This window comes from uncultured Nisaea sp. (assembly GCF_963974195.1).
In the GTDB taxonomy this organism is placed as follows: domain Bacteria; phylum Pseudomonadota; class Alphaproteobacteria; order Thalassobaculales; family Thalassobaculaceae; genus Nisaea.
Genome location: NZ_CAXBDC010000003.1, coordinates 1 through 90250, shown reverse-complemented (window position 1 = coordinate 90250; position 90250 = coordinate 1). Strand labels below are relative to the sequence as shown.

At 59.1% G+C, this 90250-nt stretch carries 94 protein-coding genes and 1 tRNA gene; 41 read left to right on the top strand and 54 right to left on the bottom strand.

The features are described from left to right. The first annotated feature begins 311 nt into the window (after positions 1–311). From AAC126_RS01710 to AAC126_RS01690, 5 genes are all read left to right on the top strand, one after another. Entirely contained in the window at positions 312–1259 is a 948-nt protein-coding gene (locus AAC126_RS01710) for an N-carbamoyl-D-amino-acid hydrolase (protein WP_339849335.1), read from the top strand. A gap of 110 nt (positions 1260–1369) precedes the next feature. Then, complete coding sequence (locus AAC126_RS01705; protein ID WP_339849333.1) at positions 1370–1804, top strand: hypothetical protein; 435 nt, start codon at positions 1370–1372, stop codon at positions 1802–1804. 2 nt (positions 1805–1806) lie between these two features. Continuing rightward, positions 1807–2334 carry a hypothetical protein gene (locus AAC126_RS01700; protein WP_339849331.1) on the top strand — a complete coding sequence of 176 codons (528 nt, stop codon included), beginning with the start codon at positions 1807–1809 and terminating at the stop codon, positions 2332–2334. A gap of 85 nt (positions 2335–2419) precedes the next feature. Then, the gene (locus AAC126_RS01695) at positions 2420–2929 is read left to right on the top strand and encodes an SCO family protein (protein WP_339849329.1); all 510 of its coding nucleotides are present in this window, start codon (positions 2420–2422) and stop codon (positions 2927–2929) included. A gap of 17 nt (positions 2930–2946) precedes the next feature. Continuing rightward, positions 2947–3810: an aminoglycoside phosphotransferase family protein gene (locus tag AAC126_RS01690; RefSeq protein ID WP_339849327.1), complete on the top strand. Its 864-nt coding sequence runs from the start codon at positions 2947–2949 to the stop codon at positions 3808–3810. A 9-nt stretch (positions 3811–3819) separates the two neighbouring features. Here the strand turns inward: AAC126_RS01690 and AAC126_RS01685 are convergent, their stop codons facing one another. Then, a complete protein-coding gene (locus AAC126_RS01685) occupies positions 3820–4434 on the bottom strand; it encodes a flavin reductase family protein (RefSeq protein ID WP_339849325.1) in 615 nt (204 codons plus the stop codon). A 141-nt stretch (positions 4435–4575) separates the two neighbouring features. Here AAC126_RS01685 and AAC126_RS01680 point away from each other — a divergent pair, with 141 nt between their 5' ends. Both AAC126_RS01680 and AAC126_RS01675 read left to right on the top strand, forming a co-directional pair. After that, on the top strand, positions 4576–5835 hold the full coding sequence (locus AAC126_RS01680) for a TIGR04372 family glycosyltransferase (protein WP_339849322.1): 1260 nt from the start codon (positions 4576–4578) through the stop codon (positions 5833–5835). A 48-nt stretch (positions 5836–5883) separates the two neighbouring features. Continuing rightward, a complete protein-coding gene (locus AAC126_RS01675; RefSeq protein ID WP_339849319.1) occupies positions 5884–6780 on the top strand; it encodes an AEC family transporter in 897 nt (298 codons plus the stop codon). 18 nt (positions 6781–6798) lie between these two features. Here the strand turns inward: AAC126_RS01675 and AAC126_RS01670 are convergent, their stop codons facing one another. From AAC126_RS01670 to AAC126_RS01660, 3 genes are read right to left on the bottom strand one after another with little or no spacing between them, the layout of a single operon-like run. Further along, complete coding sequence (locus AAC126_RS01670) at positions 6799–7896, bottom strand: GTP-binding protein (RefSeq protein WP_339849317.1); 1098 nt, start codon at positions 7894–7896, stop codon at positions 6799–6801. 34 nt (positions 7897–7930) lie between these two features. Further along, complete coding sequence (locus tag AAC126_RS01665; RefSeq protein ID WP_339849314.1) at positions 7931–8689, bottom strand: metal ABC transporter ATP-binding protein; 759 nt, start codon at positions 8687–8689, stop codon at positions 7931–7933. A 1-nt stretch (position 8690) separates the two neighbouring features. After that, positions 8691–9203, bottom strand: coding sequence for a Fur family transcriptional regulator (locus AAC126_RS01660; protein ID WP_339849312.1), 513 nt, complete (start codon positions 9201–9203; stop codon positions 8691–8693). Between the two features lie 164 nt (positions 9204–9367). Here AAC126_RS01660 and AAC126_RS01655 point away from each other — a divergent pair, with 164 nt between their 5' ends. From AAC126_RS01655 to AAC126_RS01645, 3 genes are read left to right on the top strand one after another with little or no spacing between them, the layout of a single operon-like run. Beyond that, the gene (locus tag AAC126_RS01655) at positions 9368–10144 is read left to right on the top strand and encodes a DUF6134 family protein (RefSeq protein WP_339849310.1); all 777 of its coding nucleotides are present in this window, start codon (positions 9368–9370) and stop codon (positions 10142–10144) included. A 25-nt stretch (positions 10145–10169) separates the two neighbouring features. Then, entirely contained in the window at positions 10170–10919 is a 750-nt protein-coding gene (locus tag AAC126_RS01650; protein WP_339849308.1) for an SDR family NAD(P)-dependent oxidoreductase, read from the top strand. Further along, the gene (locus tag AAC126_RS01645; RefSeq protein ID WP_339849306.1) at positions 10916–11362 is read left to right on the top strand and encodes a nuclear transport factor 2 family protein; all 447 of its coding nucleotides are present in this window, start codon (positions 10916–10918) and stop codon (positions 11360–11362) included. The genes AAC126_RS01650 and AAC126_RS01645 overlap by 4 nt, the downstream gene beginning before the upstream one ends. Here AAC126_RS01645 and AAC126_RS01640 read toward each other — a convergent pair. The 6 genes from AAC126_RS01640 to AAC126_RS01615 form a co-directional block, all read right to left on the bottom strand. Continuing rightward, complete coding sequence (locus tag AAC126_RS01640) at positions 11333–11905, bottom strand: DUF3833 domain-containing protein (protein WP_339849303.1); 573 nt, start codon at positions 11903–11905, stop codon at positions 11333–11335. The genes AAC126_RS01645 and AAC126_RS01640 overlap by 30 nt on opposite strands. Before the next feature lie 20 nt (positions 11906–11925). Beyond that, positions 11926–13287 (bottom strand): MFS transporter, encoded by a 1362-nt coding sequence (locus AAC126_RS01635; protein ID WP_339849302.1) that lies wholly within the window; start codon positions 13285–13287, stop codon positions 11926–11928. Positions 13288–13291: 4 nt separating this feature from the next. Continuing rightward, positions 13292–14533: a cyclopropane-fatty-acyl-phospholipid synthase family protein gene (locus AAC126_RS01630; RefSeq protein ID WP_339849299.1), complete on the bottom strand. Its 1242-nt coding sequence runs from the start codon at positions 14531–14533 to the stop codon at positions 13292–13294. Positions 14534–14563: 30 nt separating this feature from the next. Then, positions 14564–15397, bottom strand: a complete 834-nt coding sequence (locus AAC126_RS01625) for a DUF1365 domain-containing protein (RefSeq protein ID WP_339849296.1) — start codon at positions 15395–15397, stop codon at positions 14564–14566. Then, entirely contained in the window at positions 15390–16736 is a 1347-nt protein-coding gene (locus AAC126_RS01620) for an FAD-dependent oxidoreductase (protein ID WP_339849293.1), read from the bottom strand. Before AAC126_RS01620 ends, AAC126_RS01625 begins: the two co-directional genes overlap by 8 nt. Before the next feature lie 66 nt (positions 16737–16802). Continuing rightward, positions 16803–18263, bottom strand: a complete 1461-nt coding sequence (locus AAC126_RS01615; RefSeq protein WP_339849291.1) for a deoxyribodipyrimidine photo-lyase — start codon at positions 18261–18263, stop codon at positions 16803–16805. Between the two features lie 444 nt (positions 18264–18707). Between AAC126_RS01615 and AAC126_RS01610 the strand changes: the two genes are divergently transcribed. After that, positions 18708–18917, top strand: a complete 210-nt coding sequence (locus tag AAC126_RS01610; protein ID WP_339849288.1) for a cold-shock protein — start codon at positions 18708–18710, stop codon at positions 18915–18917. Positions 18918–19245: 328 nt separating this feature from the next. Here the strand turns inward: AAC126_RS01610 and AAC126_RS01605 are convergent, their stop codons facing one another. The 4 genes from AAC126_RS01605 to AAC126_RS01590 all read right to left on the bottom strand — a co-directional run bounded on the left by AAC126_RS01605 (position 19246) and on the right by AAC126_RS01590 (position 21478). Then, entirely contained in the window at positions 19246–19683 is a 438-nt protein-coding gene (locus AAC126_RS01605; protein WP_339849285.1) for a hypothetical protein, read from the bottom strand. 218 nt (positions 19684–19901) lie between these two features. Continuing rightward, positions 19902–20351: an STAS/SEC14 domain-containing protein gene (locus AAC126_RS01600; RefSeq protein WP_339849282.1), complete on the bottom strand. Its 450-nt coding sequence runs from the start codon at positions 20349–20351 to the stop codon at positions 19902–19904. After that, positions 20348–21169, bottom strand: a complete 822-nt coding sequence (locus AAC126_RS01595) for an enoyl-CoA hydratase-related protein (RefSeq protein WP_339849280.1) — start codon at positions 21167–21169, stop codon at positions 20348–20350. The genes AAC126_RS01600 and AAC126_RS01595 overlap by 4 nt, the downstream gene beginning before the upstream one ends. Positions 21170–21307: 138 nt before the next feature. Beyond that, positions 21308–21478, bottom strand: coding sequence for a hypothetical protein (locus AAC126_RS01590; protein ID WP_339849277.1), 171 nt, complete (start codon positions 21476–21478; stop codon positions 21308–21310). A 225-nt stretch (positions 21479–21703) separates the two neighbouring features. Here AAC126_RS01590 and AAC126_RS01585 point away from each other — a divergent pair, with 225 nt between their 5' ends. The 3 genes from AAC126_RS01585 (at position 21704) to AAC126_RS01575 (ending at position 23294) form a co-directional block, all read left to right on the top strand. Next, complete coding sequence (locus tag AAC126_RS01585) at positions 21704–22309, top strand: SIS domain-containing protein (RefSeq protein WP_339849275.1); 606 nt, start codon at positions 21704–21706, stop codon at positions 22307–22309. 104 nt (positions 22310–22413) lie between these two features. Beyond that, positions 22414–23040, top strand: coding sequence for an ArsR family transcriptional regulator (locus AAC126_RS01580; RefSeq protein WP_339849273.1), 627 nt, complete (start codon positions 22414–22416; stop codon positions 23038–23040). Continuing rightward, on the top strand, positions 23037–23294 hold the full coding sequence (locus tag AAC126_RS01575; RefSeq protein WP_339849272.1) for a hypothetical protein: 258 nt from the start codon (positions 23037–23039) through the stop codon (positions 23292–23294). Before AAC126_RS01580 ends, AAC126_RS01575 begins: the two co-directional genes overlap by 4 nt. Positions 23295–23318: 24 nt before the next feature. Here the strand turns inward: AAC126_RS01575 and AAC126_RS01570 are convergent, their stop codons facing one another. From AAC126_RS01570 to AAC126_RS01540, 7 genes are all read right to left on the bottom strand, one after another. Further along, positions 23319–24086: a hypothetical protein gene (locus AAC126_RS01570; protein ID WP_339849270.1), complete on the bottom strand. Its 768-nt coding sequence runs from the start codon at positions 24084–24086 to the stop codon at positions 23319–23321. Next, positions 24079–24615, bottom strand: a complete 537-nt coding sequence (locus tag AAC126_RS01565; RefSeq protein WP_339849269.1) for a sigma-70 family RNA polymerase sigma factor — start codon at positions 24613–24615, stop codon at positions 24079–24081. The genes AAC126_RS01570 and AAC126_RS01565 overlap by 8 nt, the downstream gene beginning before the upstream one ends. Before the next feature lie 30 nt (positions 24616–24645). Beyond that, entirely contained in the window at positions 24646–25815 is a 1170-nt protein-coding gene (locus tag AAC126_RS01560; protein ID WP_339849267.1) for a 2OG-Fe(II) oxygenase, read from the bottom strand. Between the two features lie 94 nt (positions 25816–25909). After that, positions 25910–26551 carry a LysE family translocator gene (locus tag AAC126_RS01555; RefSeq protein ID WP_339849266.1) on the bottom strand — a complete coding sequence of 214 codons (642 nt, stop codon included), beginning with the start codon at positions 26549–26551 and terminating at the stop codon, positions 25910–25912. An 84-nt stretch (positions 26552–26635) separates the two neighbouring features. Continuing rightward, positions 26636–28525: an adenylyl-sulfate kinase gene (gene cysC / locus AAC126_RS01550; protein WP_339849264.1), complete on the bottom strand. Its 1890-nt coding sequence runs from the start codon at positions 28523–28525 to the stop codon at positions 26636–26638. Positions 28526–28563: 38 nt separating this feature from the next. Next, positions 28564–29358 (bottom strand): sulfate adenylyltransferase subunit CysD, encoded by a 795-nt coding sequence (gene cysD / locus AAC126_RS01545; protein WP_339849261.1) that lies wholly within the window; start codon positions 29356–29358, stop codon positions 28564–28566. Between the two features lie 176 nt (positions 29359–29534). After that, a complete protein-coding gene (locus tag AAC126_RS01540) occupies positions 29535–30710 on the bottom strand; it encodes an FAD-binding oxidoreductase (protein WP_339849258.1) in 1176 nt (391 codons plus the stop codon). A 201-nt stretch (positions 30711–30911) separates the two neighbouring features. On the opposite strand from AAC126_RS01540, the gene AAC126_RS01535 reads away from it, so the two are divergent. Both AAC126_RS01535 and AAC126_RS01530 read left to right on the top strand, forming a co-directional pair. Beyond that, a complete protein-coding gene (locus AAC126_RS01535) occupies positions 30912–32369 on the top strand; it encodes a D-aminoacylase (protein ID WP_339849255.1) in 1458 nt (485 codons plus the stop codon). Between the two features lie 33 nt (positions 32370–32402). Then, a complete protein-coding gene (locus tag AAC126_RS01530; RefSeq protein ID WP_339849252.1) occupies positions 32403–32999 on the top strand; it encodes a cysteine hydrolase family protein in 597 nt (198 codons plus the stop codon). Between the two features lie 9 nt (positions 33000–33008). Here AAC126_RS01530 and AAC126_RS01525 read toward each other — a convergent pair whose 3' ends face one another. The 13 genes from AAC126_RS01525 to AAC126_RS01465 all read right to left on the bottom strand — a co-directional run bounded on the left by AAC126_RS01525 (position 33009) and on the right by AAC126_RS01465 (position 41697). Next, entirely contained in the window at positions 33009–33476 is a 468-nt protein-coding gene (locus tag AAC126_RS01525; protein ID WP_339849249.1) for a PilZ domain-containing protein, read from the bottom strand. A 94-nt stretch (positions 33477–33570) separates the two neighbouring features. After that, on the bottom strand, positions 33571–34968 hold the full coding sequence (locus AAC126_RS01520; RefSeq protein WP_339849246.1) for an amidase: 1398 nt from the start codon (positions 34966–34968) through the stop codon (positions 33571–33573). Between the two features lie 26 nt (positions 34969–34994). Next, positions 34995–35378, bottom strand: coding sequence for a VOC family protein (locus tag AAC126_RS01515; RefSeq protein ID WP_339849243.1), 384 nt, complete (start codon positions 35376–35378; stop codon positions 34995–34997). Positions 35379–35495: 117 nt separating this feature from the next. Continuing rightward, entirely contained in the window at positions 35496–36017 is a 522-nt protein-coding gene (locus tag AAC126_RS01510; protein WP_339849241.1) for a DUF3299 domain-containing protein, read from the bottom strand. 10 nt (positions 36018–36027) lie between these two features. Beyond that, the gene (locus tag AAC126_RS01505) at positions 36028–37284 is read right to left on the bottom strand and encodes an ABC transporter permease (protein ID WP_339849238.1); all 1257 of its coding nucleotides are present in this window, start codon (positions 37282–37284) and stop codon (positions 36028–36030) included. Beyond that, positions 37268–38005, bottom strand: a complete 738-nt coding sequence (locus AAC126_RS01500) for an ATP-binding cassette domain-containing protein (protein ID WP_339849236.1) — start codon at positions 38003–38005, stop codon at positions 37268–37270. Before AAC126_RS01500 ends, AAC126_RS01505 begins: the two co-directional genes overlap by 17 nt. A gap of 5 nt (positions 38006–38010) precedes the next feature. Further along, the gene (locus AAC126_RS01495) at positions 38011–38559 is read right to left on the bottom strand and encodes a DUF2796 domain-containing protein (RefSeq protein WP_339849233.1); all 549 of its coding nucleotides are present in this window, start codon (positions 38557–38559) and stop codon (positions 38011–38013) included. A gap of 96 nt (positions 38560–38655) precedes the next feature. Beyond that, entirely contained in the window at positions 38656–38841 is a 186-nt protein-coding gene (locus AAC126_RS01490; protein WP_339849230.1) for a hypothetical protein, read from the bottom strand. A gap of 73 nt (positions 38842–38914) precedes the next feature. Then, the gene (locus AAC126_RS01485) at positions 38915–39376 is read right to left on the bottom strand and encodes a YcgN family cysteine cluster protein (protein WP_339849227.1); all 462 of its coding nucleotides are present in this window, start codon (positions 39374–39376) and stop codon (positions 38915–38917) included. Next, positions 39377–40228 (bottom strand): alpha/beta hydrolase, encoded by an 852-nt coding sequence (locus AAC126_RS01480; RefSeq protein WP_339849224.1) that lies wholly within the window; start codon positions 40226–40228, stop codon positions 39377–39379. Next, the gene (locus AAC126_RS01475; RefSeq protein WP_339849221.1) at positions 40225–40599 is read right to left on the bottom strand and encodes a hypothetical protein; all 375 of its coding nucleotides are present in this window, start codon (positions 40597–40599) and stop codon (positions 40225–40227) included. The genes AAC126_RS01480 and AAC126_RS01475 overlap by 4 nt, the downstream gene beginning before the upstream one ends. A 31-nt stretch (positions 40600–40630) precedes the next feature. After that, positions 40631–41383, bottom strand: coding sequence for an SDR family NAD(P)-dependent oxidoreductase (locus AAC126_RS01470; protein ID WP_339849220.1), 753 nt, complete (start codon positions 41381–41383; stop codon positions 40631–40633). A gap of 68 nt (positions 41384–41451) precedes the next feature. After that, positions 41452–41697 carry a hypothetical protein gene (locus AAC126_RS01465; RefSeq protein WP_339849218.1) on the bottom strand — a complete coding sequence of 82 codons (246 nt, stop codon included), beginning with the start codon at positions 41695–41697 and terminating at the stop codon, positions 41452–41454. 120 nt (positions 41698–41817) lie between these two features. On the opposite strand from AAC126_RS01465, the gene AAC126_RS01460 reads away from it, so the two are divergent. From AAC126_RS01460 to AAC126_RS01450, 3 genes are all read left to right on the top strand, one after another. Beyond that, on the top strand, positions 41818–42213 hold the full coding sequence (locus AAC126_RS01460) for a cupin domain-containing protein (RefSeq protein ID WP_339849217.1): 396 nt from the start codon (positions 41818–41820) through the stop codon (positions 42211–42213). Positions 42214–42245: 32 nt separating this feature from the next. Then, the gene (gene mnmC, locus AAC126_RS01455) at positions 42246–44216 is read left to right on the top strand and encodes an FAD-dependent 5-carboxymethylaminomethyl-2-thiouridine(34) oxidoreductase MnmC (RefSeq protein WP_339849215.1); all 1971 of its coding nucleotides are present in this window, start codon (positions 42246–42248) and stop codon (positions 44214–44216) included. A 139-nt stretch (positions 44217–44355) separates the two neighbouring features. Further along, positions 44356–46338 carry an ATP-binding protein gene (locus tag AAC126_RS01450; RefSeq protein WP_339849212.1) on the top strand — a complete coding sequence of 661 codons (1983 nt, stop codon included), beginning with the start codon at positions 44356–44358 and terminating at the stop codon, positions 46336–46338. Between the two features lie 509 nt (positions 46339–46847). Here AAC126_RS01450 and AAC126_RS01445 read toward each other — a convergent pair. Both AAC126_RS01445 and AAC126_RS01440 read right to left on the bottom strand, forming a co-directional pair. Continuing rightward, positions 46848–46923, bottom strand: a tRNA-Thr gene (locus AAC126_RS01445). 113 nt (positions 46924–47036) lie between these two features. Continuing rightward, entirely contained in the window at positions 47037–47441 is a 405-nt protein-coding gene (locus AAC126_RS01440; protein ID WP_339849209.1) for a hypothetical protein, read from the bottom strand. Between the two features lie 486 nt (positions 47442–47927). Between AAC126_RS01440 and AAC126_RS01435 the strand changes: the two genes are divergently transcribed. Together AAC126_RS01435 and AAC126_RS01430 are read left to right on the top strand one after the other, a co-directional pair. Beyond that, complete coding sequence (locus AAC126_RS01435) at positions 47928–48977, top strand: hypothetical protein (RefSeq protein ID WP_339849206.1); 1050 nt, start codon at positions 47928–47930, stop codon at positions 48975–48977. Between the two features lie 101 nt (positions 48978–49078). After that, on the top strand, positions 49079–52333 hold the full coding sequence (locus AAC126_RS01430) for a PAS domain-containing protein (RefSeq protein WP_339849203.1): 3255 nt from the start codon (positions 49079–49081) through the stop codon (positions 52331–52333). 36 nt (positions 52334–52369) lie between these two features. Here the strand turns inward: AAC126_RS01430 and AAC126_RS01425 are convergent, their stop codons facing one another. Continuing rightward, on the bottom strand, positions 52370–53320 hold the full coding sequence (locus AAC126_RS01425) for a DMT family transporter (RefSeq protein ID WP_339849201.1): 951 nt from the start codon (positions 53318–53320) through the stop codon (positions 52370–52372). Between the two features lie 200 nt (positions 53321–53520). Here AAC126_RS01425 and AAC126_RS01420 point away from each other — a divergent pair, with 200 nt between their 5' ends. The 4 genes from AAC126_RS01420 (at position 53521) to AAC126_RS01405 (ending at position 56902) form a co-directional block, all read left to right on the top strand. Beyond that, entirely contained in the window at positions 53521–54396 is an 876-nt protein-coding gene (locus AAC126_RS01420; protein ID WP_339849198.1) for an alpha/beta fold hydrolase, read from the top strand. A 53-nt stretch (positions 54397–54449) separates the two neighbouring features. Next, complete coding sequence (locus tag AAC126_RS01415; RefSeq protein ID WP_339849195.1) at positions 54450–55514, top strand: isocitrate/isopropylmalate family dehydrogenase; 1065 nt, start codon at positions 54450–54452, stop codon at positions 55512–55514. A gap of 28 nt (positions 55515–55542) precedes the next feature. Further along, entirely contained in the window at positions 55543–56373 is an 831-nt protein-coding gene (locus AAC126_RS01410) for an aldo/keto reductase (protein ID WP_339849192.1), read from the top strand. A 208-nt stretch (positions 56374–56581) separates the two neighbouring features. Beyond that, positions 56582–56902, top strand: coding sequence for a hypothetical protein (locus AAC126_RS01405; protein WP_339849190.1), 321 nt, complete (start codon positions 56582–56584; stop codon positions 56900–56902). A gap of 11 nt (positions 56903–56913) precedes the next feature. Here AAC126_RS01405 and AAC126_RS01400 read toward each other — a convergent pair whose 3' ends face one another. The 3 genes from AAC126_RS01400 to AAC126_RS01390 are packed head-to-tail and all read right to left on the bottom strand — an operon-like array spanning position 56914 to position 59305. Beyond that, positions 56914–58140: an MFS transporter gene (locus AAC126_RS01400; protein WP_339849187.1), complete on the bottom strand. Its 1227-nt coding sequence runs from the start codon at positions 58138–58140 to the stop codon at positions 56914–56916. Between the two features lie 16 nt (positions 58141–58156). Continuing rightward, on the bottom strand, positions 58157–58756 hold the full coding sequence (locus AAC126_RS01395) for a thiamine pyrophosphate-dependent enzyme (RefSeq protein WP_339849185.1): 600 nt from the start codon (positions 58754–58756) through the stop codon (positions 58157–58159). Positions 58757–58759: 3 nt separating this feature from the next. Further along, positions 58760–59305, bottom strand: a complete 546-nt coding sequence (locus tag AAC126_RS01390) for a thiamine pyrophosphate-binding protein (RefSeq protein ID WP_339849183.1) — start codon at positions 59303–59305, stop codon at positions 58760–58762. A gap of 182 nt (positions 59306–59487) precedes the next feature. Here AAC126_RS01390 and AAC126_RS01385 point away from each other — a divergent pair, with 182 nt between their 5' ends. The 4 genes from AAC126_RS01385 to AAC126_RS01370 all read left to right on the top strand — a co-directional run bounded on the left by AAC126_RS01385 (position 59488) and on the right by AAC126_RS01370 (position 65027). Further along, entirely contained in the window at positions 59488–61812 is a 2325-nt protein-coding gene (locus AAC126_RS01385) for a molybdopterin guanine dinucleotide-containing S/N-oxide reductase (protein ID WP_339849180.1), read from the top strand. A 56-nt stretch (positions 61813–61868) separates the two neighbouring features. After that, entirely contained in the window at positions 61869–62582 is a 714-nt protein-coding gene (locus AAC126_RS01380; RefSeq protein ID WP_339849178.1) for a class I SAM-dependent methyltransferase, read from the top strand. A gap of 98 nt (positions 62583–62680) precedes the next feature. Beyond that, complete coding sequence (locus AAC126_RS01375) at positions 62681–63430, top strand: MaoC family dehydratase (RefSeq protein ID WP_339849176.1); 750 nt, start codon at positions 62681–62683, stop codon at positions 63428–63430. A 4-nt stretch (positions 63431–63434) separates the two neighbouring features. Then, positions 63435–65027, top strand: a complete 1593-nt coding sequence (locus tag AAC126_RS01370) for an alkaline phosphatase family protein (RefSeq protein ID WP_339849174.1) — start codon at positions 63435–63437, stop codon at positions 65025–65027. A gap of 87 nt (positions 65028–65114) precedes the next feature. Here the strand turns inward: AAC126_RS01370 and AAC126_RS01365 are convergent, their stop codons facing one another. From AAC126_RS01365 to AAC126_RS01355, 3 genes are all read right to left on the bottom strand, one after another. Then, positions 65115–65681, bottom strand: a complete 567-nt coding sequence (locus AAC126_RS01365) for a hypothetical protein (protein WP_339849172.1) — start codon at positions 65679–65681, stop codon at positions 65115–65117. A gap of 80 nt (positions 65682–65761) precedes the next feature. After that, positions 65762–66643, bottom strand: coding sequence for an NAD-dependent epimerase/dehydratase family protein (locus AAC126_RS01360; protein WP_339849170.1), 882 nt, complete (start codon positions 66641–66643; stop codon positions 65762–65764). 123 nt (positions 66644–66766) lie between these two features. After that, entirely contained in the window at positions 66767–67828 is a 1062-nt protein-coding gene (locus AAC126_RS01355) for an alcohol dehydrogenase (RefSeq protein WP_339849167.1), read from the bottom strand. Positions 67829–68031: 203 nt separating this feature from the next. On the opposite strand from AAC126_RS01355, the gene AAC126_RS01350 reads away from it, so the two are divergent. The 4 genes from AAC126_RS01350 to AAC126_RS01335 are packed head-to-tail and all read left to right on the top strand — an operon-like array spanning position 68032 to position 72465. Beyond that, a complete protein-coding gene (locus AAC126_RS01350) occupies positions 68032–68754 on the top strand; it encodes an SDR family oxidoreductase (protein ID WP_339849165.1) in 723 nt (240 codons plus the stop codon). Next, entirely contained in the window at positions 68751–70877 is a 2127-nt protein-coding gene (locus tag AAC126_RS01345; RefSeq protein ID WP_339849162.1) for an acetate--CoA ligase family protein, read from the top strand. Before AAC126_RS01350 ends, AAC126_RS01345 begins: the two co-directional genes overlap by 4 nt. Before the next feature lie 5 nt (positions 70878–70882). Then, positions 70883–71896, top strand: a complete 1014-nt coding sequence (locus AAC126_RS01340; RefSeq protein WP_339849159.1) for a nitronate monooxygenase — start codon at positions 70883–70885, stop codon at positions 71894–71896. 32 nt (positions 71897–71928) lie between these two features. Next, positions 71929–72465, top strand: a complete 537-nt coding sequence (locus AAC126_RS01335; protein ID WP_339849156.1) for a histidine phosphatase family protein — start codon at positions 71929–71931, stop codon at positions 72463–72465. On the opposite strand, the gene AAC126_RS01330 is transcribed toward AAC126_RS01335, so the two are convergent. The 6 genes from AAC126_RS01330 to AAC126_RS01305 all read right to left on the bottom strand — a co-directional run bounded on the left by AAC126_RS01330 (position 72462) and on the right by AAC126_RS01305 (position 79001). Continuing rightward, a complete protein-coding gene (locus AAC126_RS01330; protein ID WP_339849154.1) occupies positions 72462–72980 on the bottom strand; it encodes a PAS domain-containing protein in 519 nt (172 codons plus the stop codon). The genes AAC126_RS01335 and AAC126_RS01330 overlap by 4 nt on opposite strands. A gap of 294 nt (positions 72981–73274) precedes the next feature. After that, on the bottom strand, positions 73275–73796 hold the full coding sequence (locus AAC126_RS01325; protein WP_339849151.1) for a PAS domain-containing protein: 522 nt from the start codon (positions 73794–73796) through the stop codon (positions 73275–73277). 71 nt (positions 73797–73867) lie between these two features. After that, complete coding sequence (locus AAC126_RS01320) at positions 73868–75694, bottom strand: O-acetylhomoserine aminocarboxypropyltransferase (RefSeq protein ID WP_339849148.1); 1827 nt, start codon at positions 75692–75694, stop codon at positions 73868–73870. A gap of 2 nt (positions 75695–75696) precedes the next feature. Continuing rightward, complete coding sequence (locus tag AAC126_RS01315; RefSeq protein WP_339849145.1) at positions 75697–76494, bottom strand: enoyl-CoA hydratase; 798 nt, start codon at positions 76492–76494, stop codon at positions 75697–75699. A gap of 112 nt (positions 76495–76606) precedes the next feature. Then, the gene (locus tag AAC126_RS01310) at positions 76607–78001 is read right to left on the bottom strand and encodes a multicopper oxidase family protein (RefSeq protein WP_339849144.1); all 1395 of its coding nucleotides are present in this window, start codon (positions 77999–78001) and stop codon (positions 76607–76609) included. A gap of 61 nt (positions 78002–78062) precedes the next feature. Continuing rightward, positions 78063–79001, bottom strand: a complete 939-nt coding sequence (locus AAC126_RS01305) for an AEC family transporter (protein ID WP_339849142.1) — start codon at positions 78999–79001, stop codon at positions 78063–78065. A 75-nt stretch (positions 79002–79076) separates the two neighbouring features. Here AAC126_RS01305 and AAC126_RS01300 point away from each other — a divergent pair, with 75 nt between their 5' ends. Beyond that, on the top strand, positions 79077–80438 hold the full coding sequence (locus AAC126_RS01300; RefSeq protein WP_339849140.1) for an MATE family efflux transporter: 1362 nt from the start codon (positions 79077–79079) through the stop codon (positions 80436–80438). A gap of 18 nt (positions 80439–80456) precedes the next feature. On the opposite strand, the gene AAC126_RS01295 is transcribed toward AAC126_RS01300, so the two are convergent. Further along, the gene (locus AAC126_RS01295) at positions 80457–81392 is read right to left on the bottom strand and encodes an AEC family transporter (RefSeq protein ID WP_339849138.1); all 936 of its coding nucleotides are present in this window, start codon (positions 81390–81392) and stop codon (positions 80457–80459) included. 157 nt (positions 81393–81549) lie between these two features. Here AAC126_RS01295 and AAC126_RS01290 point away from each other — a divergent pair, with 157 nt between their 5' ends. Next, positions 81550–82356 carry an alpha/beta hydrolase gene (locus tag AAC126_RS01290; RefSeq protein ID WP_339849136.1) on the top strand — a complete coding sequence of 269 codons (807 nt, stop codon included), beginning with the start codon at positions 81550–81552 and terminating at the stop codon, positions 82354–82356. A gap of 25 nt (positions 82357–82381) precedes the next feature. Here the strand turns inward: AAC126_RS01290 and AAC126_RS01285 are convergent, their stop codons facing one another. Continuing rightward, positions 82382–84100, bottom strand: a complete 1719-nt coding sequence (locus AAC126_RS01285) for a SulP family inorganic anion transporter (RefSeq protein ID WP_339849135.1) — start codon at positions 84098–84100, stop codon at positions 82382–82384. Positions 84101–84239: 139 nt separating this feature from the next. Next, positions 84240–84578: a P-II family nitrogen regulator gene (locus AAC126_RS01280; protein ID WP_339849134.1), complete on the bottom strand. Its 339-nt coding sequence runs from the start codon at positions 84576–84578 to the stop codon at positions 84240–84242. A 155-nt stretch (positions 84579–84733) separates the two neighbouring features. Here AAC126_RS01280 and AAC126_RS01275 point away from each other — a divergent pair, with 155 nt between their 5' ends. Further along, positions 84734–85453 (top strand): HAD family hydrolase, encoded by a 720-nt coding sequence (locus AAC126_RS01275; RefSeq protein WP_339849132.1) that lies wholly within the window; start codon positions 84734–84736, stop codon positions 85451–85453. A 12-nt stretch (positions 85454–85465) separates the two neighbouring features. On the opposite strand, the gene AAC126_RS01270 is transcribed toward AAC126_RS01275, so the two are convergent. Then, positions 85466–86329, bottom strand: coding sequence for an arginine deiminase family protein (locus AAC126_RS01270; RefSeq protein WP_339849130.1), 864 nt, complete (start codon positions 86327–86329; stop codon positions 85466–85468). A 107-nt stretch (positions 86330–86436) separates the two neighbouring features. On the opposite strand from AAC126_RS01270, the gene AAC126_RS01265 reads away from it, so the two are divergent. Together AAC126_RS01265 and AAC126_RS01260 are read left to right on the top strand one after the other, a co-directional pair. Beyond that, positions 86437–86805, top strand: coding sequence for a hypothetical protein (locus AAC126_RS01265; protein ID WP_339849128.1), 369 nt, complete (start codon positions 86437–86439; stop codon positions 86803–86805). A gap of 112 nt (positions 86806–86917) precedes the next feature. Next, on the top strand, positions 86918–87298 hold the full coding sequence (locus AAC126_RS01260) for a hypothetical protein (RefSeq protein ID WP_339849125.1): 381 nt from the start codon (positions 86918–86920) through the stop codon (positions 87296–87298). 29 nt (positions 87299–87327) lie between these two features. Here AAC126_RS01260 and AAC126_RS01255 read toward each other — a convergent pair whose 3' ends face one another. Beyond that, on the bottom strand, positions 87328–88422 hold the full coding sequence (locus AAC126_RS01255; protein WP_339849123.1) for an NADH:flavin oxidoreductase/NADH oxidase: 1095 nt from the start codon (positions 88420–88422) through the stop codon (positions 87328–87330). 105 nt (positions 88423–88527) lie between these two features. Here AAC126_RS01255 and AAC126_RS01250 point away from each other — a divergent pair, with 105 nt between their 5' ends. The 3 genes from AAC126_RS01250 to rplM form a co-directional block, all read left to right on the top strand. Beyond that, entirely contained in the window at positions 88528–88956 is a 429-nt protein-coding gene (locus AAC126_RS01250) for a PaaI family thioesterase (RefSeq protein WP_339849121.1), read from the top strand. Continuing rightward, positions 88953–89864: an aldose 1-epimerase gene (locus AAC126_RS01245; RefSeq protein ID WP_339849118.1), complete on the top strand. Its 912-nt coding sequence runs from the start codon at positions 88953–88955 to the stop codon at positions 89862–89864. The genes AAC126_RS01250 and AAC126_RS01245 overlap by 4 nt, the downstream gene beginning before the upstream one ends. 190 nt (positions 89865–90054) lie before the next feature. After that, a partial coding sequence (rplM, locus tag AAC126_RS01240) for a 50S ribosomal protein L13 (protein ID WP_339849115.1) occupies positions 90055–90250 on the top strand: 196 nt, incomplete at its 3' end.

Genomic DNA, 90250 nt, shown 5'->3' with positions numbered 1-90250 from the left:
CGTAACCACCGTAAAGTGTGTCCGAACCAATGCCGCCATTAAGAGAATCGTCGCCGCTCGTCCCCGAAATCGTCGCCATGAAATGCTCCCGGCATTTAATCCATAATAACAATAAGATTTGTTAACCATGACGTATATTGGTATGTCCCTCAAGGGGGGTGAACTTTTATATTTTTACCCTTTTGGATCGTTGGTTTAATTCAAATCCACGCTTCATCCGGCAGCACGAGCGTTTTGCGCATTCCCCTCTTAACGCTCTCTCCCGCTCCTGCTAGATTCATAAAAAATTACACTTGAACAGGAGAATCCCCGTGTCCCGCATTGTTACCATCGGCGCCGCCCAACTCGGCCCGATTGCGCCGGATGAGTCCCGCGCCAGCGCCGTCAACCGGATGATCGAGTTGCTGAAGCAGGCGGGGGACCGCGGCTGTAATTTTGTTGTCTTTCCGGAGCTGGCGCTGACCACCTTCTTCCCGCGCTATTACGAGGAAGACATCTCCCGGATGGATCACCATTACGAGCGTGAGATGCCGAGCGCGGAAACGCGGCCGTTGTTCGAGGCGGCGGCGGAGCGGGGGATCGGGTTTTATCTCGGCTATGCGGAGCTGACGCCCAACGGGCACCGCTACAACACGGCGATCCTGGTGGACGAGACCGGCAAGATTACCGGCAAGTACCGCAAGGTGCATCTGCCGGGCCATTCCGAATACGACCCGAACCGGCCGTGGCAGCATCTGGAAAAACGCTATTTCGAGCCGGGGGATCTCGGGTTCGGGGTCTGGCGTCAGCATGGCGGCATTATCGGCATGGCGATCTGCAACGACCGGCGCTGGCCGGAGACCTATCGGGTGATGAGCCTGAAGGGCGCGGAGCTGATTGTGCTCGGCTACAACACGCCGGACGTGAACACTTCGGCCTTCGAGCCGAACCATCTCAGGATGTTCCACAACCATCTGACCATGCAGGCCAATGCCTACATGAACTCGGCCTTCGTGGTCGGCGTGGCGAAGGCCGGGATGGAAGATGGCTGCATGCTGATCGGCGGCTCCTGCATCATCCAGCCCTCGGGCGAGATCGTCAGCCAGGTGTCCTCCGTCGATGATGAGTTGATCACCTATTCGGCGGATCTCGACCTCGCCAAGATGGGCAAGGAGACGGTGTTCAACTACGCCAAGCACCGGCGTATCGAGCATTACGGCAACATCACCGCGCAGACCGGGGTGGAACTGCCGCCGGAACTTTCCGAAGCGGCCGAATAGGTCACGACCTCGTCAGCGCGGGTGAGGCGGACTTGGCGCTATAGTGAGAACGCTATAGACCTGAGTCCGCCCGCCGATGCGTGGCGGAACCACCGACCTCCGGAGTTGCCATGCTGCGGTCCGCCCGGCTCATCCTCGCTGTTCTGCTGTTTTCCCTTTCCGTCATGCCGGATGCCCGGGCAGGGGAGGTCAGGCGGATCACGGTCGAGGGCGAACTGATCGACACCTGGTGCTATGTCACCGAAATCATGTATGCCCGGGGCTCCGCGCATTTCCAGTGCGCCGTATGGTGCGCGGTCGGGGGCATTCCGGTCAGTATCCGGGCGGATGACGGCACGCTTTATGTCGTGCTGCGGGTCGAGGATGACAGCCAGAACGTCTCCAACCCGGCCATGATCCGGATCCAGAGCCATCGGGTCACCGTCGAAGGTGATCTGATCGAGCGGGACGGTGTGAAATATCTGCTCGTCACCCAGGTTGCGGACGACAAGGGCATCGTCGATCTCACGCACGAGAAATTCGGCATTCAGCCATGGGGGATGTGAGAATGGGGCGGTTGCGCTCACTTGCGGTTGCCATGGCACTTTTTCTGTCGACCGCTTCTCCATCCTCGGCGGCCCAGAAGTGGGGCATCGACGGGGAGATGGTCGCCCAGTTCGAGGCAAAAGTGGTTGATATGCTTTGCGAACTACGCGGCGATTGCCCGGCTGCCTGTGGCGGCGGTAAACGCCAGCTCGGGCTGGTGCGGGACGACGGCACGCTTTTGCTGGCGGTGAAAAGCAACACCCTGTTTGCCGGGGCGACGCTGGACTTGCTGCCATATTGCGGGCAGCGCGTGGAGGTGGATGGGCTGATCATCTCCCACCCCGGGATGGTGATTTACATGCTGCAGCGTCTGCGCGCGCCCGGGACCACGGAATGGGTGCGGGCCACGGCTTTTGCCGAGGACTGGAAACAGCGCAATAATACCGAAAACGCCAAGCGATGGTTCCGCCGCGACGGTATGGCAAATGACGTGATCCGCACTTTCGGCAAGGTCGGCCGGCCCGACATCGTGCCGCCTCCGTCTGAATAGACCGATGCCCTTTCACCGCACTTTATCGGTGCTCCTCCTTTTGCTCCCGATCGGGTTTCTCAATAACCCGACTGAGGCGAAGTCCTTGCGCCTGCCCGCTCTTTTCGGCGGCCCGTTCCAGTTGACCGACGAGCAGGGGTTTGGGGTCACGGCGGATACCTATAAAGGCAAGTTCATGCTGGTCTATTTCGGGTACAGTTACTGCCCGGATATTTGCCCGACCGATCTGAGTATCATGGCCGCCGCACTGGATGCGCTGGGGGACGAAGGCGGGCAGATACAGCCCCTGTTCATCTCTGTTGACCCGCACCGGGATAGGCCGGAGACGCTCCGGGAGTTCACCGACGCTTTCCATCCGGACCTGATCGGGCTGACGGGGACGGAAGCGGAGGTTGCTGTGGCGGTGAAGGCCTATCGGGTGCATCGCCGCCGGTTCCAGATGGAGGGGATGACAGGCGAGGATTACCTCGTGGATCATTCAACCCTGACCTATCTGATGGGGCCTGACGGCGCTTTCGTGACCATGTTTCCGCGTGGCACGTCGGCCGAGAAAATGGCAGGGACAATCCGGAAATATATTCGCTCTGGCAGCTAGCGGGGAGGGTACCTGCCATGAAACTTCCCGAAGGCCTGAAATATCTGAAAGCCTCTCCAGAGGCGGAGCCGTGGTTCAGCAGCCTTCCGGCGCTGCTTGAAGATATTACCGCCGAATGGGATCTGACATTGGGAGAGCCCTTCGAGCTTTGCCATGTCTCCTACACAATGCCTGTGGACTCTCCATTTGGTCCCGCCGTTCTGAAGCTGCAATGGCCACATCCGGAGTGCCAATGGGAGGCCGACGCGCTTATCCACTGGAAGGGGGCCGGTGCGGTCAAGCTGCTGGCTCATGACCGGGAACGTCATGCGTTGCTGGTGGAGCGGTGCGAGCCCGGGATAACCCTTGCCGAATGCGAAACGGGGGACAGGATCGCGGTTTATCTGGACCTGCTCCGGGAGTTGTCCGTACCTGCCGGCGCGCCATTCCGCAGCCTGCGGGAAGAATCCATGGAATGGCGAAGCTATCTTCTGCCGCGCTGGGAGGCCGCCGGCCGCCCCTGTCCCGAGGAGCATATCCATTCGGCCCTGGACTTGCTGGATTGGCTTCCTGGCAGTCAGGGGGAGCAAGTTCTGCTGCACCAGGATCTGCATCCGGGAAATGTGCTCACCGCCGGCCGTGCGCCGTTTCTCGCCATTGATCCGAAGCCGCTGGTCGGCGAGCGGGAATTTGCCCTGTCACCGATCATCAACGCCTTCGAGCTGGGGCACACCCCGGAAGACAAACGCGCCCAGCTTGACCGGCTGTGCGATGGCCTTGGGCTTGATCCGGAGCGGGCGCGGGGATGGGCGATTATTCAGGCGCTTGCCTGGAGCTTCAGCACGCCGTTCGCTGCCTATCGGCACGATACGGCGCGCTGGCTTATAGAGATGGACAAATAGTCCGCTGTCTCAGTCCGGGCGGTTCATCTCGAAGACTTCGCCGACGGCACAATAGTCCATGTAACCGAGGCGGCCGACCGGCTGGTACTTGGTGACGTCGATGCGGCCGTCGGCCACATATTTCTCGTCGATATGAATACCGACCACTTCGCCGAGAATCATGCGATTGACCACAGTGTCGCTGACGGAGGGCAGCTCGATCGTTTTCAGATACTTGCACTCGAGATGGACCGGCGCGTCCTTGACCCGGAGAGGTTTCACGAACTGGGACGGCACGCCCTCAAGGCCCGCATGCTGCATCTCGTCCGTGCCGTGCGGGAAATGGATGGCGGTCTGGTTCATCTGTTGTGCCTGGGCCTTGCCGACAATATTGCAGACGAATTCACCGGTTTTTGCCGCGTTCAACGCGCTGTCCTTCGGCGACCCGTCGGGGCGGGAGCCGCTGGAGAAGATCACGCAGGGCGGGGCCCAGGAAACGGCGTTGAAGAAGCTGTAGGGGGCGAGGTTGGTCACGCCGTTCTCGTCAATGGTCGAGATCCAGCCGATCGGCCGGGGCGAGATGGTCGCCTTGAAGGGGTCGAAGGTGAAACCGTGATTCTTGTGATCGCCAGGCTCGAAAAACATGCGCCTCATCCCTGTTCTTAACTTTTTCGCTAAAGCGGAATGCCACAAAGACCGAAACCACGCAACGCCGGGCAGGAGCAAGGGTGCCATTCCCCGCCGCCGCGTATCGTGCTACCGCACAGGGCGTGGAGAGGAGCGCCGATGTCCGTATCACCGGAAGACGATAAAGCCTTGCTGGAGAACCTTCGCGCCGAGTTCGGCAAGAAGGAGACCATGGAGCGGTTGTTCCACACGGTCATCCCGCATCTGGAACAGGGCAAGCGGACGCTTGTCTACATTCTGGCGCAGGTCGACCGGATCGGTCACACGGCGATGGAGCCGTTTTTCCTCAAGTCTCTCTATGGCCCGCACTATGACCGCATCATCCTGGTCACCGGGCAAGGCGAGGGGGCCGGTTACAACCCTTTTATCCTGCAATGCCCGGGGCCCGAATTCGTGCATGTGCCGACCGCTGACCCGATCCTTCCCATGCTCGGATTTCTTGATGGCGGGGTGCATGACCTGCAGCTTTTCCATCTCTGCCTTGCCTCGCCGCAGCGAGTCATCCGCGACTTCGGACGCCATGCCACAGCAGGCGGCGATATCCGCTTTTTCGAGCTGCCCGACACGATCCGTGCGATTGGAGAGGCCTTCCTGAAAGAGACAGGCAAGCCGGCGAATGCACCTTTTGTCGTTCTGCATGCCCGCGACATGAGTTACTTGCCGGAAAAGGCGCATCACGCCTTTCGCTGCGCTGATATTCGCAGTTACGAGGGCGCGGTCCGGCAGTTTGTCGATGCGGGGTACTGGGTTTTCCGTCTGGGAGACAAAGGGAGCGTGCCACTTGAAGGCTACGGGGAACAGGTGGTCGATCTGCCGCACCATCCTGCCTACAGCCAGGCGCTCGACGTTTTCCTGTCTGCCCGCTGTGCCTTTGCCTTCAATCAGGCATCCGGCCCGGAAGCACTGGTCCGGGCCTTTGGCCGGCCAGCGGCGACCGTCAATCTTGTCTATGAATTGCTGCGGTTGCCGATGAAGGACGACCTGCTGCTGTTCAAGCATTATCTCCGGGCTCGCACCGGTGAGCCGCTGTCATACGTGGAGATCCTGGAACTCGGACTACCCGCCATCGGCAAGGGCGAAGATTTCGGGACGAAAGGCGTCGTGATCCGTGAGAACAGTGCCGAAGAGCTCGAAGCGCTTGCTGCTCTCATGATTTCACGGGATCAGGACGGGCAGGCGCCCGAGACGGACGTTGCCTGCCTTGCCCGGTTCCGTGATCTGGGGCGGAGCTATGAGCAGAAGCTGCTCGCCGCGCCGGAAATGCAGGCCGACAATCTGGATTTTTATGCCTATGCGCATGATTTTGGGCAGCCCGCGCCCTCTGTGCTGAGCCGCAAAGGATTTCTGGACCGGCCCTGACGGCTGGTCTATCACCGTCGCGCCCTGAAATCCTCGGAACCGTCCCGTATGCTCTATCAGTTGTTCGCGATCATCGTGCCGGTCTTCATATGCTCGGGTATAGGCTTCCTCTGGGCTCGTCTGAAGCTGCAATTCGATAATGAAACCATCACCTCTTTGGTGACCCTGGTCGGCACGCCGTGTCTGGTGTTCGGCACGCTGGTAGGCCTTGAGCTGTCATTGGAGTCCCTGTTCCGCCTCGGTGCAGGGAGCGCGCTGGTTGCGGCGATCACGGTTGCGGTCGTGATACCGATCCTGTTTCTGGCAAAAAAATCTGTGCGGGCCTTCCTGCCGGCCCTGATGTTTCCGAACACGGGCAATATCGGCTTGCCGCTGTGTCTCTTCGCGTTCGGGCAGGAGGGGCTGGCACTGGCAATTTCCTTTTTCGCCGTGCAGGCCGTGATGATGTTCACCATCGGCACCGGGATCGCATCCGGCCAGTTCGGCCTTTCCTCGCTGACCCGTAACCCGATCATCTATTCGGTCATCGCCGCGCTCGTCTGTATCCTTGGGGATATTGAGGTGCCGAAATGGATCATCAATACGGCGGATCTCGCTGGCGGCATGTGTATCCCGCTGTTGCTGATCGCGCTGGGCGTGTCGCTTGCCAAGCTCCGGATTTCTAATCTGATGGAGAGTTTCGGGATCGCGGCATTGCGGCTGATTGTCGGTTTCGGTTCCGGCGTTTTCGGCGTCTGGATCTTGGGAACCACCGCAATGGAAACGGGCGTGCTGATCCTGATGTCGAGCATGCCCGTCGCGGTCTTCCCCTACCTCTTCGCCGTTCGCTACAACCGGGAGCCGGAAACCATTGCCGGCTGTGTCATCGTCTCGACGATCATCGGTTTCGTCACCATGCCGGGACTGCTTTATCTGGTCTTCAGGCTTTCCGGCACGGCTGGCTGAACGGATACGGCGCCGAAATCAGGCGAATTCGAGCGCGAGATAGGAATTCATCACACTTTCCATCGTTTGCTTCTCCAGATCCCGGACGATGAAGACGAGGCGGGAGCGGCGGTCCTCGCTCGGCCATTTCTCGATCTTGGCCGGGGGATGGAACATGTGCTGCACGGCATGGACGACAACCGGCTGGTCGTCATCAAGCTCTTTCAGGTTCAGCAATCCCTTGATGCGCAGGATGTTGGCGCCGTGGGTCTGGGCCATCATGTCCAGCGCACCCGCGATCCGGTTCCATTCCAGAGGCTCGTCGAAATACAGCACGAAGGAATGGATGTGATCGTCATGCCGGCTGACATCGTGGTGGTGACCATGACCATGATCGTCGTCGTGGCTATGCCCATGATCGTGATGATGCACATGGCCTTCGGTTGCCCGGTAGGCTTCCTCGCGCAGCCATTGGCCGACATCCGCGCTTTTGGTTTTTGGATTATAGAGCCCGGCGTCGAACAGGACTGACGGCGCGACGTCACCCTGAATAGCCTTGATGACGGGAGCCGCTGGATTGAGCTCGTAGAGCCGCTTTTCAACGGCGGAGACCATCTCTGCATCCGTGACGTCGATCTTGGTCAGCACGATCCGGTCGGCGACGGCGGCCTGCTTGACGCTTTCGAACTGCTTGTCGAATTGCTCCATCGCGTGATGCGCGTCGACCACGGTGATGACACCGTCTAGCCGGAAGCGGGTGACCAGGAACGGGTCGGCCATCATGGTGTGCAGGATCGGCGCGGGGTCGGCGAGCCCGGTCGTCTCGACCACGATGCGATCGAAATCGGGGATATTGCCCTTTGCCCGGTCCTTGAACAGCCGCTTCAGCGTATCCACCAGATCGCCGCGCACGGTGCAGCAGAGGCAGCCGCTGTTCAGCAGCACGACATCTTCGTTCGACTCCATGACCAGCGCGTCATCGAGCCCGACCTCGCCGAACTCGTTCACGATGACGGCAATCCGGTCCATCTCCGGGTGGTGCATCAGCTTCGACAGCAGGGTGGTTTTGCCACTGCCGAGGAACCCGGTGAGGATGGAGACCGGAAGCCGGTCCGGCTCGCTTGTCGTGTTTGTCATTTAATGCTCGTGGGTCGGTGTCAGTGTGGTCGGCTCAGTGATGGTGCCCGCAATGGGGGCCGTGTTCGTGATCATGGGTATGATCATGGTCGTGACGATAGGGCACGACGGCGGCTTCGTCCAAGCGTCCGAACAGGGCGCGGAAACTCGGATCGCGCTCGATCTCCGCGGGATGGCCGGTGCAGCAGACATGTCCATTGAGGCAGAGCACCCGGTCCGTTCCGCGCATTACAAGATGCAGGTCGTGGGAAACCATGATTATCGCGGCACCGGTTTCCTCCCGGATTGTCCCGATCAGCCGGAACAATTCAGACTGTGCGGCGACATCCATGCCCTGGGTCGGTTCGTCCAGCACCAGAAAATCCGGTTGTTTCATGATCGCCCGGGCCAGCAGCACGCGCTGGGTCTCGCCGCCGGAGAGGCCTGTCAGTTGCTGGTCCAGCAGATGCGTGATGCCGGCCCGCTCCGCAGTCTCGGCGACCCGGCCGCGCGCCGATTTCATGCCGAGCGAAAGGAAGCGCCGTGGTGTCAGCGGCATGGAATTGTCGAGCGCGAGCTTTTGCGGGACGTAGCCGATACTGGTGCCAAGAGAGAGCTGTACCGTGCCGCTGTCGGGCGTCAGCAGTCCGAGGATGACCCGTAGCAAGGTGGTCTTTCCGCCGCCGTTCGGGCCGATCACGCTCATGATCTCGCCGCGGCCGAGGCTGAAGCTGATTTTGTCGAGTATCGTGCGACCGCTCCTCAGAACGCTGAGGTCTGATACTTCGAGCAGGGCCGGGGCGGCTTTCAACATATCAGGCCGCACGGGATTTGCAGGACGGGCAAAGCCCCTCGATCTCGACTGTGCTGCTCCGGGCTTCGAAACCGTGGCGGCTCGCCAGAGAGGCCAGAAGTTCGCTCAGACCGTCATCCTCAATCTCCAGAGCCGAGCCGCACTCCCGGCAAATCAGGAAGCCGCAATCGTGGCTCCCTTCAGGGCGGCTGCAGCCGATATAGGCATTCTGGGATTCGACCTTGTGCACAAGCCCCTGCTCCATCAGGAAATCGAGTGCCCGGTAGACGGTCGGCGGGGCCACCTTGGCGCCCGGCTTGCCGTCCTTCTCTGCATCGCGCTGCATCTCGGAGAGGATGTCATAGGCACCAACCGGCGCATGACGCTGCCAGACAAGCTCCAGCACCCGGCGGCGGGCCGGGGTTATCCGGACACCACGCTCCGCGCAGAGCCGCTCCGCGGCGCCGAGGGCGTCGTTCAGGCACCGACCATGATCATGGTCCGGTTTGGGAAAGCTGTTGCGGGCATGTGCCAAGATCTGGGATCCGTCGCTCTGAAAGCTGCTTCACTGCAATAGTATAATGTTTCAGATGCGTGTTCCAAGGGCCACCATTGATCCGGATCTTTATCGCGGACGTAAAGCCTTATGCGGATCGGGTGCCGGAGGCCGGCAACCTGGGTTAGCTGAGAGCTTGTTTCATGAGATGTTCGCTGTTTCGATATTTCCGGGTTTTTGCTCTGCTCCTGCTTATCATTCTAGGGGCGTTCGCATTTTCGTCGCCGCTATGGGCGAATGCGCCGTCCGGCTGGGCGCAAGACGGGCTGATCAAGTTCCAGGTCTTCAGAAACGATTCTCCGTTGGGAGTCGTCATGCTGCGATTCAACGTCGATAACGATGTATATGCCGTTGATACACAGACGTTATTTGATTATCGAATCGGCCCGTTCTCGCTCTATTATTACGCGCTCAGGGCGCGGGATGAATGGAGCGGGCCACTCCTTCTTTCAGCGCGCGGCATGGTCAATGATGATGGAGAGATCTTCCGCGTGGACGGGGAAACAGGGCCTGACGGATTCCGGTTTTCCGGCGGAGAGGGCGAGCAACTGGCGCCGCTTGGCACGTCCGTTCCGTCAACCTACTGGAACACGGCGCTGACCAGAGCAAGCGAACTGATCGACCTGCAATATGGCCGGCTGCGCAAAATCACCATGACCAAGGCCGGGCCGGAAACCATCCTGTCCAAAGGCGAGCGGATCGAAGCTGAGCGCTACCAGATGCGGGGCGAGCTCGATCTCGACATCTGGTACGACAAGCGCGGCGAATGGGCCAAGATGAGCTTTACCGTCGACGAGTCCGATTTCGAGTATGTCAGGATCGTCCCGCGCGCCGGTGACGAAACCCGTTTCCTGGAATTGGAAAGCGTGAAGGATATCGGCTCTGAAGAGATCCGGAATGTCCTCAGGGAACTCGAGTAGCGTTTTGGGAAATAGAGAGGCCGGCATGACATCGCGGTGTGTCTGGATTACCGGGGCAAGCTCCGGTATCGGGCTTGCACTGGCCGAGCGGATGATGCGCGATGGTTGGATTGTTGCGGGATCAGCGCGGTCGGCCGGTGCGCTGGTGGATTTGGCTGCAAAGCATGAGGGGCGGTTCTTCGCCTATCCGCTGGATGTGACCGACGCGGATGCCGCAGCTGTAACTGTCACCCGTATCCGGGCGGAGCGGGGCGGACTTGATATGGCCGTATTCGCGGCCGGAACCCACAAGCCCGTCGAGGTCGAGGACTTTCGCATCGAGACTTTCCGTGACCTGATCGATATCAACTTGATGGGGGTGGTGAACTGTCTGGCTGCGGTTACGCCGGGTTTCATCGCGGCGCGCCGTGGCCATGTTGCCGTGGTTTCATCCGTTGCTGGCTATGGCGGGTTGCCGACTGCATCAGCCTATGGTGCGACCAAGGCGGCCCTGATCAACATGACCGAGGCGCTGAAACCGGATTTCGACCGGAACGGCGTGAAATTGCAACTGGTGTGCCCGGGCTTTGTCCGTACTCCGCTGACGGACCGGAACCCGTTTCCGATGCCGTTTCTGATGGAGCCGGAAGATGCTGCAGAGGCTTTTTATCGCGGACTTCAGTCCGACCGGTTCGAGATCACTTTTCCAAGGATCTTTGCCATTATTCTGCGCTGCCTCAACGCGTTGCCCTATAGCCTTTATTTCCGGCTGGTGAAGCGGGGGACTGGCAAGTGACAGTGACTGACGGAGCGACCGCACTGGCTGCCTATGCCATCTGTTTTGAGGAGCTGACATCGGATCATCTCGAAGCCCTGTCGCCACTCCTGGCGGACGATGTTCGCTTCCGTGACCCGTTCAGTGACGTGCGAGGCAGGCAGGCCGTGCTTGGAATCTTCCGGCATATGTTCGAGGCAATGGAAGCACCGACTTTCGTTGTGCTAGATCAGGCTGTCGGCAAAGAGGCCTGTTATCTCAAATGGCGGTTTTCCGGGCGGGTGAAGTCGGCTGGCCGGCGGGAAATTGAAATCACGGGTATGAGCGAGGTGGTGTTCGACGAAAATGGCCTCGTCATCTCGCATATCGACCATTGGGACGCTGCGTCTCAGGTCTTCGGGATGTTTCCGGTACTCGGTCCGCTTTTGCGCTGGTTAGGCCGCAGTTTTTCGCCGACCAGATGATGCGCTCTCCGGTCGCGCACCTTTTTGGAAGAACAGCGTGACTGTGCCGATCGTAATCCCGAATTTCGAGACATCGGCTTTGTTGATAAGGACGCCGTCCGGCTGCAGGAACATCCAGTCGTTGAAGCTGACCTTTATCCGGCTGTCGCCGACTTTCAGCATCAGATCGTAGGACCAGTTCAGTGCCTTGCCCCGGGCAATGCCGTTGGCGACACCGACCACATCATCCGCGCGGCCCTCATAGGTGCCGTCGCCGGTTCTTGTGATGCGCCAGATCCGCTGCTCCGTCTCGCCGTCCGAATATAGGAAATCCTCGATCAGGGTCAGCGTGGTGCCGTCCCAGTCGCCCTCAAGGTCGACGGTGAACTCTCGCTTCAGGTTGCCAAAGCGGTCCTCGAACATGCCCCAGGCCCTGCTCGGTCCGGCAAAATATGTTTCCGGACGGAAATCAGGGTCGGTTCCGGCGAAATCATCGATCTTCATGGAACTACACGCTCCGAGGCTCAACAGCACTATAAGCAGATACGGTAAGACACGGGTCATGGATCATCTCCAGATGGTGTTTATTGGATGTTTTCGGCGATCTTGCGTTGCAACGCGGCCTGCCGCGTCGCGGTCAGGGGGAAGTTGCGCATTATGGCGATGGCCGTAAGTTTCAGGATGACGGGTGCCGCGCCGTAGAGCAGAGAGAGCGTCAGCAGGGCGTCCGTATCATTGCTGCCGTTGGCATCGAAACCAAAGGCGGCAAGTACTGGAAAGGCAATGCCGACGGCCAGGGCAAGGGCCAGCTTCGTCGCCATGCCCCAGAGCGCGAAATAGAGTCCGGTTCGGCTGCCGCCTCCCTCTGCCGTATCCACATCCACCACGTCGGCCTGCATGGAAGGAGGCAACACCAGATCTGCGCCGAGGCACGCGCCGGTGCCGATGCAGATGGCAAGGAAGGCAAGATAGTCGCCGGGGCCGAGCAAAGGCACGAGCGCGAAGATTACGCTGTTCACCAGCATGGCGGCGATCCATGTGCGATGCTTCCCGGCACGATGGCTGATGGTGAGCCAGAGGGGGACGCTGAGGATCCCGGCGAGGAAGTAAATCAGCAGCAGCCCGTCCGTCTCCTGCGGCAGGCCGAGACCCTTGTCCACGAAGAGCACGAAGAGGGTTGCCGCAAGCCCGTTTGCCAGACCGTTCAGCAAATAAGCCAGGATCAGCCGGAGGAAGGGCTTGTTTCGGAGCAGAAGCGCGGCTCCGGTGCGCCAGTCGGGCTTGTGATGCCGGGGCGCGGCGAGCTTCGGGCGCTCTGGCATGATTGCGGTTGCGAGCGTGATTGCGACAGGCAGTGCAATGATCAGGAAGAGCGCCAGGACAGTGAGCACCGTTCCGGTATCCTCGCCGCCACCGGCTGCGGACACGATGGCGGGCATACCAGCTGCCAGCAATGTACCGAAAACCAGCATACCTTCGCGAAAGCCCGCTATCCGCGAGCGCTCGTGATACCCGCCGGACAGCTCTGCGCCCCATGCCGTGTAGGGCAGTTGCACCATGGTCCATCCGAGGTACAGCAGGGCACTCCAGCCGAAGAGGTGGAGCGTGCCAGCCCCTTCAGGCGGGACGAAAAGCATGTAGACGGCAAGGCTGGTAATCGGCGTCCCGGCGAAGAGCCAGGGCTTTCGCCGGCCGAAACGGGTTTCGATTCTGTCGCTCAGCATGCCGATCAGCGGATCGGAGACGGCGTCCCACAATCGGGCCAGCAGCAGTGCGAAACCGACAGCTTCGAGGCTTAGACCCCGGTTCTGCGCGTAGAAGGCGGGCAAGAAGATGAAAAGCGGCACACCGAGCCCGGCCAGCGGCAGTCCGGGCAATCCGTAAGCGAGAAGCTGGCCCCGTGAATAGCGCGCGGGAGTGCCGTCGACCGGCGCTGTGACTGCCATTCGCTTAAGCGTGTTTCAGCGCAATTTGCCGGACATCGATGAGGCCGGCACGAAAGCCACCTTCGCAATAGCAGAGATAATATTCCCACATCCGCCGGAACCGCTCGTCGAAGCCGAGTGGGGCGATCTCCGGCCAACGCGCGAGGAAGCGTTCCCGCCAGATCGCCAGTGTACGGGCATAGTCGATACCGAACCCGTCATTGGCGACGCATTCCAGACCGGAGGCGTCGAAATGATCTGTCAGGCGCGCTTCCGACGGCAGCATGCCGCCCGGGAAGATGTATTTCTGAATGAAGTCCGGGTTCCGGCGATAGGCGTCGAAATCCCTGTCGTTGATGGTGATGATCTGCATGGCGGCACGGCCGGTATCGGTCAGGCGTGCTTTCACTTGATCGAAAAAGACCGGCCAATATTGCTCGCCCACCGCCTCGAACATCTCAATGGAGGCGATATGGTCAAAGCGCCCGTCCACATCGCGGTAATCACAGAGCTCTATGGAAACCTTGTCGGCGATGCCCTCGCGCTTGGCGCGCTCTGTCGCGTAGTCGTGCTGTTCCTGGGAGAGGGTGAGGCCGACGACGCGAGCGCCGTATTCGCGTGCGGCAACGGATGCGAAGCCTCCCCAGCCGCAACCGATTTCCAGCACGGTCTGGCCCGGCTCCAGTTGCAGCATGTCGGCGATGCGCCGGTATTTCCGTTGTTGCGCCGGCTCAAGGTCTTCTTCGCCTGGCTCGAAAACAGCAGACGAGTAAGTCATGCTCGGGTCCAGCCACTTGCCATAGAAGGCGTTCCCGATGTCGTAATGATGGGCAATGTTCCGCCGGCTGCCGCTCTTGGTGTTGCGGTTGGAGAAATGCCCGAGGGTTTTCATGAAGCGGCCGAAGCGGGTGCCATCCAGCGCCTTCGCGAGGGCATTGCGGTTGGCGGCCCCGAACGCGAGCAGGGCGGTCAGATCAGGCGTATCCCAGGCGCCATCCATATAATCTTCGCCGAAACGAAGATCGCCTCCGAGCAGCAGATGCCTGCACACGGCATCGCTCCGCAACAGCAAATGCGCCTTCGGGCCGGGCTCGGCTCCCTTGATGACATGGAGCTGGCCATTGGGTGTCTGCAGGTGCAGCTCGCCCATGCGGACAGCTTTCAGCATGAGCAGCACGACCCGGGTCCAGGGCATGAATGCATTCGGTTTTGCCGGAAAGCTGTCGCCCAGCGTGGAGGATGTTTCGCAAATCTCGCGATCAGTCATTTCTGCCCGTCCCAATCTTGATCACTTGGCTTACGCAGTATGGTGTTCGGTGGATGATTTTTCGCTGACGGAAACCGGATTTGCGGGGGCTTCCGGCCGTTTATGGAAGACCGCTCCCTTGATCCAGAGTTTCAGGGCTTCCCAATGGATGCCCGCCACGACCTTAGCCGTGAGCAGCGGATAGAGCAGGGCCATTTTAAGCAAGGCCCGATCGGTCATCGCTTCCCGCGTTCCGGTATGGGTGGCGACCAGAACCTCTCCCTCCGGCGTGTCCTGGCGGATCAGGATGGAGAGGGTGTCGTCCGGTTTCTTCAGGCGGAACCGGTAGGTTGCGATCATGTCCATGAAGGGGGATACATAGAAACTTTTTTCGCAGTTCTGCCGAATCGTGCCACCGTTTCCCTGATCCGGCTGGACCGGGATCAGGTAGCAGTGCTGCTGGCCAAAAGTGTTTTTCACCTCGTAGAGAATGGCTTGCAGCCGGCCGTCTTCATGATGACAGAAATAGATGGATAGTGGGTTGAAGACATATCCAAGTATTCTTGGAAAACAATGAATTAAAACTCGTCCTTCAAGCGATTTGTATCCTGCCGCGCGAAGCTGCTTCCGGACCCAGTCAAGGGTGGGGCTGCCATCGCGCGTTGCGTGATCGCGATCGAAGAAAGAGAACAGGTTGAACCGGTTTCGGGAGAACAGGCGCAACCTGCCTGCAAGTGCGTCGATTTCCTCCAGGTCCACCAGCATGGAGAAAACCCGGTAGGTGAAACGATGCCGGAACGGGATCAGACGCGCATGCATCACGATGCCCCGATAGAGGGACGACCGAGAGGTTGTGTCACCCGCAGGCGCTGTCATGTCAGTCATCACCGGCTTCACGGTCCAGAACGGCGGAGCCATTCCGGGAAAGCCAGCAATGACTGGCTGGTGTGACATCTGTTTTCCAGGGTGGTGTGACCCCCAGACTGCGGGCAACGGAAATGGCTGCTTTCAGGCCGTCCTCATGAAAACCATAGCCGCAATAGCTGCCACAGAACCAGGTGTTGCGGACGCCCTGAATGCTGCCGAGATTTTCCTGTGCGCTGACAGCCGCACTGTCGAATACCGGATGAGTGTAGTTGAACCGGGCGAATTCCAGCGCCGGGTCGGGCTCCTGAAGCGGGTTCATGGTCACGAAGAGAGGGTGCTTTTCGTCAATACCCTGCAGCAGGTTCATCCAGTAGGTCAGGGCAACGGCGCGGTCCATGTCGCGGCGGCCTTCCGCCAGATAGTTCCAGGAGGCCCAGGCCATGCGGCGCTTCGGCATCAGGCTGCTGTCCCGGTGCAGGACCGCGACATTGTCCTGGTAGCTGAAACAGCCGAGCAGGGCGCGTTCTTCGTCGCTGGCGTCGCTCAGCATGACGAGAGCCTCGTCGCCATGCGCGCCAATGACAACCTGATCATAATAGGTCTCGGAGCCGTCCGGCTCCTCGATCATCACGCCGGTTTCAAGGCGCCGGATATGCCGGACCGGATGACCTGTCCGGATCTGGCCGCCGCGCTGTTCGATTTCCGAGGCAAGCCGCTGAACATAGGTGCGCGACCCGCCATCGACGGTGAACCATTGGGGCCGCATCGCGTGTTTCAGCAGGCCATGATTGACGAAGAAACGCACAAAGCTGCGGGCCGGAAAGGCCAGCATGGTCTCGACCGGGCAGGACCAGATCGCGGCCCCCATGGGCAGCAGGTGATCGTACAGAAAGCCGTCGCCATAGCCTTCCCGTTTCAGGAAGGCGCCGAGCGTAAGATCCGGATCGCTCTCTTCCTCAAGCAGGCGCGGGGCGGCGCTGAAGAACCGCGCAACATCGGCCAGCATTCTGTAATAGCTCGGTTTCAGGAGATTGGCCGGCTGCGCCACAAGCCCTTTAAGCGAGCCTTCATATTCGAGCGCACCATTACCCACGGAAACGCTGAACGACATGTCGCTGAGCTTCGTTGGCACATCGAGGGCGGCGAACAGGCTGATCAGATTCGGATAGGTCGCCTCGTTATAGACGATGAAGCCCGTATCGACAGGAATCTGCTTGCCGTCATAATCAACAGAAACCGTGTTGCTATGGCCGCCGAGCCGGTCATTCGCCTCATATACGGTAACCTGGTGGCGCGAGGACAGCAGCCATGCCGCGCCAAACCCGGCGATACCGCTTCCGATAATGGCTATTCGCATTCCAATATTCCCCCGGCGCAAATCCTATCCGCGATGGTGCCCGCTGTGCAGCTAATTGATGTGTGATTAAGCACACTTGGCGGCGTTGGCTTGAGCTTCGTCCCCCAGGCTTTTGAACGCGGCGAGGGCTCTGACGCGGCCGAATGCAAGATCAACAATGGGGGGCGGGTAATCCGGTGCCGGATTACCGGGAGCGTCCCATGGTTTATGCAGATATCTGTTCGGAACATTGGAAAGCTCCGGCACCCAGCGGCGGGTATACTCACCCGCCTTGTCGAATTTCTCGCCCTGCAGAACGGGATTGAAGATCCGGAAATAAGGGGCTGCATCTGCGCCGGACCCGGCGACCCATTGCCATGAGGCGGCATTGTTCGCGAGGTCTGCATCGACAAGGGTATCCCAGAACCAGGCTTCGCCCGCACGCCAGTCCACCATCAGATGCTTTACCAGGAACGAGGCGCAGATCATCCGCACCCGGTTATGCATGTAGCCGGTCTGCCAGAGCTCGCGCATGCCTGCATCGACGATCGGAATGCCGGTCATGCCGCGCTGCCAGGCATGCAGGGGCTTTTCCGCTCTATCCCATGGGAAATGCTCATATTCCGGGCGCAGACAGGCGTGCGGCAGGTCCGGATTGTGGAAGAGCTGGGCGGTCGAGAACTCCCGCCAGGTGAGCTCTTTCAGGAAATGCTCCGCCGAGCCGGAGAAAGGCTCGTCTCCGGACTGGATGCAATGCGCGACCGTGCGATGCCAGATCTGGCGCGGCCCGATTTCCCCGAAGTGAAGATGGGGAGAGAGACGGGAGACCAGAGGTTGTGCGGGGAAGTCCCGGCCATTGCGATAATCTTCCAGTGCGTTTTCCAGGAACCAGTCCAACTGTGCCTGCGCGCCGTCTTCTCCGGGGTGCCAGCAGGCGCTGAAACCGGATGCCCAGTCCGGATTGCGCGGCTGAAGCTTCCAGTCCTCAAGTCGCTCGCTTGGCGGCAAAACCTTCACTGGCAAGATTTGATCGGGGGCGGGCCCTTCAGGTGCGGGATCTCCGAGAAGACGCATTGCCCGCCAGTAGGAGGAGTAAACCTTGGGGGGCGTACCGGATTTGGTTTTTACTTCCCAGGGCTCGAAAAGGAGGCCCGCGTTAAAGCTCTCCACTTCTATGCCATCATCCTTGAAAGCGCTTTTGAGCGCTTTATCGCGCTGGATGGCATAAGGCTCATAGCACCGGTTCCAGAATACGGCACGCGCCTCTGTCTCCGCCGCGAAGGTCCGGATGATCCCAGCTGCATTACCGTGTCTCAGAACCAGAGAGGCGTCCTGTTGTTGCAGGGAGTGCTGAAGCGCTGCCAGACTTTCATGCAGCCACCACCGGGACGCACCGCCATGGGCCCATTGCCCGGGTGTTTCCTCGTCCAGGACAAAGAGGGGAATGACCGGTGCTCCGGTCGCCACGGCCGCCGCCAGCGCCGGATTGTCGCTCAGTCTGAGATCCTGACGGAACCAGACAATGACAGGTTTTTCAGACACGCACATACCCCTCTCAAGACACAAGGGATACGATGGCAAATCGAGACTGGATCACTTGAATTAACAGCGTGCGTCCGAGAGGGAAGCGGTAAAGCTGCCGGGAACCGTTCATGAGCCGGGGCCAACGATGTCTCGCTAAAATTTAGGCGGATATGACATGTCGCGGCATTTAGCCCCAAAGTCCGGTATTAATGGTTAATTTTTAATGGGTTATGAACATATCTCCGGGAGAAATTCCCGCATTGCGGATGGTCTCATGCGATGTGTATGGCGCAAAATAACTTGCGATTGCGCACTTACGTTCTATGTATCAGCAACGTTTAGAAATCGCTGTTAAAAGACTGCCTCGCCGCTTTGCCGGTCGGCCTAGTTCGTTATCCGATGTTTTGGGCGTATCTTGGTCTGTTGCATAGGGCTACGGACCGCAAATTTGTCATGAAGGGAAAAATCATGACCACTGGCAAAGTTAAATGGTTTAACTCCACCAAAGGCTATGGCTTCATCGAGCCGGAAGACGGCTCCAAGGATGCATTCCTGCATATCACCGCTCTTGAGCGCGCAGGCATTTCTGGCGTTGATGAAGGTCAGCGCGTCGAGTTCGATCTGGTCCCGGGCCAGGGCGGCAAGTCGTCTGCCGAAAACGTCAAGCTTATCGACTGATAAGCTCAAGAATGCGGGTAAGGGCGGTTTCTGATCGCCCTTACCTGGACTTATATCTCCGGCGTTTGATCTCGATTGATCCGCCATGAACTATTTTTCCATGAACTATTTTCCAAGGTACTTATGAATTTCGAGACTATTTTCCTTACGAATTACGGCCTTCAGAACTACGTATCCTTTTCCCGCTCAAACGGTGTGAATGTTTTTTCGATCAAGGGCTCAGAGAGCCCGAAAATGGTAAAGCACGCACGAGGCCTCATTTCTGAAATGTATGGCGGGTCCTCAACAATCGTCGTGAACTAAGCGGCCATACGGCACGCGGCGGCTATTATTCTTCCAGCCTGGGCCCCTCAAGCGCCCAGGCGGTTGCATCCTCTTTGTGCTTGAAGCACTTGAAATTGCTGCCTTGAAAGATCGTGCCAAAGGCTTTGTCTACAAGCTGGGTGATCCAGTAATTCTCGGTGACGATGGCAACGTGCTTTCCCGGGTTTCTGCCACGTGCATATGCTTGCCATTCCTGCGCGACGGTAAGCAGGCCGTTCCAGCTCCAGCTGCTGGTTGCCTCATGCTGATTCTTTTCGACGATCACGTTGTACCAGATGATTTCGGGATTGTTCTTCCAGATCATGGGGACGCGTTTCGTCAGCTCGGTATCGGTGATGCCCGCGTTCAGGTGAATGAAAAGCAAGCGTCTTTCCGTATCCACGTGCCACGTCAAAGCCTCCGGTTTACCCGACTGGCTGTCATTCTCTTCAGGAGCCGTCATCGGGGCGTTGCTGGAGTTCGGTGAAGGTTGGCTAATTCCGCGAGGAGTGTGGAGGCTGTCTGCATGAATACCTCTATCAAGTCCGGTCTATCGGAACGATACCTACGCAGATACGACATTTGGGGCGCATACGCCAATACCCAATGGTAAAGAAAGTTTCGAATTATCAAATAGCTAAATGATTAACAGGCGACGCGAGGTCCCGCTATCGGTCTGCCCTAATCCGGCTCGTCGGCTCCAGTGGCCCAGGCAATCGCCATGTCCAAATCCTTGAAACAACGGAATCTCGATCCGGGAAAGACGAATGCAAGGGCATTGTTGACGATTTGGGTCAGCCAGTAATTTTCCGTGAGGACCGCAACGCGTGACCTGGTATCGCACCCTTGGGAAAAGTCGGCCCATCGACGGCCGACCTCCTTCATGGCCCCCCAGGTCCAGTTATTCCTGATTCCGAGCCTCCTGTAATCGACAACTGTGTCGTACCAAAGGATCTCGGGATTTTCCTCCCAGATCCTTGGCACGAAGTTCAGCAGGTCATAGTCGGAAAAATTATCTTTGATTTCGATGAAAAGTAACTGCTTCTCCTTGTCTGTCGACCAGACGAAATGTTGTGTCTCTTCCCCTGCCGCGAGGCGCTGATCGGGTGCGTCCTTTTTGGGTATATTCATGTTGCTGCATCTGGGTACCAGGCGGGCTGCCGCTTTTCTGCGAAGCTCTTCAGGCCTTCGGCTGCTTCATCCGATTGCCGTTTCTCTGCGTGTTGGGCGACCAGTTGCTCGAAATAGGCGGGGGCCAAGGTGATGTTGGCGTGATCCAGGATGACCTGTTTTGTTTGCGTGATGGCTTCTGGCGCGGACAGCAATAACTGGTCGATCACGGGAGCGGCGGCTTCGTCGAGAGCGCCGGTCGGGCAGACTTCATGGACTAGGCCCATCTCAGCCGCTTTCGCTGCCTTGAACCGCTCGCAGGTGAGGGCATAGCGCCGGACATTGCGCGGCCCCATCGCGGCATTCAGGTGCGGCACGATGATGCCGGCCATGACGCCCCAGCGGGCTTCGGTGATGGCAAAAATCGCATCCTCGCTGGCGATAACAACGTCACAGGCCGCGACAATACCGACGCCGCCACCGAAACAGCCGCCATGCACCAGGGCCACGGTCGGCTTGGGAAAGTCGTTCAGGCCGCAGACGGCGGAAGCTGTACGGCGCGAAACCTCGACATTTTCTTCCGGAGAGAGGGCACCGATCGCGTTCAACCATTTCAGATCGGCGCCAGCCTGGAAATGCTTACCGTTGCCCCGGAGCACCACAACACGAACGGCATCGTCCGCGGCGCAGTCGCCGAAAGCATCGATAAGCCCCTGGATGACGTCGCCGTTATAGGCGTTGTTTACATCGGGACGGTTGATCGTGACGGTGGCAACGCCACGCGGGTCTTTGGCGAGCAGGACAACGGGGTCGGACATGGAAAGGCCTTTTGTCAGCATGGAACGTTACCCCGGGCGGGGTGATGCAGATTAGGGCGTGTATCTTTTCTGTCCAACCTTGCTGGCGTATTCGGGGCATAAAAAAACCGGAATGGAGTTTCTGGCTCCATTCCGGTTTTTCCTCGCGAGGGCGAAGATTCAGGCTGCTTTTTGCGGAGGTGCGTTATTGTCTCCGATGAGATCGGCACCATCGCCATGACGTGCCAGACCTTCAATCATTTCCTCTGCCGCCGCGAGATAGAACCGGGACCATTTACGCTGGATATCAGCGAAATAGACCCGCGGCTTGTGAGTGCGTTCGGTGATCATTATCTCTTCCGTTCAGGCAAATCCGTTCAGTTTCCGGATATAGGAGATTGTGGCGGAGAGTAGAAATGAGAATGTTGCAACGCAGCATTGATTCATTCGCATTTCGTGTTTGATGGTGGGAAACAAGCCGCATTAATGCGTGAAACGCTGCGTCGTGACGCTGGAGTCTCGCTCGCTGGTCGGCTAAGTTCCGGCATCTGGAAAACCCGAGAATCCGAGGCTCCCTTGAACAGTTCCGACATCAAGTCCCGCATCAAGATGATCCTGGATGCGGAAGCCGCCGCCATCAACGCGATCAAGGTCGATGAAAGCTACGAGAAGGCGCTGGATATTCTCCAGAACACGCCGGGCAAGATCATCACCACCGGCATGGGAAAAGCCGGCTTCATCGCGCATAAATTCGCGGCGATCCTGAGCTCCACCGCATCTCCGGCCTTCTTCATCCATCCGAGCGAGGCCGCGCATGGCGATCTTGGCATGGTCGCGCCGGGGGATTGCATCGTCGCTTTCTCGACCAGCGGCAAGACCCGGGAAGTGCTGGAATTCATTGAGCTCAGCCGCCATGTCGATGCGGGCAAGGTCATCGGCATCACCTCGCACCCGGATAGCGGGCTGCGGGATTTGTCGGACGTGATTATCGATATGGGTGCGGTGAAAGAGCCGTGCCCGCTTGGTCTCACGCCTTCCGCCAGTATGGCGGTGATGGCAGCCGTCAGCGATGCGCTGGCTCTGGTGCTGATGGAGCGCAAGGGCGTGTCCCGGCATGAATACGGGCTGCGTCACCACGGCGGCTATCTCGGCAAGCAGGCAAGAACCGATAATATCGAGTAGGGATGGCCAAAACCGCACGGTTATCAGAGCGAGGGATTTTCCATCCCGTCTTCCCAACCCAAGCGTTTTCTTGATAAAGACAGATAACGTCTTGGAAAACCGCTATGAATGACCGTGCCGCCGACCGCATTATGTTCCAGTTGAAAACCCGGGGTCCGCAGACCATCGGCGACCTCGGCGCGCATTTTTCGATGACCGGGGAAGCCGCGCGCCAGCACCTGGCAAAACTCGCCGATGCCGGTCTGGTCGAACCCGAGGACAGACGCCAGGGGCGCGGCCGTCCCCGGCGCTACTGGATGCTGACAGAGTCCGGCCATGCCCGGTTTCCGGACAATCATGCCCAGCTCACTGTTGAGCTGCTCCAGTCCGTCCGGGAGCTGTTCGGGGAAGCGGGTCTCAGCCGTCTTATCGACAAGCGCAGGTCGGAAAGCCTGCATGCTTACAGTGCTGAAACCGGGAAAGCCGACAGCTTCGCGGACAAGCTCGACCGTTTGACAGCAATGCGGGAGCGGGAAGGCTATATGGCGGACTGGTCAGAGGCGGAAGACGGCTCTTTTCTGCTTATCGAGAACCATTGTCCGATCTGTGCCGCGGCGGCGGAATGTCAGGGAATTTGCCGGGCTGAACTGGAGCTTTTTCAAGATGTTCTCGGCCCGGATTGCATGGTAGAGCGGACCGATCATATTCTTGCGGGGGCGCGTCGCTGCGCCTATCGGATCACGCCTCGATGAATCGCATTGACCGGAAAAAGGTTTCCGCGCTGGTTGGCCTGCGCAAACGGGCTCCCATTGGGATCGGGCATAATATGGGCCCGCCGCTCAGCAACGCCTATCATCTGAAATATTGGCGCAAGGCCGTCGCCAAGGCCTGGGAGCCGCCGCCGGATCGCCTGATCCTGCAGCGCCGGCTGAAAAGGGCGAAAGAACTCGGCATGACCTACCGGGAATACATGCTCGAAATTCTTGAACGCGGGAAGCATCTCTAACGCGTCAGAGCATGCCGCCCGATATCAATTAAAATGGCTCAACAGCTGGTTTGCTCCGTTGGAGATCTGTTCCGGATTGCCGGAATTGTCGACCAGGACATAGGCCGCATGCTTGTTCGAGAAGAGGGCGACCGACCGGCCGGCATATTCGAAGGCGGTTGGCGGGTCTTCACGGCTGTCCTTGTCACGGGCGATAGCGAACAGCAGGATCCGTCCGAGCTCCGGTGTATCGAGCGCAACGGCGACTCCCGGCCGTTCGGGTGATGAGACGACTTGTACATCCCGGATGATCCAGCCGTCGGGTAATGTCGGCAGCTCGATACCGAGGGCGCCGACGATTTCGCTGCTGTTCAGGACGGTGCTTTCCGGCTGCGAGACCATCCAGTGCCTCAAATCAAGCGCGGCCTGTGCATCAAGCGCCGTTTCGACAAGCGGGTGACCTTCATTCGACTCTATCGCCTGGTAGGCGAGATGTGTGCTCCAGCCTCCGGCGAAGAGCACGAGTGCTGCCGCGATCGGTGTGACGCGTCTCAGGACACGCTGGCGCCGGAGCCGGCCCTGCAGGTGCCGCGCCTCCGAAAGGAGCTCTGGGGAGGGCGGGTCGGCCGGAGTGGAAAGCGCGAGCCGAAGCCCTTCCGTGTTACGCGCATCGGCCAGCACTTCAGCCGCCCGCTCGGGGCGTTCGGCCAGATAATCTGCCACTTCATAGGCGCGTTCCGGGTCCAGTTGCCCCTGGAGAAGAGACTGGATGTCAGCTTCGATGCCGCTGTGATGATCGGTCTTGTCAGTCATCTCGTCCTCCTACAATCCTGAAAGAACGTGTTGGTGCATTGCTGCCGCTGCCGGATTCCTCGAACTCTCTCAGCGCGGCCCGGGCACGGCCTACACGCGACATGACGGTGCCCGGCGGGACATGCAGGATTTCCGCTGCCTCCGCGATCCCGAGGCCCTCAACCGCAATAAGGTGGAGGGCTTCCCGCTGTTCGCTATTGAGAGACAGAAATGCCTTCCTGAGCTCTGCAAGCCGGACGGCCATTTCCCCCGACGGCGCGACATATCCGGACTGCAGATCGCTCCAGGCCCGTTCTCGAGCCGCCGTGCTCAGTCCAGCTCGGCGTTCGTCGATGAAGATATTGTGCAGGATCGACATCAGCCAGACGCGAAGGTTGGCGCCATCGCGGAAACTGGAGCGCCTTTCATGTGCCCGCAGAAAAGCCGACTGGACAAGATCGTCGGCCGCTTCGGCATTGCGGGTCAGGACCCGCGCATAACGGCGCAGGGGATCCAGGTGTCCGACAATATCGAGGTCATCCTTACCCATGGTTTGTCACTCAATTTCCAGCGTGGCTGTTCATGTCGCCGTCTCGGTGGCCGGGCTTGGTACAGGATTCGAGCCTGGGTCGTTTTCACCGATATAGCGGGCATTCTCTTTACGGATGCGGGCCGCTGCGTCGTCGTAAAGGAACGGCAGGAAAGCGAAGCGCCGTCCCCGGGTTACCTTGCTGACCCGGTGCAACAGCGAGCAGGAGAACACCACGGCACCACCCGGCGGTGCTTTGAAACTGCGTGGGCCATATTCAGGGAAATTGACCTCACCGCCATCAAAATCATCGTTGAGGTTCACGGAAACGGCAAAACGCCGATGGGCTGTTCCCTTGGTCGTATTGTCGCGATGCGCGGAGAAATGGCCGCCATCCTCGGCGTCGTAGCAGGACACAACATACCGCTCCATCCGCGTCACCTTGAACTGATGCACCTTTGTGATCTCGGGCATGACGCGGCGTATAAACCTCTTCTGCAGCGCTTCAATCAATTCTCTGTCCGAGAGGTAATGATCCTTGCGCCGTTTGAACTTGGGGTCCGTGATACCAACCGTACGCCCGCCGACTTCCCGCATGAAGCCGCTCTCCTGGCCACCCTGGGCTTCGTACAAACCGATCAGGTGCTGGCAAAGCTCGGGCTCGAAAACACGAGGCAGATAAAGGATGGGCGCCATCAGTTCCGGCCCGGCGAAGCATGCCGGCGGGGGAAGGCGATCGAGAATGGCGAAAACCTCGGTGAGATCACCATAATTGTCGCGGAAAGGGATGACGTCGATCACGCGCATTGTCGGATCGATGATCACCCACTGACGGGACAGCGGGAACTCTCCGAGAACCGGCTGGACGTCCCTGGGAATGACGCCATAAAGCTTTGATACAAGCAGATCGAAATCCCAGAAATGCCGGTAACCTGGCATCTGGTTGACTACCCGTTTTTCGGCCTCGTCCTCGGGGTCGATGCTGACGCCGAAAAACGATGCCATGCTGTCATCGAAGAGATCGGGGCGTTCCCGGGCAGCTTTTACGGCTGCTTGTGCATGCGCGTCGCCAGCGGAGCCATAAAAACACAGAACAAGGTAACGTCCTGCCGTGGATTCAAAGGCATAACGCGGGTTTGCTATGCTGCGCTGAACGAATCCCGGCGCTGAGTCGCCGGGCTGCAACAGTGTCGTATCCGCAATGTTCAAGGAAAAGGCCATGGTGCTCGCATCCCGGTTTATTTGAATGGGATACGGAGCCGCCTGTCTGTTTCATCCCGAGAAAAATGGATGAGAGGGAAAATTATTTGGAGTCTTATTTCCTGTTATCGAAGGCCAGGCGTAGCGCCAGTCCTACGAACACGGTGCCGAGCAGATATTGAGAGAGAGTCCGGCTCCATTTGCTTCCCGAAAGTATGGAGCCAATACGGCTCGCAGACAGGATGATAAAGCCGTTGATCAAGAATCCGATCGTGTTCAGGATTGTTGCCAGCACCATGATCTGGACGGCGACGGAACCTGTTTCCGGTACAATAAATTGCGGGAAGAGTGCCAGGACGAAGATTGCCATTTTGGGGTTGAGAAGGTTGGTCAGCAGTCCCTGCCGAAACATGACGGTTGCTGTATGTGTTTTGCGTATGGATGCGCTACCGGTCTGTTCATAGGACGGATCCTTTGACGTGACGGCCTTCCAGGCCAGATACAGGAGATAGGCTGCGCCAGCATATCGAACCGCATCATACGCAACTGGAACGGCGAGAAAGAGCTGAGTCAGCCCAAACGCGGCGGCGAGAGCGTGGCAATAGGTGCCAGCTGCGATACCTGACCAGGTTGCGAGCCCCGCGATGCGTCCCTGGGCTGCGCTTCGGGACGCAATGAGCAGCATATCAGGTCCCGGCGACGCCGTGAGCGCGAGCGCCGCGACAGAGAAGAGAAGCAACGTCGAGATATCAGGCATTTGAATCAGCCCATTTTAACGAATGGAGATGCCAATGACCTTAGGATGCTCAAAACTGCTTCGTAAGATCGCTATTAGCGCACTCTAGCGTTCGCCGCCATTCCGTTTAACCATGCTGAAATTCTCTTCCACATAGGCCATCAGTTCAGCAACGGATTCATTAACTGTCCGGTTCGCTGTCTCGACCGTGACCTCCGGTGTCACCGGCTCTTCATAGGGGGCCGAGATACCGGTGAATTCCTTGATCTCGCCGGCACGGGCCTTTTTGTAGAGCCCTTTCGGATCGCGCCCCTCGCATGTCTCGACATCGGCCGCGACATAGACTTCGTGGAACAGCTCCGGTGCGATGGAGCGGGCCCGGTCGCGGTCGGCGCGATAAGGGGAGATGAAGGCCGTGATGACCAGTACGCCAGCGCTGGCGAAGAGTTTGGCAACCTCGCCGACGCGGCGGATATTCTCTACCCGGTCTTCCGGCGCGAAGCCGAGATCGGAGGACAGGCCGAAGCGGACATTGTCTCCGTCCAGCACATAGACCTGATAGCCTTTGGCGAAGAGCTGCTGCTCAAGCTCGATGGCGATGGTCGATTTGCCGGCGCCGGAGAGACCAGTCAGCCAGAGAACACCGCCTTCATGGCCGTTGGCATGGGCACGCAGATCCGGGGTTACCCGGTGCTCGACCGCCGTGATATTGGTCGAGCGTACGTCGCTGTTGCTGCGCTGGTCGGGATAGCCTTCCATGAAGATGGTGCCGCCGCCGACCGTGTCGTACTCGTCCACGAGAACAAAGCGTCCTGTCTTCGGATTGTTGGAGAACTCGTCAAGCGCCAGCATGGCGCGGGCCCGCAGCGTCACCTCGCCAATGGCGTTGCGCTCCAGGGTGTCGCCTGAATGGGTTGTCAGGTTCTCGACATCGATCACCGTCTCGATCGACTGGACCTCAACCATCTGCTCATTCGTGGCGAGCTTCAGTTTGTAGCGCTTGCCGACTTCCATCGCTTTCTGGCCGAGCCAGAAGATTCGAGCGCGGAACACATTTGTCTCGAACGGCGCGTTGTTGTCATGGCTGATGACTTGGCCACGCTCGATAAACAGCTGTTCGCTCAGCGTGATGCCGACGGACTGACCGGCGGAGGCACTGATCGCGGGCTCTTTGGTATTCCAGGTCTCGATGCTCTTGACCGTCACGGTTTTGTTGGACGGGGAGATCAGGATCTTGTCGCCGGTGCGGATACGGCCACTCTCGATACGCCCGGCGATGATCCGGCGCTCGTCGAACTTGTAGACGTCCTGCACGGGAAAGCGCAGCGGCCGCTCGGTCGGCAGGACCGGCGGAGCGAAATTATCCAGAACCTCAACGAGGGAGGGGCCCTGATACCAGGGCATTTGGTCCGGCGCCGTGATCAGCCCCTGTCCCTCGCGGGCGGAGACCGGGATGATGGCCGAGGCTTCGAGGCCGAGCTCGGAAAGATAGCTGCGGATTTCCGTCGTCAGTTCCTGGAAGCGCTCTTCCCGGTAATCCGCGAGATCCATCTTGTTGATGACGACCGCGACCTGACGCACACCGAGCAGGTGCAGAATATAGCCGTGCCGCCGGGATTGTTCCTGCATGCCGTCCTTGGCATCGATCACCAGTACGGCGGCATCGGACAGCGCCGCGCCGGAGACCATGTTCTTCAGGAATTCCTTGTGGCCGGGCGCATCGATGATGACGTAATTGCGCTTCTCCGTATTGAAGAAGATCTGCGTCGTATCGATGGTGATGCCCTGGTCGCGCTCCGCCTGCAGGGCATCGAGGACGAAGGCCCATTCAACCGGCATGCCGCGCCGTTCGGACATGGCGATGACAGCTTCGGCCTTGCCATCGGGCAACGAGTTTGTCTCGTGCAGCAGGCGGCCGATCAGGGTCGATTTGCCATGGTCGACATGGCCGACGACGACGAGCTTGAGAGCTGGAATTTCAGAAGAAACGTGCATTTTTAATTCTCGTGACCGATCAGATGCGGCAAAGGGGCTTACATGTAGCCTGCGGTACGGAGCCGTTCGAAGGCGTCTTCCGCCTCGTGGTCCATGGCGCGGCCGCTGCGTTCGGCAATACTGGTGCCTTCAAGCTCGGTGATGATCTCTTCGATTGTGGCGGCTTCGCTCTCGATCGGGTTCGTGATGTCCTGATCGCCAAGAGAACGGTAACGCTTGCCGTTTTTCGAGAAATACAGATCGACGATCGGAATGTTTTCACGCTGGATGTAGCGCCAGATATCAAGCTCCGTCCAATGCAGGATCGGATGGATCCTGATATGGGTGCCGGGCGCGAAGTCGGTCTTGAACTGGTCCCAGAATTCCGGGGGCTGGTCGCGGAAATTCCATTCGGCATTCTCGCCGCGCGGGCTGAAGACACGTTCCTTGGCGCGGGTTGCTTCCTCGTCGCGCCTGATACCGGCAACCACGGCCTGCATTTTCTGCTCGGCGATCAGGCGCTTCAGCGCCTCGGTCTTGCGGGCAGCGGAGCGGGTCGCTGGTGGTAGCGTCGGGTCGATTTCCTCAATCGGCGGGCAGTCGCGAACGATGACGTTCACACCCCACTCGGCGGAATACTTCTTCTGGAATTCATACATCTCCGGAAATTTCTTTCCGGTGTCGCAGAACATCAGCGGGAACGGGACATGGCCGAGGAACGCCTTGCGGGCGAGCCAGACCATGACATTCGAGTCCTTGCCGAGGGACCAGAGCATGCCCATACGGTCGAATTTGTTAAAGGCTTCACGCAGAATGTAGACACTCTGCGCTTCCAGCGCGTCGAGATGATCCATCGGGCCGGGTATTCCGTTCAAAATCCAAGTGGAGCGCGGTTTCTAGGCGTCATATGGCTTCTTGTCAAAAGTGCAAAAGGGGGTTGGGAACGATTTGCACAGTTCGGTCGCCTTTTTGTATCGCTTAAGGAAACTCTGGTCTCTTTACTGCTGTTCAGTGGAAATCTTATTCCCGCTCAGGACTCCTCGCCGGAAAAATAAACAGCATCCGCGAGTGAGGGACGCTCCGGCGCGAGGTCGGCAATGGCAAGCCCCTCTGCTACAACCTGATCCGGCAGCGGTTTGCCTTGTGCCAGCGCGGCGGACGTCATTCCCATGGCGGCGGAAGTCTGGATGCCGTATCCGCCCTGTCCCGCAAGCCAGAAAAAACCGTCGAGACCGGGCTCGAACCCGACGACGGGGGACTTGTCTCCGACGAATGACCGCAGCCCGGCCCAGCGGCTATGAAAGCGGCCGACCTTGAGGGTTGTGGCATTTTCGATCCGGTCTACGGCGATGGCGAGGTCGAGATCCTCGGGTTGGGCATCGGTTGGCATGGACGGGGTTTCATCCGCCGGGGAGCCGAGGAAGCGTCCGCCTTCCGGCTTGATGTACCAGTCCTCGTTCACATTCACGACGGCAGGCAGAGTGTCCGGATTGATCCCTTCCGGCGGGTCGAAGGTGAAAGCCGTACGCCGTTTCGGCACAAGCCCTATCGGCTTGGCGCCGGCCATCTTGCCGATCTCGTCCGCCCAGGCGCCGGCGGCATTGATGATGACAGGGGCCGCGAAGGTCCCGGCCCGTGTCTCGAGCATCCAGCCGTCCGCAGTTTTTGTCAGCCCCTGAAGTTCCGCGTCCGTGACGATCTCACCGCCATTGGCCCGCATGCCGCGGATAAAGCCCCAGTGCAGGGCGTGGACATCCATGTCCATATCGCTCGGATCATAAAGTCCGCGCACGACCTTGGCGGGATCTATGGCCGGGAACAGTTCCAGCAGTTCGGCACCCTCGACGAGCTTCGTCCCGTTTGCGTTTGCCGCCAATTCTTCGTGCACGGCATCAAGCGCATCAAGCTGGTGCGTCTCGGCCAGGACCAGCGAGCCGCGCGGTGTCAGAATCGGATCTTGGGCAAACCCTTCCGGCGGGTTCAGGAAGAAGGGTTTGCCCGCCCGGTTCAGGGCACGGATCGCCGCATTGCCATAGCTCTCTATATAGAGGGCGGCGGACCGTCCGGTTGTGTGGTAGCCCGGCTGGGATTCCCGCTCCAGCAGCAGGACGGAGCCGTGCGGCGCAAGGAAATAGGCACAGGACGCGCCCGCCATGCCCGCGCCAATGATGATGTAATCCGCTTTTCGCAGTGTGCTGGATGTCATGTCGTAATCCCGGTCTGGAGCCAGCCCCGACCCTACGCCTTCGCCTCGGGGAATCTCAAGGCCAGTATGCCGGGGTGTGATCCGGAGAAGACAGGACTGGTGCTGTCCGCCTTCGGGATAAGTTCTTCCGGGACCATTGACTTAAAGGCCGTCCCCGCAGTCCGATCTAGGCTAGGACACACGTATTGAAGGGATCGGGATATGGCTGAGGCAGGGTTTGATATCGTTCTGGAAGGCGGCGACGTTGTCGATGGCACCGGTGCGCCGCGCAGGCGGGCGGATGTCGGCATCCGGGACGAACAGATTACTGCCATCGGTGATCTTTCCGAGTCGCAGGCGGGCAGCCGGATCGATGTCAGCAACCGCATCGTCGCGCCGGGCTTTATCGACGTGCATACGCACGATGACCGGATGCTGCTGTGCGAGCCAGATTTCGACATGAAGGTGAGCCAGGGTGTCACGACCGTGGTCGTCGGCAATTGCGGCATTAGCCTTGCACCTCTGGTGACCGACGTGCCGCCACCGCCGCTCGATCTGATCGGGGATGCGGAGTGGTACAAGTTCGCGACCTTCGATTCCTTTCTGCGCGCCATCGAGCAGGCACCGGCTTCGGTGAATGCGGCTTTCCTGGTTGGGCATTCAACGCTGCGGGTCGGGACGATGGACCGTCTTGACCGGGGCGCGACCAGTGAAGAAATCAAGACCATGCGCGGGTTGCTGGAAGAGGGACTGGAAGCCGGAGCAGTCGGCTTTTCGACGGGGCTGTTCTATGCGCCGTCGCACAAGGCGCCGACCGAGGAAGTGATCGAAATTTCACGCAGCCTGAAGGCCTTCGGCGCCCGGTATGTGACGCATATGCGGAACGAATCGGACCAGATCATGGAATCCCTCGAAGAAACGTTCACCATCGGCCGCGAAGCGGATGTGCCGGTGATCGTTTCGCACCACAAGGTGCAGGGAAAACATAATTTCGGCAAAAGCTGCGAGACCCTGGCCTGCTTCGAAAAGCATATGCACAATCAGGATATCGGCCTTGATATCTACCCGTATTCAGCGTCCTCGACGGTCCTGAAGGAAGATTCCATCCTGCTGGCAGAGAAGGTGAAGATCACCTGGTCGAAAGCGCGCCCGGACCTTGCCGGACGGATGCTGGATGATATCGCCCGGGAATTCGGCTGCGACGTGCTGGAAGCAGCCGACCGGCTGCAGCCGGCGGGCGCGATCTATTTCAGCATGAGCGAGGAGGATGTGCAGCGCATCCTCAAGTTCGAACATGCCATGATCGGCTCCGACGGGTTGCCGCATGACGAATTCCCGCACCCTCGGCTGTGGGGCACGTTCCCGCGTGTGCTTGGACATTATTGCCGGGATCTCGAGCTCTTCCCGCTGGAGGAGGCGGTGCGCCGGATGACAGGGCTATCCGCCGACAAGTTCGGTCTGAAGGGCCGTGGCCGGATTGCCGAAGGGAATTTCGCCGATATTTGCGTGTTCGACGAAAAGACGGTGATCGACCGGGCGGATTTCGACAACCCGACCGCGCCGTCCGGCGGGATCGAGAGCGTCTTCGTCAATGGCCGTATGGTTTGGGGCGCGGGTGCTCATACCGGGGCACGGCCGGGCAAGGCCCTGCGGCGCGGCATGGGACCGCTCGCCGCGTAAAGCGCCGAAGAGTGCAAACGGGAGGAAACAAAAATGAGTGATACGCCGAAAACATTGCTCCAGATGGCCGGTGTGCCGAATACGCCGCCGGCCATGGAAGACGCGGTTCTGTTGCTGATCGATGCACAGAACGAATATATCAGTGGCGCCCTGGCTTTGCCGGGGGCTGCGCCGGCAGTCGATGTGCTGGCGTCAGTGCTGGTGAAGGCGCGGGCGGTTGGCGCCCCGGTCGTGCATGTCCGCCACAAGGGCAATCCGGGCGGGGCGTTCGATCCGGAAGCGGACCGGTTTGAAATCATCGACGCGGTCGCGCCGCATGCTGGCGAAGGGGTCGTCGACAAGAAGCTGCCGAATGCCTTCGCAGGCACCAACCTGCAGGCCGTTCTGGAAGCGACAGGACGCAAGAAGCTGATCATTGGCGGGTTCATGACGCATATGTGTGTCAGCTCGACCACCCGCGCGGCTCTGGATCTGGGCTGGAGCTCGGCGGTGATTTCGGATGGTTGCGCGACCCGCTCCCTGCCGAGCCCGACAGGCGGCAAGGTGGTCGAGGCAGAGATGTTGCATGAAGCCAGTCTGGCCGGGCTTTCGGACCGGTTTGCGATTATCGCGCCGGGCTCTGCTTTCTAGGAACAAAACCTATTTGTAGTAGTGCGCCTTCAGGCTGTTTGTGATGGCGATCAGCTGCGGATCGCTCATGTGCTCGAACTGCACATGGACGCCATTTTCGGTACTGCTGACGACCCGGGCCGCCACCTTTCCGGCTTCCGGAATGTTCAGCTCGATCTCGGTATCCGGCCGGATCGGCCAATCCGCCACGATATAGGCGCCGCCGATGGACCGGTCCTCAATGGCGCAATCGACTTCCTTGCCGTCGATCCGGAAGATGGAAATATCGCGGCGCGGCTCTCTCAGGTCGCGCCGCCGGTCTCCATCCTGAGGCAGGTCGACAAGCAGCCGGAGCGCCGTGAGCTCATGCAGCAGGTCGGCGACCTGGGACGCCATGTTTTCGTCCTCGACCTTGCCGAGCAGGCGTTCGGCCTGCCCCTGTACGCTGGAAAGTCCCTCTGAAAGAGTCTTGGTCTGTTCCTGGCGCAGCTCTGGCACGGTTGCTTCCTCTCACTCTGGTGAGATCATTGATCTACCCAGAGTGAGTATTCGCATGTTTTTTCGATCTGTACAGGCCGACGGTTGATTGCGCTCAGCCGCCGGTTGGCATTTTAAATGGGCAGAGCGCCTCATAGGCGGCGCTCGCCTGCAGGACCTTGTCCTCGCGATATTTGGCCGCGACGATCTGCAATCCGGCAGGCAAGCCCTCGCTGGTGAAGCCGCAAGGCACGGATGCGGCCGGATGCTGTGACAGGTTGAACGGGTAGGTGAAGGCGGTCCATTCGGTCCAGCGCCGCATGCCGGAGCCGGTCGGAACCTCTAGCCCGGCATCGAAAGCCGCGGTCGGCATGGCGGGGGTCACCAGCAAGTCGTAACGGTCCAGCAGCTGGTTCACTTCAAGGCCAAGTGCTTCGCGGGCCTGAATGCCGTCCTGATAATCGGGAAGCGTGATTTCAAGGCCTTCTAGACAAACTTCGGCAAAGCCGGGATCGAGCATCTCGCGCTGCTCTGGGCTGAGTGTCCTGTAGGCATTGGCGGCACCGGTAAACCAGTGAAGCCTGAATGTTTCGGCGGAAGAGGAATAGTCGAGATCGACTTCCTCGATATGGGCGCCGAGTTCGCCGAGACGTTTCACCGCCGCGGAGACCAGTACGGCAATCTCCGGATCGACTTTCGCAAATCCCAGATCCGGGCTGTAGGCAACACGCATGCCCCGGACTGATTTACCGGAGAGCTGCCGGAAATCGCATCCGTCATCGGGGGCGGTGTACCAGTCCATGACATGAAGACCGCTCATCACGGTCAGCATCAGGGCGGCATCCGCGACAGTTCGCGTCATCGGGCCGGCATGGGAAACCGTGCCCATTACGCTGGCGGGATATTGCGGCACACGCCCGAAGGTCGGCTTGAGACCGAAGATACCGCTATAGGCTGCCGGAATACGGATCGAGCCGCCGCCGTCTGTTCCCTGGTTCAGCGCGCCCATACCGAGAGCCGTCGCCACAGCCGCGCCGCCGGAGGAGCCGCCGGGGGTCTTCTCCGGGTTCCAGGGATTGCGGGTAATGCCGGTGAGCGGGCTGTCGGTCACGCCTTTCCAGCCATATTCCGGTGTCGTGGTCTTGCCCATGAAGACGGCACCATGGTCGCGCAGACGGGCAACGAAGGGCGAGTCAGTGGCGCTCCTGAAATCCGGATCGCTGGTCTTGGAGCCGCGCCGGACCGGCCAGCCTTTTACCTCGGCCAGATCCTTGATCGTTGTCGGCACACCGTCGACGATACCGAGCGGCGTTCCGGCTTTCCAGCGTGCCTCGGAGGCTTTCGCGGACGCCAGCGTTGCATCCTCATCGATGTGGACAAAGGCGTTATAGGCCTCGTTGTGTTTTCCGATCTGATCCAGTGACGCCTGCGCGGCCTCGACCGGGGAGATGGTTCCGGCGGCATAGGCTTGGACCAGATCGGTCGCACTCATCATCGCGAGATCGCGGCTCATACTATTGCTCCTGCACTTAAAACTGTTCAGCTGACCGGTGAGGGCCAACTGGAATCCCTGAATTCCTGAATCTCGAAACGGTAAGAGCCGATACCCCGGAAAAAGGCCGAATAGACGTTGAAGGTCTCGCTGTATGCGGGCGGGGCATCGAAGACGACGCCTCTGGCTTTCATGCGCTCATAGAAACCGTCCACGTCACTGGAGACGAAAGAAATGGTGACCGCCGGATCTTCCGCTGGCGGACGGTTTGTACAAATGCCCAGGAAGGCATTCGGCGCCACTTCGTAGATATGACAGCGGTCATTCTGATTGAGGGCGAGACGAAACCCCAGGACGTCACCGAGAAAGGCGGAGGCGGATGCGAGATCCTCGGTATAGATAAAGGACAGCATCTGGCCGATTGATGACATGTCTTGTAGCGCTCCCGGGGGGCCGTGGTGAAGGAGGCGGGCCACGGCAAAATCGACTGAAGCGGGAGTTTAGGACGCGAAATAATCCGGACGCAATTCGATCATGCAAACAAGCTGTTATTCATACGGGGTGATGGCGTCCGCCTCGAGACTGTAGCCGACTTCCGCCAGGTCCGTTTGCTCTTCCAGAATGCCGAGTACGCCGCTGACATAGACCGGCTCGAACATCTCGCGCGGATTATAGGATTGCGCGATCCGGACCAGAATAAGCTGGTTCGGTGGTGGCGGCGGGACGTGGATGCAGGCGCCGACATAGGGAACGAGGATGAGCTCGTTCACGCCTTCGCCATTGTAATCCAGGGGGATGATGTATCCGGGAATGCGGATTCTGGTTCCGGCAAGCTCCCGGACAACATCATTACCGACCATGCTTTGTTCCGGGGGAGGGCCGCTATTGTCGAACAGCGATGTGCTCTTGTCCGCAGGCTGAGGAGCGCTGGCTGCGGGGATGAGGTCTTCCCAGAGGATGTCGCGCGGCTTTCCCGAGGCACCTGCCGGGTAAGCCCGCATCAGGAATGTCATGGCCGTCGCTGCGGTCATGCGCAGTGCGGTCCGGCGGTTGAATGTGAAATCTTTCATACCACTCTCCTCATTGCCGGACGGTCATGCCGTCGGCCAGGGACATCCGGTAGGCACCGATGGCGGGAATGAGGCCCGAAAGAATACCGGCACACACAAATCCGCCCAAAATCAGAAGCTCTCTTGCCGAGGGTAACGAGAATGGCAGGTATAGCCCATAGGCTTGATCGACAATCGGGCCGGCGATCAGCAGTCCGGCAAGGAACAGGAACGTTCCGGCGAGGGCCCCGGCGAGGGCGAGGGTTCCGGCTTCCAGGACCATCAGACAGCCAACTGTCCTGGGGCCCGCACCAACGGCCCTGAGAATGGCCATTTCCCGACGCCGTTCGGACAAGCTGGACAGGATCGCGGCCACCATGCCGATCAGGGCGGTAAGAACCACCATGCCGGAAACGCCCGCCAGTGCCGACTCGGCAACGCCGATCAGGGACCAGAGTTCCTGCAACGCCACACCGGGCAGGACGGCGAGCAGGGGTTCCTCGGGATACTCGTTGATCCGGCGCTGCAGGCTGAAGGTCTTCAGCTTGGAGGTCACGCCAACCAGCACGGCCGTGATGCTTTTCGGCGTCAGGTCCATGGCCCGAACGTCATCGGCGCTGGTGGAATGGCCGGGCGTACGTGCGCCGCTTTGCCAGTCGACATGAATGGCCTCAATCGCCTTGAGAGTGACATGGACTGTGCGGTCGACCGGCGTGCCGGTCTTGGCGAGGATGCCGGAAACCCGGAACGGCATGTCCTCGTGTTTGGTGAAACCGACCGCTCCGAGGCCGTGCGCCACGACAATCGGATCGCCGACCTTGTAGCCGAGATCGGCAGCGACATCGGCGCCGAGGACGGCGTCGAAAAGATCGTTGAAGCGTTCGCCCTTGGCAAGGATCAGGGGAGCGTTGCCGCGAAACCGGTAATGCTCGAAATAGGCATCGGTTGTGCCCATGACGCGAAACCCGCGATGGCTGTCGCCAAGGGAGATCGGCACGGTCCAGGCCACTTCCGGCCGGTCGGCGATGTCGCGGTAGCTTTCCCAGGTAATGTTGTTGGTGGCGTTGCCGATCCGGAAAACAGAATAAAGCAGCAACTGTACGCTGCCACTGCGGGCGCCAACGATCAGGTCGGTGCCGGCGATGGTATTCGCGAAACTCGCGCGGGCGCCGGTTCTGACGCGCTCGACCCCGAGGAAGAGGGCGATGCTGATGGCGAGCGCGAGAATGGTCAGCAGTGCGGTCGAGCGCCGGTTCGCCAGGGATTGCAGGCTAAGACGCAACAGCATCATGCATTTCCTCGTGGTTCTGAATGTCGGTCAGGCGGATGACGCGATCGAACCAGCCGGACAGGCTCTCGTCGTGACTGACCATGAGGAGTGATGATCCACTTCGGTCCAATTGCTTGAAGACCAGTTCAAGAAAGGCTTGCTGGGACTCTCCGTCGAGAGCGGAAGTCGGCTCGTCCGCGATCACCAGTTCGGGATCGCCGATCAGGGCTCTGGCGGCGGCGACCCGTTGTTGCTGGCCGGAGCTGAGAAGGGAGGCGGCCTGCCCCTTCTGGATGTCTTCCGGCAATCCGAGCGCGGTCAGCAGCCGTGCTGCGGCCACATCGTCGCTTTCCGTCTCCCGGACCCGGCTCGCCCGGCTCGGGGCGAAGCTGAGGCCGAGACGGACATTGTCCAGGGCGGAAGCATAGGGCAGCAGGTTGAACATCTGGAAGATGACGCCGAGATGTTCCGCCCGGAACCGGTCGCGCTGTGCCGAGGAGAGGGAGCCAAGGTCCGCTCCAAGCAAGTCGATCCGGCCTTTTTGCGGCCGGATGATGCCGGAAATCAGGCCGAGCAGGGTTGATTTTCCTCCCCCGGACGGGCCGAGCAGCAAAACCCGCTCGGCCCTTTCAATCCGGAACCGGTCGACCCCGAACCGGAACGCGCTGCCCGGCCACTGGAAGGTGACATGTTCCAGCAGGACAGTCGGCGATGCCGGTGGGGTGGATGGTTCGGTCATGGCTCTCAGTCCAGTGTCAGTGCCGGCTGGTCGGGGCTCACTTCAAACTGGAACTGACCTTTTGGCGAGACGATTTGCACGTCAAGTTCCTCGCTGTTCGGAAACTGCTTGAAGAAGGGAAAGGAGAACCCGCTGATCTTGGTGGTGTCGGTACAGGTGAACCGGTAGTTCACATGGAATTCCATATGTTCGCCGTCATGATCTGCATCCTCGGTCTTTTTATCATGATCATGGTCTTCCCCCTCGAGGAAACGGGCCTCCTTGAGGGTGCAGCCTGCTTCACCGGTGACTTGGAACAAGGCATCTCCCTTGGAGAGTTTGGCTTTGCCCGCATCGAAGATCTCGTGCTGCTCCGCGGTTTCGGGCGGGTGCTCGAAGCCGACGATATCCGCGCCCGGGATTTCAATCTCCATCTCGATCATTGAGCCTTCGATGGCGATGGTGAGTTGACCATGGCCATGCTCGTGCGCGTCAGCGTGGCGCGTTTCACTGGCGGCGGCCATCGTGCTCGACGCGGTCAGCACTACCGCGAGGAAGAGGGGAAGTCGGGTCATTTGCGAAGCTCCTGGGAGGGAAGATCGGGATAATTAATGAATGTTATAACGTTACATTTTTATCTTGTGATCAACCCTTTTCTTTGAACTCCGGTTTTACGGCTGAATTTTGATCTGGGAGCCTTCACGCGGGGTGCAGTCCCCGCTAAGCCACTGTTGAACCATGCTTTCCTTGCAAGCAGCCCAGGGACGGTCAATGCCGCCACCGATCTCTTCCTGATAGATCGTCGCGAAGACGATCACCAGCAGGACGGCGGCTAGGATCCACATATTACGGCTCATGGCTTCGCTCCTCTGTTCGCCCCATCAGGTGGGAAGTCTTGGATGGCGAGAAAAGGGTTAACGCTGCATTTTCCTATTCGGCCCACTCGACAATATGATCCGGCAGCTTGTCGTCCGGTACATATTTCTCGGAGACGGCCCGGCCCCGGACGGATATTCCGGCCACATGCACCATGTCCGGGTCGCCACAGACAAGATGATGCCAGTGCGGCAAATCCCGTCCTTCCTTCACAAGGCGGTAAGCGCAGGTGGAGGGCATCCAGATAAGATCTTCCAGCACCTCGGGCGTCAGTATGACGCAGTCGGGAACCTTCGCCTTGCGGTTCGGATAATCCCCGCACTGACAGGACTGGCAGTCGAGCAGGGTGCAGGCGACGTCGGTGTAATGCAGATCGTCGGTCACATCGTCGATCAGCTTGACGAGGCAGCACTTGCCGCAGCCGTCGCACAGGGCTTCCCACTGCGACGGGCTCATCTGCTCCAGCGGTGTGGTTTTCCAGTAAGGCGTTTCTGCCGCGTGCTGATCTACAGCCATTCAGTCCTTGTCCGCGATTTTCGCCAGCACCGGGAGGAAATGTTCCCGGAAAGCCGCCGGATTCTCCGACATCGGGAAATGTCCCATGCCGGCCATGATGATCGCTTCCGCACCGGGAATACGCTCTGCCGTGCGCAGCGTGTCTTCCGGCGTGCAGGAGTAATCATATTCTCCGGTCATCAGATAGACGGGACAGTGCCCCGTGTCGATGGTGCTGCTCTCCCGGGCATAGTCGCTGTCGGTCCGGTAGAAGTGCATATCGCCCTTAAAGACCTCCGGCCCGCCTTGGTAATAGTGCCAGAGAGTCTCCCAGCGGAATTCATCCGGGCTTTGCGGCGCGACAAGGCCGGAGACCAGGGCCGCGCAAAAATCGCCGCGCAGGAATTCCGGGCTTTCCAGCCAGCTGTTATCGTACCAGGGCGAGGGGCTGTCCGAGCCTTCAAGCCCGATAACGCCACGCAGGGCCTTACCCTGTTCCTGCGCCAGCCGGACCACGACCCGCCCGCCCATGGAGCAGCCCATGACAACCGGCCGCTCAAGCTGCATTGCCTGCGAGAAGGCCGCGATTGCCGCGACATAGAACTGGCTGGTCAGTTTATAGTCCTCAGCCTCCCAGCCGACCGGCGGGTTCGACTTGCCATGCCAGGGAAGATCGAAGGCAATGACCCGGAACCGGTCCGTTACCGCCTCGTCGCACATCAGGTGACGGTACTGGCTGGAATGCGCTCCGGCTGTGTGCAGGCAGAGCAGCGGGATGCCGCTGCCGGCTTCCTCGAAATAGATCCGGTAGGGCCGTCCCTCGATATCGAGATGGACATAGCGTCCGGTAATCGGCTCGATCCGCGCGCTCATTGGCCTGTCTCCCGGCGAAGCTGGCGTGGCAGGGCCAGAAGCTCCTTCACGTAGCGCAGGTTATGCAGCAGGGGCGCCGTGTTACCCTCAAGGCTGGCATGGCCGTAGCGTGTCATCGCGAACAGATCCTGATAGCCCGGCGGCGGCATGTCGGAGCTGAACACGTCCCAGACTTCCTTTGGTGCCCGGATGGCGAAATCCCAGCTCCGCATCTTGAACGGGCCGATCTCGACTGCCGTTACCTGGCCGCTTTCGACCGTGACATGATAGGGCGTGTCACCGACTTCCAGCAGGAAGCGGGCATGCATGTAACGCCCGATACGCTGCAGGTCCGGTCGCGCCGCGACAGCGTCTTTCAAGCAGTCGAACATGGAATTTCTCCTTACTTTGGGGAGCTTGACCTCAATAAACGGTACGGCCGCCGGACACATCGAAACAGGCGCCGGTGCTGAAACTGCATTCCTCGGAGAGCAGCCAGCACACCATCGAGGCGCATTCCTCGGCGGTGCCGAGACGCTTCAACGGGCTTTTAGAGATCATGACCTCCACATGCGCCGGATCCATCCGGTCCACCATCTCTGTGTCGAGGGCGGCGGGGGCCACCGAATTGACCAGCACACCGGTGCCAGCCAGCTCCTTGCCCATGGATTTGGTGAGTGCGATGACGCCGGCCTTGGCGGCACTGTAGGCGGGGGCGTTCGGGGTGCCTTCCTTGCCCGCGAGCGATGCGATATTCACAATCCGGCCGTAGCCGCGCCCGACCATGCCGGGAGCGATGGTCTTGGAACAAAGAAAGACGCCCGTCAGATCGACATTCAGCACACGCTGCCAGTCGGCCAATGTGTAGTCGATTGTGGAAACGGTCGGCCCCGCGATGCCGGCACTGTTCACCAGCAGGTCGATCGGACCAAGTGCGCCGGTTGCCGATGCATGCGCTATGCAGACGTCGGATTCGGACGATACGTCGACCACAGTGGTGATCAGCTTCCCCGATGCGCCTATAGCGTCGGCCGCGGCAGCGAGCGCGTCACGGTCCTGATCCCAGAGGGCGACTTTTCCCCCATTTTCCAGAAGGCGTATGGCAACGGCGAGACCGATGCCCTTTGCGCCGCCCGTCACAATCGCGGTGCGGCCGCTGAATTCCCCATCCTTCAAGGCGTTTCTCCCAAACGCGTTTTGTAACCCGGGCTCGTGACGGCCCGTTTGTTACCCAGTCTCGGTCGTTATTTTGCGGAGAGCGTGAATTCCCCCTCGCGAATGCGGTCAGGCCATTCGGCGACCATGTCCGCGACGGCTTGCTCTCCGTAATTCTCGATCATGTCCGTCAAGGCAGCAAAGATCGCCGACGAGGCGACCATTTCAGGGGCGCAGCCACTATCGACCGCTTCATCCCAGGCCTCGAGGATAAGTTTCAGGGCAATGCGTTTCTGTTCGTCATCCGGCAAAATTCCGGCATCCGAATCCGACATGTGTATCTCCAGCAAGTCTTCGGGGCCTGCTCCAGGGGGAGCTGGCCGGTGTTTTCGTGTTGCTTGAGGCTGGCGCCTGCCGAACGCTAGACTGAAAAGATAAACAGTGGGAGGAAAAACATGTCGAAAAATCATGACTTCTTGCATCACGCCGGTGACGAGCATCCATTCGTTGCGCGTGGTCTGAGAAACTATTTCGAGTATCGCGATCTGGGAATCGAAGAGGCATCGAAAGGCGATGTCGTCTCGCATGTCATTCGTGCCAGGGAAGGTCACAATGCGACCGGTGCCTGGCATGTGCATGATTGCAAGTTCCAGATGTTTTATGTGCTGAAAGGGTGGGCCCGCTTCGAGTATGAGGGGCAGGGCATACACACCATGAAGGCGGGCGACTGCGTTATGCAGCCGCCGATGATCAAACATCGGGAGATCGAACATTCGGCTGATCTTGAACTTATCGAAGTGGTCGCCCCGGCCGATTTCAAAACCTACGAGGTTGACGGACCCGACGCCTGACGCCTCTGGTTCGACCTATGTCTGATCGGCCGATGGTGAAACCTCCTATCGGGGCGATGTCGGCCGATCTTTCCTGGAACGAAGGCGATGCGCCTTTTTCCGAACGTTTCGGGGATGTTTATTTTTCAGCGAAAGACGGGCTCGCGGAAGCCCGGCAGACCTTTCTTGAGGGCAATGGCCTGCCGTCGGCATGGGCCGGGCGTGACACTTTCACTATTGGGGAAACCGGTTTCGGAACCGGCCTTAATTTCTGCGCGACGGTTCAATTGTGGCTGGAGACCCGGCCTCCGAGCGGCCTGCTGCATTATGTCGGCATCGAAGGTTTCCCGCTCGATGCGGGTGAGTGTTTCAGGGCGCTGACGCGCTGGCCGGAGCTTACCCCGCTCGCGTCAGCATTGCGGGACCGCTATCCCGATCCCGTGCCTGGGATGCACCGGATTCATTTCGACGAATGGGGCGTCATCCTGACGCTGGCAATCGGTGAGGCCGGGAAGATGCTGTCCGCAGTGCATGGACGGATCGATGCCTGGTTCCTGGATGGCTTCGCGCCGTTAAAAAATCCCGAGATGTGGAGTGATGCGGTCCTCGCCACGGCTGTCTCGCTGACGGCTCCGGGCGGAATCCTGACGACCGTTACCGGGGCTGGCGTCGTTCAGCGCAGGCTTGCCGCGATGGGACTGGAGGTCAGAGAAGTGTCCGGGGGCGGGCGCAAGCGGGACATGGTGACGGCGAGGAAATCGCCGGAGCAGTTGGAGGTGCGCGATAAGCGGGCGCGGCTGTCCGCGCGGGCTGTGCCGGTGCGTGAGCGGTCACGACGGGACCGGATTGCTATTGTTGGCGGGGGCATCGCGGGCGCATCCCTGATCAGGGCATTGCGGCGGCGCGGCATGGAACCGGTTCTGTATGACCGTGCCGGGCCCGGGGCGGGCGCCTCCGGCAACGCCTATGCACTTGTGGCACCACGACTGGATGCGGGAGACAGCGCTGTCGCGCTGTTTTTTGCGGCGGCTTACCGGTACGCGGTTGCGCAATATAGCGAGGGGGACGGGTGGGATCCGTGCGGCGTGCTTGTCATGCTGGAAGATGAAGAGGCGCTGCTAAGGGCCGAAAAGGCCCGGGGTTTTGCGTGGCAACCGGCTGCTGGCGGCAGGTTGCTCGACCGGGACGCGGCCAGTCTGACGGCGGGAATAGAGCTGGATTGTCCGGGCCTGTTCTATCGGTCGGCGGGGCTTTTGCAGCCCGTGCGCCTGCTCCGCGACTGGATCGGCTCAACCACGGTCATCAAGGCCAATATCGATCGCGTTTCACGAACGGCCCAGGGGTATTCCCTGCTGGATTCACATGGTGATGTTGCAGGTGAGGCGGATGCCGTCATTCTTGCCGCGGGTGATGGCAACCGGCACTTTGACGACACGCGCTGGATCCCGTTAACCCCTGTGCGGGGGCAGGTTTCCGAGGTTCCGGCCAAGGATGCGGGGCGGGCCGTGAAATGCGCCCTGTCCTGGAGTGGTTATCTTTCTCCGGTACGGGGCGGGCGCCACATGCTTGGCGCGACCAACGATAGAACCAACACTATCGGTGACGACTGGGACCGGGTTGTGCTTGACGAGGACCATCGCCACAACCACGGAAATATGCCGGATTACATGGCCCATCTCGTTGATGAACCTGATGCCTCATGGACCGGGCGTGCCCGATTGCGGGCGGCGACGCCGGATCGCGTTCCCCTGTTTGGCGCCATTCCTGACGTTGCCGGTCTGGCTGATGCGTTTCGCCGCCCGGCAGGCCGGGGCTATGTAACTTTCCCGGATGGCGACCTGCTGATCCTTGGGGGGCTGGGCTCGCGCGGCTTTGTTTCCGCACCGCTTGCTGCTGAACTGCTCGTCGCCAGACTGTTAGGGGAAGTCTGGCCGGCGGAAGAGGCTCTCGGCATCACCGGCGATCCGGCCAGGTTCGCGAGCAGAGCCCACAGGCATGCGCGCATTGAAGAACTTCTGGGCTGATCTGCCGTTTAGAATGGTAATTTTAACCTTTAAAAGAGGAATTTCTGAAAGCTTGGAGCTCTGCGGTCTTTGCCGCTTGATAAGATCTTAACCAAGCAGATAGCGGTATTTTCGCAGCGGAACGAGGAAGGGAAACAGGGTGAAGGATTCGACCAAGTCGACAAGCGGGATCTCATCCGGTCTCCGTGCGCGCCTTACCGCTTCGCCGCTGATCGTCTCCGGGCTGGCTTTTATCGTCGTTCTTTCTGCAACGTTGTTTGCCCAGTTCACAATTGAAACGCGCAGCGACGAAGAGCAGGCAGCACATCATGCCTTTGCGCGTGCGCATATCGGCCAAAACCTGAAAAACTATCTTGAAGCCCGTTTCCGTGCCGTCAACGTCATAGCCATGACCTTGGGAAAAGAGGGCAGGGCGCCGAGCGAAAGAGAGTTCGCCGACCTGGCCCAGCCCTTTCATGGAGATTTCAGTGGTGTTCAGGCGGTTAACTGGGTTGATCGGCAGGGTACGGCGCGTTGGATTGTCCCTCTGGCTGGGAATGAGCCGGTGAAAGACAGGGATCTGACAGCCCTTGTCATTCCGAACGAGGCTATCACCGCAGCGCGCTCCGACGGCCGGCCTCACGCCACGCCACCGATAACATTGCTTCAGGGCGGGACGGGGGCCGCTGCTTATTTCCCCGTCAAACGGAATGGTGAAATTTTAGGTTTCATCAATGTGGTGTTCCGCTTTGCCGACCTCCTGGACAGCATTGCTGGTCTGGGCCCTCGAGGGTCCATCTCTGCCGCACTGCATTATGATGGAAAATATATTCTGTCTCAGTCAGAAGGGCCGCAGGGGAAGGTTTACAACTCTCTCTACTATGATCTGGATATTCTTGATCGTCCCTACCAGGTCGAAATCCGCTCCCATGACGTGGCCGTCAGCTACATCAACCCGATCCTGCTGATCATAATCGTCAACTTGTTGTTTGCAGGCGCGATTTATCTGTTGGTGAAGCAGATTGGTTTGTTGGCCAGGAGCGAGGCCCGGTTCCGCGATTATACCGAGATAGCTTTTGATTATCTTTGGGAGACAGATCCGGAGCAGAGGATCACATATTTGTCGCCTCGCTTCGAGGAAATCACCGAACGCCCGGCGAGGGAGTTCCTTGGCCGACGGCTGGGAGAATGCAAGATCCAAGCAGCTACGGACAGCCTTGCTGCGCATGTCGAGGTGATGGAAGACAAACAGCCGTTCGAGAATTTCATTTTCTCTTCTGAGAGCGAGGACGGAATAAAAACATGGATATCGTCCTCCGGAAAGCCGCGTTTCTCGGCAGGGGGGCGCTTTCTTGGCTACAGGGGAGCCGACCGGTCCATCGATGAGCAGGTTCGAACTGAAAGACGGTTGCGTCGCGCCTGGGAGCTGGCTGAAACAGCTAATCAGGCAAAGAGTAATTTCCTTGCCGGGATGAGCCATGAGCTGCGCACGCCGTTGAATTCGATCATAGGCTTCTCCGAAATCATTCGTGACCAGATGCTCGGCCCTGTCGGAAAGCCGCAATATGCTGAATATGCCAGCGATGTCGTGTCATCTGGCCGGCATCTGCTGTCGCTGGTTGATGACGTCCTCGACTTGTCAAAGATAGAATCCTCTACATTCGAACTTTCCGAAGACGAAATTGTGCTCGCCGATGCTTTTGAATTTGTTCGCCGCGGATTCAGGCGGCATGCGGAAGCTCGGGGAATCACGATTGATTTCGAAGTCGCGGACAATGCGGTCCGTATCCGCGCGGATACGCGGCTGGTACGTCAAATGGTAATGAACCTGGTCTCGAATGCCGTAAAATTCACGGATTATGGTGGCAAGATCAGGATCACTTCTGAGCGTGATGAAAACGGCTGCGTGCATGTGAAGGTGACCGATACGGGGATCGGTATTCCAGAAGAACATCTCGCACGTGTCTTTGAACCATTTGTCCAGGTCCGTGAGACGGCATTACTCAGTCACGAGGGGTCAGGCCTTGGTCTTTCGCTGGTGAAGCGGTTTATTGAGCTGCATGGCGGAACGATAGATCTTGAAAGCCGGGTTGATGAGGGGACTTCCGTCGATCTTGGTTTCCCCCGAAACCGCTCACTTTGACGCTGTTTTAGCGTCTATATGACTTATGTCTCTTTAATTGTATTAAAATCCTAATGGTCATGAATGGCGTTAACCTATAGGGTGTACTTCACTCTTCAAAGTTATCAATGACCCAATGAAATTCCGTCTTTTCTTTCTCCCTCCCTATTCCAAGGCTTGAAGGTTTAGCGTGGCTAATAGAAATAAATCTTGCCTCGTTCGTCGTCATTTTCGTTTGCGCGATGCAAATGGGAATGAGCTGCGGCGGTCTATCGCTCTTGAGCCGGGTTTCTGGTCCGCGCTGGATGATATGGCACCGGGCGATAAGCTGAGGGAGCTGATAGAGCGCTGCTTGACGGAACTGAGTGCCGAAGATTCCCTCGTATCAATCCTGCGCTGCACGGTGCTGAAGCATTATCGTGCGTTGTGTAATACGAGGCATGCGGAAATGAAATTAAGCGAGGCCGCCGGAAAAGAACGCAAGCAGCCCGGAATGAGAAGCTAGCTTCCTGTTTCGGGTAGGCGGGTGATGGTGCCGGTTGAGGGACTTGAACCCCCGACCCTCTGATTACAAATCAGATGCTCTACCAACTGAGCTAAACCGGCTATCAAAGTGCGCAGCGGAATATCGCGTTTCGACCCGATGGTCAACGGGATCGCCGTTCGGTAAGGCAAGTTTCTGGCCGGACTAAAATCCGGAAATGCCTTTTCCCGTGTTTCTATGGGTTTGAGACAACCAGGCGCGGCTTGGAAAAACGGGGCTGTGAGCCTGCGGCTACCACCGTTCGCGCGGCATCGACGAGACTCGTCACAGAAACTTTTTCCGAGCAAAGATTCTCCAGTGCCTGCGTTGCCCGTTGCAGCATGGAAATTTGAGTCTCGGAATATTCCGAGGCTTTATGGTTCGGAGCCGCAGCTTCTTCAAAACGCGTGACGAGTTCGGATATCAAGACGGAGACATCATGGATGGCGCGATCAAGCTCTGAGATATCGCCGTCACCGTCACCGGCTTTCAATTGATGCAGCCTGACGTTCAGTTCGAGCAATGAGTACACCTGATGGTGACGCACATAAAGCTCGCGTCCGCGCGGGTCCCGACTGTTTAATTCTAAACTTTCGAGCATCTAATGACTCCAAGCCAGGCTGTGGCCATCGTTTAAATTCCGCCAGGCGTTGCCGCCACACGGCGTTCCAAATTGCGTCTGTTTGGATTTTAGGCAGCAAAACGTGAATCGCTCGTGAATCACCGGGCAGGAAAATCGGGATAAAAACGGAGGGCTGACGGAATGTACTTCTTATGATCTTTTTATGTTTTTGTTTTGTTTCTTTTTGCATATCTCATTATGTCGATATGTGAGCTAATTTTTCCTGAAATTTGTAATTTAAACGCTGCCTCCAGCCGATTTGCATGAAATGGATTTAGGTCCCATATTTAATTGTGGCTTTTAGATCTGAAAGCCTATCTGGAAAGGATGTATCGTCCTTATCAATCAGCTGCGTGCCCTCAGGCAGCATTGATCCCGTCGAATTTGATGCGGCTGTGTTTATCAATTCTTAAACTGAATGATGGATAAGGTCGCGTGCCCCCGGTTAGAAAGAGCGCTTAATTCATGAGTGTCGATTTGCAGGACAAGAAGTCGGACAAGGCTGTAGTCGATGAGGATGCCCTCGACTCGCTGCATACCTTGCCACTCTCGATCATCCCTTTGCAGACGCCCGGTCTGAAAAAAGCTTTCATGATCAAGAATGCGCGGCTGGAAAGCGCCATTGAGCTGTTTCGTGACGGTGTTTCGGGAAGCGGTCAGGTTGAGGCAAAGGAACTGCACGGATATTTTCAGGATGTTGGGGGAGCGTTGTCTCACGATCTCATCATTCTGGAAAAACTCTCTTCGCTGGAATCGTTCGACGTCTATTCACTGCGTCTGGAACTGCGCAACCTGGATATCGGTTTCGAGGATTTTTCGGCACTGCAGCTCTCCGAAGCGAAGCGTGCCGAATTGACGGAATATATGCGCGCTTTCACGCGCCCGCTGATCCAGAGGGTCTATGGTGGGGATCAGTCAGAAGAGATCAGCGATGTCGGCGAGATCATCAAAATGGTCTCATCGCCAAACCGGAACGAGGCCGTGGCAAAGCTGAAGCGCCTTGCCGAAGAATTGAATACTGAATTGAGTGAGGTGCCGAAGTTCCTTGAGCGGTATGGAGATATTTTTCTCTCGCTGTCGTATTTCCGGAATTGCCTCGACAAGATCATGCAGCAAATCCCGACCTTTATTTCCTGGATGGAGGAGTTGCACAGCAACTACCAGATCCAGAATGACCGGAATCAGCTCAAGATTCTCAAGGACATAGAGTCGGACCTGAACGAAATTTCAACATCGCTCGTGGGCCGGTTTGAATATTTCAATCATCGTTCTCATGACTTTTGGGACAATATCAGCGCGGATTCATTTCAGTCTTTTCAGGAACTGGTCACCGCGCACCATGTCAGCATCGGTGCTGTGCTGTGTGGCCTTGCCGTGAAGATGAATCTCTACGAAGCCCGGTTTCCCAATCATGGTGGTGGGCCGGTGAAGCGTCTCGAGTTCATAAATTCCGAGATCAAACCCGGTCTGCAACGCATCAAGGATATTGAGCAGAAGGTCGGTGCGGTAAAATAAAGGGAAGCAACCCCGCCCGGGGATATGCTCTCTCAAAATGAAGGTTGGTCGCAACGATAAGTGGTAATGTCGATCCTCTACGGCCGAGGAACTTCTTTCAGATGACCGGATCGAACCTGATCGAGCCAAAAAGAACCAGTAATGCCGCAGCGCCAGACGCTGAAAACCGTGCACGGCTGCTACAGATCGCAGAACGGCTGGCAAAGCTTGGATACTGGCGCCTGGATCTCACGACTAATACCGTCTTCTGGTCCGAGTTCGTTTATCTGTTGCATGGCCTGGAGCCTGAATCGGGTTCCCCGGATCTGGAAGCGGCCCTGAATTCGTATCTTCCGGAAGACAGGCCAAAAGTCAGCAGAGCAATCGAAAACTGTGTGACGGCAGCAGAGCCTTTCGAGTTTTCTTTGCGAATCCGGCGCCCGGATGGCGCGGTCCGTAACGTGAGATCATGTGGCCTCCCGGAACTGGATCAACACGGGAATGTCATTGCCGTTATCGGCATTTTTCAGGATGTCACAAGTCAGGAAGACATAGAAAAAACTCATAGGACCAATGAGTTGTTGCGCCAGACGATTGACGCTCTCGATGAGGCGGTCAGTATTTACGATCCTGATGATCGCTATGTGTATGCCAATCCGAAATATTTCGATTTGTTCCCCTATCTGAAAGAGATCGAGGGGCTTGAGGGAAAATCCTTTGAGGAGGTGCTGCGCATCAGTTTGCAGAATCGTGTCGTCGACAGTCCTCTGGCCCTCAATGATCCGGAAGCTTACATCGCAGAGCGCTTGAGCGCGCGCAGGGACGTTCGGGGGGAACTCGGAGACAGGCGGCACAAGAGCGGGCGCTGGTATGCTGCCCGGGAATTCCGGACGGAGGTCGGCGCACATATCACGATGCGCCGCGATGTTACGGAGCAGCGCCTTGCCAGCCAGGAGCTGGAGCAAGCCAAGGAGCGGTTTGAGCTTGCGGTAACAGCAGGGGGAATCGGCGTTTGGGAATATGACCGGTCCGCCGACATTTTCTACTGGTCCAATTTTGCCTTGAGCATCCTGAGTGATGGTGCGGGATCGCAACCTGCCGGTATAGAGGCGCTCTTTGAAGCGGTCGTCCAGGAGGATGTCAGTCACTTCAAGGGCCAGTACTGGGCCTGTGTGACGCACCGGGCGGTAATGGATATAGAGATCCGGATGCGCTCTCCCGATGGTCAGATGAAATGGGTGCATTGGCGTGGCCGACCAATTGCCGATAATAAAGGCAAAATCGTCCGCATTGTGGGCTCGGTCGTCGATGTAACGCGAAGAAAGCTCGACCAGGAGCGCATCATCCGGAGTGAGGCCCGGCTGAGCGAGATCGCCAGAACGATTCCGGGTGTTCTGTGTCAATGGTCGCTCGGCGCTGACCGGGTTCCGCGTTTTTTCTATCTCAGTCCGAAGGTGATGGAAGTTTTCGGGTTCGAAGACGTGAGCCCAGAGAGCGTTTCCGCCAAATTTCTGCCAGTCACCGAAGATGAGGAAGCGGTAAAGACTGCCTTGGCGGCTTCTTTCCGGACTGGGGATGAGGTTCGCTTCGAGGCACGCTACGAATTGCCCCGGCGTGGAATACGCTGGATCCGGAATATGTCGGAAGTCGCGCGTGTTCTGGATGATCGGGTTGATTTCACCGGTGTCATGGTCGATGTCACGGAAATCAAGGAGGCCGAGAGCAAGATCCAGGAAAGCGAACGGCGTTTGGTGGACGCCATCGAGTCGATCAATGAGGCTTTCGCATATTTCGACAGCGGCGATTGTCTGATGATGTGCAACGAGACATACCGCAATCTGCGTCCAGCGATAGCGGATCGCATTGTGCCCGGGTTACGGTTTGAGACTTTCCTCGAACTCGTGGCGGAATGCGATCAAATTCCGATGAACTATGGTGGCAGAGAGGAATGGGTTAAAGAGCGCCTCAAAATGCACCGCAATCCGCATTTTGAACCCGTGCAGCAGGTATGGCAGGACGGGCGCGTTTATCTCGTCTCCGAACGCCTAACCAAGGAAGGCGGTACGGTTATCACTCTTACGGACATTTCCGATCTGAAACGCCGGGAGACAGCGCTTGAGGAAGCGCATGAGCGCTTATCAAACCAGCATGATGCGCTCGAAAAATTGGCAGAGGACCTCGATAATGCCCGGCGGGCCGCGGAAGCGGCGAATGACGCCAAATCGCAATTCCTGGCGATGATGAGTCATGAAATCCGGACGCCAATGACCGGGCTGCTGGGAATGGTGCAGATGCTCCGTGAGGAGGACCTCAATGCGGAGCAGCGGGGCTATCTTAATGTCTTGGGGCAATGTGCCGATACATTGCTGAGCCTTCTGAACGACATTCTGGACCTATCGAAAATCGAAGCCGGCCAGCTCACTCTGGAGAGCATAGAATTCGACCTGGAGCGTGCCGGACAGGAGGTTGTCTCCTTGTTCAGCGGGAGCGCCTCGGACAAGGGCCTGCGACTTCTTTATCGCATGCCGGAGGCCGCTATTCGTGCTGTGCGTGGCGATCCCCTGCGTTTCAAGCAGGTCCTCGCAAACCTGGTCAGTAACGCGATCAAGTTTACCGCTGAAGGCGAGGTCTCTCTCTCGCTGGATGCTGTTTTAGACGGAGACAAGGTCATGGTTTCGGGCCAGGTCTCCGATACTGGCATCGGTATTCCCGGAGAGGCAGTGTCCCGGCTGTTCAACAGGTTTGACCAGGTGGATACCTCGACCACGCGGAAGTATGGCGGCAGTGGCCTCGGTCTCTCTATCTGTCAGAGACTTCTGACCTCCATGGGAGGGAGCATCGAAGTGGAGTCGGCGGCGGGGGAGGGGAGTACATTCTCGTTCTCCCTTGCGCTCGATGCCCGCCTCATAGAAGGCGCTCCTGTTCCGGGCGATGGCGCGCCAGATACGGGCATGAAGCACGTTCATAAGGTCGATCCGGAAAGCACGCCAAGCCTGCGGATCCTGATTGCAGAAGACAACGCCCTCAATGCCGACCTGATCGCGATGATGCTGCAAAAATGGGGACACCAAGCGGACATTGCTCCAGATGGCAGAATGGCGGTGAACAAGGCGGATAGCACGGAGTTCGACCTGATTTTGATGGATATGCAAATGCCGGAACTTGACGGCCCGGACGCAACGCGTGAAATCCGTTCCGGCCACGGCCCGAACCGGGAGACGGCAATTGTCGGCTTATCCGCCGATGCGATGCTTGAGCACCGGACGCGATACCTTGAGGCGGGGCTGACCGATTTCGAGACGAAACCTGTTGACTGGGACCGGCTCCGGGAGCTGATCGCGCGGCTTTACGAACGTGGCTTAATGCCCCATCGCTGACACTCGTGACGAGGCTCAAGACTGCTGTTTTGCGGCCTATTCGTCCGTCACATTGCGCTGGTCGCGCTTCATTTCCTTCACGGAATATGCGGCTCCGGCGAAAATCACCAATGACCCTGTGACCGTCAGGAGGTCCAGAGATTCCTGGAAGAACATGATTCCGATCAGGCCGGCGAATATAAGGCGGCTATATTCCATGGGCTGTACGGCGGACGCTTCACCGTGTTTGTAGGCCTGAATATTGGAGTATTGGGCCATGGACATCACTACGCCGGTCAACAGCATGGCGACGAATTCCATAACCGTCGGTACTTCCCAGTAGAGATAGGCAGGGATTGCGAACGCGATGGCCAGTCCGAAGGATTGGTAGGTCATGATTGTCACCGGGCTTTCCGTTTTGGTCAGCACTCTGGTCAGAATCATGATGAAGGAAACGAAAACCGCAGAGATAATCGCCAGGAAGGCGTAAAAATCGATCCCGTCAAAACTGGGGTGTAAGACGATGAGGACTCCAATGAACCCGAATATCGTGGGGCCCCAGCGTTTGTGATCGACAACTTCCTTCAGGATGAAGGCGGCCAGTAGCGTGATGAACAGCGTGCGGGCGAAGGAGATCGCAGTCGCATCGGCCAGTGACATGTGAATCACTGCCGTGAAGCCTGTAGCCATTGCGCATACGGAGCAAAAGATTCGGGCTCCGTGAAGTGACAGCCGTTTTGTTTTGAAGGCGCCGGGGAAAGATTGGATGAGGCGCGGAGACAGAATCAGAATCACGCAGATCTGCCGGACGAAAAGGATTTCCCAGACGGGGATTCTTTGACCCACATCCTTTATCGCCGCTGTCATAATCGTAAAAAGCAGCGAAGCGATGAGCAGCCAGCCACAGCCTTTCAGATTCTCTGGCACGCGACTCCAGATTTGAGACGTCTTGCTCTGCACCTGTCGGGAGCCGATCAGGCCTTTCCAAGACTCTAAGCTTTCGGGCATGTGGACTGCTTACATATTTCTTGACGACGCTATTCGTGGTGTATTTTTGGTTGTTGTCAATCGGTTTGTGCCGCAATCCCTGCTGATGAAAGGCTGTTTGTTAATCATGTAACGCATCCCAAAACGGCGGGCCCATTTGCGGGAGAGTATGCTAATGATCGTCGACCTTCCTATCCTCCGATTGAAATTCCGCGATTCTCATGACTGAAAAAAATGTTGCAAAGGCGAGTATTGAGCCTTTGACCGGTGACTTTCTGGAAGCCCTTCAAAAGCAGGCCCGGATATTTGAAACGCCATGCGGTGACGGCCGTATGGTCTGGCGCAAATGGGGCGAGGGGCCTTGTGTCGTTCTGGTGCATGGCGGTTTCGGGTCCTGGAACCACTGGTGCCGGAACATTCAGGCCCTGTCGTGTGAATTCACGGTGATTGCGCCGGATCTCCCGGGACTTGGCGACAGTGACAGGCCCGATGAGCCTAAAACGGCGGAGCATATTGGCGCTATTCTGGCCAGGGGGCTGGATCAGGTTCTGCCGCCCGAGGCCGATTTTCATCTCGGATGTTTTTCTTTTGGTGCCGTTCCGGGGAGCGTGGCGGCAGTTCGGCACGGGCGCCGTGTGCGCAGCTTCACCCTGATTGGTGCCGCCGGGTTCGGCCCGCGTGAGCGTCCGACGGACGGTCTGGTCAGAATTCTGCCGGAAATGGACGAGGCGACGCGCCGGGCAACTGCCCGGAACAATCTTGAGGTTCTGATGTTTGCTGATCCCCGGAACGTGGACGATCTGGCAATCGACATTCAGCTCGCCAACACGGCGCGGGCACGGTTCCGGTCCCGGCCATTGTCACTGTCCGATACGGTGTTGCGGAACTTGCCGCTGATAAGCGCCAGACGGAACGCGATCTGGGGAGCGGAAGATGTTACGGCCAAAGGCATGCTGGCTCCCCGGAATGCGGCTTTGAGAGAAGCCGATCCGGAGGCTGAAATTGTGCAGATGGACGGTATCGGGCATTGGGTTCAGTACGAGGCACCTGACGCCTTCAACAAATGCTATCTCGAGATGCTCAAGCGGGCAGTTTGAGGACTGACGATCCGGCGTGAAAAAGCCGGACGTAAAACAATGGAGGAAGCAAAATGAAACTGGTTGTTCTACCCGGAGACGGCATAGGATCGGAGATTGTCAGCGCCACGCTGACGGTCCTCAAGGCGGCGGACGAGCGGTTCGGCCTTGGGCTGGAGCTGGAGGAGCACGCCATCGGCGAAGCGTCGCTTGCCAGCCATGGCTCGACCCTGCCTGAACCGGTGTTCGAAAGCGCATCGGCGGCGGACGGTGTCATTCTGGGACCGGTTTCAACCGCCACCTATCCGGCACCATCCGACGGCGGGCTTAACCCGTCCGCGGAATTCAGGCGACGGCTCGATCTGTTCGCCAACATCCGGCCGAGCCGTTCGGTCGGAAACGACGCGGCACTGGTCAAGGATATGGATCTGGTGATCGTTCGGGAGAATACCGAAGGGTTCTATGCCGTCCGCACCATGTTCGCCGGCGGCGGGGAGTTCATGCCGGACAAGGACATGGCTCTTGCCGTGCGCAAGATCACGCGGCAAGGCGCGGAGCGGATTGGCCGGGCTGCTGCGGAGCTGGCCATGACCAGGCGCAGGAAACTGACGATCGTGACCAAGTCGAATGTCCTGAAACTCAGCGACGGGCTTTTCCTTGAGGCAGTAACCGAGGGGGCGAGTGCTTTTCCGGAACTGGAGGTCGAGGAAGTTCTGGTCGATGCCATGGCATCGCATCTTGTCCGGAAGCCGGGGGCGTTCGATGTCATCGTTACCTCCAACATGTTTGGCGACATTCTCTCGAATGAAGCGGCCGAGCTGGCTGGCGGGCTGGGCTTCGCAGGCTCGCTCAACGCTGGGCTTCGGCACGCGGTCGCGCAGGCTGCGCATGGATCGGCGCCGGATATTGCAGGCAAGAACGTCGCTAATCCGAGTTCCGTTATGCTCTCGACCGGGATGCTGCTTGAATGGCTCGCGGACCGCAGTGACAGTAATGCATTGCGGGAAAGTGCCCGGGCGATCGAAAGATCCGTGATGATCTGCGTTGCGGATGCGGCCACGCGTACCAGGGATATCGGCGGCGCGCTGAGCACGGATGCCTTCGGAGAAGCTGTTGCCAGGCGGGTTGCCGAAGTTTGATAATTCAACGCGTATAAAGGAACGGACGATGCGTACTCTGACATTTCCGGATGGCCGGTCCGTGCCGGCCCTGGGGCTTGGCACTTGGTATATGGGCGAAAGCGCCGGAGCTCATGACGGAGAGGTCAGGGCACTGCAGACGGGTATCGACCTTGGCATGACCTTGATCGATACGGCGGAAATGTACGCAAGCGGCGGGGCGGAAGAGGTCGTCGGCGATGCCATTCAGGGGCGCCGGGATCAGGTTTTCATCGTCTCCAAGGTCCTGCCGTACAATGCCAGCCGCAAGGGGACGATCAAGGCCTGCGAGGACAGCCTGCGCCGCCTCGGAACAGACCATATCGATCTCTATCTGCTGCATTGGCCTGGCTCACATTCGCTTGCTGAAACAGTCGAGGCTTTCGAGGCTTTGCGGGAGACAGGCAAGATCGGCGGATATGGCGTCAGCAATTTCGATGTCGCGGAAATGAAGGCATGGGAAAAGGTTGCGGGTCCCGATCTCTGTCAGACTGACCAGATCCTCTATAATCTCTCCCGGCGCGGGATTGAATGGGATCTGGCTCCCTGGGCACGGGAGAGAAAGATGCCTCTCATGGCATACTCGCCGCTTGAGCAAGGACGGCTGAGAGATGGCGCGCTTGACGCGGTCGCTGCCAAGTATGGCGTAACCGCGATGCAGGCCGCGCTGGCATGGGTTCTGCGGGATCCCGGAATCATCGCCATTCCGAAGGCATCGAACCCGGAACATGTTCACGCCAACAAAGCTGCCCTTGATCTGACTCTCGACGCGGAGGATCTGGCGTTGCTTGATCGTGCCTTCCCACCGCCGAGCGGAAAACAGGCCCTGGAAGTTCTGTAGAGACTTGTCTCCAGATCCGGGTGCTCTAATTAAAGCGCATGCGATGTTTGGCTTCGCATGCGAAAGGCGTTGCGGGATTTCGTATGGCTGTTGCTGTGCGCATTCGGCCGTATCGCGTTTCTTATAAAAAGAACTTGGCAAAAATCGGACGACTCATCACAATATCAAGTATTGTGGCTTGAATACGCGACAACTTGGAGTACAGGCAATGGGTGCCGTCGATAGCAAACATGTTGAGCGTAAGAGCCTTGAGATCCTCGCTGAAGCGGTCGATCGAACGGTCGGAACCGGCTATGTGCACGCAGCCATAGCCAAGGCAGCCAAGACCCTCGAGGTAAAGGAATACAATGCGGCGGATAAGGCATTTCGGATGCTGAACCCGCGCGAGACTCGGAAAGTCGAGAAAACCGCTCTTGAGAGCGCGTCGATCCTGGCTGAGCACGGTGAGTATTCAGATCCGACCGAGGATATGAAGCCTAATCCTGAATTCGGCGATATCCGGGCGCGCTCCGTCAAACTGGGGTCCTGACGCCTTACAGCTTACAGGCTTTTTCGGGCGCCCTTTGCCGCCAGTATAATTGTGCCGGTTCCAGCCAGGGCCAGTATGGCGGTGACCATGAAGCTGCCGCTGTAGGTGCCGACGAGTTGGTAGCCCAGCGTGAAGACAGCGGGTCCGACGATCACTCCTGAAAATGTAAAGAACAGGGCTGCGCCGGTCATGTTCCCGGCTTTTCCCTGGGGGCTGTGTTCGACGACTGCCGACGCGAACACGCCGTTCCAACCCATTGCAGTAAAACCGAAAATGAAGAACAGCAGGTAGACGATACCGACCGGCCATTCCGGTGCGACGAAAACCGTCGCTAGGGCGGATAGGGCCGTCAGAAGCGCGTTGATTATGAGCGCGGTAAACCCGCTCCGGATGCGGTCGGCCAGAACACCCCATGCAATACGGCCGATCACGCCCGCGACCTGCACCGCTGTGAGCGCAAGTCCGGCTGCGACAAGGGTGTATCCGGTCTCTTCCACCAGAAAGGTCACGGCGAAGGCATTAAGGGAGAGCTGGATCGCGGCCAGAAACAGGCCGGTGAAGCACAGCCAGCGGATAGCCGGTAATTTCCAGGCGGCCTTGATATCGGCCAGAGGCGAGCGGAACAGGGGAGCGGCGCGGGACCGGTCACTGTCCCAGCGTTTCCGGAAAAACTCCATGATGAACACCATGGCAACTGCCACGCCGATGGTGACATACATGCTTGACTGCCAATCGAGCGAAAGAGCGATGGCAGGCGCGAAGGTGCTGGCGGCGATCCCGCCAAGAGGCACGCCGGTAAAGCGGATGGAAAAGACGAGATTGCGGTTCTTCGGCGTAACCACCTTGGACATCAGATGGGCGGCGGGCGGATTGATCAGGCCGTAGCCAAAGCCGATGATGAAGGAACCGAGAGCCATCAGGGGCAGGGCGCCGCTCGATATTATCAGGTGGGCGAGGGCAAAGAGCCCAAGGCTGACCTGGGAGACTCTCCAGGCACCGAGCCGGGCAACCAGCCCTCCGGCAAACAGACTGGTGATCATGCCGCCCAGATAGACCACGACCACCTGAAGACCAATGAGCGATGCGTCAATGCCGAGCGCCGCGGCGGCTTCCGGTGCGATCGCCGGAAGCCAGAGCGAAGCCATCGACCCGATCAACTGAACCCAGATCATGAAGAAGACAACCGTCACGGTATCGCGAAGCGGCGGGGTCGGCTGTGTCTCTATGTGATGTGCCATGCAGGCGTGCCGTCCGTCAGCTTGGGTGCAATGCCTCGTCGGGACCGAGCACAGCGCTGCGGAAGGTGTTTTTCACGAACTTTCCATCGCGTGGCGGCATGATGGTCTCGCCGGTCGCCACATCGATCTTGATGACGGCAACAAGCGGGAACCGGCCTTCTTTCAGGATGCTGACCAATTCATCAAGCCCGGCTTCATCCCTGATTGTCATGGTGTTGGAAATACCGGCGCCGGCTGCCATCGCTGCGAGGTCCGTGCCGCGTCCGGTCGGTGCGGCCTGCATGCCGGTTTCGCCATAATGCTCATTGTCGAGCACGATGATTGCCAGATTCTTCGGCTGCTGCATAGCAATGGTCGAGAAGCTGCCGACCCCCATGAGCTGTTCGCCATCGCCTGTCAGCACCCAGACGGTGCGATCCGGTTGTGCCAGGGCGAGTCCGAGCCCGGTTGGAGCCGCGCCCCCCATGCCGCCCCAGATGTAGAAATTCTCCGGACGATGGTCGATGGCTGCAAGATCCCAGGTCGGGGAGCCGAGGCCGCTGATACACAGGGCATCACCACGTGCTGTCATTAGTTTTTTTACAACATCGCGGCGGAAGAGTTTGTTATTGCTCATTATTCAATCTCCTGCCGACTCTTGTGCGGCGGGTGCCGAGAAGGCTTTGGCACCGATCAGTTTTTGGCTGACCAGAACGGCAACAGCCTCGCCGCCATGGAAGGACATCATCAATCCGGCCTGAACGGCATTCGCCATTTCGTCGGCGGTTTCCGCCCGAATGCAGCGCACGCCAACCGCTTCGAGTACCGGCTCGACCGCACGGCCCATGGGCATCTGCCAGGGATTGGACTCGCCATAATCGCCGCGCATGGTGACGATCATGAAAAGCGGGAAAGCGCAGGTTGTGGTCAATGACGCGATCATGTTGATCGTATTGCCCACACCGCTGCTCTGCATCATGACGGCGCATTTCTGCCCGCCGAGCCAGGCGCCGGCCGCAACGGCAATGCCTTCTTCTTCGGTTGTCAGCGGAACAGTCTGGATATCATTGTCGGCGAGGCTCGCCTTGATAAGTCCGCTGAGACCCGCATCCGGAACATAAGCGACTTGCTTGATACCATGTTCCTTGAAGAGACCATGCGCCTTCGCGCTCCAGTCACTGCTCATGAGTTTCCCGCCCGTTTATTGAGTTGCGACAACCTTGCCCGGCGCTGCGGCGGCTGTCCATCTGCGGGGAGCGGGTTATTCGGAACCAGTCCCGTTCCGCGATGTCCGTATTGCCAAGCAGTGCATTGTCTTGGTGCGGCGCCTGTCACATAGTCGTCGCGGATAGAAATCGGGAATTCATCATGTCGCTCAAGACCGACCGCCGTCTGATACCAACCGCCGCTCACTGGGGCACCTATTTCGCCGAGGTCGAGAACGGCAAGCTCGTGGCCATGCATGATTACGACAAGGATCCGGCGCCGGCCATCATCGGTCCGGGCATTGTCGATGCTATCGAGGACAAGGTACGGATACGCCGCCCGATGATCCGGAAGGGCTGGCTGGAGAATGGCCCGTCTTCTCGTGAGGGGCGTGGCAGCGATCCCTATGTTGCCGTGCCCTGGGACGAGGCACTCGACATGGCGGGTGCCGAGCTGAAACGGATCGCGGATACGCATGGCAACGAGGCGATTTTCGGCGGCTCTTACGGCTGGTCCAGTGCCGGACGGTTCCATCACGCGCAAAGCCAGGTACACCGGTTTCTGAACTGCATGGGCGGCTATGTGCGCCATGAGGGAACATACAGCTATGCGGCGGGGCAGGCGATCACGCCGCACGTCGTCGGTCATTTCAAAGATCTGCTCGATACCCATACGACCTGGCCGGTGATTGCCGAGACCAGTGAGCTGGTCGTGATGTTTGGCGGTGCCCCCGTGAAGAACGGTCAGGTGACGTCAGGCGGCGTCGGCCGTCATACCGTCTTCGAAGGGCTGAAAACCGCCTACGAGATGGGAGTTGAGTTCGTCAATATCAGTCCGATCCGGAATGATGTGATCGAAATGGTCGAAGCCGAATGGATCGCTCCGCGCCCGAACACGGATGCGGCGATCATGCTGGCACTGGCCCACACCCTCTATACTGAGGGACTGCACGACGAAGGTTTCCTTGCCGACTATTGCGTCGGTTTCGACAAGTTCCTGCCGTATCTGCTGGGCCAGACAGACGGGCAGCCGAAGACGCCGGAATGGGCGGAGGGGATCTCCGAGGTTCCGGCCGATACCATGCGTGCGCTAGCCCGCCGTATGGCAGGTGGCCGTACCATGATCATGGTCGCCTGGAGCTTGCAGCGCGCCGATCATGGTGAGCAGCCTTACTGGCTCGCAATCCTGCTTGCCGCGATGATTGGGCAGATTGGGTTGCCGGGGGGCGGTTTCGGGCTTGGCTACGGCTCCGAGAACGGCATCGGTAACCCGGTTGAAATGTTCAAATGGCCAGCTCTGCCGCAAGGCCGCAACCAAGTCGACAAGTTCATTCCGGTGGCACGGATCTCGGACATGCTGCTCAATCCCGGCGGCAGTTTCGAATTCGATGGCGGAACGCATACCTACCCGGACATCAAGGCCGTCTACTGGGCAGGCGGAAACCCGTTCCACCATCATCAGGACCTGAACCGGCTGGTACAGGCGATCCGCCGTCCGGACACCGTGTTCGTGAACGAGATCTGGTGGACAGCTTTGGCGCGGCATGCGGATTTCGTCTTCCCGACGACGACAGCTCTTGAGCGCAACGATCTCTGCATGACCCATTGGGAGCAGACCATTGTGGCCATGCAGAAGGCAATCGAGCCGGTCGGCGATTCCCGCCACGACTACGATGTTTTCACTGGCCTTGCCAAACGGGTTGGTGTCGCCGAGGCCTTCACCGAGGGCCGGGACGAGGAAGCATGGCTACGTCATCTCTGGGATCAGGCCCGGCAGCGCGCGGCGGAAGCCGATTTCGAATTGCCCGATCTTGAGACCTTCCGGGAGATCGGTGCCATGGAAGTGCTGCAGCCGAAAGAGCCAACGGTTCTGCTGCGGAAGTTCCGGGAAGATCCGGAAGCCAATCCGCTGTCCACTCCGAGTGGAAAGATAGAGCTCTTCTCGGAGACAGTTGCCGGGTTTGGCTATGAGGACACACCGGGGCATCCGGCTTGGGTGGAGCCCTATGAATGGCTTGGATCACCTTTGACCGAGACCTACCCGCTGCACCTGATCTCAAACCAGCCGAAGACCCGTCTGCACAGTCAGCTCGACAGTGGTGCGATCAGCCGGGGCTCGAAGATCCAGGATCGCGAGCCGATGAGCATGAACCCGTCCGATGCTGCCGCACGCGGGATCGAAAATGGAGATGTCGTCCGGCTCTATAATGACCGTGGAGCATGCCTCGCCGGGGTGATCATCTCCGACGCGGTACGGCCGGGCGTGGTGCAACTCTCGACCGGTGCCTGGTACGACCCGGAGGAGCCGGGCGTGATCGGCTCGCTTTGCAAACACGGCAATCCGAACGTGCTGACCCGCGATATTGGAACCTCCCGTATCGGGCAGGGACCAAGCGCGCAGTCAGTGCTGATTGAAGTCGAAAAGTATAAAGGCACGCCGCCGCCGGTGACCTCGTTCGTGCCGCCGCAGATTCTGGAAAAAGCTTAAAAGAAAAACTGTTCCGTGCCTCTGTTAATCCGGCCTTTTGTGAGAATTGGAAGACAATGCTGGTCGGTAAAATGACCCGGAAAAACCTACTCGCCTGCCTGCCAGCGGGTGGTGTGGCGATCGAGATAGGTGTCGCCGAAGGTGTGTTTTCTTCCAATATTCTCGAGATGGCCAAACCGTCCAACCTCCATTTGGTGGATCCCTGGATCCACCAAAGCCGGCCGGACTACCAGCTGGATGCCAATAATGTTGACGATGAGGCGAATGAGGAGCGTTACCAGGCGGTCCTGAAGAAATTCAGAGCCGAAATCGAAAGCGACGTGGTCCATGTCCACCGCGGCTTCTCAAAGGATGTATTACCGGAATTCGATGATCATGCTTTCGACTGGGCCTACGTGGATGCCATGCATACGCGTGACGCGGTGCGCGAAGATCTTCAACTCGTCTGGCCGAAGGTAAAGCCTGATGGGTTGATACTCGGACATGACTTTTCCAATAGCCAGGAAGCACGGGCGCGTGGTTTCGGTGTTGTTGATGGTGTGCAAGACTTCATCCGGGAAACAGGGGCGCATCTTGTCGCCATGACGATGATTTCTGAGTTTTTTCCCTCCTATGTCCTGGCCAAATCATTTCACCCAAGGCTCAGGACGTTTGCGGAGCAGTTCGTGCTGCGATCGGAGGCGACGGTTGAAATCCGGTCGAATTCTCCCGATTACCAGCACAAGATGGTCAAGATAGACGGCAAAATTATAGCCTATCCTTCTTTCTAGCGTCTTCCGGACGGGAGAGTGAAATGGTCCACGCAGCCCCTGCACCACGCACCAAAACGGAAGAATTCTATCCTGGGTTCCGGTTTCCGGAGCACCCGGTGATCCGTACGCGGGACTATCAGGACAGCCGGTTGCGGGCCTGCGGTGTCGATCCCGCTCTCTATGGAGATCAGGCGGCGGCCGGTTTGTTCGGGCAGGATTGCTTCAAGGCGATGCGGGCGGCTGGCCATCAGGTCGACGGGTTGGTCCAGACCGAGCAACGCTTCCGGCAGCTGGAGCCGATTGCCGTTGGGGAGACTGTTACCCAGCGCGGCTGGATCGAGGCCTATGAAGAGGTGCCGCGCGGGCACAGGTTGCATAGAAGCTTTGAATTCGTGTTGAAAGACGGCACCGTCGCTCTCACAGCTGATGTTATTGGCTTGGTGCCCGACAAGGACAAATGGGCGGCAGCGACCAAGAAAGCGCCTCAGTCAGCTCCATCCGATCCTCGTGACGGGTTTGAGCTGGTTTCGGAAAAAACCATGACACCGGAAGATGTTACGCTGTTTTCCTCAGACGTTGGGAACCTGATCCATTTCGAGCCTGACTTCGCAGCCAACCTCGGCTATCGCGCGCCGCTCGCGCAGGGCCTGCAGACCATGGTCTGGATGATGGGGAAGCTTACAGAGGACGGCCCTCCGGCGTCGTTCGAACTGGCTGCGAGCTTCCGCCGTCCGGTTTTCTGGGATGATGGCGCGAGCCTGTGGCTGAATCGGGCCAAGACCGGTTTTATCGACAGTATGCGTGCGTTGAATACCGGCGGGAAGGTGACCGCGGAGCTTACCGTCTCTTCGCTTTCCTACGCCTGATCCGATGAGCGGAAAATCCGTCCGGAACCTCCTCTTCGTGATGTGCGACCAGTTGCGATGGGATTATCTGTCCTGCGCAGGCCACCCACATCTTCATACTCCGCATATCGACGCGCTGGCAGCGCGTGGTGTCCGCTTCGACCGGGCTTTCTGTCAATCGCCGATCTGCGGGCCGTCGCGAATGTCCTTCTATACCGGCCGGTACATGTTCAGCCATGGCGCGGGCTGGAATAACTACCCGCTGCGTGTTGATGAATGGACCCTCGGCGATTATCTCCGGCCGCTCGGCCTCAGGGTTGCGCTGGCGGGCAAGACCCATATGAAGGAAGATCGCGCGGGTATGGCGCGGCTTGGCATGGACCCGGTTTCAGAACACGGCGTGCTGGTCTCTGAATGCGGCTTCGAGCCGTTCGAGCGGGATGACGGTCTGCATCCTGACCGGAGCGCCGACCCGGATCTGCCCTACAATCATTACCTCCGCCAGAAGGGCTATTCCGGCGCGAACCCCTGGTCCAGTCATGCGAATTCGGTGCGCGGCGAAGCGGGAGAGACCCTGGACGGCTGGTATTGGGGACATTCGAACGGCGCTGCGGAGATCCGTGAGGAGGACAGCGAGACGCCCTACATGACCGATAGGGCTATCGACTTCATCTCCGGAATGGGCGACCGGCCCTGGTGCCTGCATCTCTCCTACATCAAACCGCACTGGCCCTATATCGTTCCCGAGCCCTATGCATCGCTCTACGGGCCGGATCAGATGCTGGATGTGCACCGGGATGCTGGCGAAGAGGTGGATCCGCATCCGGTCTACGCGGCGTTCATGCGGCACAAGGACAGCCGCCTGTTCCGGCGCCCTGAGGCACGGAGAACCATCGTTCCCGCCTATATGGGGCTGATCAAGCAGATCGACGATCATTTCGGCCGCCTGATGGCTGAACTGGAGCGTCTCGGCCGGCTTGACGACACCATGATCGTTTTTACCTCCGACCATGGCGATTATCTCGGTGACCACTGGCTCGGCGAGAAAGACCTGTTTCACGAGGCGTCCGTGCGTATCCCGATGATCGTCTGCGATCCGCGTCCGGCGGCGGACGCAACCCGGGGCACGGTGTCGCGCGAGTTGGTCGAGGCCATCGATCTGGTGCCGACCTTCATCGAGGCTGTCGGGGGAGAGGCGCCCTATCATCGGCTGGAAGGCCGTTCCCTGATGCCGCTGCTTGAGGGCCAAAAGGTCGACTGGCGATCCTTTGCGGTTTCCGAGAGCGACTATTCAGGCCGGGATGCCCGTGCGGACCTCGGGCTCGACCCGATGGACGCCCGCTGTTTCATGCTGCGGACCGAGCGCTGGAAATATGTTTTCCACGAGAAGTATCGACCGCAACTCTTTGATCTGAAATCAGATCCGGACGAGTTCGCGGATCTGGGCACTGATCCGGAGCACGCCGCAATCCGTGCCGAGCTGCACGAAAAACTATTTACCTGGTTCCGCAACCGCAGGCTTCGCATCACCATTTCCGACGATGAGATCATCGCCAGAACAGGTGGTGCGGACCGGCAGGGGATTCTGATCGGCTATTGGCGGCCGGACGATCCCTGAATTGAAATCGGGAGGCGGCGTGGTGCCCTCAAGCACACCCAGACAATGCTTGAGGTTGGTCGCTGAAAACTCTGTCTTTCCGCTCTTCTAACCGGCGAACTGGACGAAGCTGGAGGAATAGAAACGGGAGAGGCCGCCGGGATTCAGCTTGTCCGGCAATGCAGTGGACTGCGCAGTTGCCGTGCGGCCGAACATTTCGTCCTCGATTTGACCCGCGTTGGGACCGCCGCTGCCCGCCTCGTATTTTGTGACCGAGAGAGCCCCGCCATATTTGCTCTTCATGGCATCCAGAACAGCGCGGGAGACAAATTCCTCAAGCTGATCTCCGGACAGCCCGTAGCTCTGCCCCTGATGATAAGCCTGCACGGAAAACTGCCCATCTGCGTTAGAGGCAAAGGTGCTGCCGGCGCCATGAACATCCATGGCAACGACCTTGCCGTTCACCCGATAGACCGTTTCCACCTCTTGCGCCCTCTGACGGGCGATCTGCGCCTCTCGTTCCTCGGCGGACTGGCCTTTCATTCTTTCCAGATTTTGTCTGAAAATCTCCGCCCATTTATCCGCAGCCTCACCATCGGGTTTGACGAATTTGGCTTTTGAGAGATCGATGGCGATGGTTTGGTCGAGGGGAATTGAAAAGGGATTGTCACTCATTGCTTGGCTCCCGAATGTGACGTGTAAAATCGGACGCTAAAGCCATGCATAAATTGTGCCGTTGGCGGGGGGCTCTTACGTCAGAGCGTTTCACCACGCAGCATTGAGACGGCGTCCTCAAAACGGGGCCGCCAGCCAAGCTCGCGGCGGATTTTTGTGCCGCTCATACGCTGCTTGAGCGCGGGACCGGCCGCCCAATCTCCGTGGCGTTCAATGGCTTCTTCCAGTGGCAGGATCCTGTGCGGGATTGCGGATTTTGACCGGGCCGCGATGGCGTCGGCAAGAGATCCGGTCGAAACGCCGTCCTCGGCGGCAACGCAGTAGCTTTGACCGGCAGGTGCCGCTTCCATGGCAAGGCGATATGCCGAGGCGAGGTCCGCTCTATGTACCAGCGGCCAGATGGCATCCGGTGTTCCCCATATCTCGATCGGCTGTCCGTTCCAGGCGGCTTCGATATAGCGGCTGAGGACGCCGCCATGCTGATCGTAGACCATGGCCGGATGGATCAGGATGGGAGCGATGCCGTCTGCCTGACAGAGCCATTGCCAGTTTTCGACCATCCAGGCGAAGCTCGGCAGCGGGTCAAACGGTGTCATCTCATCCGCGATCCGCTCGCCGGTTTCACCATAAAGCCAGCAGCCGCCGGTATAGAGGACGCGCAGAGGGATTTTGCGCTCGGCAGTATTTTCCGCGATCGCGTCGAGGAGTTTTTTGTCGATTGCCCCCATGTCGGTATCGAACGCTGCCGCTGCCTGAATGAGCGCATCAAAACCGGCTAGGGCGGGCGCCCATTCTTCCGGCCTGGTCATGTCGCCGAATAAGGGAGTGGCGCCGTTTTCGGCCAAAACAGTTGCGGCTTTTTCGGAGCGGGCGAGGGCGGTGACGCTATGGCCGTGAGCAATCAGATCTTCGAGGATTGCTGAACCGATTGAACCGGTGCCGCCGAGCAAGAGGACGTGCATGAGAAACGTTCCGGGCTGAGTGCGATATGATGCAGAGATTACAGCCGGAGCATTAAATAATTAACAAGAAAAATCTTGAAATAAAATGCGCCGGACAAGGTCATCCCGCCCGGCGCATTCAGATCAGTCGTTCGTCAGCACCACGCGGCCGACGATCTTGCCGGCGCGGAGTTCATCCAGGCTCCTCTGAACCTGGTCCATCGGGCGGTTCTCGATCGGTACCTGCTTTACCTTGCCTGCCTTGACCAGCTCCATGAGCTCCTTCAGCTCCTTGAGGCTGCCGACATAGGAGCCGATGACTGCGGCAGCGCGCAGCGGAAGGGTGGGCAGCGGGATGGTGAAATCGCCGCCATAAAGGCCGACAATGACGTAGCGGCCGCCCTTGACGAGCGATCCGTAGCCGAGCTTGGCGGTCGGATTGGCCCCGACCGTATCGACAACGGCGCGCGGCCCGCCGCCAGTGGCCTCCGCCAGAGCCTTGGCCGCATCATCCCCGGAAATATTCAGGGTCGCCGTCGCGCCCATATCCTTCGCCGCGGCCAGCTTCTTGTCATCGATGTCACAGGAGAGGATCTGCTTGAATCCCATGGCGCGGGCGATGCCGACAGCGGCAAGGCCAAGTCCGCCGGCGCCCATGATCACCAGCCACTCGTCGTCGAGCACGGGCTGCGCTTTGCGGAGTGCGCTGTAAACCGTGACGCCGGAACAGGCAAACGGCGTTGCCTCGGAGGGATCGACATCGCCGATATCGACCAGGAACATCGCGTGCGGGACCAGGATATATTCCTGATAACCGCCGTCCCGGTAGACACCGAGGGTGCGCGGCTTGGCGCAATGGTTTTCCTGTCCGGATTTGCAGATCGAGCATTCGCCGCAACCGATCCAGGGATGGATCAGTTTGGTCTCACCGGTCGGGACGGAGCCCGCATCCGGGCCACCCTTGACCACCTCGCCGAGGATCTCGTGCCCGAGCACGTGAGGCAGGGGCACGCCGCGGTCGCCCATGTTGAGACGCCCGGCCGAGCCGAGATCGAAATACCCGTCACCGATATGCAGGTCCGAGTGGCAAACGCCGCACCGCGTCACTTTCACCAGGACTTCGGTACCCGTCGGTTCCGGAATTTCTTGCTGGATCATTTCCAGCGGCTTCCCGAAATCGGTGACTTTCCAACTACGCATTTGCATGGACCTGTTTCCTCCTGTTAATCGCTATTGCGAAATTCAATTTCGTTTTCGTAACTCTAGGCGGTCTTATGTGCCGCCAACAAGGTGCGAGACTGGCATTGTCTTGAAAAACATTCTCGCGGAATCCGAACGGGTTGCCGCGAACAGATCGGTGACAATTCGGCATGAGACCGAAATCGACCGGATCGGGGGAAGGGAAGAAAATGGGCGCTAGAACCGTTTTGGTTACAGGCGCAAGCCGCGGCATCGGACGTTCCGTCGCCGCGTATCTTGCAGAGCGTGGATATAACGTTGTTGGTCTGGCGCGAACGGCCCCGACGGGCAGCTTCGACGGGACGTTCAGAACGGCGGATCTGAGCGACGCGGATGCGACGCGCGAGACACTGGCCGCGATCACCGATGAGTTCGACATCGATGTCCTTGTGAACAATGCAGGCATTGCGCCGCTGGGCACTGTCGAAGAGGTGACACCGGAAATTCTGCAGCAGCTGATGTCGGTCAATGTCCGGGCGCCGTACCAGTGCATGCAGGCGGTTTTGCCCGGCATGCGGCAGCGCGGGTTCGGACGGGTGATCAATATCGGCTCACGGGCAGCTCTCGGCAAACACGGGCGTAGTGCCTATGCGGTGACGAAGGGCGGTATCGCAGCCGCCACCCGGACCTGGGCCATCGAGGCCGGGCCGGACGGGATTACTGTGAATTGCGTCGCGCCTGGTCCCATCGCCACCGAGATGTTCGAGGATGGCAATCCCGTTGGCTCGGACAGCCGGAATGCCATCGAGGCGGCGATCCCCGTCGGCCGGATCGGCCAGCCGGAGGATGTCGCCTCCGCCGTTGCCTTCTTTGCCGGCGAGGATGCCGGATTCTGCACCGGTCAGGTGCTCTATGTCTGTGGCGGCCTGACCGTCGGAGCTGCACCGCTATGAACGATCTGAGTGATATCCGGAAACGCAATCTGGCGCGGCTCGTCGCGCCGAAATCCATTGCTGTCATCGGTGCATCGGACGATCCGATGCGGATCGGTGGCCGCCCGATCGATTATTCCCTGCGTCACGGCTATAAGGGCGCGATCTACCCGGTGAACCCGAAGCGGGACACCGTGCAAGGCCTGAAGGCCTATCCGACAATCAGCGACGTGCCGGAAGCCGTCGATGCGGCCATTGTCGCCCTCCCGGCGCCGATGGTGGCGGAAACGATTGAAGCCTGCGCGGCCAAAGGCGTCGGGGCCTGCATCGTATTCAGCTCCGGCTTTTCCGAGCTTGGATCGGAAGGCGAGGCCATGCAGGCGCAGCTGACGGAAATCGCCAGGCGCACCGGCATCCGTGTGCTTGGCCCTAACTGCCTTGGCGCTTTCAATGCATCGAGCGGCTGGACCGGCACCTTCTCCTCCTCGCCGCAGGTCGATCCGCCGGAGCCAGGTCCTATCGCCATTGCCAGCCAGAGTGGCGCGTATGGCGGCCATATCTATAATCTTGCCCGCAAGCGCGGCCTTAAGGTCGGGCGCTGGATCACCACTGGCAACGAAAGCGATATCGAGCTTTCCGAATGCATCTCCTATTTGCTCGACGATCCCGAGGTGAAGGTGGTGATGTCCTATGCCGAGGGCATTCGCGACGGGGAAGGCCTCCGGGCCGCTTTCGAGAAAGCGCGTGATCTGCGTAAGCCGATCGTCATGGTCAAGGTCGGGCGCAGCGATATCGGCGCGGCAGCCGCCGCCTCGCACACGGCGGCTCTCGCCGGAACCGATGCGGTCATCGACGGTATGTTCAAGCAATATGGCGTCTATCGCGCGGACGATGCGAACGAGATGCTCGAGGTCGCCTATGGCTGTCAGCAGGGGCATTTTCCGGATGGCAACAAGATCGGCTTCATTACGATTTCCGGCGGCCTTGGCGTGCAGATGGCGGACAGCGCCTCGGCGCTTGGCCTCGACGTCTCGGAATTCTCCGAGGCTGGTCAGAAGAAGATGTTGGAGCTTCTGCCCTTTGCTGCGCCGCGTAACCCTGTCGATGTGACGGGGCAGGTCTTCAACCAGCGTGACGCAATCGCCGCCTGCCTGAAGATCATGATGGAAGAGGGCGACTATGACGTCGTCATTTCGTTCTTCACCGCTGTCGCGGCCCGCCCCGAGATTGCCCAGGATATTATCGATACCCTGAAGCCGCTCCGGGAGAGCCGTCCGGACAAGCATCTGTTCTTCTCGATCCTGGCGAGCGCGGAAAATAGCCGGTTCTACGAGAGCAACGGGTACCCGATGTTCGACGATCCGGTTCCGGCGATCACGGCGGCGAACGGTCTGATGTATTTCGGCAGGGCCTTCGCGGCGAAAAACTCTGCATTGCCTGAGCTTCCGTCTGGTGCGGAAGCTGTGCCGGACCATCCGACGGCGGAACATGAGGCGAAACGCATTCTTGCCTCCGCCGGCATTCCCGTGGTGCGGGAGGTGCTGGTGACCTCGGCGGATGCGGCGGTCAAGGAAGCGAAGACGTTCGGCGGCAAGGTCGTGCTGAAGATTGCCTCGCCGGATATTGCCCACAAGACCGAGATCGGCGGCGTGCTGGTCGGGCTTGAGGGAGCGGACGCCGTACGGGATGGTTTCACCACCCTGATGGCACGGGCGGCGGAAAAGCGCCCGGATGCCGCGATTGATGGCGTGATTGTCTGCGAGATGGTTTCCGGCGGGGTGGAGACGGTTGTCGGCGTGCAGCTCGATCCGGTGCTCGGCCCGGCGGTCATGTTCGGGCTCGGCGGAATTCTGGTCGAGGTACTGAAGGATGTCAGCTTCCGGCTGGCGCCGTTCTCGGTCGAGGAAGCGCACCGGATGATCCGCGAGATCAAGGGTTACAAGGTGCTGGAAGGCGTGCGCGGTGCTCTGCCTGCCGATATAGATGCACTGGCCCAGGCTCTGTCGAGGCTCTCCGTCTTTGCCGCCGCGAATGCGGACAAGCTGGACAGCATCGATATCAATCCGTTTATCGTGCTTCCGGAGGGGCAGGGCGCCGTTGCCGTCGATGCGCTGATCGTTCCCTCGGCACGCAGGAAGGATTGAGCGCGATGAGGCCGCAAAGCGTCCGTACCCGGATCACCGATCTCTTTGGTATTCGTCACCCGATCCTCTGTGGTGGCCTGATGTGGCTCGCCGACGCCAATTACGTGGCCGCCGCGGCCAATGCTGGTTCTATCGGGTTCATGACAGCGAAGACCTTTCCAGACCCAGGCCGCTGGAAGGAGGAGCTGGAAAAAGCGAACGCGCTTTCGAACGGCAACCCCATCGGCGTCAATCTCTACATCTCCCAGCGGCCGGAAGAGAACGAGATGCTGACGGGGCATGCCGATCTTGCCCTGCAGGCCGGTGTGCGCCGGTTTGAAACAGCGGCAATGCCGCCTGCGGATTTGGTGAAGCAACTGAAGGATGCCGGTGCTGTTGTGATCCACAAGGTCGCCTCGGTCCGGCACGCGGTCTCTGCCGCAACCAAGCTCGATATCGATGCCGTATCGGTTGTCGGCATGGAATGTGGCGGCCATCCGGGGCTGAACATGATCGGGAACATGGTGCAGGGCGTGCTTGCCGCGCTCCGTGTCGATATCCCCGTTGTGATCGGCGGCGGCATCGGTCATGGCAGGCAAGTGGCCGGTGCGCTTTCTTTCGGAGCGGAAGGCGTGATTCTTGGTACCCGGCTGCTGGTTGCATCCGAAATCTGGAGCCATGATGCCGTCAAGAAGCGGGTGATCGAGGCGGATGAAACCGGCTCCCGTCTGGTTCTGGCCTCCATGCGGAACACCTACCGCGTGATGGATAATCAGACAGCCCGCACGGTAGCGGAGCTAGAAGCCTCCGGTGCCAACGATTACGAGAGCTACCGCGAGCATGTGCGCGGCACCTTGCAGCGGGAAGCTTATGAGGAGGGCGATCCGGAGAAGGGGCTGCTTTCCATGGGCCAATCGGCTGTCTTCGCGGACCGGATAGAGCCTCTGGGCGATATTATCGACCGGATGGTTGACGAGATGGATGAGGCTCTGGACCGGTTGAACAGTTTGCGCGTCAGTCATGTGGTGGCGGCGGAGTAAGGCCACTGTACTTTCTGACCCATGCAGACGTGGTGATTGATCCTGCTGTTCCGATCACGGAATGGGGACTGTCCGAGCGCGGACGGGCGCGTATCCGGGCTGGTCTCACTCAGCCATGGCTCGGGAACATCACGTCTATCTGGTCAAGCGATGAACGCAAAGCCATCGAGACCGCGGCAATCGTCGCCGGTGCGGTCGGGCTGATCCCTGTTGCCCGGGAAGATCTCGGGGAGAACGACCGGTCTGCGACCGGTTACCTGCCGTTTGATGAGTTTGACCGCGCTGTGGACCAGTTCTTCGCCGAACCGGAGCAGTCTGTCCGGGGATGGGCGACTGCTGCCGCTGAGCAGCAGAGGATTGTCAGGTGCTTTGAGGATATCCGGAAAGCCGAGCCGGATGGTATGCCGTTGATTGTTTCACACGGGGCGGTCGGGGCTTTGTTGCTGGCGTATCTGAGCCAGTGCCCGGTTTCACGTATTTTCGATCAGCCGGGCAATGGCGGCGGCAACTGGTTTCATGCAGACGAGAGAAGGCCTGCTTGGCGGCCATTCGATGGCTGTGTGCGTTAATAGCTGCTGAGAAAATAGACGGCAGTCAGGAATTTGTCACAGGTCCTGCCGTCTTTGCTGAGCGGAAGGAGCAACCGCTCGGCCTCGCGGAAATCCTGCGTCCCCGTGTGTTTGAAAAAGGGGCCGCAGATCTGGTGCGGCATCATCGTTTCGGCGACGTGCTTATACTCGGATAAAATCTGCTGGCCGCGGCCGTAAAAATTCACTTCGGACGCGGTCTTCCCGGAATTGTCCTTGCCATACTGGTCCACGATCCAGGTACCGACCACGCGGAACCGGGCGTCGGCGCCTTCATCGAGATAGTCGGAAAGCATGATGTGCGGGAGCCAGGGGACGAGCTCGGGTACGTCGAAGTCGGCTCGTGCCGGAGCGATCCGGTCGCCGCGCCTCTCCTGCCAGAGCTGGTAGAGAGATCGAAGCTCGGGGGTGATCAGGTCATCCGCACAGTTTACCCGAGTGCAGACCCTTTCTGATGACGACAGGTCTGCAACACTGTTGCATTGATCGTGAAACACTCGTTCATCCTCTGACGAAGCACGCTTAATTGGGGCCAGCAAAGCGTGTTCATCAACGCTGCCGATACGGGAGCCGCCGCATATTCTTGTGCGTTGCTACCCGCTCGCTGTTTACGTGGAAGTTCTCTTGGAGATCTCCCCCAGCGATGGCGGCGCATATTGGTCAGATTCCGTGACTGGTCAACCTTCGCATGTGCGAAATATCCGATTTCATGGCTGCCATGCGTAATCGGGATGGTCCTGGCGAGAGGGGCTGAAAATATTAATGCGCGGAATACGGAGGAAGCGTGCCTATCAGGTCTTTGCGTCGAGATAATACAGTCCCGAAATTACCTTGTCACAAGTATGGCCATTCGCACTCAGAGGCAACATGAGCCTTTCGGCGGAAGAGAATTCCTTGGCTCCGTTGATGTCGTAAAAAGGCCTGATAATTCTATGAGGTTTCATGGTTTTTGCCGGCGTCAAAAACTCTTTCCGGACTTCTCTGGAGTGATCGGTTTCACCGATTTCCATGATTGTTTTTCCCGTGTCGTCCGCACCGAACCGCTCAACGATCCAGGTGCCGATAACGCGGTATCGAATGTCGGCGTAATCTCCAATGACATCAACAAGTTGTATATTCGGAAGCCATCTTTTGAGCTCCAGGACGTCAATATCTTTTCTCGCAGGTGCGAGATGGTCGCCGGCTTTCATGTGCCAGAATTGGTAAAGCGCGCGCAGTTCGGGATGGTACAAATCATCTGCCTGCGTAACAGGTTCCAGTGTTCGGGGTTCCTGAAGAGAAACAGAATGCAGGCTCGATTGACCATCGCTCATAGCAAGCGACTCCCGAATAACAATTGAACGTGGTTCGATCACCACGCCTGAATACAATGGTATTATTAACTCTATTGGAGCGCTTGATCCAGATCGGCGATGATGTCGTCTGCGGTTTCCAGGCCAACAGAGATGCGCATGACGTCGTCTCCGGCACCGGCTGCCGTGCGTTGTTCTTCCGTCAGCTGCCTGTGCGTTGTTGAGGCGGGGTGCAGGATCAGGGAGCGGGTGTCGCCGATATTGGCAAGATGGCTGAGCAGTTCGACCCGCTCGACGATGCGGGTACCGGTTTCGTAGCCGCCTTTCACGCCGAACGTGAAGACGGAGCCGGCGCCGCCGGGCAGGTATTTTTTTGCGAGATCATAGTAGGGGCTGCTCTCCAGCCCTGCATAGGAAACCCAGGACACGGCGGGATGCTGGTCCAGATAGGCCGCGACCTTGGCCGCGTTGGCGACGTGTCTCTCCATCCGTAGCGGCAGGGTCTCGATACCGGTGATGGTCAGATAAGCATTCATCGGCGCCATGGTCGGCCCGAGATCGCGCAGCCCGACAGCATGGCCGTAGGTGGTGAAGGCCAGGTCGCCGAAGCTCTCCCAGAAGGGGATGCCATGATAGGCGGGTTCCGGCTCGACGAGAGAGGGGAATTTGTCGTTCTGCCCCCAGTCGAATTTTCCGGAATCGACAACCGCTCCTCCCATGGCATTGCCGTGGCCGGAGAGGAACTTGGTGGTCGAATGCACGATCAGATCGGCGCCATGCTCGAACGGCCGGCAGAGATAGGGCGTTGCCATCGTGTTGTCGATGATCAGCGGCACGCCCGCACCATGTGCGATTTCGGCAAGAGCGGATATATCACTGATGACACCGCCCGGGTTGGCGAGGGATTCCGCGAAGAGCGCCTTGCAGGCCGGGTTGGCGGCAGCAGCCCGTACCGCGTCCATATCGTCCATGTCGACGAATGCGCAGTCCCAGCCGAACTTCTTGAAGGTCTTGCCGAATTGAGTGATAGAGCCGCCATAAAGCCGGGTCGAGGCGACGATCAGGTCCCCCGGCTGCATCAACGGAAACAAGGCGAGCATCTGTGCCGAATGACCTGATGCGGTGCAGGTCGTGCCCCGGCCGCCTTCCAGGCTCGCAATCCGTTCTTCCAGCACTGCCGTGGTCGGGTTTGACAGGCGGCCATAGATATTGCCGAAGGTCTGCAGGTTGAACAGCGAGGCGGCGTGATCCGCATCCTCGAAGACATAGGCCGTGGTCTGGTAGATAGGGGTGGCTCGGGCGCCCGTGGTCGGGTCCGGCGCGGCACCGGCATGAATGGCGCGGGTCTCGAACCCGGCACCGCCCTTCGGCTGTTTGTCCTCACCGGTATCCTGTTTTGTGTCTCCGGCTCTGCCAACCGCACGGCGTTTTGACGAAATCACCTTGCTGTTGAAGCCATGCCAGGAAAGCTCGCCATAAAGCCGGGAGAACTCAATCTTCGGGCAGCGGTTCATCACCACCTTCAGACCAGCTTTCTCCGCTTTCTCCGCACCTTCGTCATGCCGCACACCGAGCTGCATCCAGACCACATCGGCGCCGATTTCGACGGCTTCCTCCGCGATCGGGCCGGCGGCCTCTGAATTACGGAAAATATCAACCATATCAATCTTGAACGGGATGTCCTTCAGGGAGGCATAGACCAGCTCACCCAGGATTTCCTGACCGGCGAGGCCGGGATTGACCGGAACAATCCGATAGCCTTTTCCCTGCAGGTATTTCGCCATGAAATAGCTCGGCCGGGTCCATTTATTGCTGGCTCCGACAACGGCAATGGTGTGGACGGAGGAGAGAATCTCCTTGATGTAGCTGTCCGGATAATTCTCGTGGTTGATCCTGTGCGGTGCCTCATTCTCGGCCATGATTATTCTCCCTTCCATTCGGGCGCGCGCTTTTCGATGAAGGCGTCGATCCCTTCCGCTGCATCGCGGGCCTGCATGTTGTCGACCATCACCTGGCTGGTATAGGCGTAGGCGTCTGCGAGCGGCATTTCGAGCTGCCGGTAAAAGGCTTTCTTGCCGGTCTTCAGGACCAGCGGAGATTTCGAGGCGATCTTGCCCGCCATCTCCTGCGCCGCGTCTTCGAGCCCGGTCTCCGGAACGGCACGATTGATCAGGCCATGCGCGACAGCGGTTTCTGCATCGATCATTTCGCCAGTCAGCAGCATTTCCATAACCTGTTTGCGCGGGATGGCGCGGGAGACGGCGACCATCGGGGTCGAGCAGAACAGGCCTATATTGACGCCGGGCGTGCCGAACCGTGTGCTGTCCGCCGCGATGGCGAGATCTGCCGTGGCGACAAGCTGACATCCGGCAGCGGTAGCAATGCCGTGCACCTTGGCAATGACCGGCTGGGGGAGGTCAGTCACGGTCAGCATCAGTTGAGAGCAGGCGGCGAACACCGTCTGATGGAAGGCTTCGTCCGTGCGTGAACGCATCTCACGCAGATCGTGCCCGGCACAAAATCCCTTGCCGGCGCCTTCGATCACCACGGCTTTCACCGTCTGGTCTGTCGCGATTTTCTCCAGCTCGGACTGGAGAGCCGCCATCAGGCCAAGCGAGAGCGCATTGTAGGCTCTCGGCCTGTTCAGGGTGATACGTGCGATCCCGTCACGGTCCTCGCGCAGGACAAGCCCGGCCTCTAGTTCTTCCGCGACAGACATGCATTTCTCCCGATTGGCTATTCCGCCTTGCAACGACCTGAACACTAGCGCCGGAAGGTGCAGAGGAACAGACGTGACCATCAAAGCAAAGCCAATATGAGCGACGATTTGGTCAGGTGACTTTTAACCAGGTCATCATGCCTGCCGCCGCATGCTCGACCATATGGCAATGCAGTAACCAGTCGCCGGGATTGTCGGCAACGAAGGCTATCTCCGAAATCTCGCCAGGCTGCATCAGAAGCGTGTCCCGCAATGGCCCCATCTGCTCTTCCAGGAGCATTTGCCGGAAATGATGACCGTGCAGATGCATGCCATGAGGCCAGCGGGACCGGTTATTCATACGAATGCGCACGGTCTGTCCGGCTCGAACTGAAAGCAGAGGCTTGTCCGTCATATCCGCCTGCCCATTGAAGGCCCAGGCCTTGCCCCGGCTGATCAGGGTACGGATATCGGTATCCTTCCCGTTCATCATCGCGCCGCGCATCCGGCCCATGGCGCCACCCTCCATTATGAGGTCGACAGGGCGTGTCTCCGCGAGGGGGCCGATTTCGGTGAGAGGATTGGCCGGCAATGGCGCGGGGCGATCAGCCCGACGCTCTGCCATGGCCTGACCGACACGGAATACGGCAACGGCATAGCTCCCACCCCGCTCGTGAGAGAGGAGGGAGGCTTCCATACCTGAGTTCGCCGTAACATCGACAATGAGATCGGCACGTTGTGCCGGAGCAAGTAGAAGTTTTTCTGCCGGCACAGGCATTGAAAGTGGCTGTCCGTCCAGTGCAACAACCCAGCCGGAAAGCCCTTTCAGACTGAGGTTGTAGATCCGCGCATTCGATGCATTGACGAGGCGCAGACGCAGCCGGTCATTCTGCCGCGCGTCGGATGTCCAGTAGCCGTCGCCATTGACCGTGATCCAGTTACCGATGCGCCCGCCATGGGACCAGTCGTGCATGGCACCGAAATCCTCGGCTATCTGCGCCGTTTCAGTCAGCCGCCAGTCATCGATCATCAGAACCTCGTCCCGGTCCACGTCAGGCGCGCTGGTTTCTTCAACGATCAGGGCGCCATACAGACCGCGCGCGAGTTGTTCCCAGGTCCGGTTGTGCGGATGATACCAGTAGGTGCCTGCGTCCGGCGGCGTGAAACCGTAATCGAAAGTCTTGCCCGGCGGGACGGCGGCCTGGGTCAATCCAGGGACCCCGTCCATGGCATTGTCGATCCTGATGCCATGCCAGTGGATCGTGGACTCCTGCGGCAGATTGTTAAGGAAAACACGGTCGATGCGTTCGCCCTGCCGGACACGGATTGTTGGGCCGGGGACACCGCCCTCATATCCCCAGACCGGAGTCGGCTTGTACTCGTCCGGCGCCAGGCGCGCTGTTCCTGGCCGTGCCTCGAGGCGTATCTTCGGTGCGGGTGCCGCAAGTCCCGATTGTGCAGGGAGCGCCCCGGCGATGCCTGTAGCGCCCAGAGCCGTGAGTACATTCCGTCTGGTAAGTTTCCGCACCTGTTCCGCCCCATCAGGTTTTTACGTTCGCCAGCACCGCCCGGCATTTATGATATGGGGGCTACCGGACGCCGAGGAAATGCAAGAGCACTCCGATGGTGCCAAAAGATAGAAACGTGGAGATCAGCATTGATGTCGCGGCGGCGGGGGCGCCCGCATCGTAGCGATCCGCGAACAGATAGACATTCACCCCAACGGGCAGGGCGGCCATGATCACGGCGATATCGCGCCACAGCGGGGCGATATCGAAGATATGGGTCGCTATCACGTAGGTAATGGCGGGGAAGGCAACGAGCTTCAGGGCGCTGCCGGCAAGAGCCTCCCAGATTGCTCCGGATATCCGGTACTGGGCGAGGGATGCGCCCATGGCGAAAACCGCACAGGGCAAGGCCGCACGGCCAAGAAATTCCGTGATATCGACTACGGGCTGAGGCAGCGGCAGGTCGAAACCGTTCCAGGCCAGACCCGCAAAAAGCCCGATCAGAATCGGGTTGGTGACGAGGCTCTTGATGATGGCCCACGGAATATTGAGCAAGGCGCCTTTCTGGCCGCGTCCGCCCTCCACCAGAATCGTGACGACACCGAACCACTGCCAGGAATGGAACGCGATGATCAGAAAGACCGGCAGCGTTCCGGCGTCTCCGAAGGTGGTCAAAATCAGCGGAATGCCAAGCAAAACCGTATTGCCGAAGGCGCCAGTCATCCCTGCCAACGAAGCATGAGCGAAGTCCCGGCGGAAACACCACAATGACACGAGCATACCGAGTATCCAGACGATATATCCGCCACCGAAGAAGGAGATCAGGAACTCCCATTCAATCGGATCCGGCAGTGTCTGGCGCGACATGGTGTGAAACAGCATTGGTGGAATGGCGAAGTTGAAGACGAACTTGGAAAGGCCGTCGACGGCATCCGCCGGAAACAGTCTGAAACGGGCAGCGAAGTAAGCGATGAAGACGGTACCGAAGACCGGCAGGATGATGTCGATCAGGATTTCCATGGAAAGTCCGGTTTGGGAAAACGCGCAGGTGAGACGGTCGATGACCATACCCTCGATAGCGGAAAAAGCTTTTACATGACAGTCAAGACAGCCATGACCGGCGCGGCACCCCATCCGTTTCTGGAGGGGCCGATCGCCAGCCGGATCGCGCGTCTGGCGGCTCCGGGACTGCTTGGGGGCCTGATGCAATCCATACTTTATGTGGCCGATGGCTGGTTCGTCGGCGGGCTGGGCCCGCTGGCGCTCGCCGGTGTCGCACTGGTGTTTCCGCTTTTCGCGCTTTCGGTGATGTTTTCCGCAGGGGCCATGGGCGGTGCCGTGGTCGCAGCGACGGCGCGGGCGCTTGGTGCAAAGGATCACGAGGCGGCAGGCGCCCTGGTCCGGACGGCATTGATACTTGCTGCCTTTGGGGGGGCATTCAGCGCCCTGATCATCTGGCTCTTCGGGCCGGGGCTTTTCCGCATGCTCGGGGGTAGCGGGACGGTTCTGCAAACCGCGATAGATTATGCGGCTGTGCTGTTCCCCGGCATTATTGTTGTCTGGCTTTTCAACATGTTGGCCAGCCTTTTGCGAGGATCCGGGGACATGCTGCGGCCGGCTTTGGGGCTCGGCGTCTCCGTATCGATGCATCTCCTCGCCGCATCGCTGCTGGTCATGGGCATCGGGCCGTTTCCTTCACTGGGTATCGAAGGTGCCGCGCTGTCGATCCTGATCGGGTATGGGGCCGGTAGTCTGTACCTCGCCGCATATCTGTTTCACATCAACAGGCCGGACTGGGTCAGGATTACGGGGCCGGTTTCGTGGCGGCAGGTTTACATTGTTGGCCGCCGGGGCGCGTTCGCCAGCGTGCAGTCCGTGCTGACCATCGCGATGGCCATGGTGGTGACCGGTTATATGGCGCGGATTGGCCCGCAATCCCTTGCAGGCTACGGCATCGGGGTTAGGCTGGAACTTGTCATTATTCCGATCATTTTTGCCTTCGGCAGCGCCAGCATTGCCATGGCCGGTGCCAGTGTTGGCGCGGGTTTGCGGGCGCGGGCCTTGCGGGTGAGCTGGACCGGGAGCTGGTTTGCCGCCCTGTCCGTTGGTCTGATCGGCACCGTTCTCGCGGTTGCGCCGTGGCTCTGGAGCGGGCTGTTCACGGAGGATGCGGAAATCGCGGCCACGACCGCGCGTTATCTGCGTTTCGTCGGGCCGGCTTACACTTTCTTCGGGCTGGGCCTGTGCCTTTATTTCTCCAGCCAGGCAATGAACACGCTGATTCTGCCGGTTACAGGCGCGGGGCTCCGGCTTGCAGTCTTGCTGGGAGGCGGCGTGTTGCTTCTGGATCAGGCCGCGACGGATGAAAATACCGTTTTCCTGCTTGTGGCCGGGGCGATGGCAACTTACGGCGTCTTTAACGCCCTTGCCCTCAGGCTGGGCCCCTGGCGGCGTTGATGGCCGCGAGCCGTTAGCTTACCTGACTTCCAGAAGGGTCAATACGGTCGCAATGGTGCCGAACGAGAGAAAGGTCGACAGCAGCATGGATGTTGCCGCCGCCGGTGCGCCGGCCTCATAGCGGTCGGCAAAGAGATAAACGTTGATCCCGACGGGGAGCGCCGCCATGACCACCGCAACATCACGCCAGAGCGGCTCCATGGTGAAGATGTAGGTGGCCGCGACATAAGTCAGGGCCGGAAAGGCGATCAGCTTCAGCAGGCTGCCCGCGACGGCTTCCCCGATGGCACCGGTAATGCGGAATTTGGCCAGTGATGCGCCCATCACGAAAACGGCGCAGGGCAAAGCAGCGCGCCCCAGGAAACCGGTAATGTCCGCGACCGGATCCGGCACCGGAATGGCTAGGATGTTACAGGCCAGGCCGAGCACGAGTCCGACCAGAATGGGATTGGTCGCAAGGCTCTTGGCGATAGTCCATGGCAGGGCCTTGAGGGTGCCATTCTGCCTCCGGCTGCCTTCAAGCAGGATCGTGGCGAGAGCGAAGAACTGCCAGGAATGGAAGGCGATGATCAGGAAAATCGGGATCGATCCTGCCTCTCCGAAGGTGGTGAGGACCAGCGGCAGGCCGAGCATGGTGTTACCGAAAGCCGCGGTCATGCCGGCAAGGGACGCATGCGCAAAATCCCGTTTGAACAGCCAGCGCGAGATCAGCATGCCTGCGAGCCAGATCAGATAGGCGGTGCCGAAGAAGGAGATCAGCAGCTCCCACTCGATCGGATCGGGCAAGGGATGGCGGCTGACGCTGTCGAAGAGCAGGGACGGGACGGCGAAAGTGAAGACAAAGGTCGCAAGGCCCTCGGTCGCTTTCGTGGAGAAGAGCTTTGTCCGGGCCGCGATATAGGCAATGAACAGCGTGCCGAAAATCGGCAACACGATGTCGATCAGTATTTCCATGAATGGCCGATGCCAATTTAGGGAGCGCACTAGGTCAGTATTGCTTACATGTTTTCCGATTTTGTGCGGTGCAGCAAGAGCATTTCTCCACGCCCTATCTGGCAGCGGCAGGACTCTCAGCCTATAGTCGTTAAAAAATTGAGGATGGGAGGAAGAAATGGCCAATCTGGAAATCAGCGCCGGGAACAGTCTCTACTATGAGTATCAACCTCCGGGCGCGACGGGGCAGACGTTCGTTTTCGTCAATGCACTGACTGGCAATACCGGAATGTGGCAGGTGGATGCGATCGGCCCGGCCCTGCGGGCTGCCGGATACGGCACGCTAGTCTATAATTTCAGGGGGCAGGTGGACAGCACCTTTAGCCAGGATGCCGATCTCGGCCCGGTTACCATCGTCGATGACCTGAAACGGATCGTCGACCATGTGGCGCCGCCACGGCCAATCCTTGCGGGCCTTTCCATCGGTGGCCTGTTTGCCGCGCAGGCCTATCTCAAGGGCGCCGCCGCGGAAGCGCTGGTGCTGATCAACACCCTGCGCAAGCCGAGCCTCAGGCTGGAATGGATCAACAGCGCCATGGTGCGCATGGCGGCGACCGGCGGCGGACAGCTCATCATGGAGGCCAATCTGCCGATGTTGGTCAACCCGGAGCAGTTGGCGAAGATGCGTCCGACCCTTTTAGAGGGGGATTACCAGCCGATGAAGGATGGGGACGGCCTGTACGAGTTGATGAAAGGTTCCCTCGGCACTGACTGGGATTTCCCTTACGAGAAGCTCGATATTCCTGTTCTGTTGATGACGGGGGAGCATGACCGGGTCTTCCGCATCGAGGCGGATATTGCGGAGCTTGAGGCACGGATCGCGAAGAAATCCCACGTGGTGTTCGACAATGCGGGCCATCTGATTCCGGCGGAACGGCCGGACAGGTTTTCTGCCGAAATCATGAGTTTCGCGGCATCGCTATAGCGGCTTCCGGTGCGGAGAGCATCACCTAGCGGCGCTCTTCCGCCCTGGCTTCGAGCACGGCGCTTTCGATGTTTTCCGAATAACGGACCAGCGGCGGCCGGAGGCCATGCGTGACGAGGTCCCGGCGGGAGTCCGGCATGGCGCCGCTCAGATAAACGGACACGCCACGCCGTCCGGCTTTCTGTGCGAGGACTTCTATGGTGTTCGCTGCGGTTGAGTCGACAAAGGGCACGGCGCTGAAATCGATAATCAGCGCCCGGTGCGTATCCGCGATCTGGTCGAGAACAGAGCCTATGGATGCGGCGGCGCCGAAAAAGAACACTCCGGAGATGCGGTAGATCACGATTTCCGGATCGTTTTCGACCTCTTCTTCATACGGAGTACGAAGGCCGTCCGAATAGTCGGCTTCGTCCTCCGCGACGTAGGGGCGCTGGGATTCGACAGCCGTGGTTTTTGACATCCGGTGAATGAACAGAACCGAACCCAGTGCAAAGCCGACGATGATGGCTTCCGTCAGGTCCCGGAAAATGGTCAGCAGGAAGGTTGCCAGCAGGACGGCCGCATCGCCGCGTGAGGCCCGGATCAGGGTAATGAAGGCGTGCTTCTCAACCATGTTCCAGGCGACCAGTGCGAGCACGCCGGCGAGGCTGGCGAGCGGTATGAACCCGGCGAGCGGTGCTGCGACCAGAATGAAGACGAGCAGAAACAGCGCATGCAACATGCCGGCGATGGGGCCATGCGCGCCCGCCCGGACATTTGTGGCCGTCCGGGCGATCGTGCCGGTGACGCAAATCCCGGAAAACAGGCCAGACACGACATTGGCAATGCCCTGGGCCACCAGCTCGCAGTTCGAGCGATGCCGCCGTCCGGTCATACCGTCGGCAACGACGGCGGAGAGCAGGGATTCGATGGAGCCGAGCAGGGCGAAGGCAACCGCATTCGGCAGAACCGCGATGATCTTTTCCGGATCCAGAGAGGGCAGGGACGGCAAGGGCAGGCTGCTGGGAACGCCGCCGAACCTGGAGCTAATGGTCGCGACCGGCAGATCGAGCAGGGCGGCTGCCAGCGCGGCACCTGCGACGGCGATCAGCATGCCGGGCCAGTGTGGCCGGAAATGCTTCAGCCCGGCGATGGTGGCGATGGTTGCAGCAGCCATGCCGATGGTCACCGGATCGGCGGTCGGCAGGTCGGACCAGAGTGCGGGCAGCTTTTCCAATAACGGGCCCGGCTCCGGCGCGGACAGTGCCAGGCCAAGCAGTTCCTTGATCTGGCTGGCAAAGATGATGACCGCGATACCGGCGGTGAAACCCACCGTCACCGGATAGGGGATGAACTTGATGTAGGTGCCGAGTTGCAGCAGGCCGATGGCGGCCAGCATCAGCCCGGAAAGCATGGTGGCAAGGATCAGGCCGTCCATGCCATGGATCTGGACCGTGGCGGCGACCAGGACGATGAAGGCACCTGCGGGGCCGCCGATCTGGAACCGGCTGCCGCCAAAGGCGGAGACCAGGAAACCACCGAAAATGGCTGTGTAGAGACCCTGTGCCGGCGTGGCCCCGGAAGCGATGGCAATGGCCATGGAGAGGGGCAAGGCGACAATGGCAACGGTGAGCCCAGCGAGAGCGTCCGCGCGCAGGTTCGCAAGCCCGTAGCCCTCGCGCAGGATGGTGACCAGTTTCGGGGTGAAGGTTTCGAGAAAACTCGGCCCTTTATTGGCCGGCGAGGGGACGGCATTGCTGTTCATGCGTTGTAGCCTGTCAGCCAGGAGACGGTACCCGGCCGATCCATGAGGGAATGGTTAACAAATGAATGAAAGCAAAAAAGGCCGGAGCTGTCCCGGCCTTTTCCTTGTGTTTCCTTACCCTGTGCGGTCGTGCCGCAGATCAGAGCGCGTCGTCGCCAACCTCGCCGGTGCGAATGCGGACGGCTTTTGCGACATCGAGCACGAAGATCTTTCCATCGCCAATCCGGCCTGTCTTCGCGGCCGTGGCGATGGCCTCGACAGCGGGCTCCATCATCGCATCGCTGGTGACCACCTCGACCTTCACTTTCGGCACAAAGCTCACGGTATATTCGGCACCGCGATAAATCTCGCTGTGACCGCCTTGCCGGCCATATCCCTTGACCTCACTGGTCGTCATTCCATGAACGCCAACCTCATTGAGCGCCGCGCGCACTTCGTCCAGGCGATGCGGTTTCACAAGTGCGACAATCATCTTCATCACCGGTCTCCCTTACCTCCAGCGTGTCAGCAAGCATCTTCTGCAATGATAGCATGACACAGATAGCCGCTCTCGTCTGAGACCTCGATGCTCTTTGCTCCCAGGCAAATACCGGTGGGTAAATACCGGGTTTTCAAATTGTCTCGATACATTTGATGACGGGACATATCTCCGGCTGCTATACCGGTGCTATGGAATGCGAACTCGTTATCTTTGATTGCGATGGTGTGCTGGTTGCCAGCGAAGCCATTGCAAACCGGGTCATAGCCGCCGCCATGACGGAAGCCGGGGTCGAGATCATGGCTGAGGATGCGCTCAAGCGTTTTCTCGGCGGCAAGCTCACCTTCATCCAGAAGGACGTCGAAGCGATGCTCGGCCGGGAGCTGGGCGAGGACTGGGTCCCGAACATCTATGCCAAGCAGTTCAAGCTCTACCGCAAGGAATTGCGGGCCATTCCGGGAATCGACCTGGCACTGTCCAGGATCGCGGATTCAGGCACGAAAATCTGCGTCGGCAGCAATGGGCCGGTTGAAAAGATGGATGTCACGCTTGGCGTGACCAATCTGAAACGGCATTTCGAAGGCCGCATTTTCTCGGCCGACATGGTTGGCATTCCGAAACCGGAGCCGGACCTCTACCTCTATTGCGCGGAGCGCATGGGCGTGGCGCCGGAACGCTGCGTCGTTGTGGAGGACAGCCCGACGGGTGCCCGCGCCGGGATCGCTGCCGGCATGCGGGTCTTCGGATATCATGCCGATCACGGCCCGGAAGGGCTCGCCGACGTTGGCGTGCATGAGTTGTTCGATGACATGGCCAGACTGCCGGAGCTGCTCGGCATCGCAACCCCGGACATTCCCTCACGCGAAGTCGGCTGACAGGGAGGCCTGTCAGCTCCGTTCGAGCGGGCGGGTGAGGCAGGTCGGCCCGCCGCATCCCTTGGCTGAAATCTCCGAGCCATCATAGACATGGACGTCGACACCGGCTTGCTCAAGACGTCGACGGGTCACCGGATTTCCGTCCAGCATCACGGCAACCCGGGGTGCTGTCGCCAGCACGTTGCAGGCCATGCTGTCATATTCCCCGTCCGGCACTTCGACCAGTTCGATGCCGCGCTCCAGCAACCAGTCACGGAAGAAAACCGGCATCATCCGGGAATAGACCAGCGCCAGATCCGGCGCGATGGGGCTGATGAAGGACATCAGGTGCAACACATCGCCTGGGCCATTCCAGTGCGGCAGTGGAACAGTGATGACTTCCGAGACCGCATCTCCGAGATAGGCCGTTAATTGCCGCACGCCTTCCGCATTGGTCCGGTAACCGTCCGCGACACACAGGATGTCGCCATCCAGCCAGATCAGGTCACCACCCTCGATTTTGCCGGTGCCGCCGATTTGGCCAAGGATGGGGATGCCAGCCCGCTCCAGCCCGGGCGCCATGGCCGAAGGTTCCGGACGCCGCTTGTCCTTGCCCATCCGGCAGAGGACAAGCCCCTTGTCGGAAGCGATGGCGTTATCGCGCACATAGATGGAATCAATCCCGACCGTATCGTCCGCAGCAAGCCATTCAACCGAACAGCCAAGCCCGCTGAGAATGTCCGCAAGCGCGTCGGACTGGGCGCAGGCCTTCATGAAATCCGGTTCAGCCAGATAATTCAGGCCGCGCCATTCAGAAGAGATTTTTTCTTGGGAAACAAATGCTTGTTCCGCGTGCTTCATCAAAACCCTGCGGATCTGGCTGGTTTCATTCTGCATGCGATTGTCTCCAGTTCGCTGAATAAGCTGTTTTTCAATTTCAAATGAACCGGATTTGAATAAAGCATATGTTGAGCCAAACCTATCGGTGAGTCTGGGGAAAGTTCTTGGCGATTAAAATTGTCGACAATGGTGATTTCGTCGAGGTTCTGGGCTCCGGGTCCGTCAGTCCGGACGAGGTGTACATAGCGGCATCGGAATATTTCTCGGGCTCCCCCAAAACTAATGTTCTTTGGAATTTCCTGAACGCCGATCTCTCCGGGTTTTCAGCAGACAGGTTCAAGGAAGTTGCGAGCGATAGCGCCAAGTTTGCTCCCAAAAGGGGAGATGGTGCGCGCTCTGCAATCGTTGTGAAATCTAAAATGGAATACCTGCTGATGCAGGCATATGTCGCCCGGGCAAGTATGGAATCCCCGGTGATTTTTAAAGTTTTCACGGAACGCGAATCTTCGATTCAGTGGCTGCAGGCGGAATGACCGCAAAGCCCACGGGGGATGGAGCATCAGGTGTGGAACTCGCCAAGCCGAGGTTGATATTCGGCCAACTGATGATCTTTACTGATCAAAAATTACGGGGGGAGATTAAGCGTTGCCGGTCGAGGTTCGGGATCATGGTGAGCTGGTTGAGTTCGTGGGGAGCGGAGACCTGTCTGCCGGAGACATAATCTCGGCATCTACAGAGCATCATTCGAAGACCCCGAAAAAATGCGCGCTGTGGAACTTTCTCGGGGCGCGCATTTCATATTTCAGGGCTGACAATTTCCATAAGGTTGCCACGAAAGGCGCTGAACTTGCCCGATTACGTGGGCCTGGCGCCCGGAATGCGATTGTCATCAGCAATCAGGCCGAGCGCCAGCTGTTACAGGCCTATAGCAATATGGCGAGCGCCGTATCCCCCGTGCAGCACGAAATCTTCTATAGCCGGGACGAGGCAATCGCCTGGCTCAAAAGCGATGACGGTACTGCCTGACCGGCCGGTTAGAAGAGGATACGCACCCGTTATTTTAATGCGGCACCCGGCCAGAACTCCGGCGCGCAGCGAGCGTATTGTGCAGGGTAGGGGATGCTCTCACCCAGTTCTTGTGCAGCGTGCCAGGCCCAGCGCGGATCGTCCATCACGCCGCGGGCCAGTGCGACCATGTCGGCTTCCCCGTCTGCAATGATCCCTTCTGCCTGTTTTGGCGTGACGATCATGCCTACGGCCATGGTTGGAATACCGGCTTCTTTCTTGATTTTGTCGGCAAGGAAGACCTGGTATCCGGGCTTTACCTCTATCTTCTGACGCGGGTCGAGGCCGCCCGTGGTCACGTCGATAAAATCGCAGCCAAGCGCCTTCAGCTCTTTGGCATAGATTACGGATTCCTCCGGCGAGAAACCGCCATCGACCCAGTCGGTTGCCGAGAAACGCACGGCATAGGGCTTTCCGGAGGGCCAGGCGGCACGGCAGGCTTCGAACACTTCAAGCGGGTAGCGCAGACGGTTCTCCAGGCTGCCGCCATAGCCGTCGGTCCTCTGGTTGCTGAGCGGCGAGACAAACTGGTGCAAGAGATAACCGTGGCCGCCATGCAGTTCGGCCAGATCGAACCCGACCCGGTCTGCCCGGATGGTGCTCTCGACGAATTCCGCCTTTACCTTTGCAAGGCCGGCATCGTCGAGTTCAAGCGGCGCGGGCCAGTCCGCATAACCGAGCGGTGAGGGGCCAAGGGTCTGCCAGCGGCCTTCCCCTTCCGCGACGGGCTTGCCGCCCTTGCCAGGAGGGTTGGTCGATCCCTTGCGGCCCGAATGGCCGATCTGGATGCCGAGCTTTGCCGTTCCGTACTCTTTACAAAAATCGACGAAGCGCTTGATCGTCGCTTCATTCTCGTCCGAATAGAGACCAAGGCATTTTGGTGAGATACGGCCCTCGGCGGAAACGTGCGTCGCCTCGGTGATCAGCAGTCCTCCCGCCCCCATGGCAAGATTGCCGTAATGCATCAGGTGCCAGTCATTCGCGGAACCGTCCTCGGACGCGTACTGGCACATGGCGGAAACCGCTATTCGGTTGTCCAGCGTCAGATCGCGAAAACTGATCGGGGAAAAGAGATGACTGCTCATGGGGCTCTATCCTAGTTTTCATCACACATATGGCCGCGCATGCTGACGCGTAAAATACCGTATGAACACAACAATATCGGTATCGCGCGCCCTGGGGAGGACTGAATGACGAAGTTGAGCAATGCCGAAATGGACCGGATCGCGCGGGAGGAAGTGCCCGCGGTTGGTCAGTACGGCGTGCGGTTCGAGGAGATCGGTGACGGGACGGCACGGGCGGTGCTGCCGTATCAGGAAGATTTCCTGCGTCCCGGCGGCACGGTCAGTGGTCCGGTGATGATGGGGCTGGCGGATGTCGTGGTCTATGCCTGCGTGCTGTCACGCATCGGGATCGTGAAGCTCGCCGTAACCACCAGTCTGAACGCCAATTTTCTGCGCCGGCCAAAGCCTGCGGATCTGATCGCGGAGGGGCGTTTGCTGAAATGCGGCAAACGGCTGGCTTATGGTGAAGTCACCCTGTTCAGCGCGGGAGAGGAGGACGATCCGGTCTGCCATGTGACCGCGACCTATTCCATCCCGCCACGCGATCAGGCATGAGCGCCGAAGCCGTCATCCGGCTTTCCGCCGGGTCTCTTAACGTCGAAATCCTGCCGGAATCCGGCGGGCGCATCTCCGCGTTCTGGAGTGACCTTGCCGGGAACCGGACGGACTGGTTCGTGCCGGGCCCGCAATCCGGAGGCACTGACAGCGGATCGACCGCATGGGGCAGTTTTCCCCTGGTGCCGTTCTCCAACCGCATCCGGAATGGCCGCTTTGTCTGGAATGGTGAAGAGCACCGGATCGCGGTCACGGAGAAAAGTGCGCCGCACGCCATTCATGGCCATGGCCGCGTGGTGCCATGGGATGTGGATGACGTCTCCGTAACGCATGCCGCGCTGTCCTATGCTTATTCCGGGGAGGACTGGCCCTTTCCCTATCGGGCGCGACAGGTGTTCGATCTTGCGGACGGAGTGTTCCGCGTTGCGATGGAGCTGGAAAATACCGGGACGAAATCCATGCCGGGCGGGTTGGGGCATCATCCCTATCTTCCCTGGCGGGACGGCCCGGTTCTGGCAACGTCCTTCGGCTCAATCTGGCCGGCGGTTGATGGCGTTTTGCCGGCAGGCCCGGAGGATATTCCCGGCGATCTGGATTTTTCCGGGACAGAGGGGCGGGGGCTGCCTCGGGGACTTGATACCGGTTTCGGCGGGTGGAACGGTCAGGCGCTGGTTCAGTGGCCCGGCCAGAAACTGAGCCTTGGGATAAGCGGGAGCGAGACTCTCTCTCACACCATTCTGTTTACGCCGGAGAGCAAGCCGTTCTTTTGCGTAGAGCCTGTCACCCACTGCATCGACGCCATCAATCTTGCCGCCGGAGGTGTTGCTGGAACGGGGATACAGCCGGTTCCACCGGGAGGAAGGCTCGCCGCGTCGATGCTGTTCAGGCCTGGCGTTGAAGGGAGCTAAGCCTTTCATCCTGTTATAAAAGGACTTATATGCGCGGTAACATAATACCGTTACGATAAAGCTATTGAAAAACCGTGCTTTTTCGCGCTTGACTTCACAATGCGTATCCGTATTTTACGCCAACCGCTGCAGGGGGCTCAGGCCTTCGTGCGGCTATTGAATTTCGCAGCATCACTGGATGGTTAAAGAGATGCGTACTTACTCGGCTAAACCGAGCGAGATCGAGAAGAAGTGGTGGATCGTTGATGCCGAAGGCATGATCCTGGGCCGCCTCGCCTCCGTTCTCGCAAACTACCTGCGCGGCAAGCATAAGCCGACCTTCACCCCGCACATGGATTGTGGCGACAACATCGTCGTGATCAATGCTGAAAAGGTGAAGCTCACCG

Coding starts and splice junctions, on each gene's coding strand:
- AAC126_RS01705 (WP_339849333.1), top strand. CDS start 1,370: ATGCTGCGGTCCGCCCGGCTCATCCTCGCTGTTCTGCTGTTTTCCCTT.
- AAC126_RS01700 (WP_339849331.1), top strand. CDS start 1,807: ATGGGGCGGTTGCGCTCACTTGCGGTTGCCATGGCACTTTTTCTGTCG.
- AAC126_RS01690 (WP_339849327.1), top strand. CDS start 2,947: ATGAAACTTCCCGAAGGCCTGAAATATCTGAAAGCCTCTCCAGAGGCG.
- AAC126_RS01685 (WP_339849325.1), bottom strand. CDS start 4,434: ATGTTTTTCGAGCCTGGCGATCACAAGAATCACGGTTTCACCTTCGAC.
- AAC126_RS01680 (WP_339849322.1), top strand. CDS start 4,576: ATGTCCGTATCACCGGAAGACGATAAAGCCTTGCTGGAGAACCTTCGC.
- AAC126_RS01675 (WP_339849319.1), top strand. CDS start 5,884: ATGCTCTATCAGTTGTTCGCGATCATCGTGCCGGTCTTCATATGCTCG.
- AAC126_RS01670 (WP_339849317.1), bottom strand. CDS start 7,896: ATGACAAACACGACAAGCGAGCCGGACCGGCTTCCGGTCTCCATCCTC.
- AAC126_RS01665 (WP_339849314.1), bottom strand. CDS start 8,689: ATGTTGAAAGCCGCCCCGGCCCTGCTCGAAGTATCAGACCTCAGCGTT.
- AAC126_RS01655 (WP_339849310.1), top strand. CDS start 9,368: ATGAGATGTTCGCTGTTTCGATATTTCCGGGTTTTTGCTCTGCTCCTG.
- AAC126_RS01650 (WP_339849308.1), top strand. CDS start 10,170: ATGACATCGCGGTGTGTCTGGATTACCGGGGCAAGCTCCGGTATCGGG.
- AAC126_RS01640 (WP_339849303.1), bottom strand. CDS start 11,905: ATGACCCGTGTCTTACCGTATCTGCTTATAGTGCTGTTGAGCCTCGGA.
- AAC126_RS01635 (WP_339849302.1), bottom strand. CDS start 13,287: ATGGCAGTCACAGCGCCGGTCGACGGCACTCCCGCGCGCTATTCACGG.
- AAC126_RS01630 (WP_339849299.1), bottom strand. CDS start 14,533: ATGACTGATCGCGAGATTTGCGAAACATCCTCCACGCTGGGCGACAGC.
- AAC126_RS01625 (WP_339849296.1), bottom strand. CDS start 15,397: ATGACTGACATGACAGCGCCTGCGGGTGACACAACCTCTCGGTCGTCC.
- AAC126_RS01620 (WP_339849293.1), bottom strand. CDS start 16,736: ATGCGAATAGCCATTATCGGAAGCGGTATCGCCGGGTTTGGCGCGGCA.
- AAC126_RS01615 (WP_339849291.1), bottom strand. CDS start 18,263: ATGTGCGTGTCTGAAAAACCTGTCATTGTCTGGTTCCGTCAGGATCTC.
- AAC126_RS01610 (WP_339849288.1), top strand. CDS start 18,708: ATGACCACTGGCAAAGTTAAATGGTTTAACTCCACCAAAGGCTATGGC.
- AAC126_RS01605 (WP_339849285.1), bottom strand. CDS start 19,683: ATGACGGCTCCTGAAGAGAATGACAGCCAGTCGGGTAAACCGGAGGCT.
- AAC126_RS01600 (WP_339849282.1), bottom strand. CDS start 20,351: ATGAATATACCCAAAAAGGACGCACCCGATCAGCGCCTCGCGGCAGGG.
- AAC126_RS01595 (WP_339849280.1), bottom strand. CDS start 21,169: ATGCTGACAAAAGGCCTTTCCATGTCCGACCCCGTTGTCCTGCTCGCC.
- AAC126_RS01590 (WP_339849277.1), bottom strand. CDS start 21,478: ATGATCACCGAACGCACTCACAAGCCGCGGGTCTATTTCGCTGATATC.
- AAC126_RS01580 (WP_339849273.1), top strand. CDS start 22,414: ATGAATGACCGTGCCGCCGACCGCATTATGTTCCAGTTGAAAACCCGG.
- AAC126_RS01575 (WP_339849272.1), top strand. CDS start 23,037: ATGAATCGCATTGACCGGAAAAAGGTTTCCGCGCTGGTTGGCCTGCGC.
- AAC126_RS01570 (WP_339849270.1), bottom strand. CDS start 24,086: ATGACTGACAAGACCGATCATCACAGCGGCATCGAAGCTGACATCCAG.
- AAC126_RS01565 (WP_339849269.1), bottom strand. CDS start 24,615: ATGGGTAAGGATGACCTCGATATTGTCGGACACCTGGATCCCCTGCGC.
- AAC126_RS01560 (WP_339849267.1), bottom strand. CDS start 25,815: ATGGCCTTTTCCTTGAACATTGCGGATACGACACTGTTGCAGCCCGGC.
- AAC126_RS01555 (WP_339849266.1), bottom strand. CDS start 26,551: ATGCCTGATATCTCGACGTTGCTTCTCTTCTCTGTCGCGGCGCTCGCG.
- cysC (WP_339849264.1), bottom strand. CDS start 28,525: ATGCACGTTTCTTCTGAAATTCCAGCTCTCAAGCTCGTCGTCGTCGGC.
- cysD (WP_339849261.1), bottom strand. CDS start 29,358: ATGGATCATCTCGACGCGCTGGAAGCGCAGAGTGTCTACATTCTGCGT.
- AAC126_RS01540 (WP_339849258.1), bottom strand. CDS start 30,710: ATGACATCCAGCACACTGCGAAAAGCGGATTACATCATCATTGGCGCG.
- AAC126_RS01535 (WP_339849255.1), top strand. CDS start 30,912: ATGGCTGAGGCAGGGTTTGATATCGTTCTGGAAGGCGGCGACGTTGTC.
- AAC126_RS01530 (WP_339849252.1), top strand. CDS start 32,403: ATGAGTGATACGCCGAAAACATTGCTCCAGATGGCCGGTGTGCCGAAT.
- AAC126_RS01520 (WP_339849246.1), bottom strand. CDS start 34,968: ATGAGCCGCGATCTCGCGATGATGAGTGCGACCGATCTGGTCCAAGCC.
- AAC126_RS01515 (WP_339849243.1), bottom strand. CDS start 35,378: ATGTCATCAATCGGCCAGATGCTGTCCTTTATCTATACCGAGGATCTC.
- AAC126_RS01510 (WP_339849241.1), bottom strand. CDS start 36,017: ATGAAAGATTTCACATTCAACCGCCGGACCGCACTGCGCATGACCGCA.
- AAC126_RS01505 (WP_339849238.1), bottom strand. CDS start 37,284: ATGCTGTTGCGTCTTAGCCTGCAATCCCTGGCGAACCGGCGCTCGACC.
- AAC126_RS01500 (WP_339849236.1), bottom strand. CDS start 38,005: ATGACCGAACCATCCACCCCACCGGCATCGCCGACTGTCCTGCTGGAA.
- AAC126_RS01495 (WP_339849233.1), bottom strand. CDS start 38,559: ATGACCCGACTTCCCCTCTTCCTCGCGGTAGTGCTGACCGCGTCGAGC.
- AAC126_RS01490 (WP_339849230.1), bottom strand. CDS start 38,841: ATGAGCCGTAATATGTGGATCCTAGCCGCCGTCCTGCTGGTGATCGTC.
- AAC126_RS01485 (WP_339849227.1), bottom strand. CDS start 39,376: ATGGCTGTAGATCAGCACGCGGCAGAAACGCCTTACTGGAAAACCACA.
- AAC126_RS01480 (WP_339849224.1), bottom strand. CDS start 40,228: ATGAGCGCGCGGATCGAGCCGATTACCGGACGCTATGTCCATCTCGAT.
- AAC126_RS01475 (WP_339849221.1), bottom strand. CDS start 40,599: ATGTTCGACTGCTTGAAAGACGCTGTCGCGGCGCGACCGGACCTGCAG.
- AAC126_RS01465 (WP_339849218.1), bottom strand. CDS start 41,697: ATGTCGGATTCGGATGCCGGAATTTTGCCGGATGACGAACAGAAACGC.
- AAC126_RS01460 (WP_339849217.1), top strand. CDS start 41,818: ATGTCGAAAAATCATGACTTCTTGCATCACGCCGGTGACGAGCATCCA.
- mnmC (WP_339849215.1), top strand. CDS start 42,246: ATGGTGAAACCTCCTATCGGGGCGATGTCGGCCGATCTTTCCTGGAAC.
- AAC126_RS01440 (WP_339849209.1), bottom strand. CDS start 47,441: ATGCTCGAAAGTTTAGAATTAAACAGTCGGGACCCGCGCGGACGCGAG.
- AAC126_RS01435 (WP_339849206.1), top strand. CDS start 47,928: ATGAGTGTCGATTTGCAGGACAAGAAGTCGGACAAGGCTGTAGTCGAT.
- AAC126_RS01430 (WP_339849203.1), top strand. CDS start 49,079: ATGACCGGATCGAACCTGATCGAGCCAAAAAGAACCAGTAATGCCGCA.
- AAC126_RS01425 (WP_339849201.1), bottom strand. CDS start 53,320: ATGCCCGAAAGCTTAGAGTCTTGGAAAGGCCTGATCGGCTCCCGACAG.
- AAC126_RS01420 (WP_339849198.1), top strand. CDS start 53,521: ATGACTGAAAAAAATGTTGCAAAGGCGAGTATTGAGCCTTTGACCGGT.
- AAC126_RS01415 (WP_339849195.1), top strand. CDS start 54,450: ATGAAACTGGTTGTTCTACCCGGAGACGGCATAGGATCGGAGATTGTC.
- AAC126_RS01410 (WP_339849192.1), top strand. CDS start 55,543: ATGCGTACTCTGACATTTCCGGATGGCCGGTCCGTGCCGGCCCTGGGG.
- AAC126_RS01405 (WP_339849190.1), top strand. CDS start 56,582: ATGGGTGCCGTCGATAGCAAACATGTTGAGCGTAAGAGCCTTGAGATC.
- AAC126_RS01400 (WP_339849187.1), bottom strand. CDS start 58,140: ATGGCACATCACATAGAGACACAGCCGACCCCGCCGCTTCGCGATACC.
- AAC126_RS01395 (WP_339849185.1), bottom strand. CDS start 58,756: ATGAGCAATAACAAACTCTTCCGCCGCGATGTTGTAAAAAAACTAATG.
- AAC126_RS01390 (WP_339849183.1), bottom strand. CDS start 59,305: ATGAGCAGTGACTGGAGCGCGAAGGCGCATGGTCTCTTCAAGGAACAT.
- AAC126_RS01385 (WP_339849180.1), top strand. CDS start 59,488: ATGTCGCTCAAGACCGACCGCCGTCTGATACCAACCGCCGCTCACTGG.
- AAC126_RS01380 (WP_339849178.1), top strand. CDS start 61,869: ATGCTGGTCGGTAAAATGACCCGGAAAAACCTACTCGCCTGCCTGCCA.
- AAC126_RS01370 (WP_339849174.1), top strand. CDS start 63,435: ATGAGCGGAAAATCCGTCCGGAACCTCCTCTTCGTGATGTGCGACCAG.
- AAC126_RS01365 (WP_339849172.1), bottom strand. CDS start 65,681: ATGAGTGACAATCCCTTTTCAATTCCCCTCGACCAAACCATCGCCATC.
- AAC126_RS01360 (WP_339849170.1), bottom strand. CDS start 66,643: ATGCACGTCCTCTTGCTCGGCGGCACCGGTTCAATCGGTTCAGCAATC.
- AAC126_RS01355 (WP_339849167.1), bottom strand. CDS start 67,828: ATGCAAATGCGTAGTTGGAAAGTCACCGATTTCGGGAAGCCGCTGGAA.
- AAC126_RS01350 (WP_339849165.1), top strand. CDS start 68,032: ATGGGCGCTAGAACCGTTTTGGTTACAGGCGCAAGCCGCGGCATCGGA.
- AAC126_RS01345 (WP_339849162.1), top strand. CDS start 68,751: ATGAACGATCTGAGTGATATCCGGAAACGCAATCTGGCGCGGCTCGTC.
- AAC126_RS01340 (WP_339849159.1), top strand. CDS start 70,883: ATGAGGCCGCAAAGCGTCCGTACCCGGATCACCGATCTCTTTGGTATT.
- AAC126_RS01325 (WP_339849151.1), bottom strand. CDS start 73,796: ATGAGCGATGGTCAATCGAGCCTGCATTCTGTTTCTCTTCAGGAACCC.
- AAC126_RS01320 (WP_339849148.1), bottom strand. CDS start 75,694: ATGGCCGAGAATGAGGCACCGCACAGGATCAACCACGAGAATTATCCG.
- AAC126_RS01315 (WP_339849145.1), bottom strand. CDS start 76,494: ATGTCTGTCGCGGAAGAACTAGAGGCCGGGCTTGTCCTGCGCGAGGAC.
- AAC126_RS01305 (WP_339849142.1), bottom strand. CDS start 79,001: ATGGAAATCCTGATCGACATCATCCTGCCGGTCTTCGGTACCGTCTTC.
- AAC126_RS01300 (WP_339849140.1), top strand. CDS start 79,077: ATGACAGTCAAGACAGCCATGACCGGCGCGGCACCCCATCCGTTTCTG.
- AAC126_RS01295 (WP_339849138.1), bottom strand. CDS start 81,392: ATGGAAATACTGATCGACATCGTGTTGCCGATTTTCGGCACGCTGTTC.
- AAC126_RS01290 (WP_339849136.1), top strand. CDS start 81,550: ATGGCCAATCTGGAAATCAGCGCCGGGAACAGTCTCTACTATGAGTAT.
- AAC126_RS01285 (WP_339849135.1), bottom strand. CDS start 84,100: ATGAACAGCAATGCCGTCCCCTCGCCGGCCAATAAAGGGCCGAGTTTT.
- AAC126_RS01280 (WP_339849134.1), bottom strand. CDS start 84,578: ATGAAGATGATTGTCGCACTTGTGAAACCGCATCGCCTGGACGAAGTG.
- AAC126_RS01275 (WP_339849132.1), top strand. CDS start 84,734: ATGACGGGACATATCTCCGGCTGCTATACCGGTGCTATGGAATGCGAA.
- AAC126_RS01270 (WP_339849130.1), bottom strand. CDS start 86,329: ATGCAGAATGAAACCAGCCAGATCCGCAGGGTTTTGATGAAGCACGCG.
- AAC126_RS01255 (WP_339849123.1), bottom strand. CDS start 88,422: ATGAGCAGTCATCTCTTTTCCCCGATCAGTTTTCGCGATCTGACGCTG.
- AAC126_RS01250 (WP_339849121.1), top strand. CDS start 88,528: ATGACGAAGTTGAGCAATGCCGAAATGGACCGGATCGCGCGGGAGGAA.
- AAC126_RS01245 (WP_339849118.1), top strand. CDS start 88,953: ATGAGCGCCGAAGCCGTCATCCGGCTTTCCGCCGGGTCTCTTAACGTC.